General features: G+C 63.1%; 104 protein-coding genes, 2 tRNA genes and 1 riboswitch (2 of these 107 only partly in view). Of the genes, 32 read left to right on the forward strand and 74 right to left on the reverse strand.

The genetic code is table 11. The annotated features are described in order from the left end of the window. The 21 genes from AC1DLO_RS02675 to AC1DLO_RS02775 form a co-directional block, all read right to left on the reverse strand. On the reverse strand, positions 1-271 hold the start of the coding sequence (locus AC1DLO_RS02675; protein ID WP_476888705.1) for an electron transfer flavoprotein subunit beta/FixA family protein. 497 nt of this gene lie to the left of the window's left edge; only the first 271 of its 768 coding nucleotides appear in the window; the start codon lies at positions 269-271; its stop codon lies beyond the left edge, outside the window. Between the two features lie 183 nt (positions 272-454). Next, entirely contained in the window at positions 455-826 is a 372-nt protein-coding gene (locus AC1DLO_RS02680) for a VOC family protein (RefSeq protein ID WP_221451240.1), read from the reverse strand. 201 nt (positions 827-1027) lie between these two features. Further along, a complete protein-coding gene (locus AC1DLO_RS02685; RefSeq protein WP_476888706.1) occupies positions 1028-1723 on the reverse strand; it encodes a hypothetical protein in 696 nt (231 codons plus the stop codon). A gap of 82 nt (positions 1724-1805) precedes the next feature. Beyond that, positions 1806-3314: a hypothetical protein gene (locus AC1DLO_RS02690; protein ID WP_476888707.1), complete on the reverse strand. Its 1509-nt coding sequence runs from the start codon at positions 3312-3314 to the stop codon at positions 1806-1808. Beyond that, the gene (locus AC1DLO_RS02695; RefSeq protein WP_476888708.1) at positions 3314-3607 is read right to left on the reverse strand and encodes a hypothetical protein; all 294 of its coding nucleotides are present in this window, start codon (positions 3605-3607) and stop codon (positions 3314-3316) included. Before AC1DLO_RS02695 ends, AC1DLO_RS02690 begins: the two co-directional genes overlap by 1 nt. After that, positions 3604-4392, reverse strand: a complete 789-nt coding sequence (locus tag AC1DLO_RS02700) for an ABC transporter ATP-binding protein (protein WP_476914397.1) — start codon at positions 4390-4392, stop codon at positions 3604-3606. The genes AC1DLO_RS02695 and AC1DLO_RS02700 overlap by 4 nt, the downstream gene beginning before the upstream one ends. Before the next feature lie 33 nt (positions 4393-4425). Next, positions 4426-4671, reverse strand: coding sequence for a hypothetical protein (locus AC1DLO_RS02705; RefSeq protein ID WP_476888710.1), 246 nt, complete (start codon positions 4669-4671; stop codon positions 4426-4428). A gap of 365 nt (positions 4672-5036) precedes the next feature. Continuing rightward, positions 5037-5113, reverse strand: a tRNA-Met gene (locus tag AC1DLO_RS02710). A gap of 157 nt (positions 5114-5270) precedes the next feature. Continuing rightward, positions 5271-5344 (reverse strand) — tRNA-Met (locus AC1DLO_RS02715). An 876-nt stretch (positions 5345-6220) separates the two neighbouring features. After that, positions 6221-7714, reverse strand: coding sequence for an FAD-dependent tricarballylate dehydrogenase TcuA (gene tcuA / locus AC1DLO_RS02720; protein ID WP_476888711.1), 1494 nt, complete (start codon positions 7712-7714; stop codon positions 6221-6223). 90 nt (positions 7715-7804) lie between these two features. Further along, complete coding sequence (locus tag AC1DLO_RS02725) at positions 7805-8668, reverse strand: amino acid ABC transporter permease (protein ID WP_476888712.1); 864 nt, start codon at positions 8666-8668, stop codon at positions 7805-7807. Continuing rightward, positions 8665-9309 carry an amino acid ABC transporter permease gene (locus AC1DLO_RS02730; protein ID WP_476888713.1) on the reverse strand — a complete coding sequence of 215 codons (645 nt, stop codon included), beginning with the start codon at positions 9307-9309 and terminating at the stop codon, positions 8665-8667. The genes AC1DLO_RS02725 and AC1DLO_RS02730 overlap by 4 nt, the downstream gene beginning before the upstream one ends. Positions 9310-9318: 9 nt before the next feature. After that, on the reverse strand, positions 9319-10188 hold the full coding sequence (locus tag AC1DLO_RS02735; protein WP_476888714.1) for a glutamate ABC transporter substrate-binding protein: 870 nt from the start codon (positions 10186-10188) through the stop codon (positions 9319-9321). A gap of 41 nt (positions 10189-10229) precedes the next feature. Further along, positions 10230-11012, reverse strand: coding sequence for an amino acid ABC transporter ATP-binding protein (locus tag AC1DLO_RS02740; RefSeq protein WP_476888715.1), 783 nt, complete (start codon positions 11010-11012; stop codon positions 10230-10232). A gap of 175 nt (positions 11013-11187) precedes the next feature. Continuing rightward, positions 11188-11850, reverse strand: a complete 663-nt coding sequence (locus tag AC1DLO_RS02745) for a GntR family transcriptional regulator (protein WP_476888716.1) — start codon at positions 11848-11850, stop codon at positions 11188-11190. Between the two features lie 186 nt (positions 11851-12036). Next, positions 12037-12651 (reverse strand): recombinase family protein, encoded by a 615-nt coding sequence (locus AC1DLO_RS02750; protein ID WP_476888717.1) that lies wholly within the window; start codon positions 12649-12651, stop codon positions 12037-12039. Between the two features lie 99 nt (positions 12652-12750). After that, a complete protein-coding gene (locus tag AC1DLO_RS02755) occupies positions 12751-13899 on the reverse strand; it encodes a TniQ family protein (protein WP_476888718.1) in 1149 nt (382 codons plus the stop codon). Further along, positions 13896-14813 (reverse strand): TniB family NTP-binding protein, encoded by a 918-nt coding sequence (locus AC1DLO_RS02760; RefSeq protein ID WP_476888719.1) that lies wholly within the window; start codon positions 14811-14813, stop codon positions 13896-13898. Before AC1DLO_RS02760 ends, AC1DLO_RS02755 begins: the two co-directional genes overlap by 4 nt. After that, entirely contained in the window at positions 14807-16309 is a 1503-nt protein-coding gene (locus tag AC1DLO_RS02765; RefSeq protein WP_476888720.1) for a Mu transposase C-terminal domain-containing protein, read from the reverse strand. The genes AC1DLO_RS02760 and AC1DLO_RS02765 overlap by 7 nt, the downstream gene beginning before the upstream one ends. Before the next feature lie 495 nt (positions 16310-16804). Continuing rightward, a complete protein-coding gene (locus tag AC1DLO_RS02770) occupies positions 16805-19801 on the reverse strand; it encodes a UPF0182 family membrane protein (RefSeq protein ID WP_476888721.1) in 2997 nt (998 codons plus the stop codon). Positions 19802-19934: 133 nt separating this feature from the next. Continuing rightward, positions 19935-20963, reverse strand: coding sequence for a YlbL family protein (locus tag AC1DLO_RS02775; protein WP_476888771.1), 1029 nt, complete (start codon positions 20961-20963; stop codon positions 19935-19937). A gap of 399 nt (positions 20964-21362) precedes the next feature. On the opposite strand from AC1DLO_RS02775, the gene AC1DLO_RS02780 reads away from it, so the two are divergent. Next, positions 21363-22778, forward strand: coding sequence for a zinc-dependent metalloprotease (locus tag AC1DLO_RS02780; RefSeq protein ID WP_184736888.1), 1416 nt, complete (start codon positions 21363-21365; stop codon positions 22776-22778). Between the two features lie 21 nt (positions 22779-22799). Here the strand turns inward: AC1DLO_RS02780 and AC1DLO_RS02785 are convergent, their stop codons facing one another. From AC1DLO_RS02785 to nudC, 3 genes are read right to left on the reverse strand one after another with little or no spacing between them, the layout of a single operon-like run. Further along, the gene (locus tag AC1DLO_RS02785; protein ID WP_476888722.1) at positions 22800-23429 is read right to left on the reverse strand and encodes a M48 metallopeptidase family protein; all 630 of its coding nucleotides are present in this window, start codon (positions 23427-23429) and stop codon (positions 22800-22802) included. After that, positions 23429-25561, reverse strand: a complete 2133-nt coding sequence (locus AC1DLO_RS02790; RefSeq protein WP_476888723.1) for an ATP-dependent DNA helicase UvrD2 — start codon at positions 25559-25561, stop codon at positions 23429-23431. Before AC1DLO_RS02790 ends, AC1DLO_RS02785 begins: the two co-directional genes overlap by 1 nt. Then, a complete protein-coding gene (gene nudC / locus AC1DLO_RS02795; protein ID WP_476888724.1) occupies positions 25558-26559 on the reverse strand; it encodes an NAD(+) diphosphatase in 1002 nt (333 codons plus the stop codon). The genes AC1DLO_RS02790 and nudC overlap by 4 nt, the downstream gene beginning before the upstream one ends. Before the next feature lie 143 nt (positions 26560-26702). Between nudC and AC1DLO_RS02800 the strand changes: the two genes are divergently transcribed. Next, positions 26703-27998 (forward strand): macrolide 2'-phosphotransferase, encoded by a 1296-nt coding sequence (locus AC1DLO_RS02800; RefSeq protein ID WP_184736879.1) that lies wholly within the window; start codon positions 26703-26705, stop codon positions 27996-27998. 64 nt (positions 27999-28062) lie between these two features. Here AC1DLO_RS02800 and AC1DLO_RS02805 read toward each other — a convergent pair whose 3' ends face one another. The 3 genes from AC1DLO_RS02805 to AC1DLO_RS02815 all read right to left on the reverse strand — a co-directional run bounded on the left by AC1DLO_RS02805 (position 28063) and on the right by AC1DLO_RS02815 (position 35365). Further along, positions 28063-31614, reverse strand: coding sequence for an ATP-dependent helicase (locus AC1DLO_RS02805; protein WP_184736877.1), 3552 nt, complete (start codon positions 31612-31614; stop codon positions 28063-28065). Next, positions 31611-34859 carry an ATP-dependent helicase gene (locus tag AC1DLO_RS02810; protein WP_476888772.1) on the reverse strand — a complete coding sequence of 1083 codons (3249 nt, stop codon included), beginning with the start codon at positions 34857-34859 and terminating at the stop codon, positions 31611-31613. Before AC1DLO_RS02810 ends, AC1DLO_RS02805 begins: the two co-directional genes overlap by 4 nt. Before the next feature lie 89 nt (positions 34860-34948). Next, positions 34949-35365 (reverse strand): MGMT family protein, encoded by a 417-nt coding sequence (locus AC1DLO_RS02815; protein ID WP_184736874.1) that lies wholly within the window; start codon positions 35363-35365, stop codon positions 34949-34951. An 88-nt stretch (positions 35366-35453) separates the two neighbouring features. Here AC1DLO_RS02815 and AC1DLO_RS02820 point away from each other — a divergent pair, with 88 nt between their 5' ends. The 4 genes from AC1DLO_RS02820 to AC1DLO_RS02835 all read left to right on the forward strand — a co-directional run bounded on the left by AC1DLO_RS02820 (position 35454) and on the right by AC1DLO_RS02835 (position 38981). Then, positions 35454-36164, forward strand: a complete 711-nt coding sequence (locus AC1DLO_RS02820) for an exonuclease domain-containing protein (protein ID WP_476888725.1) — start codon at positions 35454-35456, stop codon at positions 36162-36164. Positions 36165-36507: 343 nt separating this feature from the next. Continuing rightward, positions 36508-37461 (forward strand): ABC transporter substrate-binding protein, encoded by a 954-nt coding sequence (locus AC1DLO_RS02825; protein WP_476888726.1) that lies wholly within the window; start codon positions 36508-36510, stop codon positions 37459-37461. Positions 37462-37473: 12 nt separating this feature from the next. Continuing rightward, a complete protein-coding gene (locus AC1DLO_RS02830; protein WP_221451237.1) occupies positions 37474-38247 on the forward strand; it encodes an amino acid ABC transporter permease in 774 nt (257 codons plus the stop codon). Then, a complete protein-coding gene (locus tag AC1DLO_RS02835; RefSeq protein WP_184736871.1) occupies positions 38244-38981 on the forward strand; it encodes an amino acid ABC transporter ATP-binding protein in 738 nt (245 codons plus the stop codon). The genes AC1DLO_RS02830 and AC1DLO_RS02835 overlap by 4 nt, the downstream gene beginning before the upstream one ends. Positions 38982-39087: 106 nt before the next feature. On the opposite strand, the gene AC1DLO_RS02840 is transcribed toward AC1DLO_RS02835, so the two are convergent. From AC1DLO_RS02840 to hemE, 10 genes are all read right to left on the reverse strand, one after another. Beyond that, on the reverse strand, positions 39088-40386 hold the full coding sequence (locus tag AC1DLO_RS02840; protein ID WP_476888727.1) for a glycoside hydrolase family 3 N-terminal domain-containing protein: 1299 nt from the start codon (positions 40384-40386) through the stop codon (positions 39088-39090). A gap of 66 nt (positions 40387-40452) precedes the next feature. Next, a complete protein-coding gene (gene hemL, locus AC1DLO_RS02845; RefSeq protein WP_184736869.1) occupies positions 40453-41772 on the reverse strand; it encodes a glutamate-1-semialdehyde 2,1-aminomutase in 1320 nt (439 codons plus the stop codon). Positions 41773-41833: 61 nt separating this feature from the next. Beyond that, positions 41834-42910 carry an LLM class flavin-dependent oxidoreductase gene (locus tag AC1DLO_RS02850; protein ID WP_476888728.1) on the reverse strand — a complete coding sequence of 359 codons (1077 nt, stop codon included), beginning with the start codon at positions 42908-42910 and terminating at the stop codon, positions 41834-41836. After that, entirely contained in the window at positions 42910-43890 is a 981-nt protein-coding gene (gene hemB, locus AC1DLO_RS02855; protein ID WP_476888729.1) for a porphobilinogen synthase, read from the reverse strand. Before hemB ends, AC1DLO_RS02850 begins: the two co-directional genes overlap by 1 nt. Next, positions 43887-44780: a uroporphyrinogen-III synthase gene (locus AC1DLO_RS02860; protein WP_476888730.1), complete on the reverse strand. Its 894-nt coding sequence runs from the start codon at positions 44778-44780 to the stop codon at positions 43887-43889. Before AC1DLO_RS02860 ends, hemB begins: the two co-directional genes overlap by 4 nt. 19 nt (positions 44781-44799) lie before the next feature. After that, on the reverse strand, positions 44800-45804 hold the full coding sequence (gene hemC / locus AC1DLO_RS02865) for a hydroxymethylbilane synthase (protein WP_476888731.1): 1005 nt from the start codon (positions 45802-45804) through the stop codon (positions 44800-44802). Further along, on the reverse strand, positions 45801-46976 hold the full coding sequence (locus tag AC1DLO_RS02870) for a ferrochelatase (RefSeq protein ID WP_476888773.1): 1176 nt from the start codon (positions 46974-46976) through the stop codon (positions 45801-45803). The genes hemC and AC1DLO_RS02870 overlap by 4 nt, the downstream gene beginning before the upstream one ends. A gap of 65 nt (positions 46977-47041) precedes the next feature. Continuing rightward, positions 47042-47743: a hydrogen peroxide-dependent heme synthase gene (hemQ, locus tag AC1DLO_RS02875; RefSeq protein WP_184736859.1), complete on the reverse strand. Its 702-nt coding sequence runs from the start codon at positions 47741-47743 to the stop codon at positions 47042-47044. 72 nt (positions 47744-47815) lie between these two features. Beyond that, complete coding sequence (gene hemG / locus AC1DLO_RS02880) at positions 47816-49297, reverse strand: protoporphyrinogen oxidase (protein WP_476888732.1); 1482 nt, start codon at positions 49295-49297, stop codon at positions 47816-47818. A 5-nt stretch (positions 49298-49302) separates the two neighbouring features. Further along, the gene (gene hemE / locus AC1DLO_RS02885) at positions 49303-50445 is read right to left on the reverse strand and encodes a uroporphyrinogen decarboxylase (protein WP_476888733.1); all 1143 of its coding nucleotides are present in this window, start codon (positions 50443-50445) and stop codon (positions 49303-49305) included. 148 nt (positions 50446-50593) lie between these two features. Here hemE and AC1DLO_RS02890 point away from each other — a divergent pair, with 148 nt between their 5' ends. Beyond that, a complete protein-coding gene (locus AC1DLO_RS02890) occupies positions 50594-51922 on the forward strand; it encodes a glutamyl-tRNA reductase (RefSeq protein ID WP_476888734.1) in 1329 nt (442 codons plus the stop codon). A 186-nt stretch (positions 51923-52108) separates the two neighbouring features. On the opposite strand, the gene AC1DLO_RS02895 is transcribed toward AC1DLO_RS02890, so the two are convergent. Together AC1DLO_RS02895 and moeB are read right to left on the reverse strand one after the other, a co-directional pair. Then, positions 52109-53101 (reverse strand): SDR family NAD(P)-dependent oxidoreductase, encoded by a 993-nt coding sequence (locus AC1DLO_RS02895; protein ID WP_221451236.1) that lies wholly within the window; start codon positions 53099-53101, stop codon positions 52109-52111. A 52-nt stretch (positions 53102-53153) separates the two neighbouring features. Beyond that, positions 53154-54353, reverse strand: a complete 1200-nt coding sequence (moeB, locus tag AC1DLO_RS02900) for a molybdopterin-synthase adenylyltransferase MoeB (RefSeq protein ID WP_476888735.1) — start codon at positions 54351-54353, stop codon at positions 53154-53156. Positions 54354-54438: 85 nt separating this feature from the next. Between moeB and AC1DLO_RS02905 the strand changes: the two genes are divergently transcribed. The 3 genes from AC1DLO_RS02905 to AC1DLO_RS02915 are packed head-to-tail and all read left to right on the forward strand — an operon-like array spanning position 54439 to position 55710. After that, positions 54439-55095: a TetR/AcrR family transcriptional regulator gene (locus AC1DLO_RS02905; protein WP_476888736.1), complete on the forward strand. Its 657-nt coding sequence runs from the start codon at positions 54439-54441 to the stop codon at positions 55093-55095. Between the two features lie 50 nt (positions 55096-55145). Beyond that, positions 55146-55370, forward strand: a complete 225-nt coding sequence (locus AC1DLO_RS02910) for a DUF3107 domain-containing protein (protein WP_184736849.1) — start codon at positions 55146-55148, stop codon at positions 55368-55370. Positions 55371-55407: 37 nt separating this feature from the next. Further along, entirely contained in the window at positions 55408-55710 is a 303-nt protein-coding gene (locus tag AC1DLO_RS02915; protein WP_476888737.1) for a hypothetical protein, read from the forward strand. A gap of 65 nt (positions 55711-55775) precedes the next feature. Here AC1DLO_RS02915 and AC1DLO_RS02920 read toward each other — a convergent pair whose 3' ends face one another. The 4 genes from AC1DLO_RS02920 to thiO all read right to left on the reverse strand — a co-directional run bounded on the left by AC1DLO_RS02920 (position 55776) and on the right by thiO (position 58872). Continuing rightward, positions 55776-56441, reverse strand: coding sequence for a 4a-hydroxytetrahydrobiopterin dehydratase (locus AC1DLO_RS02920; RefSeq protein WP_476888738.1), 666 nt, complete (start codon positions 56439-56441; stop codon positions 55776-55778). Positions 56442-56503: 62 nt separating this feature from the next. After that, positions 56504-57310: a thiazole synthase gene (locus tag AC1DLO_RS02925; protein WP_476888739.1), complete on the reverse strand. Its 807-nt coding sequence runs from the start codon at positions 57308-57310 to the stop codon at positions 56504-56506. Positions 57311-57313: 3 nt separating this feature from the next. Next, entirely contained in the window at positions 57314-57550 is a 237-nt protein-coding gene (thiS, locus tag AC1DLO_RS02930; protein WP_345449115.1) for a sulfur carrier protein ThiS, read from the reverse strand. Further along, positions 57547-58872 (reverse strand): glycine oxidase ThiO, encoded by a 1326-nt coding sequence (thiO, locus tag AC1DLO_RS02935; protein WP_476888740.1) that lies wholly within the window; start codon positions 58870-58872, stop codon positions 57547-57549. The genes thiS and thiO overlap by 4 nt, the downstream gene beginning before the upstream one ends. Continuing rightward, positions 58864-58983: riboswitch (TPP riboswitch) on the reverse strand. It overlaps the preceding gene by 9 nt. Before the next feature lie 26 nt (positions 58984-59009). Between thiO and thiE the strand changes: the two genes are divergently transcribed. The 4 genes from thiE to AC1DLO_RS02955 all read left to right on the forward strand — a co-directional run bounded on the left by thiE (position 59010) and on the right by AC1DLO_RS02955 (position 64112). Continuing rightward, positions 59010-59699, forward strand: a complete 690-nt coding sequence (gene thiE, locus AC1DLO_RS02940) for a thiamine phosphate synthase (RefSeq protein WP_184736836.1) — start codon at positions 59010-59012, stop codon at positions 59697-59699. A gap of 37 nt (positions 59700-59736) precedes the next feature. After that, the gene (locus tag AC1DLO_RS02945; protein ID WP_476888741.1) at positions 59737-61248 is read left to right on the forward strand and encodes an RNB domain-containing ribonuclease; all 1512 of its coding nucleotides are present in this window, start codon (positions 59737-59739) and stop codon (positions 61246-61248) included. A gap of 288 nt (positions 61249-61536) precedes the next feature. Beyond that, positions 61537-63240 (forward strand): DEAD/DEAH box helicase, encoded by a 1704-nt coding sequence (locus tag AC1DLO_RS02950; RefSeq protein ID WP_476888742.1) that lies wholly within the window; start codon positions 61537-61539, stop codon positions 63238-63240. A gap of 8 nt (positions 63241-63248) precedes the next feature. After that, positions 63249-64112, forward strand: a complete 864-nt coding sequence (locus tag AC1DLO_RS02955) for a DNA-methyltransferase (protein ID WP_184736830.1) — start codon at positions 63249-63251, stop codon at positions 64110-64112. A 16-nt stretch (positions 64113-64128) separates the two neighbouring features. Here AC1DLO_RS02955 and AC1DLO_RS02960 read toward each other — a convergent pair whose 3' ends face one another. Continuing rightward, positions 64129-64974, reverse strand: a complete 846-nt coding sequence (locus AC1DLO_RS02960) for a PHP domain-containing protein (RefSeq protein ID WP_476888743.1) — start codon at positions 64972-64974, stop codon at positions 64129-64131. Between the two features lie 80 nt (positions 64975-65054). Here AC1DLO_RS02960 and AC1DLO_RS02965 point away from each other — a divergent pair, with 80 nt between their 5' ends. Next, the gene (locus AC1DLO_RS02965) at positions 65055-66638 is read left to right on the forward strand and encodes an aminopeptidase P family protein (RefSeq protein ID WP_476888744.1); all 1584 of its coding nucleotides are present in this window, start codon (positions 65055-65057) and stop codon (positions 66636-66638) included. A gap of 73 nt (positions 66639-66711) precedes the next feature. On the opposite strand, the gene AC1DLO_RS02970 is transcribed toward AC1DLO_RS02965, so the two are convergent. Beyond that, positions 66712-67533: a YflT domain-containing protein gene (locus AC1DLO_RS02970; protein ID WP_476888745.1), complete on the reverse strand. Its 822-nt coding sequence runs from the start codon at positions 67531-67533 to the stop codon at positions 66712-66714. Positions 67534-67609: 76 nt separating this feature from the next. Here AC1DLO_RS02970 and AC1DLO_RS02975 point away from each other — a divergent pair, with 76 nt between their 5' ends. Genes AC1DLO_RS02975 through AC1DLO_RS02985 form a run of 3 tightly spaced genes read left to right on the forward strand, consistent with a single transcriptional unit; the run spans position 67610 to position 70723 of the window. Continuing rightward, positions 67610-68893, forward strand: a complete 1284-nt coding sequence (locus tag AC1DLO_RS02975) for a magnesium transporter MgtE N-terminal domain-containing protein (protein ID WP_184736822.1) — start codon at positions 67610-67612, stop codon at positions 68891-68893. Positions 68894-68942: 49 nt separating this feature from the next. Then, positions 68943-69584, forward strand: a complete 642-nt coding sequence (locus AC1DLO_RS02980) for a DUF1003 domain-containing protein (RefSeq protein WP_184737410.1) — start codon at positions 68943-68945, stop codon at positions 69582-69584. An 11-nt stretch (positions 69585-69595) separates the two neighbouring features. Further along, positions 69596-70723, forward strand: coding sequence for an Mrp/NBP35 family ATP-binding protein (locus AC1DLO_RS02985; RefSeq protein ID WP_476888746.1), 1128 nt, complete (start codon positions 69596-69598; stop codon positions 70721-70723). Between the two features lie 2 nt (positions 70724-70725). Here AC1DLO_RS02985 and AC1DLO_RS02990 read toward each other — a convergent pair whose 3' ends face one another. From AC1DLO_RS02990 to sigE, 3 genes are read right to left on the reverse strand one after another with little or no spacing between them, the layout of a single operon-like run. After that, complete coding sequence (locus tag AC1DLO_RS02990; RefSeq protein WP_476888747.1) at positions 70726-71109, reverse strand: twin-arginine translocase TatA/TatE family subunit; 384 nt, start codon at positions 71107-71109, stop codon at positions 70726-70728. Positions 71110-71140: 31 nt separating this feature from the next. After that, the gene (locus AC1DLO_RS02995) at positions 71141-72019 is read right to left on the reverse strand and encodes a hypothetical protein (protein ID WP_476888748.1); all 879 of its coding nucleotides are present in this window, start codon (positions 72017-72019) and stop codon (positions 71141-71143) included. Between the two features lie 33 nt (positions 72020-72052). Beyond that, complete coding sequence (sigE, locus tag AC1DLO_RS03000; protein ID WP_184736814.1) at positions 72053-72697, reverse strand: RNA polymerase sigma factor SigE; 645 nt, start codon at positions 72695-72697, stop codon at positions 72053-72055. 269 nt (positions 72698-72966) lie between these two features. On the opposite strand from sigE, the gene AC1DLO_RS03005 reads away from it, so the two are divergent. Beyond that, complete coding sequence (locus tag AC1DLO_RS03005) at positions 72967-73599, forward strand: O-methyltransferase (RefSeq protein WP_184736813.1); 633 nt, start codon at positions 72967-72969, stop codon at positions 73597-73599. A gap of 71 nt (positions 73600-73670) precedes the next feature. Here the strand turns inward: AC1DLO_RS03005 and AC1DLO_RS03010 are convergent, their stop codons facing one another. From AC1DLO_RS03010 to AC1DLO_RS03025, 4 genes are all read right to left on the reverse strand, one after another. Continuing rightward, positions 73671-73838 carry a DUF3117 domain-containing protein gene (locus AC1DLO_RS03010; RefSeq protein WP_009357720.1) on the reverse strand — a complete coding sequence of 56 codons (168 nt, stop codon included), beginning with the start codon at positions 73836-73838 and terminating at the stop codon, positions 73671-73673. A 231-nt stretch (positions 73839-74069) separates the two neighbouring features. Further along, positions 74070-75362 carry a hypothetical protein gene (locus tag AC1DLO_RS03015; RefSeq protein WP_476888749.1) on the reverse strand — a complete coding sequence of 431 codons (1293 nt, stop codon included), beginning with the start codon at positions 75360-75362 and terminating at the stop codon, positions 74070-74072. Then, the gene (locus tag AC1DLO_RS03020; RefSeq protein ID WP_476888750.1) at positions 75359-75694 is read right to left on the reverse strand and encodes a DivIVA domain-containing protein; all 336 of its coding nucleotides are present in this window, start codon (positions 75692-75694) and stop codon (positions 75359-75361) included. Before AC1DLO_RS03020 ends, AC1DLO_RS03015 begins: the two co-directional genes overlap by 4 nt. Before the next feature lie 36 nt (positions 75695-75730). Continuing rightward, positions 75731-76582 (reverse strand): LOG family protein, encoded by an 852-nt coding sequence (locus tag AC1DLO_RS03025; RefSeq protein WP_184736809.1) that lies wholly within the window; start codon positions 76580-76582, stop codon positions 75731-75733. A 185-nt stretch (positions 76583-76767) separates the two neighbouring features. Here AC1DLO_RS03025 and AC1DLO_RS03030 point away from each other — a divergent pair, with 185 nt between their 5' ends. The 4 genes from AC1DLO_RS03030 to AC1DLO_RS03045 all read left to right on the forward strand — a co-directional run bounded on the left by AC1DLO_RS03030 (position 76768) and on the right by AC1DLO_RS03045 (position 80046). Beyond that, the gene (locus tag AC1DLO_RS03030; protein ID WP_184736807.1) at positions 76768-77523 is read left to right on the forward strand and encodes an amino acid ABC transporter ATP-binding protein; all 756 of its coding nucleotides are present in this window, start codon (positions 76768-76770) and stop codon (positions 77521-77523) included. 50 nt (positions 77524-77573) lie between these two features. Next, the gene (locus AC1DLO_RS03035) at positions 77574-78473 is read left to right on the forward strand and encodes a glutamate ABC transporter substrate-binding protein (protein ID WP_184736805.1); all 900 of its coding nucleotides are present in this window, start codon (positions 77574-77576) and stop codon (positions 78471-78473) included. 74 nt (positions 78474-78547) lie between these two features. Next, complete coding sequence (locus AC1DLO_RS03040) at positions 78548-79195, forward strand: amino acid ABC transporter permease (RefSeq protein WP_184736803.1); 648 nt, start codon at positions 78548-78550, stop codon at positions 79193-79195. Next, positions 79192-80046, forward strand: coding sequence for an amino acid ABC transporter permease (locus tag AC1DLO_RS03045; RefSeq protein ID WP_184736801.1), 855 nt, complete (start codon positions 79192-79194; stop codon positions 80044-80046). The genes AC1DLO_RS03040 and AC1DLO_RS03045 overlap by 4 nt, the downstream gene beginning before the upstream one ends. Positions 80047-80086: 40 nt before the next feature. Here the strand turns inward: AC1DLO_RS03045 and dapE are convergent, their stop codons facing one another. After that, positions 80087-81130 (reverse strand): succinyl-diaminopimelate desuccinylase, encoded by a 1044-nt coding sequence (gene dapE, locus AC1DLO_RS03050; protein WP_476914391.1) that lies wholly within the window; start codon positions 81128-81130, stop codon positions 80087-80089. Between the two features lie 86 nt (positions 81131-81216). Between dapE and dapD the strand changes: the two genes are divergently transcribed. Together dapD and AC1DLO_RS03060 are read left to right on the forward strand one after the other, a co-directional pair. Next, a complete protein-coding gene (dapD, locus tag AC1DLO_RS03055; protein ID WP_184736797.1) occupies positions 81217-82242 on the forward strand; it encodes a 2,3,4,5-tetrahydropyridine-2,6-dicarboxylate N-succinyltransferase in 1026 nt (341 codons plus the stop codon). A gap of 11 nt (positions 82243-82253) precedes the next feature. Beyond that, on the forward strand, positions 82254-83093 hold the full coding sequence (locus AC1DLO_RS03060; protein ID WP_476890777.1) for a hypothetical protein: 840 nt from the start codon (positions 82254-82256) through the stop codon (positions 83091-83093). 67 nt (positions 83094-83160) lie between these two features. Here the strand turns inward: AC1DLO_RS03060 and AC1DLO_RS03065 are convergent, their stop codons facing one another. Further along, the gene (locus AC1DLO_RS03065) at positions 83161-83772 is read right to left on the reverse strand and encodes a hypothetical protein (protein ID WP_184736793.1); all 612 of its coding nucleotides are present in this window, start codon (positions 83770-83772) and stop codon (positions 83161-83163) included. Positions 83773-83836: 64 nt separating this feature from the next. Then, on the reverse strand, positions 83837-84463 hold the full coding sequence (locus tag AC1DLO_RS03070; RefSeq protein ID WP_184736791.1) for a TetR/AcrR family transcriptional regulator: 627 nt from the start codon (positions 84461-84463) through the stop codon (positions 83837-83839). A 114-nt stretch (positions 84464-84577) separates the two neighbouring features. Between AC1DLO_RS03070 and galE the strand changes: the two genes are divergently transcribed. Further along, positions 84578-85591, forward strand: a complete 1014-nt coding sequence (galE, locus tag AC1DLO_RS03075) for a UDP-glucose 4-epimerase GalE (RefSeq protein ID WP_476890778.1) — start codon at positions 84578-84580, stop codon at positions 85589-85591. 94 nt (positions 85592-85685) lie between these two features. Here galE and AC1DLO_RS03080 read toward each other — a convergent pair whose 3' ends face one another. The 3 genes from AC1DLO_RS03080 to fdxA all read right to left on the reverse strand — a co-directional run bounded on the left by AC1DLO_RS03080 (position 85686) and on the right by fdxA (position 88666). Continuing rightward, positions 85686-86945, reverse strand: a complete 1260-nt coding sequence (locus tag AC1DLO_RS03080) for a citrate synthase (RefSeq protein ID WP_476914392.1) — start codon at positions 86943-86945, stop codon at positions 85686-85688. A gap of 230 nt (positions 86946-87175) precedes the next feature. After that, complete coding sequence (gene dapC / locus AC1DLO_RS03085; protein ID WP_184737405.1) at positions 87176-88324, reverse strand: succinyldiaminopimelate transaminase; 1149 nt, start codon at positions 88322-88324, stop codon at positions 87176-87178. 15 nt (positions 88325-88339) lie between these two features. Then, positions 88340-88666 carry a ferredoxin gene (fdxA, locus tag AC1DLO_RS03090; protein ID WP_018776555.1) on the reverse strand — a complete coding sequence of 109 codons (327 nt, stop codon included), beginning with the start codon at positions 88664-88666 and terminating at the stop codon, positions 88340-88342. Positions 88667-88802: 136 nt separating this feature from the next. Between fdxA and AC1DLO_RS03095 the strand changes: the two genes are divergently transcribed. Beyond that, positions 88803-89045: a putative acetyltransferase gene (locus AC1DLO_RS03095; RefSeq protein ID WP_476890779.1), complete on the forward strand. Its 243-nt coding sequence runs from the start codon at positions 88803-88805 to the stop codon at positions 89043-89045. Between the two features lie 210 nt (positions 89046-89255). Here AC1DLO_RS03095 and AC1DLO_RS03100 read toward each other — a convergent pair whose 3' ends face one another. The 9 genes from AC1DLO_RS03100 to AC1DLO_RS03140 form a co-directional block, all read right to left on the reverse strand. Continuing rightward, complete coding sequence (locus AC1DLO_RS03100) at positions 89256-90065, reverse strand: type IV toxin-antitoxin system AbiEi family antitoxin domain-containing protein (protein ID WP_476890780.1); 810 nt, start codon at positions 90063-90065, stop codon at positions 89256-89258. A gap of 201 nt (positions 90066-90266) precedes the next feature. Next, positions 90267-90464 (reverse strand): hypothetical protein, encoded by a 198-nt coding sequence (locus tag AC1DLO_RS03105; protein WP_476890781.1) that lies wholly within the window; start codon positions 90462-90464, stop codon positions 90267-90269. A 42-nt stretch (positions 90465-90506) separates the two neighbouring features. Then, on the reverse strand, positions 90507-90887 hold the full coding sequence (locus AC1DLO_RS03110) for a hypothetical protein (RefSeq protein WP_476890782.1): 381 nt from the start codon (positions 90885-90887) through the stop codon (positions 90507-90509). A 26-nt stretch (positions 90888-90913) separates the two neighbouring features. Continuing rightward, positions 90914-92842, reverse strand: coding sequence for a translational GTPase TypA (gene typA / locus AC1DLO_RS03115; protein WP_476890783.1), 1929 nt, complete (start codon positions 92840-92842; stop codon positions 90914-90916). A gap of 324 nt (positions 92843-93166) precedes the next feature. After that, positions 93167-94879: a dipeptide ABC transporter ATP-binding protein gene (locus tag AC1DLO_RS03120; protein WP_476890784.1), complete on the reverse strand. Its 1713-nt coding sequence runs from the start codon at positions 94877-94879 to the stop codon at positions 93167-93169. An 11-nt stretch (positions 94880-94890) separates the two neighbouring features. Further along, positions 94891-95841 (reverse strand): ABC transporter permease, encoded by a 951-nt coding sequence (locus AC1DLO_RS03125; protein WP_476890785.1) that lies wholly within the window; start codon positions 95839-95841, stop codon positions 94891-94893. A gap of 7 nt (positions 95842-95848) precedes the next feature. Beyond that, entirely contained in the window at positions 95849-96778 is a 930-nt protein-coding gene (locus tag AC1DLO_RS03130; RefSeq protein ID WP_184740333.1) for an ABC transporter permease, read from the reverse strand. 134 nt (positions 96779-96912) lie between these two features. Next, the gene (locus AC1DLO_RS03135; protein ID WP_476890786.1) at positions 96913-98592 is read right to left on the reverse strand and encodes a peptide ABC transporter substrate-binding protein; all 1680 of its coding nucleotides are present in this window, start codon (positions 98590-98592) and stop codon (positions 96913-96915) included. A gap of 430 nt (positions 98593-99022) precedes the next feature. Next, the gene (locus tag AC1DLO_RS03140) at positions 99023-100870 is read right to left on the reverse strand and encodes an ABC transporter ATP-binding protein (protein ID WP_476890787.1); all 1848 of its coding nucleotides are present in this window, start codon (positions 100868-100870) and stop codon (positions 99023-99025) included. 79 nt (positions 100871-100949) lie between these two features. Here AC1DLO_RS03140 and AC1DLO_RS03145 point away from each other — a divergent pair, with 79 nt between their 5' ends. Then, positions 100950-101579 (forward strand): PH domain-containing protein, encoded by a 630-nt coding sequence (locus AC1DLO_RS03145; RefSeq protein WP_476890788.1) that lies wholly within the window; start codon positions 100950-100952, stop codon positions 101577-101579. 21 nt (positions 101580-101600) lie between these two features. On the opposite strand, the gene AC1DLO_RS03150 is transcribed toward AC1DLO_RS03145, so the two are convergent. The 4 genes from AC1DLO_RS03150 to AC1DLO_RS03165 all read right to left on the reverse strand — a co-directional run bounded on the left by AC1DLO_RS03150 (position 101601) and on the right by AC1DLO_RS03165 (position 108391). After that, the gene (locus AC1DLO_RS03150; RefSeq protein ID WP_476890789.1) at positions 101601-102698 is read right to left on the reverse strand and encodes an ABC transporter permease; all 1098 of its coding nucleotides are present in this window, start codon (positions 102696-102698) and stop codon (positions 101601-101603) included. Continuing rightward, the gene (locus AC1DLO_RS03155; protein ID WP_476890790.1) at positions 102695-104236 is read right to left on the reverse strand and encodes an ABC transporter permease; all 1542 of its coding nucleotides are present in this window, start codon (positions 104234-104236) and stop codon (positions 102695-102697) included. Before AC1DLO_RS03155 ends, AC1DLO_RS03150 begins: the two co-directional genes overlap by 4 nt. A gap of 180 nt (positions 104237-104416) precedes the next feature. Further along, positions 104417-106192, reverse strand: a complete 1776-nt coding sequence (locus AC1DLO_RS03160) for an ABC transporter family substrate-binding protein (RefSeq protein WP_476890791.1) — start codon at positions 106190-106192, stop codon at positions 104417-104419. A gap of 432 nt (positions 106193-106624) precedes the next feature. Further along, positions 106625-108391, reverse strand: coding sequence for a GNAT family N-acetyltransferase (locus AC1DLO_RS03165; RefSeq protein ID WP_476890792.1), 1767 nt, complete (start codon positions 108389-108391; stop codon positions 106625-106627). Between the two features lie 84 nt (positions 108392-108475). Between AC1DLO_RS03165 and AC1DLO_RS03170 the strand changes: the two genes are divergently transcribed. Beyond that, positions 108476-109255, forward strand: coding sequence for an alpha/beta fold hydrolase (locus AC1DLO_RS03170; RefSeq protein WP_476890793.1), 780 nt, complete (start codon positions 108476-108478; stop codon positions 109253-109255). Between the two features lie 45 nt (positions 109256-109300). On the opposite strand, the gene ychF is transcribed toward AC1DLO_RS03170, so the two are convergent. Further along, entirely contained in the window at positions 109301-110386 is a 1086-nt protein-coding gene (gene ychF, locus AC1DLO_RS03175; RefSeq protein WP_476890794.1) for a redox-regulated ATPase YchF, read from the reverse strand. Positions 110387-110509: 123 nt separating this feature from the next. Between ychF and AC1DLO_RS03180 the strand changes: the two genes are divergently transcribed. Next, a complete protein-coding gene (locus AC1DLO_RS03180) occupies positions 110510-111727 on the forward strand; it encodes a DNA recombination protein RmuC (RefSeq protein WP_476890795.1) in 1218 nt (405 codons plus the stop codon). 38 nt (positions 111728-111765) lie between these two features. Here the strand turns inward: AC1DLO_RS03180 and AC1DLO_RS03185 are convergent, their stop codons facing one another. Both AC1DLO_RS03185 and AC1DLO_RS03190 read right to left on the reverse strand, forming a co-directional pair. After that, the gene (locus AC1DLO_RS03185) at positions 111766-112851 is read right to left on the reverse strand and encodes a 4-hydroxy-3-methylbut-2-enyl diphosphate reductase (RefSeq protein ID WP_476890796.1); all 1086 of its coding nucleotides are present in this window, start codon (positions 112849-112851) and stop codon (positions 111766-111768) included. Continuing rightward, the gene (locus AC1DLO_RS03190; RefSeq protein ID WP_476890797.1) at positions 112848-113726 is read right to left on the reverse strand and encodes a hypothetical protein; all 879 of its coding nucleotides are present in this window, start codon (positions 113724-113726) and stop codon (positions 112848-112850) included. The genes AC1DLO_RS03185 and AC1DLO_RS03190 overlap by 4 nt, the downstream gene beginning before the upstream one ends. A 260-nt stretch (positions 113727-113986) precedes the next feature. Between AC1DLO_RS03190 and xseA the strand changes: the two genes are divergently transcribed. Then, the gene (xseA, locus tag AC1DLO_RS03195) at positions 113987-115288 is read left to right on the forward strand and encodes an exodeoxyribonuclease VII large subunit (RefSeq protein ID WP_184740630.1); all 1302 of its coding nucleotides are present in this window, start codon (positions 113987-113989) and stop codon (positions 115286-115288) included. Between the two features lie 3 nt (positions 115289-115291). After that, positions 115292-115343: the 5' end (the start) of an exodeoxyribonuclease VII small subunit gene (locus tag AC1DLO_RS03200; protein ID WP_476890798.1), read on the forward strand. It continues 191 nt past the right edge of the window; 52 of the gene's 243 nt are visible here — the first part of the coding sequence; the start codon lies at positions 115292-115294; its stop codon lies beyond the right edge, outside the window.

The following is a 115343-nucleotide window of genomic DNA, read 5'->3' on the forward strand; positions in this document are numbered from 1 at the left end:
GGGAATCATCCAGGATGTGCACACCTGAGTCCGCTCCCATGGAAAGGGCCTTGCGCAGGGCCTGGGCGGCCTCGTCAGGTCCCATGGTCATTGCCACGACTTCAGTGCCCTTGTTGGCGTCCTTGATCCGCAACGCTGATTCGAGGGCGCGCTCGTTGATTTCGTCAATCACGTTGTCGCCGGCTTCACGGTCGAGCTGGCCCGTAGCGAGCTCGAGCTTCCGCTCTTCCGCCGTATCCGGCACTTGTTTGACGAGCACGACGATCTTCATTCAACAGCTCCCTTGATGCAAATGGCTGACGCTTGGAATCGAGAATACTAGGAACTCCTAGTATTTACCATGGAGCGACGGGAAGAATGCTTGGAACTCCTATTGATTATTCCGCGAGCTAAGATTTCCGCGCCGGGCATGACGAAGCGGCCCCGGCGGGTATCCGGATTTCGTAGGATCGATCTAGCCCTCGCGAATGCCGAGGGTGTTCCCGTCGGGATCGCGGAACCAAGCGCCGCGTGCGGGGCCGAGCTGGGCGATGTGCCCTGTCGTGGCAAGGGGACCCTCTGCATAGTCGAGGAACTCGACGCCCTTGGCGGCCAGGTCTTGGACCACGGCCTCGATGTCGCCCACTTCGAAGTGTGCCAGGGTGTGCTCGGTAGCTGTCGGCGGACGCTTGAAGACAGAGATCTCGCTGATGGACCCGCAACGGTACCGGACGCCTACCGGAGTTTCCCAGAGGAAGGTCAGCCCTAGGATGCCGCCGTAGAATTCCTTCGCTCGCTCCAGATCCGTGACCGGAATTGTCGCCACGACCATTGTTGCATTGATCATCAGGGACCTCCTCAGGCATGCCATTTCCGTCAGGATGAACGGGCCATTCGGCCCAAGTTTCGTCCTCCGATAGCTGGACTGTCAACCTATATTGCGAGCATCTTGCGGCAGTACGTGGAGCAACGAAGCTCTGTGCACGCTCGGGAAAGGTGGGGCAGGATGGCTTAGTTCAGTTGGACGTTTCAGTCCGCTGTGAACACTTCAACGAGCGTCAGGGTGCGGGCGCGCCGATTGAGAGTTGGGTCCGTTTCGATCTTGCCTCAAGGCCATGCGGAGCATCCCGCCGTCGCCGTCATTGCGAAGCAGCAAAGCAAGATGCGATCCAGCCACCACCACTGAAGTCCAAAACAGGAGGGGCAGCCAAACCTGGAAAGGAAAGAGCAACCCGGGCAGGAGGAACGGAGCGACGGGACCAGCAAACGTGACGGCAAGGTCCTGATGCCTCGGCAGGCCGCACCTGACGAGCCGGAACCTCCCTGAACGGGCGGTGAACAGAGCCGGCCCCGACGGTGCGAAGAGCCTGAAGACCCCGAGGTGTCCTAGTTCGTGCAGGATCAGGGAGACCAAGATGAGGAAGGCCAACGAGCTGAGCAACGCAAAGATACGCAGGCCAACGGCCTCCATGACCCACCAAGTTGCAGCGCTGAAGGCAACGGGCCACCCCAGGGTTCTGAGCATCATCGCCAGAACCTGGGTCTGGGAACGCGCCATGCCGGGCAGCACAGCATCCGACTCAGTAGCGGGCAGTGAATCAGGATGCAGCAATTTGTTCAGGAGACCACGGTGTCCAACGTGTCGCGCTGACGCCAGCCCGGAGTCGAGGGACTCGCGCGCGAGTATCAAGGCTTCGGGGCTGCTCTCCCGGGTGAGGAACTGCGGCGGGGCGGGGATGGACATCCCCAGCGGAGTGTAGTTCCAGTTCCCATTCTGCAGAACAACACCGTCGATCGGATGAAGCTCGGTCCATCTGGCTGCGCCGTCAACCACTTTTGGAAACACGGACCACGACCAAACCAAGGACCCCGGCGAGGAGGGCAGCCAAGACCGAGCTGGATAGGACCTCGCCGAGGTAGCGGACATCGCCGAATAGCTTCCCGAGTTCCGTCCCCGTCCAGCGTGCTGCTGAAGATGAAGCACCGTAAAGCAGGAAAACCGTGAAGCCAGTGGCACCGCTGGCCAATGGCTGCTCGCGGCTGAAAGGCACAAGCACTCCGCCAATCATGGCCGAGACCCAGGCCAGAACGGCATCAGGGATCAGTCGGGGCCAATGATCCGCGGTCAGGAGACCCGCAGCGAACAACGACCCCGCGAAGACAGCGCCAATCGCCAACGAGATCGTTGCGCAGGCAATGAGTTTTGGGGCAACCCAGCCAGTTGCGCGTCCAGTGAGATGACGTTGGACCCAATGGGTCCTGTTTGTCAGCCCATAGGATTGCATGCCGACGACACCAGGGGCCACAGCCAAGCTTGGTGCTATTGCCGCTGCGAGGAATCCGAACTCAGGGTGGCCGGATAACGCAATCACACCGACAAGCCCGATCACCAGCAGGAGTACCAGCACCGTGAACTGATGGCTGCGCAATAGTTGCAACCCGTCGACGCACGCGGCAGCCAGCATCCTGTTCCGGGGAAGCGGGATGTTGGCGAACAGCCGGAGCGTCACGTCCTCCTGGTTGTCGATGTCCACTCGGGCCACGAGGAACATCAGACCCAGGGGAACCGCCAGCCACGCCGCGCCCGTCACGATGTCTAGCCACGGAGCGGGGGCGCCGGTCCATAAGGGTGCCAGTGCGCGGCCCCAGACACGGTGCATTGCAAAGTTGCGCGGACCTTCGACCGCATCGGCCATGCTTTCCGGCAGTGGCAGGACATCAGTCCAGACGAGCAACGTGCTGATGATGAAACAGGAGACCCCGGCGAAGGTCAAGGCGTAGTAGCGCGGTAGCCGAAGCCAACGCCTGTAACCGTAGCCAAGGGTTTGGAACAGGGCCAAGACCAGCAGCTGGGTGGAGGCAAGGAAGACCACAAGAAGAATCGACGCGACAGCAGCGGCCCACCAGTCAACACTGCTGCGCCAAAGCGCGGCGAGTGAAGGGATGCAGAGGCTGAAAGCCAAAATGTAAGACAAAGCCAGTACAGGGATCTGCAGCCCTGCGAAGACAGCCCGCCGAGAAACCGGGAGCATCTCCAGCACAGTCGCGAGGGAGTTCCGGGACGGGCCGAGTATCGAGAACAAAGCGGTGAGAAACGCGATCGTCAGGAATGAGCCGCCCAGCATGAAGGAAAGCGATCCCGGGGCGAGCGTGATCCGTTGTGTTCCTTCCGTTCCCCCGATCATCAAAGCCAGCATCGTACCGAAGGCCAAGGCAGTGGCAACCGCAGTCAAGGTGAAAGCCCTGATCGCAATTACGGAGAGCCGAAGCTGTCCCGCCGTCTCTCGCGTCCACGCTGTGAGCGCGGTCCGGGCGACCGTCGCTGCAGCACCCACTAGTTGTGTCCTGAGGGTCCCGGGGATGCGTTGCCGCTTCGCACTGCCATCACCACACTAACAAGCACCGACAACGCGATGACCGCGACGATTCCGGCGAAGTTGGGCTGGAATTCCAAGGCCAGTGCCCCGTTTTCGGTTCCAGCGGTCGCACTGAATAGACCTGGCAGGGTCGCCGGCGAGCCCGTCGAAATGGCGATCACGCTCGTGGCCACGCACAGAATGAACGCCAGGGCGATTCCCCCGGTCACTCCGCCTAGGGCTGCGCCAACAATTTTCGACGTCTTGTTCATTGAGGTCCCTCCTCGAGCCGGTCAACGCGGAGCGCCGCCTGTAGTTGTTCCCGGCGCTGCGCCTGGAACTCGTCAAGATTCGTTGCCTGAAGGAACACTGCTTCAAGCGATGCGAGCCCTCCGTAGGCTTCCCGAAGTCCGGAGGGGCTGCCCAATGCCGCCTGCTCCCCTTTGTGAAGGATCATCACCCTGTCACAGTCGAGCTCGGCCCGCAGCATGTCGTGTGTGGCGATCAATACGGAGCCACCGGCCCCGGCGAACATCCCCAGCAAGTCTCGAAGCACGGCTGCCGCTTCCGGGTCGAGCCCACGGAACGGTTCGTCGAGGATGAGGAGTTCCGGGGAATGCATGACGGCGGCGATCAACTGCAGCTTCCGCTTCATGCCATGCGAATATCCGCTGATGGATCGACCAAGAGCCTCCTTGAGGCCGAGCGCATCGGCCAACTGGGCGGCAACGTCCCGATCGTCACGCTTCCGGAGCCGATGATGAAGATCCAGGTATTCAGTGCCAGTCAAGGACAAAGGTAACGGCAAGTCATCGGGCGCGAACCCGATCCATTGCCGGGATTCCTTGTCCTCGATGGGGACGCCGTTGACTTCAACACTGCCCCTGCTCGCTTCCAGCAGACCCGTAAGGATGTGGAGTGTGGTGGATTTACCGGACCCGTTAGGGCCGAGGAGGCCGAAGACTTCTCCGGGTACCAGCTCGAACGAGATGTCCCGCACGGCTTGTACCGTTCCATAGTCCTTTCCGAGCTCCTCGACCCTGCAGGTGAAATGCACAGATTTCAATGGTTCATTCACTGTCGCGTTGATCTAGGCCCGGCAGTAAAGCTTCCAGGTTCCCCCGGATTCCCAGCTCGGCATGTCCATTGCCGGCCAGGCTCCGCGCTGCTGGCAATACCAGAACCAGGCGGCGACCAGCCCCATGAAGATGATGGCGGCAATCGGGATAATGATCAGGAACCAGACGGCGTCATTCTGGCGCCGTCCCATCGAATCCGCAGCCTGTGGCCGCATGAGCAACTGAGCCGTAAGCAATAGCGTTGAGAGTCTTTGCATCGATTTCCTCCTATTTTCTTGAACTGGCGGAGGGGAAGTCCAGCGATGAATCTTTGTTCCCCCGCCAAGAAAATAGCCCCGCGTTTTCGTCTCTAGGTGGTGGAAGGGGCCAATCCCCGTGCAGTTTTGCCCGAAACAGGTGAATTTTTCGGCAATCTAGGTGTGGTTCCACACCCGTCTAGGTGTAAGCCGTTGCGAATGGTTCAACTGGCAGTCGCCGCCAGGACCTCGGCCAAGACCTCTTGCCGGGCTCGGAGCGACCGTCGCCGCCAGCGCTCGCGCACAACGGAGCGGACGCTTTTCGGCCATAGCCGTCGAGGCAAAACAAAAGAGTCCGCCCTCGTGGGCGGACTCTTTTGTTTATTTGGTTGCGGGGACAGGATTTGAACCTGTGACCTCTGGGTTATGAGCCCAGCGAGCTACCGAACTGCTCCACCCCGCGTCGCAAAATCAACTCTACCCCACATTCAGGGGTGCCCCCGACCACTCAGGTGTGGGCTGCGGCACGTTGAGGAATACCCCGGCTTCCACCCCACGGAACCGGCGAAAAACAAAAAGATCCGGCACAGTGTTTCCACTGTGCCGGATCTTTTCTCCAGTTGCGGGGACAGGATTTGAACCTGTGACCTCTGGGTTATGAGCCCAGCGAGCTACCGAACTGCTCCACCCCGCGTCGCAAGAACTACTTTACCTGCCGGTGAATGTCAGGCCAAATCCAAACGACGTGACCTCGGTCTCCCTGACCCGCATGTCAGTTTCAGAAGTCGACTGCACAGAATGTCAGAAGTCCTCTGCACTCGGACCCAGCTGAATATCGGGCGGTCGGGCTCCACCCGGTCCGGTGCAGATGTTGGCGGCCGGAGCCTCTGGCATCAGCGCGGTCCTCGGGTGAGGCTGTTCCGTCGTGGCTGCGCAGCGGTAGCTTCGGTAGATTCCTAGCCCGACACTCCGGAGAATGAGAACGCGTTCGTTGCCGCCCGCCACATGTAACCAATGCGCGCTGCCGTCAGCTGCCAGCATGTCGATGCTCCCGGTAGCGATGGCTTCCCCTGTTGATGGATTTGCACGTCGTCGGCCCGTGACAGCTTGGACCAGTTGGTAACGGGGACGGGTTTCCGGTTTTCTGCATGAGCTCCGGACGATCGGGTCGTCATGGTTTGTCCTTGGGTTGGGGCGCCTGCGGTGCCGGACTCGTGTGAGCGTGGAAAAAGGAGGCAGGGCGGCGTTTCCGCCACCCTGCCTCCTCCGTATAGGCTCTCTTCCCACGCCCGACTATCGGGCTGCCTGTTGCGATGGAGTGCGGGAAGAGCGCCCATCTGTGCCGGACATCGGGCCGGCAGTCGGTGGTGATGGTCCGCTCGGGAGACCAGTTTTGGTCCCGAACGTCAGAGCAAATTTCCCGGGGCCCCTTTCGCCGTCAAGAGCCGGCTGTCCCTCAGTCCCGGTCGCTGCGACCAGCGTCGGAAGCCGGCTGGCAGCTTGTCGGAGCGCGTGATGCCTGCGGTGGCCCCGCCAGGGTTTGTGAGTTGAAGTGCAGTGGATCCGTACCCTACGCCAGGACGCCCGCCCGCCGCCCAAAGACGCACCCGGCAGCAAGTCCGGTGCCCCCGGGGTAATTGACGCTGAATAGTCCGCCGAGCATTTCACCTGCCACGAACAGGCCTTCGATGTGCTTGCCGTCCTTGTCCAGGACGCGGCCGTGCGTGTCGGACTTGATGCCACCGAAGGTGAACGTGATTCCGCAGGTTACGCCATAGGCGTAGAAGGGCCCCGTTTCGATCGGGGCGGCCCAGTTGCTCTTGACCGGTTCTGTTGCCGCTGCCCGGCCATCCTTAATGTTGGGGTCGAACGGGATGGAGCGGTCGATCGAGTTGTTGAAGTCCGTCACGGTTTTGGACAGGCTTTCCGGGTCGATGCCGATTTTAACGGCCAGGTCCTCAAGGGTGTCGGCGACCTCAACGGAGATGCCGGGCATCTCGTATTCTTCGCTGCGCAGCATAGGCCGAAGGCGGGCGTCGAAGATCTGGTACGCAACGGACCCGGGCTGCTTGAGGATTTCCTTGCCGTACTTGGCGTAGGTGTAATTCCGGAAGTCCGCGCCCTCGTCCAAGAAACGCTTGCCGTCGGTGTTGACGATGATTCCAAACGGGTAGCTTTGCCGGGTGAGGCGGTTGGTGAGCTCGCGGTTGCTTTCGTTGGTGGCTGTAAAGGCATCCCACTGGACGCTGTGGCAGGTGCCCCAGTCTCCGCCCTTGGCGGCGCCGATCTCCAACGCTGCGGCGATCATGTCACCGGTGTTGTAGGGCGTGCCGCGTACCTTGGCGTTTTCCCAGCCTTCGCCCAAGTACTCCCGCCGCCGCTTCGGGTCGGCCTCGAAGCCTCCGGCGGTGAGGATCACGGACTCTGCCGGCAGGCGCAGCTCCCCATCGGCGGTGTTGACGACGACGCCGGCTACACGGCCGTTCTCAACGATGAGGCTTTGGGCCGCATGGCCGTACCTGACTTCGATGCCCAGCTCTGCAGCGACCCGGGTGTGGTCTTCGATCAGGCCTTCGCCACCGCCCACGTTTCCCACGTGCAGGCCGCCCCAGAAGAGGTAGGACCCGTCGGCACGCTCGAAGGCCTGGCGCTCGTACATCAGGCGGTACTTCAGGCCCAGGCTGTTGAGCCACCGAAGGGTGGTCTGGCTCTCGGCAATGAGGACTTCCGTCAATGCCGGGTCGTTCCGGCCTTCGGTGACCTTTTCCAGGTCTGAGGCGTATTCTTCAGCACTGTAGGGCGGAACGACGGTCCGGCTGTGCCGTTCGTCCGGTTCCACGAGCCCTTGGAGGTCATCCAGGCCGTTGTGGACGATGCGAGTGGCGCCGGCGGTGTAGAAGCTGTTGCCACCGGCCATGTCTTTGCTGCCCTTTTCGAGCAGGATGACTTTTCGTCCGCGGACGGCAGCGGCGTGGGCCGCTGTGAAGCCGGCGTTGCCGCCACCGACGACGATCACGTCGGCCTTTGTGAGGTTTGCAGCTGCGGGTTCGTTCTGATCAGCCATTATTCTCTGTCTCCTTTATATTGAATTCATAAGTATTCGACTGTATACACAGTAGGACAAGGGTGATTTGGGGGTAGGGGCGCCCGGGGGTCAGCAGTGTGCCGGTAGGGGGTCTGGTTCCGCCGCTGTTACGGGGATCGGTTCCTGGGCGGCGAGGCGGTTTTGGCGGCGCTCCAAGGCCACGGCGAGGGCGCCCAGGGCGATGTTGACGATCAGGAATCCCAGGGCGGCAACAAACTGGGCCTGCAGCAGGGACCGGGTGTAGTACTGGCCGATGACGGTAGTGGACCTCAGCAGATCCATGTATCCGCCGAGCACAAAGGCCAGTGCTGTTCCCTTGAAGAGGATGATGAGCTGGCTCACCAGGGCAGGACTCATGGACCGTAGTGCCTGCGGGAGCAGGACCCGGCGGAGCGTGCCGAGATGGGAGAAACCCAGCGCGAGGGAAGCTTCGGCCTGGCCAGGCGGCAGCGCGAGGATGCCGGAGCGCAGCAGGTCACCGATGACGGCCCCGCTGTAGAGGGTCAGGGCGATGACCAGGAACCAGAAGTCCCCGAGTTTGAGGCCGTAGTTGGGCAGCACCAGGGACGTGAAGTAGAGCAGCAGGAGCAGGGGGATGCTGCTGAAGACGTCGGTGTAGACCCGGCAGCTCCGGCGTATCAGGGTGTGGGTGGAGACGAGTCCGAAGGCCAGGAGGCATCCGGTGATCAGGGACAGCACCATGCCGACTGCTGCGGCTGCAATGTTGTTCCACAGGCCCTGGCCGAGAAGGGCCCAGAGCCCGGGTTCGGCGAACGGAGCCCACGCCGCGGCGCTGAGCTCTCCTTTGTCGTAGAGGACCCGGAAGACCAGATAGGCGCCGGCGGCCACGATGAGGGCGGTGATGATTTCCAGGAGCAGGTGCCGGCGTTTGGCGCGCGGGCCGGCCGGGTCAAAAAGCGATACGGTACTCATCGGCTGAACGCCACCTTCTGATCGACTGCGGATACGAGCCGGCCAATGACCAGCCCGATAGCGAGGTAGCAGAGGGCGGCCCCGCCGAAGACAAGGAATGGTTGTGCCTCGTCCACCGCGATCTTGTCCGACAGGAACGTCAGTTCGGCCACCCCCACCAGGGCAGCGACCGAGGTGTTCTTGACCATGGTGATGAAGACGTTCCCCAGCGGTCTGGTCACCGTGGCGAAGGCCTGCGGCAGGACGATGAGTTTCAGGGACGCTATCGGGCCGAAGCCCAGGGCGCGCCCCGCTTCAAGCTCGCCGCGGTCCACGGTGTTGAGGCCCGCGCGCAGGGTTTCGGCCACGAACGGTGCGGTGTAGAGCACCAGGACGATGGCGGCTGAGGCGTAGAGCGAGTACTGGATGCCCAGGACCGGGAGTCCGAAGACAAACAGCACCATCTGTACGGGGAGAGGCACGTTACGGAAGATCAGCACATAGGCCGAGGAAACAGCCCGGGCGGTCCTGATGGGACTGGTCCGCAGTGCGGCCAGCAATGTCCCCAGGACCACCGAACCGGTAGCGCCCAGGAGAACGAGCCCCAGGGTCACCAGCACACCCTGACCGAAATCGCCGAGATGATTGACAAGGAAAGACATCAGCGACCCCTACAGAATTACTTTGGGCGGGGTGACGTCGCCGGGCTTGACCTGGCCGATCGTGGAATCGTAGGCCTTCTTCCAGTCCCCGTCCGCGATGGCCCTGGTCAGAAGCTGATCAAGGTAGTCATGGAATGCGGCATCGTCCTTCGCGGAACCGATGGCAAATTCCTCGGCATCGGCCAGATGTCCGTCCGCGATGCGGTAGGCGTCCGGATTCTGGGACTGGACACCGAGCAGGATGGCCTCGGTGGTGGTCACCGCATCGACTCTCTTGTCCTTCAGGGCCTGTGCGCATTCACTGTAGGTGCTGAACAGGACTACGTTGGCGGTGGGCACGGCCGCACCGATCAGCTGGGCAGCGCGGGCGCCGGTTGTGGAACAGACGGTCTTGCCTTGGAGATCCTCGGGTTTGTTCACTGAGTTGTCGTCCTTGCGTACCAGCAGGGCAACGTTGCTCTCAAGGTATGGACCCGCGAAACTGACCACTTTCTTCCGTTCATCCGTCACGGCGTAGGAGGCGATGACGGCGTCGACCTTGTTCTGCTGCAGGAACGCCTCCCGGTTCTTGGTGACCGCCTCCACGAACTCGACATTGTCTGCACTGCCGGTGAGGTCCTTGGCCAGGATTCTGGCCATCTCAATGTCCAGGCCCTCCATCTTGCCGGTGACAGGGTTTTTCACGCCAAAGAGCGGCTGGTCGAATTTGACCCCGACGATGACTTTGCCGCGTTTCTGGATCTTGTCCATGGTGCTGTTGGCCGGGAAGCTTTGGGCCGGTTTGCTTTCGGCGGCCGGGGCGGTGCCGGCGCAGGCCGTGGTGCCCAGGATCAGGGCGCCGGCGATGGCCAGGGCCGGCAGGAAGTGCTGGCGTTTCATAATGACTCCTTAAAGGTGAGTGCGTCGTTGCACGGGAACTGTTAGTGGATCGAAGAGAGGAAGGCCTTGGCCCGGTCGCTGGACGGGGAGGTGAAAAACGTTTCAGGGTCGGCAATTTCCACGATGGCCCCGGAGGCCATGAAGACGATCCGGTCCGCGAAGGCACGCGCGAAAGACATTTCGTGGGTCACGACCATCATGGTTGTGCCGCTTTGCGCGAGGTTCCGCATGGTTGCCAGAACCTCGCGGGTGGATTCCGGATCGAGCGCGGACGTCGGTTCATCAAAGAGCAGGACCTTGGGATCCATGGCCAGTGCGCGGGCGATGGCCGCGCGCTGTTTCTGTCCTCCGGAGAGCTGGGACGGCCTGCTGTGGGCCTTGTCGGCGATGCCGACCATGGCCAGCAGCTCGTGGGCCCGTGTCTCGGCCGACTGCCTGTCCAGGCCCAGAATTTTCCGTGGAGCGAGGGTGATGTTATCCAGGATGGTCTTGTGCGAGAAGAGGTTGAAGGACTGGAAGACCATGCCCACCTCGGTACGGAACTTGTACAGGTCCCTGCCCTCTACAGGCTGTTCGTGGCCGTCGATGAGGATGTGGCCCTCGTCGATGGCTTCGAGGCGGTTGATGCATCGGCACAGCGTCGATTTGCCTGACCCTGACGGGCCCAGGATAACGACCACCTCGCCACGGCGGACTGACAAATCAATGCCGGTCAGGGCCCGCATGCTGCCGAAGCGCTTGCCGACCCCGCGGAACTCAACGACGGTGTCCGTCTCCGTGATCGTTGCCAATACGACTGTATACAGTGAAGTACAGTGTGGCATGGTGACCGCCATCACGGCAAGTGGTGATGATGTTCGATGGGTGAGCACGCCACCGCGGCAGATAACGGCAGCGGGGCCGCGCAACCGCGGCAGCACCGGGCTAATGCCCGGGAGAAGGCCGAAAAGCTGGTACTTCGGGGGCCCGGAGATCCAGCTGGAGAGCCCGGCAGTGATCTTAGTAGGAGGCCGATTTCCGCAGCAGGTCGAGCCTGATCCGACGGGCTGTCTCCATGTGCTCGCGTGCGGTGTTCCTCGCAGCAGTTTCGTCGCCGGCGGTGATGGCCGCGACCAGCTTCGAATGCTCGGCCAGGGCCTCGTCCCAACGCTCGCCCACCGACAGAGTCGAGTGCGGGGTACGGATCAGGTGAGTGGACAGCCGCTGCAGGAGATCCTGGAGGACCGGATTGTGCGCAGCCGCCCAGACGGCAGCGTGGAACTCCAGGTTCGTCGACGCCCGGGTGTGGTCATCCGGTTCCGAAAGTGCGCGGTCACGTTCCACCAGGCCTTCGAGCTGCATGATGTCAGTGATGTCGTGGGACAGGGCAGCCTGCCCGGCCGCCTCCTGTTCCAAAAGAATCCGCACGTCATAGACCTGGATGACTTCCTGGGGCGTTGCCTGATGGACCTGCAGTCCGCGGGCGCCGCGGTCCAGAAGACGGTCGTGCTGGAGGCGGCGAAGAGCCTCGCGCACCGGCGTGCGGGAGACACCGAAGCGTTCCCCTAAGGTAACTTCCCGCAAGGGAGTAGCCGGAGGAATTGCGCCGCCCAGGATTTCAGAGCGCAGCTGGGCGTAGATCGAATCCCCGTCGTGCCGCATCGTTTCAGAACCAGGTGACACAACTTTCCTTCCACAGTGGCGACTCGGAAGGGAGGCTTACGCCGCCACTCGATCCCGCCAGTTCGCACACCCGAAGCCATCGCCCGGACACCAATAGTATTCCAGTGGATACGCGAGTGTCCACGATGTGATGTCCTATCCATCCAGATGGTGCATATAAGTCGGAGTTACTGGGGCCGCCGCGGCCTAGTTCTTAGTCAGCAACTTTTCGCCGTCCGGGCGGAGCTCGCCCGTCGGCGATACATGTCGGTAAAGGGTCTGGCGGGTGATGCCGAGTTCGGTGCAGAGGTCGCCGACTTTGGTTCCGGGCTTGCCCATGGAGGCCATGGCGAGCCGGAGTTTCGCGGGCGTCATCTTGTAGGGGCGTCCGCCGTTCCGTCCGCGGGCGCGGGCGGAGGCGAGGCCGGCGAGGGTGCGTTCGGAGATGAGTTCGCGTTCGAACTCGGCCAGAGCGGCGAAGATCCCGAAGACCAGCTTCCCGGAGGCCGTGGTGGTGTCGATGGCGGCGCCCTGGCCCGTGAGGACTTTGAGCCCGATGCCGCGCTCGGTCAGGTCGTGGACGATGTTGACCAGGTGCCGCAGGTCCCGGCCAAGCCGGCCGAGCTTCCATACGATCAGGGTGTCGCCGTGGCGCAGTGCCTTGAGGCACGCTGCCAACTGGGGCCGGTCATCCTTCTTCCCGGAAGCCCTGTCCTCGTAGAGAGAGTCCTTGCCGACGCCGGCGGCGACGAGTGCGTCGCGCTGCAGATCGGTGGTCTGTGAGCCGTCCGCCTTTGAGACGCGCATGTAGCCAACGAGCACCGGCTTCTCCTCTGTTATTTATACGTTCGTTTAAGTGACAGCAGGATTTGAAACCTCTATGGATCCAGTATTGTCACTAAACCAGTTATTTATTCTAAGTTATGCAAAGGACTTCAGCCTTCTTAATGTGACAGGATGTGTTATTCCGAGTCCGTGGAATGGAGTAGGGGCGTGTTGGATGGCGGCCGCCGGCAGAGCAGCATGTCGAACAGCCGGTGTCGGCGGCTGTGTTGCCTCTGGTCCCTGCAGCGGCTTCGTCGAACAGGAGCAAGCCCGTGGCCGGTGGTACGCGATGCTGTTACCGTTCGGAGTATTCCGGTCAGGCGGCGCAGGCAGGAAGAGTGCTGCGTCCAGCCCGTGACCCGTGAGCATTTTGCTTTCCAGAAGGTAGATGGTGGTCGCGGTTGCTTCGAGGGTGTGGAGTTGCACGCCGAGTGGATAGTCCTCGTGCGGGCGCCAACTCAGCGGCCCTGCCCGGAATGGATACCCCGCCTCTTTCCAGATGCGCATAATCATCGGCCGTGCGGTCCGGCACTCCGTCAGGGTTGCTCCCAGTTCGTCGATGATTGTCCGGATCAGGCGAAACCAGGTTCCGGCGTGAACCTGTCGTCGGGGCAGGTCGACCGATCCTGTCGTCATGGCGTGCCAGGTTCTGCTGTCCATGGCCAGGACCGTATCTTCGGCACGTCTCGGTGTTGGTGGTTTGCGCTCCCAGTCCGAGAAATAGGTGGCTGCCTTCTGGCGCGGTTCGAGCAGGCACCCATGGAAAGGGCAGCTCAGCGTCAGTGAAAGGAACCACAACAGCTGGTACGGGTACGGCGGTTTTGACGTCGCAATACATTGCGGGCATGCCCGCAACGCCGGCCGCGAGGGAAGCCATGCCCGCCACGCGGGGATCTCCCGCGGCCGCAGCCTTCCTGCCGGCAGCAGCACGGAAAACTTTCGGGTATAGCTGGTAAATGCTTCGGGGCCCGGTTCCATCTGGTCAATGAGCCAGGGTGTCCAGCCGCTAAGGCTCATCCTCTGAATCCGGTACAGGTCAACGCCGGTTCGTCGTGCCAGCTCGCGAGCGAATCCAGCGGGCGGGAATGTGTCCAGTTCTTCCGGCCCGCCCTGTGCATGGCCCAAGTCCGACATGAGAACCTCAAGGCTGGCATCGTAGCGATCGGCGATTCGCCGCAACCATGACGAGAGTGCCTCGCCGGGCAGCGGTGCAGGATGGACCGGCCAGCGGCGCGAAGCAATCACAGCAGTTCCTTTTCGAACAGCCTTCGCCGTTCGCTGGGGCCGATGTAGTCGGCCATGGTCAGCGTCCGGTGGTTGATCCTCTCTTCCCCGCTCTCAACTGCGGCGACCGCGGCGGCAGTCAAAAGGCGGGCTAGTTCTCCGATGGTGCCCTCGCTGCGGGCAAGCAGGTAACGCGCCATATCCTCGGTGTCGATCAAGGATCGTGAGTGCAGGGGGAACGAGGCGGCGAAGCTGGCCAACAGCGACCTGCATTCATCGCCTACTTCCCAGAGCGGCAGGATGAACGGTTCGAATCTGTTCTCGAGCTGGTCATCAGATCTCACGGCAAGGTATGCCTCCCTCGTGCCGACTCCGACGAGGGGAATGCGGAGATCGTTGCCAAGGAACCGGAGCAGATTCAGAAACTCGCGCCGTTTCTCACCACGTCCGGCCAGAACGTTGTGGAACTCGTCGATCACCAGCATCTGGACTCCCACCGCACGCAGGAGGGAAAGCGCCAATCGTTCAGCCTCAGGGAGACGCAGATGTGGACGGAACGGTGCACCGATCGCGGACAGTATGGCCGTATAAAACCGAAGCTCCGATGGTTCCGAGGGCATCTGCATGCACACGACCGGAATGTTTTCGCCGTCTGGTCCTGTCACTGACGGATGTGTCCTGCGGAACCGTTCGACGATCATGGACTTTCCGTTGTTCGTCGGTCCGACCAGCAAGAGATTGGGCATACGCTGTTTCCTCGGCCAGCGAAAGAGCACCTCCAGGCGCTCGACTGCGTCCATGGCCTTTGGGTAGCCGATCCACCGGTCGGCACGAATGCGGTGTAGTCGCTCTTCAGCTGGCAGCTTTGCCAGTTCCCGCGCTACAGGGTGCAGATGCGTCAGATCCTGCGGCCGGCTGTCTTCCACGGTCACCATTCCTCAATTTGTTCAAAGGGTTGAACGGAAACCTCTCCCGGGTCCACGTCCGTTGGCGCATCTGGCGGTGGAACTTTTGAAGTTCGGGTGCCCAGGCGGCTCGGGTCCTTGGCGTGCTTGCGGCGTTCCGTTTCCCTCCGGACGCGCTTGGTCGTTTTCACGGCAGTCTCGCTGACCTGGCGCATTTGCTCGATCATCCGGAACAACACGGCCTCGTCCACTTGGGCGGTGCCACGTGCGCGTAATCGGGTCAGGGCTTGCCTGTGTTCCCACAGACTGATGGAGGGGTTGGAGATCGACCTGTACGGAATTTCCACGTAGTGATGCCCCTCCGGTTCCAAGACCCACACCCTGCTGATGTCCCGTGGATCCCGTCTGATGATGAACCGACCCAATCTGTCTCGCCGGCCGATCCAGGGTTTCAAAGCGTTCGCGAAGTAGTGGACATGGTCGATGACGAAACCGGTGCGGGACAGCGTGCGGCGGATGACCGGGAGGAAATCCACAAGGAACGATGTCTGGTTAGCGGTGACCGCAGGCATGCCAGTAGCAGCCACCCCGGCGGCCCACTTACCGCCCGGCGTCTGCCCCAAGGCGCCATGTACGCTGCCGTGGTAGCTAGCAACCGCAAGCACCAGCCACTTCTCCAGCTCAGGCAAAGTCAGTGCGGCCATCTTCTCCGAGTCATACCGGCCACGCTCTGCCGGGTTGGAGAAAGTTGTTCCGGGAAGCTCGTGGATCTGGCGCATCGTTGTGCCGATCACGCGTTCAACAATGCCGCCATAATGTGGTTGCCCTTGCGGTCGGTAGGCCAGACGGATGCCGTGCTGCTCGCAGCCGCGCCGCAACGCCTCGCTCTTGAACTCCGCCGCGTTATCCAGGTACAACGATTTCGGCTTGCCGCTCATCGGCCAATCCACCTCCACACCGAGGCGTTCGAGCCAGGGCCGTTTGTCGCCGGAGGCGTGGGCAAGGCACAATCCCACGGACACGGCCGACGGCGGTTCCAACGTGACGACCATGCCAATGAGCGTCCGGCTGTACACATCGATCGCAACAGTCAGATACGGGCGGCCGATCGATCGACGTTCGCGCTCATCCACGATGACCACGTCAATGACCGTGTGATCGATCTGCACCTGCTCCAGGATTGAACCGATCACGGGCACGTCGCCGCCGGCGGACTGCAACGGCCTCACCGCGTCCGCGCCTTCCCTGCGGCGGCCGACCTCAACCGTGTTCAGCATCGCGATGCGCCGGGACACCGTGTTCGTGGTCGGAGCCTTCAATCCCCGCGCCGCACAAGTACGGGCGATCTCGCGGTGGAGCGCCGCCACGCTCCACCTCTGGCGTGTGAGGAACCGCTTGCGGATCAAGTCCCGAATGATTTCCTCAACAGGCTCAGGCAGACGGTTCCCACCCTTGCCGCCAGTGGAACGGCGAACCGCAAGATCAGTGACGAGACCTGAACCCTGACGGTACCTGTCCAGAAGCACGTACACCTGTCTGCGGGAAACACCGAGCTCCAGAGCTGCCCTGTCGGCGGCGACAGTCCCTGTTGAGCCCCGCGACGCCAACGCCCCGATCACTGAAGTCCGAGCTTCGGGCCTGTTCCCATGCGGCATCCGACATCGTCAGTTCTCCCCGCGCCACAATGCGAACCGGATCGGCGTCCATGCCTGCCTCCTTTGGGAACAGGAGTACCGAACAGAAGCGACCTTAGTGCAGAGGAGTACCGACCGGCCAGTGTTCACAAGTCGTCTACACAACCCCCGAAACCACGGGATGACTTGCGCAGTCAGCTTCTGAAAGTGACACCGCAGTCCGCCCCAAAACGGCCAGGCCACCCGGCCAGACCACCTCGGCGACGCCACCAGAACAAGCGGCCAGGCCCCCAGAACAAAAGGGAAAACCGGGCCAGCCCTGGTCTGGGCTGGCCCGGTCTTGTAACACTCCCCCAGCTAGGCAGACATCAGCGAGCTGGAGATCGCCTACTTGCTCGGCGAGGGTGACGACGTCGACGACGGCGACGGTGACGGCGTCGCGCTGGCCGACGGCGCCGGGGTAACACCGAGCCGGGATTCGGCGTCGAGCGCCTTCTTCAGTGCGGCGGACAGAATGTTCTGCTGTGCGCCGTAGCCTGCGAAGTCACCCTTGGCCAGCGCAGCCTGGCCGTCCTGGATTGCCTTGTTGGCTTCATCCAGTGCAGCCTTCAGCTGGGCCTGGGCATCCGCGGTGGCCGGTGGAGTGCTAGCCCCCGGAGTCGTGGGCGTCTGGCCGTTGTTGGCCGAGTCCCCCGCTGAGGCCCCGGAGTCGCCGCCGAACAGGATCTTCAACGCGGCGTCGAGCGTCGGAGCAAAGCCGACCTTGTCGCCGAAGGCCACCAGCACCCTCTGAAGCGTCGGATATGAGGTCTCACCCGTCGATTTCAGATACACCGGCTGGACATAGAGCAGGCCCCCGCCCACTGGCAATGTCAAAAGGTTGCCGTTGAGCACGTCCGAGGCGCCTTGTCTCAGCAGGTTGAGTTCCCGCGACACTTCAGGATCGGAGTTGAACTTGTTCTGGGCCTGGCCTGGTCCTGGAACCTGGGTGTCCGTGGGCAACTGCAGCAAGCGCAACTGCCCGTAGGTGTCAGCCTTCACCCCCTTCTGGCTACCGGCGTCGGAATCCGCCGCCAAGAAGCCATACAGGATGTTCCGGGCGTTCCCGTTGACTACCTGCGGGATGAATGACGACGTCAGCTGGAAGGCCGGCTTGGTCTGATCGGGCATCTGCAGGGACATGTAGAACGGAGGCTGCCGGACGGGATCCGTGACCGTGGGATCGTTCGGAACGCTCCACGCATCGTTGTTCTGGTAGAAGCTGTCCGCGTTGGTGACGTGGTAACGCCCAAGCAGTTCACGCTGGACTTTGAACAAGTCTTCCGGGTAGCGGACGTGGCTCATCAGTTGTCCCGACATTTCCGAGTACGGCTTGATGGTGCTCGGGAAGATCTTCTCCCATGCTTTCAGGATGGGGTCCTGGTCATCCCAGGCGTACAAGGTCACCGATCCGTCGTAGGCGTCAACAGTGGCCTTGACCGAGTTCCTGATGTAGTTGACGGTGCTGTTCGGCAGGGCGGCAGTGCGTCCAGAGGTCGTCTGCGAGTCAGCCGTAGCGTTCTGCAACTGCTGCTGCTGGGAGTACGGGAAATACTGGCTGGTGGTGTAACCGTCCACGATCCATTTCACACGGCCATCGACCACTGCGGGATAGGCGCTGCCGTCCACGGTCAGGTAGGGAGCAACCTTTTCCACGCGTTCACGCGGAGTGCGGTCATAGAGGATCTGGGACTTCTCGTTGACGCCGTCAGACAGCAACAGATCCGAGGACTGGAACTTGATGGAGTACAGAAGGCGGTTGAACCAATTGCCTACATTCGGGCCACCGTTGCCCGTGAACGTGTACTGCGTTTCAGTCGAAGTGTCCTTGCCAGCCGGACGGTCCTGTTCACGGTGCTGGGCGCCGTCCGGGGCGCCGACCACCGAGTAGTCCGGCGAATCTTCGCCGAAGTAGATACGGGGCTGGTAGCTCGTATCGCTGCCGAGGGTACCCATTGACGGAATACCGGACAGGAGGAAGTCCGGCTTGCCGTCGACCGTGAACGTATTGCCCTTGGCGGCCACTACGCCGTAACCGTGCGTGTAGACGATGTGCCGGTTGACCCAGGTTTGCTGGCTGGCGTTCAGCCCGTCCTGGTTCAATTCGCGGACAGCAATCACGGTGTCCTGGGTCTTGCCGTTCACCGTGTACCTGTCAACGTTCAAGGCCTTGGGGAATTGGTAATACGGACGGTACTGCTCCAACTGGGAAAACGCGGAAGAGACAAGGTTCGGGTCGAGCAAACGGATATTGGCAGCCGTCTGTGCATCCTTGGCAAGAGCGCCGGTCTTGGCGTCCGTTGTGGCGTTGTAAGGGGAAACCTTGATCTGGTCCAAACCGTACGCAGCCCGGGTCATCGCAATGTTGCGATCGATGTACTTGTTTTCCAGCGTTTGCTCCGAGGGGCGGACTTGGAACTGCTGGATGACCCACGGGTAGACGCCGCCAGCCAGGATTGACGTGATAATCAGCATCGCAGTTCCGATGACTGGAAGGCGCCAACGGCCGATCACGGCGGCCACGACGAAGAGGACGGCCACCAGGCCAGCGGCCACTGCGAGGATGGTCTTCGTGGGGATGACGGCGTTGACGTCGGTGTAAAGGGCGCCCGCCCAGTGTCCGCCATTGTTTTGAACGGTGCTGTAGACGTCCAGCCAGAAGTTGGCCCCAAGAAGCAGCAGGAAAACGGCGCCGGTCACGGCCAGGTGGATCTGCGCGGCGCGGCTCGTGAAGATCCCGCGCTCCATGAGCCTGATGCTGCCGTAAAGGTAATGCGTCAGGATTCCGGCGATTCCGGCAACCACCACAACGCTCATCAGGAAGCCCGTGACAAATCCAAGGAACGGCAGAGTCATGAGGTAGAAGCTGATGTCCAGGCCGAACTGCGGGTCAGTCTGGCCGAACGGTACCTGGTTGAAGAACAGGAGGACTTTCTGCCATTGGCTCGCAGCAGCACTTCCGGCAAACAGTCCGAAGAGCACGGGGACGCCGATCATGACCACACGGCGCACCGGTTCAAGCTGGGCCTGGTACCGGTTCATGTTGTCCCTGGCCTCGGAGTCCGGGGCATAGACGGGCCGCGCGTGGTAAGCGACGCGGATCGCATAGAAGACTCCAACGAACATCAAGGCGAAGCCGGCCAGGAAGACAACTATCCGGGAAAGATTCTCCCGGAAATACACTTCGAAGAAGCCCAGCTGCTGATACCAGAGGACGTCGGTCCATACATTGGCAAAGAAGATGAATCCCACCACGACGACGGCCACGACGATCAGGGTAGGTGTCAGGGCACCCCGTCTCAGCGGCGGTCTTCCGGGCGGGTTGGTGCTGGCTGGACGGGACAAACTCGGTACCTCATAGCTGGTCGTCAGTTAATTGTAATCAGTGCGTGTGTTCGTCGGCCCCGGTGCCTGGTACTGATGGCGGAGGCCGTCATATGTGCCACGAGTGGCGGTGGAGCTAAGTTCCATCGTCAGTCTAGTTGTTGGAGCAAGCCGGAAGCCGGGACATGTCCTGTCCAGAGGCGAGTCGTTCCACGGCCGACTTTGCTTCCGCAAGGGTCCCCACTTTGACCACTTGCAGGCCATCCGGAATATGCCCCACGACTTCGTCGCAATTGGCTGCCGGCGCGAGGAAAAGCGTGGCGCCTCCGTTACGGGCTCCCCGCATTTTCTGGGCGATTCCGCCAATAGGTCCCACGGTCCCGTCGGGCGAAATCGTTCCGGTTCCGGCCACATGCTTGCCACCCGTGAGGTCTCCGGGAGTGATGCTGTCGATGATTCCCAGGGCAAACATCATGCCCGCGCTCGGTCCTCCCACCTGGTCCAAGGAGATCTTGACGTCGAACGGGAAGGTGAACTTGTACTGCAACATCACTCCGAGGATGTAGCGGCCGTTTGAACTTTTACCCGGCGCGATGTTCACGGTCACCGGTGTGCCCTTGCGATCGACGACGACGACGGCAGGCGCGCCCGCGCCGTCGGCCAGTGCGGTTTGGATGACGTTGAGGGACGTGACGGCCTTGCCGTTGATCGAGGTAAAAACGTCTCCGGTTTGGAGTTTGCCTTCGGAGGCCGAGCCGTCGGACAAACCTGCGACTTCAAGTTTCTGCTGGTACGGAATGTTCTCTTCCTGGAGCGCCGAAGCAACCGCATTCTCTTGCGAGGTGGTCATGGCAAGCGCGCTTTCCTGTTCGGACTGCTGCTTGGTGACGCCTTTCGGGTAGAGCAGTTCTTCGGGGTACACGGCTTTGGAACCATCCAGCCAGGCCTGGAACGCCTCGAAAATACTCACCGGTCCATTGGGGCCACCGTTGATGTACACGGTGGTCAGGTCCAGGTTTCCCTTGGCGGGGAAGGTCTGATGGCCAGTGATGCTAATGACCGGTTTGTTGTGGTCTGTGCCCAGGGTGTTGAACGTCGGCCCCGGCGATTCCACCACGTAAGGAACGGGGAGGGCAGCGGCGGCCACTCCCAACACAATGGTCAGGGCGCCGGAGACCAGCATGGCGAAGTACCGACCGTCGCGCCGCCGGGACGGCTCCGGCGCATGGGGCTGATCCTGCTCCGGCTCCCGCGATTCCGCTTCTTGCGCCTGCGAAGGGTCGTGCGACGTCGGGGCTTCGTGCGAGCGGGAGGGGCCGAGGGGCTGTCCGGGTTCCCCGGACGCTCCGGGACTCGGCAAACTAGTCAATGAAAGACCTCTCCGCGCAGGAACCTGTGCCTAACGCTACCGTTTCGGCCCCTCAGGGTGGAGGCCCATAAACATACCAACGATCCACCCTACTTGTTGTGCCAGCCAGGCGTGCTTTGCCTAGAGCGAACGACGCGTTCCAGAGGCAGACAGCCCCCGGGCATCGCGGTACCTTGAAAGTGATCACCAGTCACATCGACGATCGGCGGCACCATGACCTCCAACCCCAATACCCCCTCCAATGGAGACGATTCACCCCAGGATCCCCTGGCAGAAATGCTGAAGAACCTGATGGGCGGGCAAGGCATGGGCAACATCGACCCCGCCGAATTGGCGAAGGCCGCGGGGCTGCCGAACGACCCCAATATGCTGCAACAAATGTTTGCCCAAGTGCAGGCCATGATGAGCTCCACGTCCGAGGGCCCTGTCAATTGGCAGCTCGCCCACGAAAACGCCCGCCGCGTCGCCGCTGCCAGCACGGATCCGTCGGTGAACGCCCTGCAGACCCGCGAAGTCGACGAGGCGCTACGGCTAGCGGAACTCTGGTTGGATCAGGTCACCGACCTTCAAGCAACGGGCCTGATCGGCCGTGCCTGGTCCCGCGCCGAATGGGTAGAAGCCACCCTGGCCACTTGGAAACGGCTCACCGAGCCGGTTGCCAACAGCATCGCCAACGCGCTCTCGGACGCATTGACCCAGCAGATGCCGGAAGAAATGAAGGCCATGATGGGCGGCACCTCCTCCATGTTGCAGAACATGGGCGGAGCCATCTTCGGCATGCAACTGGGCCAGGCGATCGGCGCCCTGTCCGCCGAGGTAGTCAGTTCAACCGATATCGGTGTTCCGCTCGCCGATCTCGAAATGGCCCTGCTACCGGCCAATGTGGCCAAATTCGGCGAAGGCCTGAGCATCCCGGAGAACGATGTCCGGCTGTTCCTCGCCGTCCGCGAAGCCGCGCATGCCCGCCTGTTCGTGCAGGTTCCTTGGCTGAGGGGCCACCTCCTCGGCGCCATCGAGGCCTATGCGCGCGGCATCCACATCGACATGTCGCGCGTCGAGGACCTCGCCCGCGATCTCGATCCCGGCAACCCCGAGGGCATCCAAGAAGCCCTGTCCCAAGGCGTGTTCACGCCCGAACGGACCCCCGAACAATCGGCGGCCCTGGAGAAACTCGAAACGGCCCTGGCGCTTGTTGAGGGCTGGGTGGATGAACTCACCGCAGCGGCTACCGAGAAAGTGCTGCCCTCCGCCGTCGCACTCCGGGAAACGGTGCGTCGACGCCGCGCCACCGGAGGACCCGCGGAACACGCGTTCTCCTCACTGGTAGGACTGGAACTGCGCCCACGGCGCCTGCGCGAAGCCGCCACCCTGTGGGCCGCGCTGAAGGACGAACGTGGAATCGCAGGCCGTGACGCCATCTGGCATCACCCCGATTTGCTCCCCACAGCCCACGATCTGGACGATCCCACGGGCTTCACCGAACGGCGCCGCCTGGCCGAAGCCAGCGATACTGAGGTGGACGACGCCCTGCAGAAGCTCCTTGAGGGTGGTTACGACGCTCCGAAGGATGAGGAGAACACTGAAAGCAACCCGGAGGCTCCGAAGCCGGAAGATGGAGACGCTCCCTAGCAAACCATTCCTGGCAGAGGCCTAGATGGCGTCGGCGTCCCAGCCCTCGGCTGGAGCGTCGGCGCCTTCTGCGTCCGGTCCAAGCCCCCGCGACGTCGCAAAGGAGACCCCCTCCAGGAAGGCCTTGGCCCGCTGCGTCTCAGGGTATGCCTCCAGCAAGCGCCAAAACGCGGCGTTGTGTCCAGCCACCAGCAGGTGCGCGAGTTCGTGGAGCAAAACATAGTCGATCACCCACTGCGGCATGGCCCTGAGCTTGTCCGAAAGGCGGATGGTCCCGTCCGCCGGTGTTGCTGAACCCCACCGTGACTTCTGGTTGTTGACCCAGCGGACCGACGTCGGTTTGGCACGTCCGCCCAGATATTTCGACGACAGTCCGGCGGCATGACTGGCAAGCGCAGCATCGCTCGCGGGACGTCTCTTGCCGGCGCCCTGCGCCCCTCTCTCCCCCTGACGCTTGAGCTTGTCCAGCATCCGCCGGACCCATTCGCCCTCTTGTGCCTTCGTGAAGTGGGCGGGGATCGCAACTACCGCGTTCCCGTCTTCCCAGAACGCCGCAACAGTACGACGGCGGCGGGCCGAGCGACGAACGACGACGGGCACGCCGTCGTCGGTGGTCGACGCCAAAGCGGGCTGGCCCGCGCGCTGCGCCACTAGGCGGACCCGTTCTCGACCAGGACTGCCAGCACGGCTTCGCCATACTTTTCCAGCTTGGAAGGCCCGACTCCCGCGAGCTTCGCCAACTCCTCAAGCGAAGAAGGCCGCGCCTCGGCGATGGCAGTCAACGTCGCGTCGGTGAAGACCACATAAGCGGGAACCTCATTGCTCAAGGCCTCGTCCTTCCGCCATTGCCGCAAAGCCTCAAACGTCTGCTCCTCGTACGTGGGCGGGCACTGGCTGCACCGACCTACTTTACGTTCAGCGCCGGTGGCGAGCATGGTGCCGCACACCCTGCACGACGCCGGTGCTGCCGCCTTGCGCCGCGGTGTCGCGCGGCTGCGGGCGCTGGCCCCGAGCACCGAATCGGGGCGCAGTCCGTCAAGGAAGCGCGACGGCTTACGGTTTGCGCGGCCACCAGGCGTACGGGCGGTGGACCAGGACAGAGTCAGGTGTTCGCGTGCTCTGGTGATCCCGACGTACAGCAAGCGGCGTTCCTCGTCCACGCTCTCGGGAGTGTCGGCGAAGGAAATAGGCATAAGTCCCTCGCTCAAGCCCACCAGGAACACGGCGTCCCATTCCAGGCCCTTCGCGGCGTGCAGCGAAGCGAGGGTAACGCCCTGGACCGTTGGGGCGTGCTGGGCCACTGAACGTTCCTGGAGTTCGTTGACGAATTCCATCAAAGTGAATTCCGGCCCGCGGCTAATGGCGAGTTCGTCCGCGAGTGCCACCAGGGCCGCCAATGACTCCCAGCGTTCGCGCAGGGCTCCACCGCTGTGCGGAGCAGCGTCCGTGTAGCCGAGCGAAGCCACGATGTCCCGGACCAGTTGGCCGAGAGGTTCTTTGGCGGAGTCCTCGGCCACTGCTCGCGTGGCAGCGCGCAACTGGAGGATGGCATCCCGGACTTCCTTGCGGGCGAAGAAGCGCTCACCGCCCCGCAGTTGGTAGCCGATGCCCGCCGAAGCGAGGGCTTGTTCGTAGGCTTCCGACTGTCCGTTGGTGCGGAAGAGCACAGCGATCTCGCTCGCCTTGGTGCCGGCGTCGATCAGTTCCCGAATCCGGCCGGCGACCACCGCGGCCTCTGCCTCGTCATCGGGGCATTCCATGAACCGTGGTTCCGGTCCAGTTGGACGCTGCGCCACCAGCTGCAGGGGCTTTGCCCAGGCAGCATCCGCCACCGTCCCACCGCTTCGCCGGGATCCGAGGAGATCATTGGCCAGCTTCACCACTTGGGGCGTGGAGCGGTAGTCACGAACCAGCTTCACGACTGTCGCCGAGGGGTACTGCCCCTTGAATCCAAGGAGATGCTTTGGGGAAGCGCCCGTGAAAGAGTAGATGGTCTGGCTGGCGTCGCCCACCACGCAGAGTTCGTCGCGGCCGCCAAGCCACAGCTCCAAGAGCCGCTGTTGCAACGGAGAAACGTCCTGATATTCGTCCACCACAAAGTGCCGGTACTGCTCACGGACGGTGGCTGCCACTTTCGGGTCTTCCTGAAGGATGCCTACCGTGATCAACAAGACGTCCTCGAAATCGATCACGTTGCGGTCCGTCTTCACGTCCTCGTATGACTGGAAGACCCGCGCGACCGCGGTCAAGTCGAAGCCTCCCGGAGTGCCGCGGCCGTGGGCGTTCTCAAGATAGTTGGCCGGCGTCAGCATGGAAACCTTGGCCCACTCGATCTCGGCCGCAAGGTCACGGATGGAAGCGCGATCGGTACTCAGGCGGAGCCGCCGCGCCGCTTCGGCGATCATGTTCGCCTTATGATCCAGCAAGTTTGGCAGGACGCCGCCGATCGCCTGCGGCCAGAAGAACTGTAGTTGCCTGAGCGCAGCGGCGTGAAAGGTGCGTGCTTGGACGCTTCCGACGCCGAGATCCCTCAGCCGGCTGCGCATCTCGGCTGCGGCCCGGGAGGTGAAGGTGACGGCCAGGAGTCGCTGTGGGCTGTAGACCCCGGAGTGGACACCATAAGCGATGCGGTGCGTGATGGCCCGGGTTTTTCCCGTACCCGCTCCGGCGAGGACGCACATGGGTCCATTGAGGTTGCTGGCGACTTCCCGCTGCTCGGCATCGAGGCCGCCGAGAATCCGGTCCTCGAGTGAAACGGTGTCGCCGAAGATGCCGTCTGTCACTGCTGGAGGTCCTCGATGACGCCGCCGTACCAGTGCTCGATCAGGGAACGCGCAATCGAGAGCCGGGTGGAGATCGTAATCTCGCCACTGAGCACGGCTGCCTGGAGCTCCGCGCGGCTGAACCAGCGCGCACGGGTGACCTCGACGCCGTCGGGCCGGGCTTCGACGTCGTCCGTCGTCGCGGTGAACCCGAGCATAAGCGAGGCCGGGAACGGCCACGACTGCGAGCCGAGGTACTGGCAAGCGGTGACCCGCACACCTACCTCTTCCGCGATCTCCCTCACCACGGCCTGCTCAAGTGATTCCCCGGGTTCAACAAATCCTGCCAAAGTGGAGTAGTTCTTCGCGTCTACCGGCCCGCCTCCTCCCAGCAGCAGCCGGCCGTCAGAACCGACCACCGTGACGATGATGGCAGGGTCTGTCCTGGGGTAGTGTTCCGAATTATCCCGCGGGCATCGACGCACCCAGCCCCCGGCCTCGATGACGGTAGGTGCTCCGCATTGCGGGCAGTGTGTATGGGTGGCATGCCAATTGGAAATGGCACTCGCTTCAACGAACAAGGCGGTATCCGTGGCATCGAGGCGGGAAGCGATCTCCCGGAATCCCGTCCAGGTGCCTTCGGCCGGAAGACCCGCAGTTCCGGGGGCAGATGGCTCGCCCGGCACGAAGAGGACGATGGGTGTTTGCGCCGGGACAGACGAAGGCTGGCCGGACGAAGGGGCAAGGGTCCGGCCGAGATAAATCGCAGTGAGCGGTCCGCCGGCTGCTTGAAGGGTTTCAAGGAGAGGCGCAGCATCACCCAGCCACAGCTTCTCACCCACCACGAGCGCCTGGCGCTGCGACAGCACCATGGCCTTGGCAGCGCCCGAAGAGATCACTTCGTCCAGCATGCCGGGCTTCATGCGTTCGGCCGATCCCCGGTCAACCATGGCAGGGCGCACCGGAAGAACGGTATCGATAAGGTGGTTTGCCGGCGCCTGGAACTCGGTGAAACTCATGTACCTACCGTACTGACTCGCACCGACAAATAACATTTGGATCCACCTGCGATCCACGCTCCTGCATGCTGTTTTCTCGCGGATCTCAAGACTCGCCGTACTGCATCGCTCCCAGAGGCGCTTGTCAATCTACCGTGGAACACGTGAGAAGAACACCGTTCGAACTGGCCGCTGTAGCAACTGCGGCGGTGCCCGGCCTGACGCCGACGGCTGCCGCCTCCGCCCCGGATGATGCTGCCGATTTCGATTCGGCGCTTCTGCTGGACTCGGAGGGCAAGCGTTGGCGCGTCCGTTCACCACGGCATCCGGAAGCCAGCGCCCGGCTCGAGACCGAATTCATGATTCTCCGTGCCTTCGCGCCGGCGATCAGGGCCGAGCTGCCCTTTCTGATGCCCACTGTGGCCGGAACCGTGCGCCAAGGTGCGCTGAGCACATTTGTTTACGCCCATTTGGCGGGGGCCACGCGCAGCATCGAAGAGCTGTCCGCCTGCAATGATGCGTTGGCCAAGGAGATCGGCGCGGCACTGGCAGCGGTCCACGATCTCCCCCAGTCGCTCGTCAACAACGCGGATCTTCCCAGCTATACCGCCAACGAATTCCGCCAGCGCAAGCTGAATGAGCTGGACCAAGCCGCCACCACGGGCAAGATTCCGCCCTCCCTGCTGCGTCGCTGGGAGCACGCGCTCGAGGACGTGGCGCTGTGGCGCTTCAATCCGTGCGTGGTCCACGGCGACCTCCACGAAGACAATCTACTGATCGACGGCGACAGCGTCGCTGCCCTGACAGGGTGGACCGATCTGCGCATCGGCGATCCCGCCGATGACTTCGCCTGGCTCGTGGCGTCAAACGAACAGAAGTTTGTAGAGTCCGTGCTCCGGCACTACACGGAAGCCCGACGGGACACGCCGGACGAACACCTGCTGCGTCGCTCCGCACTTCTCGCCGAATTCGCCCTGGCCCAGTACCTCGTCAAGGCCATGGCTGCGGGCCACAATGACATGACTGCCGAAGCCGAGGGCATGCTCACATCCCTTGCCGACGACATCGAGGAACAAAACGCACTGGCCGCAGAAGAAGCCGAGGCCGCAGCTGCGGAGCTCGCCGCTTCCGATGACGGCCTGGCAAAGCCTGCGGTGAGTGTGACAGCCATTCCGGAAGCCGTCCCGACGACCACAGTCCCGACGACCGCAGTCCCGACGAACGCACAGGAAACAAGCGCCATCACCCCGCCAGTCACCGTTGAGCCCTTGGTCGAAGCCGCTGTGGACCGCCCCGCCTCGGATAAGGCCGCTTCGGACGGACCCGCCTTAGAGCCTGCCGCAGTTTCAGCGGGCGGGAGCGACCCGACGCCGGAGGCGCCCTCCGAATCAGACGACACCTCGACGACGGCCCTCGAGGTAGTGGAGCCCGCTCCTTTGCAGGACGCCAAGGACCGCTAGCTGGTTTCCATCGCTAGTTGGTTTCAGCGGGCGACCAGGGCGGTCTTAGCGAGTTCGCGCGGCCTTAGTTACCCAGCGCGGAAGCGATGATGTTCTCCAGTTCGTCTGCCGTGCCCAGATCATGTGGCCTCACCACGGCGTCATCGGCTACGTAGTAGAACGCTGCGCTGACTTGCTCCAACGGGATGCCCTTGAGGCGCGCCCACGCCAGCCGGTACACGGCAAGCTGCAAGGCCCGGGTCTTCAGCTGGCGGCCAGCCGGCCGCTTGCCCGTCTTCCAGTCCACTAGGTCCCAGATGCCGTCCGCCCCCTGAAAAACAGCGTCGATCCGGCCCCGCACCACGACGTCCCCAATCCGCGTCTCTACAGGAACCTCGACGAAGGCCGGGGCACGGTGTGCCCATTCGGAGGTGACAAACGTTGCCACCATGTCGTCTAGTCCATACGCCTCGTCAATGTGGGAGTCAGAGCCGGGCGCCTCGTCGAGGTCCAGCATCCCGGTGGTTCCGAAGTAGTCCTCCACCCACGAATGGAACGCGGTGCCCTTACGGGCCGAAATCCCGGGTTGCCGCGGCACGGGCCGCCGTAGCTGGGCAAGGACGGCAGCAGGATCGTTTCCAAGATCGACGAACATTGATGCCGAAATATGCCCCGGCAGGTGAACGTCCTGAACCGGCTTCCGTCGCAGCTGCCGTTCCAACAACAGCTCCGCTTCGGCGGCCCAGCCAGCAGCCGCGCCTCGTAGCTGTTGGGCGGAGGGGTGGCGCGGAGCACCAGGCAACGAGGAATTGATGACCAACGGCGCATCCGATGGGAGCCCCTCGATGGCTTCCCTGACCCGGGCTGCCGCGGCCTCCATGGCAGCCCGTCGGCCCGGTACCAACCGGAGCCGATCTCCTGTACGAGGATCGCTGGGACCTTCGAGGGGATCATAGGGGAAGAGAGCAACTTCTGTGCCGACCGTCAGGGGGCTCTCAATGGGCAGCGCGTCTTCACTGAGCGACTGCGGGTGAATGGCAGCGGCCGATGCTCCGCCGGCGTCGTCGCCTGATTGGTCAGCCAGACATGCCAACTCGGCAAGGAAGGGCGACGTCTCGGCAATCCCCGCGCGGGAGCCGTTCCACGCGGCGCTCGATGCCCACAGGACGAACTTTGCACGAGTGTAGGCAACGTAGGCGAGTCGCCGTTCTTCAGCCTCGCCGTGGTGCTGAACCTCTGATTTGAAGTCCTTCTCGGCATCCAGCCAGCCTTTCTGGTCCGGTTGGTCCAGGTCCCACTGAGGGAGGTCTGCCCGGTCACCGCGGAGAGGCCATGGCAGTGCCGCAGTTCCGCTGCTCCATCGCGAGTCCCGGCTGCTCGGGAAGGCCCCGGCATTGAGACCGGGGACGAAGACAACGTCCCATTCCAAACCTTTGGAAGCGTGAACCGTCAGAAGTTGCACGGCCTCGTGGTTCACCTCGGCATCGGCCATGTCCAGTCCGCCTTCTTCTGATGCGGCCGCTTCAAGCCACCCCAGGAAGGCCAGTAGATCCACGCGTTGTGAGGTCTGCAGGAAGCTCGCAGCAGCATCGTGGAACGCGTCCAGGTTCCGACGAGCCTGGTGGATACTCGTGCCGGGCTTCGCCGCGACTTCAATGTCAAGCAACATGGCGCGTTCCACCTCGCCGAGGAGGGTGGAGAGATCATCCCCGATGAATCCACGGAGGTTCCGAAGTTCCGCAGAAAGGCGGCCAAGACGTTCCAAAGCCAATGCGCTGAGGGAGCGGCCGTGGCCTGAGGTCCATCCCGGGCGGGGCAAGAAGTCCAGCGCCTCAACAAGGCTCGCCGCATCCGTGATGTCGCTTTCCACCACGGTCTCCGCGAGGCTTTCGTCCGTCCCGAAGGCATCGTGGTCCGCTCCGTCCCCGTCGTACACACCGCCTTGGGAGCGCCGTCTGGCCAGGAACTGAGACCAGTCGCGGAACGCCATGAGGTCGGCAGTACCAATCCTCCACCGGGCGCCTGCCAGCAGACGCATCAAGGCGTCCGAGCGGCCGGGATCGGCCAAGACGCGGAGGGCCGCCACGAGGTCCACTACTTCAGGAGTATCGAGCAGACCGCCGAGGCCGACTATTTCGTACGGAATCCCCTGGACCTCGAATTCGCGCCTCAAGCATTCCATCTGTGCCCGACGGCGGCAGAGTACTGCCATGGTTGGCGAAACCGGTGCGCCGTCAGCTGCCGTTTCGAAGACTGTGCGCCGGTACCGGTGGACGTCCAAGGCAATCGCTGTGGCCTCATCTTCGTCCGTGGCAAAGCGCCCGAGAACGACATTGCCGTCCACGGCCGCTGGGCTCGGCTGCAGCGGTGGTACTGCAACGGAGCTGTCCGTGGCACTAGCGCCCGGCGCTCCGTCATTCACGGCAGCCTTATTGAGCGGCCCCGAAATGACATTGGCGGCGGCCAGGATATTGCGTCCATTCCGCCAAGCAGTTGTCAGGTACGAGGTAGGGGCGATTGCAAGGGACGCTCTTCCGAAACTGTCTTCCACCCGGACCGGGAATTCCTGGACGAAGTGGAATAGCTGGCCTGCCGAAGCACCCCTGAACCCATAGATGGATTGGTTGGGATCCCCCACCGCTGTGACGGCGTGCCCTCCCCCGAACAGTCGGGAGAACAGGACCAGCTGCGCGTGCGAGGTGTCCTGGAATTCATCCAACAACACCACCTTGTAGCGGGCCCGCTCGGTGGAGGCCGCCAAGGGAACGTCCTGGGCAATCTTGGCTGCGAGCGCAACAAGGTCGCCAAAGTCCAGAACCCCCCGGTTCCTCTTCGCCCCTTGGTAACGCCCCACCATGTCCGCAACGCTGGCTCGGGTGCGCAACATCGCGCCGAGATCGCCAGCGGCTTGGGTGGGGTTTTTTTTCGCCCCGTCAACATAGGGCAATTGTGCGAACTCTGACACCCGCTCCATCAACCAGCGCTGGACTTCGGCCGGTTCGCGCAAATGCTCGGCGCACTCGCCGGCCAACTGCATCACAGCATTGACCAGCGTGGACTTGGCGGCCGTGAAGTGCCCGTAATCGCCGTCGTACGCTTCAACCACTTCAGTGGCAAGCTGCCAGGCCTGGGCGCCTCCCAGCAGCACCACATCGCGTTCGATACCCAGACGGAGGCCGTAGTCGGCCACAATTCCGCTGGCGTAAGAGTGGTAGGTGGACACTTTGGGTTCAAGTTCATCGGAGCCGGCAACTCCCTCGGGGAAGCCGTACTGCCCGTCGTCCGAGGACGCGATGCGCTGCAGTGTGGCCAATTTGGCGCGGATACGACTGGCCAGCTCCCCTGCCGCTTTGCGGGTGAAGGTGACGCCAAGGACCTCTTCAGGGCGAACCCATCCGTTCGCGACGAGCCACACCACGCGATCCGCCATGGTTGCGGTTTTCCCGGATCCGGCGCCGGCGATGACCAGCCGGGGGGTCAACGGTGACGCAATGATGGCGGATTGCTCGTCCGTGGGACGGTTCCGTTCGCCGAGGATATCGGCCAATTCGCCGGGCGAGAATCGAGGTTCCGGCAATACCGCGGCATCTTCGGCGGCCTCTCCGGCCTCGATTCCGGCAAGTGTCTGGACGGTCATTCTGTGACCTGCTTTCCCCTGGCGCACAATGGGCAAATATCGGGCAGTCGGCAGCCGTGGCCTCCATGGCTGCCCTTTGAGGGATCGTGACGCGCTTCGAAGCTTGCTCCGGCCATGAGCACGGCTGCTTCGCTGACAAGGTCCTGCGCCCAGTTATCTCCCGGGTCCAGGGGCTCCTGCACTTGGACCGCCGGCGTCTTTGTCTTGGTCCCCAACTGCGCCAGCACGGCACCGCCTGGAACAAGCCCCGGAACCGGCAGACCCTGGAATGCCCCGTGCAGTACGGCCTCCTGGTACGCACCCAGCTGGGGGTGCCTGGCGAGTTCGGCTTTGCCCGGCTGGCGTTTGCCCGTCTTGAGGTCGACAATCACCAGCCTGCCCTCGGCGTCAATCTCCAAACGGTCCACTTGCCCCCGAAGCACACCGTTCCGGACAGCCTCGGAATCCTGAGCAGCGGGGTTCAGCCGCACCTCAGGCAGCGGAACCTCGAAGTCCTGCTCGACCCCTGCCAGGCTCCGGCCCTCGCTCCGCATGACAAGGACGTATTGTGCAAGTTTCCGGACCATCTGCTCCGCACGTTGGAAGTCCAGCCTGCCCTCCCAGTTGTCCTTCATGCCCAGGGTCGGCCAACGGCGCACGAGCTCCGCGACATACTCGGCACCGGAAGCATCCGGCAGCTCCTGGGCGATCGCATGGACCAAGGTGCCCAGGCTCCGGGCAAAGTCAGTGGCGGCTTCGCCGCCCGCCGCCTGAACGAACCAATCCAACGGCGATTTGTGTACGGTTTCCACCTTCGAGGGAGAAACGAACACCGTGCCCCCTTCCGGAATCACCGGCTCCTCGCTGCTGAGTGGCGCCAATCCCCACCAGGAATCCGGGTGCGCGCCGGGCACCGGGGGCTCTGCGGTGGCAAGGTGAGCAAGGACCCGGGCAGCCTCCGCAGCCTCCCCCGCGACGCCGGGACGGGCAAGTCCGGCGTCGTCCGGCTGGACACGCTGCCTCAGCTCGGCCACCAAAGCGCGCAGGGTCATGGGCCGGTCCACTGGTGTGTACTCACGCCTGTACTGTCCCGGTTCGAGGGGCGCCACGTAATCGAGAAAGGCCGATTGCTGCTCGTCCTCGGAAGAAACCGCCGTGCAGATGAGGACTTCCCGCGCACGGGAGACGGCCGTTGAGAAGCTACGTAATTCGTCGTAGCGGATGTCCCGCAGTCTGCTGAGCGGACCCCGTTGCAGGGCGTGTTCAACTCCATGCTCCACGGCATCGGCAAATAGAGTACTGCCGAGGAGTTCACCCCGGAGCCTCGTGTTGGGCCATACGCCCTCCTGCAGGCCAGCGACGATGACCACGGCCCACTCCCGCCCGGCGGCGCTGGCCGGCGTCATGAGCTCCACTGCTTCCTCCAACTGGGCCCTGGCGGCCAGAGTGTCCATGGGGAGTTCCTGGCTGAGCAGATACTCCAGGAACTGTTCGGGACCGGAGCCGGGGAGCTGGTCGACATAGCGCTCGGCGGTGTGGAACAGGGCCATCATGGCGTCAAGGTCCCGGTCCGCGCGGGCGCCTGCCGCGCCGCCGTCGAGCGCCGTTTCCGTCCAGCGCGAAGCCAGCCCGGTGGCTTGCCACAATGCCCACAACACCGTCTCCGCGTTGGCCCCGGGTTCGTCGGCAGCCAGACGTCCTGCCGCGATCATGCGGGCCAAACGCCGTGCCGAGCTACCTTCGATACCCAAAGAACCCAGTGCCCCGGGCTCTAGCAACGCCTCAACCAGCAACGCATCGCTGGACCGTCCACCGCCGCCCAACAGTTCTTCCCGGCGCAGGGATTGCCGCAGGCGGCGCAACTCGATCGCGGTAGCCCCGCCGATCCTCGACGTCAGAAGAGAGACCGCAGACTCAGGCGTCAGCTTGGCCGGATCCAACACCACGCCGTACACCTCGAGCAGGGGACGAACAGCCACTTCGTCGCGGACAGCGGAATCCGCGACGGGGACGCGGACGGGGATTCCCTGACCGCTCAAATAGCGTTGCAATTGCGCCAATTGCCCACCGTTGCGCACGATCACCGCGATGTCACCGAACTCGTGGTTCTCACATAGCTGAGCTTCAAGGATGCGTTGTGCCACGTAGCGCAATTCGTGGACTGTGGAGGGAAGGACATGTGCTTCCACCCGGCCCACAGGCTGCGGCCCCACCGATGCAGGCAAGGGATCCAGGCGGCGGGCCAACTGGCCTCCCGCGCGCTGCGAAATGCGCGCAGCCACGCCGGTCCATGCTTTCGCGACCTCGGGGAAGTGCCGGTGGGTATGCCAGAGCGGAAGCTCGTGAACACTATTCGCAAGACCTCCGAGCAGTCGGGGCAGTTCGGCGACAAGATCGGGACGCGCCCCGCGGAAACCCTGGACTACGGTGTCCGGTGAGGACGTCACCAGAACGTCTTTCCCCTCTGCGATGTCTGCGAGCAGCTCAAACACCGCGGGATTTGCCTCCTGGATATCGTCCGCCAGGATGAATTGCAGCCGCTCGCGCTCTGCGGCCAGGAATCCGGGTGAATCCTGGAAAATCTGGCGCGCCGCGGTAATGATTCCTGCAGGATCAAATGCCTCCGGCATGCGCAGATCCAGGACGTCGCGGTACTCGGCGTACAGGTCTGCGGCGGCGACCCAGTCCGGCCGGCCGCATTCGTAAGCGAGCACCGTGAGGTCCTCCGCGGTGCGGCCGGATTCAATGATGCGGTCAAAAAGCTGGCGGATCTCCTGACGGAATCCCCGCGTCGGCAAGGCCGCTGACAAGTCCCGTGGCCACGGAAGTTCAAAGCCCGGTTTGGCATGCCCTTCCAGCAATTCCTTGATGATCAGGTCCTGTTCCGGCCCCGAAAGCAACTTGGGAGGACGCTGCAGCGCCAACACTCCCTCCGCTTTGGCGCGCCGGATCAGATCGAAAGCGTAAGACGCCCAGGTGCGTGCCGGCGTCGTACTCAAACTGCGGTCCAGCCGCCCCGTAAAGGTGTCCCGCAACGCCGACGCCGCGTGACGACCGGGCGCCAGGATCAGGATCCGCTCGGGATCCACGCCATCGCGCTCAACCCGCCGGACGGCAGCTTCCACCAGGACAGTCGACTTCCCGGTGCCCGGCGCCCCGGGCACCAACACCGGCCCGGATCCGAGCGGAAGGTCGACGACGGCGGCCTGGTCAGCGGACAAAGGCGGCGCCGCGTAATGGACTTCACGCGGCGGGAGCAGGCGCAATCTGGCCGAGGACTGCCGCGACTGGGACTGCCGCGGTGTTTGCCGTGTTGTCGCTTGCTGTTTTGACGCCTGCGGGGCCGGTGTTGGACTCACACAGTCATTTCATCATCGGGCACCGACAATTTATGGAGCTCACGCTCGAGTTGCTCAGAGATCACATCGATAGAGTCGAAATCCTGATCCGTCGGAGCCCACCGGGCAACGCCCAGATTGACCCTCCAGCGGCCTTCGCCAGTCCGCAGATAGTCTGCGTAAGCGCCGTGCAGGGGCGTTCCCTCGTCCAAGTAGTGGCGCAGCGCTTCCGCTTCGAGGCCCGGCGGAGCCTCACCGCTGGCGCGAAGAACGCGCCACCAGGCCACGGCGCTCCCGTGATGACTCATGACGGATCCGATCTGCCGGGGACCACCGGAGCCCAGAAGCTCGGCAACGTCCCCATAGGACACGGCTACCCCGGGCGGCATGAGATCCACGACGGCCAGCACCGCCGTCACAAACTCCATCCGCATGCCACCAGCGTATCGTCATAGTCCGCCGTATCGCGGCAGAGGGAGTGTCGGTCCGGTTCTTGTCGGAGGGCGCCGGTAGCGTTGAAGCATGAGCTCCTGGAACACCCTCCCCCGCGCCGCGTTTGACCTCGAAACCACGGGACGGAACTCCCGTTCCGCGAGGATCGTCACCGCTTCCGTCACGGTCGTGGATGACAAAGGCGGCATCATCAAAGAGCTTGAATGGTTGGCGGACCCCGGTGTAGAGATCCCCTTGGAAGCCAGCGAGATCCACGGCATCACCACGGAAAAGGCGAAGGCCGAAGGCCGGCCGGCCGCAGAGGTCACGCGTGAGGTTGCGGCCGCACTCCAGGACCTGTTCGACGACGGCGTGCCGGTCATTGCGTTCAACGCCAGCTACGACTTCACGGTCTTGGCCGCCGAATCGGCCCGCTACGGAGTTCCACAACTGACCCGCTTCCCCGTGCTTGACCCCTACGTTATGAACAAGCAGGTTGACCGGTACCGCAAGGGCAAACGGACCCTGACCGCGTTGTGCGAGGAGTACGGCGTGAACCTGGACAACGCCCATACCTCCGCCGCAGATGCCCTTGCCACCCTGCGCGTCCTTGACGCGATGGCCGGAAAGTTCCCCAAGCTGCAGATGCCCGCTTCCAAGCTGCACCACCTCCAGGTTGATTGGGCCGCCGCCCAAGCAGCCGATTTCCAGACCTACCTGCGCCGAACCAAACCAACGGCTGTCATTGAAGGCAACTGGCCGGTGCTTCCCCCGGAAGACGCCAGCCGCGGAGACTTCTAGGGGCTTCAGGGTCCACGGACTGGACGCTTCTCCAGCGTCCGCATGATGGGATGCACGTCACATTGCCCGTCGCTGCCTGAATGCCAGCTGGACGTCAGTCACGGATTCCCCTTTGATACCCAGAGACACGGCACTTCAGGGGCAATTCCCAATCATTGGTGAATTTAATTCGGAGTTTCTCAGAATCAAGCGCCATATCGCCGTCAATTCATCCTCGAATACGCGGATGACATAATTAAGTTTGGCGGGTCGAGTTCTGATATTGCGGCCCAAACCTGCTTTGGCTGCGTTCCCCGCCCGTCTCGATACGAACGCGTGTTCCCCGATGAAAGTGATTTGCTTGATGAAAATCAAAGCCCTGAAGTGGTTCTCTGCTGTCCCTGTGGCTGCAGTCCTCGCCGTCTCGCTCGCCGCCTGCGGTGGCGGAGCGGGCAGCACCGGCAGCGCCTCGCCAACCGATGCCCTCCAAGGCAGCGACCAGAAGACGCTGGACAAATACACCACCAAGGACGTCACTCCGCTGGACAAGATCGACAAGTCCAAGCTGGGCCTCCTCACCGACGGCACCCTGCGCGTCGGCACTCTCTCGGACGCCCCGCCGAACATCTTCATTGACCCCTCGGGCAAGTTCACCGGCTACGACAACGAGCTCCTGCGCGCCATTGGCGCCAAGCTTGGCCTCAAGGTCGAGTTCGCCTCCACTGACTTCTCCGCGCTGCTCTCCCAGGTCAAGAACAAGCAGTTCGACGTCGGGTCCTCATCGATCTCCACCACGGACAAGCGCCGCGAAACGGTCGGCTTCACCAATGGCTACGACTTCGGCTACATGGCAGTCGTCACCAAGACCAACTCGCAGGTCAAGGGCTTCGCGGACCTCAAGTCCGGCGTCCGTATCGGCGTTGTCCAGGGAACGGTCCAGGACGACTACGTCACCAACACGCTCAAGCTTGAGCCTGTCCGCTTCCCGGACTACAACACGGTTTACGCCAACGTGAAGAGCGGCCAGGTTGACGCCTGGGTCGCCCCGTCGCAGCAGGCCACCGGCCAGGTCAAGGACGGCGACAACACGAAGATCGCCGAAAAGGTCGTCAACACCCAGAACTTCACTGCCTGGGCCGTGAACAAGGACAACCAGCCCCTGATCGACGCCCTCAACTCCGGCCTTGATGCCGTGATCGCGGACGGTACGTGGACCAAGCTGACGGCCGAGTGGTACAAGGACCGCCCGACCACGGCGGAGCAGACCCCGCAGGGCTGGAAGCCGGGCAGCAAGGCCGTCCAGATCCCCGCCAAGTAACCCAGGCGTTCCATGGATCTCCAGGAAATCCTCAAACAACTCGGCGAGACCTTCCTTGATTGGAAGGCGATAGGCGAAGTCCTTCCCAAGATGTTCGCCGTCGGGCTGCCGAACACGCTCGTTTTGGCCGTCACGTCCGGTGTCATCGGTACGGTGCTCGGCATGCTGCTCGCCCTCATGGGGATCTCCCGGAACCCGGTGGCTCGGTGGATCGCCCGCGTGTACACCGATATCCTGCGTGGCCTCCCTCCGGTCCTCACCATTCTGGTGATCGGCCTTGGTTTCGGACCGATCATCCGTCAGTTGTCCGGTTCCACGAGCCCGTATCCGATGGCTATCGCGGCGCTGTCCCTGATGTCAGGCGCCTACATCGGTGAGATCTTCCGCTCCGGCATCCAGAGCGTGGACAAGGGGCAACTCGAGGCCACGCGCGCCCTGGGGTTCGGCTACGGCCCTGCCATGCGGCTCGTGGTGGTCCCCCAGGGTGTTCGGCGGGTTCTGCCTGCGCTGGTGAACCAGTTCATCGCCCTCATCAAGGAATCGTCTTTGGTCTTCCTCCTGGGCCTCGTAGCCACGGAGCGCGAGATCTTCCAAATCGGCAAAGACGCGGCGTCCACCAGTGGAAACTTGTCGCCATACGTGGCGGCGGCGATCTTCTACCTCGCGCTGACCATTCCGTTGACGCACTTCGTGAACTGGATTGACCGCCGCCTACGCTCCGGACGCCCAGAGAAGAAAGAACCGGACGAGGCTGCCGCCGTCGTCGGAAAGGGAGCCCAGGCATGAGCGAGTTCGTTTCCGGAACGCTGACGGCAAAGAACATCCACTTGTCGTTCGGGTCCAACCGTGTCCTGCGCGGGATCGACCTGCACGTCGAGAAGGGCACCACGGCTTCCGTGATCGGCCCTTCCGGCTCGGGCAAGTCCACGCTTCTGCGGGTCATGAACCGGCTGATCGAACCCGAGCAGGGCGACATCTTGCTCGATGGCCGTTCGGTGCTCAAGGACAATCCAGATGAATTGCGCCGGCGGATCGGCATGGTCTTCCAGCAGTTCAACCTGTTCCCCCACAAGACCGTGGCGGAAAATATCACGCTGGCTCTGCGGAAGCTGCGCCGTATGTCCAAGGAGCGGGCCCGTGAGGAGGCTCTGGCACAGCTGGACCTCGTCGGACTCAAGCACAAAGCCGATGCCCGGCCCGCCAACCTCTCCGGTGGACAGCAACAGCGTGTAGCCATTGCCCGCGCACTGGCCATGAAGCCCGAGGTCATGTTCTTCGACGAGGCAACCTCGGCCTTGGACCCTGAGCTGGTCAAGGGCGTGCTCGCGCTCATGACCGATCTGGCCAAGGGTGGCATGACCATGGTGGTGGTAACCCACGAGATGGGCTTCTCGAGGAACGTGTCGGACACCGTGACGTTCATGGATGCGGGCGTCGTCGTGGAGACAGGATCGCCCGAACAGCTCTTCACCGAGCCGCGGACCGATCGCCTGAAGGGCTTCCTTTCGGACGTGCTCTAGGCTGAGCAACGAGAATCCCCGGCTCCCGGACCAAACACCCACCTATGCGGTGGTGAATCGCCCGGAAGCCGGGGATTTTTCGCGTCCAGCCTACCCCGCGTCCGGCCTACCCCGCCTTGACCGTGAGAACAGTCAGAGCCGCGGCATCCACCGCTTTGCGGAATTCAAGATCGGCCTTCGCCCGCTGCAACACCTGGTTGTACATGACCGGAACGGATGCAGTATCCGCGCACAAAACCATGGTGCCGCCCGCACCGATGAAATTCGTGGCCCTGTCCCCCACGCTCCACGGCGACAGTTGGACGGCATTGCACAGGTCGTCGGACACGATGATTCCGGTGAACCCTGCATCGGCCCGCAACATGGTGCGCATGATAACGGGTGAGAAGGGTGCTACATGGTTGGGATCAATCTTGTCGTAATACGCGTTCGAAATCATGACCCATCGGAGTCCGCCGTCGATCGCAGCCTTGAACGGCATCAGGTAAGGATCCGTCCGGGTTGTTTCGGAGTCGCGGACATTGGCGCTAACGTCGGTATTCAAGCTGACGCGTCCCATGCCGGGGAAGTGCTTGACCACCGGTGCCACCCCCGCGTCCCGCAGCCCGGCCGCCATTGCGTTCCCATGCTCGGACACCGCGGCCGCAGAGAAGCCGTACTCGCGCTGGAACGCACCAATAGGCTTGTTCGAGGAAGCAAAATCAGGGTTGGGAACCGTGTCCAGTACGGGCGCCAGGTCAACATTCACCCCGGCCTGCAGGAGCTCCGATCCCCACTCCCGGGCGTCGGCGCGCAGCTGTTCCGGGCTCGAATTGCCCTGCTCCAAGGCCGCTGGAATGGGCAGGAAACCGGGCCCCCTGAGGACTTGGACGGAGCCGCCTTCCTGGTCGGTCGCGACGAACAGCGGCAAGCCGCGGGTTGAGGCAGGCGAGACGGCAGTCTTCAGTTTTGCCACGATCGACGCCGTCGCCACGACGCCTGCTTGGCTGCGCCCAGCGAGGTAGATGTTGCCCACGTGGTTGTTCAGGAGATCAGTAACCGTTCTGGCATCGCTTCCGTCGGCCTTGGCTGCCACCATGAACAGCTGCCCTACCCTCTGTTCCAAGGTCAAGGCCGCGAGCCGTTGTTCCGGCGTCGGGTGAGGAGGGGGCGGCGGCTCAGTGTGCGAAACAGAAGCAGACGGCGACCCCTCAGCCGGTGGGTTGGAAAACTCGGGTGGCGGAGCCGCCTGCGGAGCACCCCGCTCTTGGGCCGGGACGCCGCCCGCCAACAAGCCGCGGTCGGCACTGTCAGAGCGCGCAACGCCTACAAACACCCCTGTCACCAGGGCCAAGAGAATGAGCAGAGAAATTCTGGACGGCTTGAGCAGATGAATCATCGCCTTGTCGATTCGATCGTTGCCCACAGCCTGCTCCCGGCCCGGCGGTGCGTGCAAGGAGCAGGCTGCAAAACGTCGGAAAAGCGCTGTTTGTCAGGCAGTCGCCTCCGCGGCAGCCTTGGCTGCGGCCGGAAGTGCGTCGAAGATCCGGTTCATGGCGGCGTCGTCGTGGGCAGCGGACAGGAACCACGCTTCGAAGACCGACGGCGGCAGGTAGACACCGGAGTCGAGCATGGAGTGGAAGAACGGCGCATAACGGAAGACGTCCTGGGCCTGCGCGTCTGCGTAGTTGTGCACGCCGTTGGCCGACGTACCGAAGGCCACCGAGAAGAGGTTCCCTGCGCGCTGGATCGAGTGGTCCACGCCGGCGGTGTCCAGTGCCGATGAAAGTGCCGCGGAGAGTTCGAGCGAACGGGCATCCACGAAGCTGTAGACCTCGGGCGTTGCGAGCGTCAGGGTGGCGACACCGGCGGCCATCGCTACAGGGTTCCCGGACAAGGTGCCCGCCTGGTAGACCGGGCCAAGGGGCGCAAGGTAGTCCATGACGTCGGCACGCCCGCCGAGCGCCGCCGTCGGCATACCACCACCGATAACCTTGCCGAAGGTCAGCAGGTCCGGCATCCAGCCTTCCTGACGGCCGGTGAGGCCCCAGTAGCCCGCGTAGCCGGTGCGGAAGCCGGTGAGGACCTCGTCGAGGATCAACAGCGCGCCGTGCTCGCGGGTGATCCGGGACAGCCCTGCGTTGAAGCCCTCGTTCGGCGTGACGACACCCATGTTGGCGGGAGCAGCTTCCGTGATGACAGCCGCGATGTTGTTGCCGTGCGCAGCGAAGGCGGCTTCCACCGCGCCGAGGTCGTTGTACGGCAGGACGAGGGTTTCAGCAGCGGCAGCTTCAGTGACACCGGCTGAACCGGGCAACGCCATGGTCGCGAGGCCCGAGCCGGCCGCGGCGAGCAGTCCATCGAGGTGGCCGTGGTAGCAGCCGGCGAACTTCACGATCAGGTTGCGGCCAGTGAATCCGCGGGCCAAGCGTACGGCGGTCATGGTGGCCTCAGTACCCGTGGACACCATGCGGATGCGTTCCACAGCGGAGACGCGTTCCTTGACGATCGCGGCCAGGTTTGCTTCATCCGGCGTCGACGCGCCAAAGGACAAACCGCGGTCGACGGCGGCGTGGACGGCGTCGAGGACGGCCGGGTGCGCGTGGCCCAGGAGTGCCGGACCCCAGGAGCAGACGAGGTCGACGTACTCGCGACCATCCGCATCGGTCAGGTACGGTCCCTTCGCGGAAACCATGAACTTCGGAGTGCCGCCAACTGAGCCGAAGGCGCGCACCGGGGAGTTGACGCCGCCGGGCATCAGCGAGCGAGCGCGGTCGAACAGCTGGTCGGAGACAGGGGTGTGTGAAGTCATGGTGTCCATTCTTTCAGGGATTCGGGACGGTTCAGGCACCGGCGGGGCGGTTCAGGCGCGCTCAGGCGTCGGCAAGCAGTTCGGCCACCAGTGGGGCCACCACGGTGCCGAAAAGTTCGATGCAACGCATCATGGATTCGTGGGGCAGGGTTCCGTTGCTGTATTTGAGGTCGAAACGGTCCACGCCAAGATTCTGCTTCAACAGCAGGATTTTCCGCGCGACGGTTTCCGGGGAACCGACGTAAAGCGCGCCTTCGGGACCGCACATGGCGTCGAATTCACCTCTGCTGGCCGGGCCCCAGCCGCGTTCGGCTCCGATGCGGTTGCGCTGGGCCAACCAGTGCGGGAACAGTTCCTCGCGGGCCTGCTCGTCCGTGGGAGCGACATGGCCGGGTGAGTGCGTGGCGATCTGCTGCATGGGGTGCCCGTATTTCGCCATTGCCTCGCGGTAGAGCTCCACGAGCGGGGCAAAGCGGCGCGGTTCCCCGCCGATGATGGCGAAAATGATCGGATAGCCGTATTGGGCGCAGCGCAGCACCGACTCAGGGGTACCGCCAACACCGATCCACGTTGGCAGCAAGTGGTGTTCCAGCGGTGGAAAGACGCTCATTCCGTTCACGTTCGGCCGGGTGCGGCCCTCCCAATGCACCGGCTTCTGCGCCCGGACCTTGTCGAAGAGTTCGAGCTTTTCCTCGAACAAGACTTCGTAGTCCGCCAAATCCAAGCCAAACAGGGGGAACGATTCCACAAAGGAACCCCTACCCAGCATCACTTCCGCCCGACCGTTGGAGAGCGCGTCGACGGTGGAGAACCGTTGGAAGACCCGGATGGGGTCGTCGGAGCTGAGCACCGTCACGGCCGAGCCGAGCCTGATCTGTGATGTCCTCGCAGCTGCGGCCGCAAGGAACACTTCGGGTGCCGAGACAGCGAAGTCGCGGCGGTGGTGCTCCCCCACCCCAAAGGCATGGAGCCCGACGGCGTCCGCCAGTTCCGCTTCCGCCAGCAGCTCCCGCAATACTTGGGCATGGGGTTTCGGGTTGCCGTCGGCGTCCACCCCGGCGTCACCGAAAGTATTCAGTCCGAGGAGGATTTCCGCAGCTCCGCCCGGGGCCGTGGGTGTGGAAGCGGTATCGGTCATCAGGACTCCTTGAGCCAGCCGGCAAGCTCGGAGGCCCAGTAGGTCAGCACCATGTCGGCGCCGGCCCGCTTGATGCCGAGCACGGATTCTGTGATGGCGCCGCGGCGATCGATCCAGCCGTTCGCGGCGGCCGCTTCGATCATGGCGTATTCACCGGAGATTTGGTAGGCCGCCACGGGAACCGGGCTCATCGCGGCGACGTCGGCCAGAATGTCGAGGTAGCTCATGGCCGGCTTGACCATCACCATGTCAGCGCCCTCTTCGAGGTCGAGTTCCACCTCGAGGATGGCTTCCCGGCGATTGGCCGCATCCATCTGATAGGTGCGGCGGTCGCCTTTGAGCTGTGAATCCACGGCCTCGCGGAACGGACCATAAAACGCGGAGGCGTACTTCGCCGCGTAGGCAAGGACCGCAGTGTTTTGGTGTCCGGCTGCTTCCAGGGCCTGCCGAATGACGGCGACCTGGCCATCCATCATGCCGGACGGCCCCAGGACGTGGGCTCCGGCGTCGGCTTGCGCCACGGCCATCTGTCCGTAGATTTCCAGGGTGGCATCGTTGTCCACATAACCGTTGGCGTCAAGGACCCCGCAATGGCCGTGGTCCGTGAATTCGTCGAGGCACACGTCGCCCATGACCACCAGGTCATCGCCCACTTCTGCGCGGACGTCGCGGATGGCCTTGTTCAGCACGCCGTCCGGGTCTAGGGAGGCTGTGCCGCGGGCATCGCGGACCGCGGGGACACCGAAAAGCATGATGCCGCTGACACCGAGTTCCACGGCTTTTGCAGCGGCGCGCTTCAGCGAATCTGTGGTGTGCTGGACAACACCGGGCATGGAGGTGATCGGAGCCGGCTCGCTGAGTCCTTCGCGAATAAAGGCCGGCAAGATGAGGTCCGCGGGTGCCAGCCGGTGTTCGGCGGTCATCCGGCGCATGGCGGGGGTGGTGCGGAGCCGGCGGGGCCGGTGGTTTGGAAAGCTCAACTTTCGTTCCCTTCGGTTGCGAATACGGTGCGTAGGGCGGCCACAATGCCGGCGGGTGTGGGTTCCTTGGCGGTTGCCGCCACCGGGAGGCCGAGCGCGGCAGCCTCTGCCGCCGTCGAGCGCCCTATCGCGATGAGGCGGCAGTCCTTCAGTGGGGCCAGCGAAGCGTGGATGCGGCGCGCCGCACTGGGCGAGGCGGCGACGACGGCGTGGAGCCGGCCGTTGGAGAGCTCGGCTTTAGCAGCTGCGGGGGTGAGTTCGGGCGCCGCCGATGCGCCCCCGGACTGCCAGCCGTTCGCCGCCACCAACGCAGCTGTGAGTCGGAGCTCGGGGGCCGCCGGGTAGTCCACAGTGTGGTAAGCCGTCACTGCTTGGACCACGGCTCCCTTGGCTTCGATCCCCGCCGCCAACACGGCATCGGCGATGTCCGCTTGGGGCAGCAGCACACTGGCAGGGCCTGTGGGCCAAAGAGAGACGAGTCCCGCCGCGGACTGGACGTCTTCCGGCGCAAGGTCCACGGGAACACCCTCCGATTCAAGGACCCTTCGGCTCGATGGCCCAATCGTCGCAACCCTGACGGAGTCCGGAATCAGTTCCCTCAGCTCCAAGCGACGCTCGGCTGCTTTTTCTTTCAGGGCGCGCACCGTGGTGATGCTGCTGACCACCAACCAGCCGTACGCTCCCGCGCGGAGGGCGTCCAAGGCGACCTCGAGGGAATGCTGGTCGCGGGCACGCTCAAAATCGATCAAGGGCAACAGAAGCGGCTCCGCGCCGGCTTCGCGCAGGGCGCTGACGAGCGGGGCGGCACGGTCCGGGCTGCGCGTCACAAGAACCCGGGCACCTTCAAGGACCCGGGCCTCCCCCGACTTCACCGCGCTGTGCCGTCCCATGGTCTCCTGTTGGCTCCGGTTATCGGGAAGCGGCAAGATCTGCGATGTCCGCGGCGCCCGCGGCAAGCAGAAGCTCGGCGACTTCGATGCCCAGCAATGTGGCGCCCACCTCAGTGAGCCCGTCGGTGGCCTTTTTCTCGCGTACGGACTTGCTCCCATCCACGGCACAGACGACCGCTTCCAGATACAGCATGCTGCCCTTGCGGTACGCGTAGGCACCTACGGGTGCGGCGCAACCGGCTTCAAGGCGGGCCAACACGGCGCGCTCCGCGGTGACGGCCAGCCGAGTGTCCTCATCGTTCAATGCGGCAAGGGCCTGGGCAAGAGCCTCCTGGGAACCGTCACCGGAGGAGCCGGATTTGCCAGGAGCATCCGCCGTGCGGCACTCGATCGCGAGCGAGCCCTGCCCCGGCGCGGGAAGCATGACGTCGGTTTCGAAGAACTCGGTCACGACGTCGAGCCTGCCGATCCGTTCCAGTCCCGCCGCGGCGAGGACGACGGCGTCGAGGTCGCCGCTCTTTCCGGGAACCAGCGCGGTTTCCGTGTTTCCAGCGAGCCCCGGAACGCGGCCCAGCCGCGTGTCCACGTTGCCGCGGATGTCCACGACGTCGAGATCCGGGCGGGCGGCGCGCAACTGCGCGACGCGGCGCGGTGATCCGGTGCCGACCTTCGCCCCCGCCGGAAGATCCGCGAGCTTGAGCCCGTCACGGGCGCACAAGACGTCCCGGACGTCGACGCGCTTGGGCGTGGCGGCAATGGTGAGTCCCGGTGCCGCACCTGTCGGGAGATCCTTCAGGGAGTGCACAGCGACATCGCACGCGTTCTCCAAGAGCGCATCCCGAAGGGCTGCGACGAACACACCAGTGCCGCCCATCTGGGACAGGGAACCCGTCCGGACATCGCCTTCAGTCTTGATGCGCACCAATTCCACGGGAAAGCCCCCGACGGCGGCCAGCTGGTCAGCGGCCTGCTGGCTCTGGGTGAGCGCGAGTTTGCTCGCGCGGGTACCGATCCGGACGGTCATTTCGCGCCTTCTCCTACAGGGTAGGCATCATGGCCGGTGCCGACGGTGGTGTCTGCACCCGCAATCGTGGGCTTCTCGCCGCGGAAGTTGGCGCAGCAGCCCGGACGGCAAATGTCGTACCACGGCCCCAGACCGGTCATGGCAGGGCGATCGGCGATGTTGTTGGCCACCGTTCGCTCGCAAATCAAGTCCACCAAGCCGGAAACGAACTTGCGGTGCGTTCCCGGGGTGGGAACGCGCGTGGCGGCCAGGCCCAGGTTCTTGCACGTCTCCAAGGCCTCAGTGTCGAGGTCCCAGGCCACCTCCATGTGGTCGGACACGAAGCCGAGGGGAACGATCACGACGCCTTTGATCCCCTGCCCGGCCAGTTCCTCGATGGCATCGTTGATGTCCGGTTCAAGCCAGGGAACGTGCGGAGCGCCGGAGCGGGACTGGTACACCAAGGACCATGGCGCGGTGAGTCCGGACTCGGCTTCAACCCGCCGAACCACCTCGGCGCCGGCGGCCAGATGTTGGGCCACATAAGCCGAGTCCTGCTCGAACTCGCGGGGCTCGGCGTCCGAACGGCCGGCGGCCTCGGCATCACGGGTTGGAATGGAGTGCGTGGCAAACAGGATGTGGACGGGAGCGTCCTGAAGGCCGGATGCGGCCAGTTTCGCCTGTACCACTGCGAGTCCTTCCGCGGTTCCCTCCACAAAGGGCTCCACGAAGCCGGGGTGGTCGAAGTACTGACGGACTTTGTCTACCTCGAGTTTGCCGTCAAGGCCGGTCTCTGTCAGCGCAATGCCGATGTCCTCGCGGTACTGGCGGCAGCTGGAGTAACAGGAGTAGGCGCTGGTGGTGACCATCAGCAGCTTGCGGTGGCCGGCGTCGTAGGCGTCCTGGAGCGTCTGCGGGATGTAGGGGTCCCAGTTGCGGTTGCCCCACAGCACAGGCAGGCTGATGTCCCGGGCCGCAAGCTCTGCTTCGATGGCAGCTTTCAGGTTTCTGTTTTGCTGGTTGATGGGGCTGATGCCACCAAAAGCGCGGTAGTGATGGGATACCTCTTCAAGGCGCTCATCGGGGATACCGCGGCCACGGGTCACATTGCGCAGGAAGGGAATGACGTCGTCCTGGCCTTCGGGCCCGCCGAACGAGGCGAGGAGGACGGCGTCGTATTCTTTGGGAGCCATGCGCCCGGCCTCGGTGACGTCATTGACCTCGGTGAGGCTGGCGGGCCCGGTGGCGTGGCGGCCGCTCACGCGAGGACCTCGGCAATCTCCGCGGCGGTGATGCGGCGGCCGGTGTAGAACGGGATTTCTTCGCGTACGTGGTTGCGGGCATCGGTGGCCCGCAAGTGGCGCATCAGGTCAACGAGGTCAACAAGTTCAGGCGCTTCCAGGCCGAGGATCCATTCCCAGTCGCCGAGGGCGAAAGAGGACACGGTGTTCGAGATGACCTGCGGGAAGTCGCGGCCCAGCATGCCGTGATCGCGAAGCATCTTGCCGCGCTCTTCGGCCGGAAGGATGTACCACTCGTAGGAGCGGACGAACGGGTAGACGCACAGCCACGTGCTGGGCTCGACGCCGCGCGCGTAGGCCGGGACGTGGTTCTTGGCGAATTCGGCTTCGCGGTGGACACCCATGGCGGACCAGACGATCTCAGTGCCGGCGAAAAGCGTGCTACGGCGGATGTCACGGACCGCTTGCTGCAGGGCCTCGGGCTTGGCTCCGTGGAGCCACACCATGATGTCGGCATCGGAGCGCATGGCAGAGACGTCGTAGCTTCCGCGGAGGACCACGCCGTCCTCGGCGAGCTTGGCAGCCAGCTGCTCGAAATCCTGGACAGCATCGGCGCTGCGCAGGACATCGTCCGACCGCTTGAACACGGTCCACAGCGTAAAGAACTGCTCTTCGGATTCGGCAGTTTTAGTGACAGATTCGGCAGAAGTGTGGCTCATGGTACAAGTCTGCCCCGTCGATGCCGCTAAGTCGAAATGCAGCACTTCTACAAGACGTAGAAGTGCTGCATTTCACAAAATTGCGTCTATCTGCGCTCGGGTATCGGCAACCACGGCAGCCAGGCCGTTTCCCGCGAGCCAGCCTCCAACAACGGACAGGCCCTCGGCTTCGGCGCAGATGCGGCGCACCTCGCCAACGCGCTGTTTGTGACCGACGGCAGCGAACGGCAGAGCGCCCGCCCAGCGGACAACGTCCCAATCGAGGACGTCTTCGCGGACAATCGGCACGGTCAGCAAGGTCGAGGCATCACGGAGCGCAGCCTCAAACAGAGCATCGTCACTGAGTGCGGCTGCCGATTCAGGGGCGTCCGCCCCCGCTCCCCGCCCGTAGGACAGCCGCAGCACGTGTGTGCCGGGGCCGGCTTCCTCCGCAAGCCAGTCCCATTTCGCCGTGGCATGCGTGAGCGCCTTCGCCTCGATCCCGGTTGTCTGCGGAGCAACAAGGATGCCTGTGCCGCGCGGGCGCCGGTCCAGTTCAGGCACGTCCACTACCAAGGTCACCAGGCTCACCAACGGGCCCGCGGCGGGACGCAGCCCGGATAGCTCCGGAAGTGCCTCCTCCAGTAGCCCGACGGCGGCCGGACCGTCGAGCGCCACCACGAGCCGCCCGGCGTCGTACGTTGTGTCCTCGGCGGAAACCTGCCAGCCGCTTTCAGTGTGGATGATGGAATCCACCCGGGCACCGGAAATCAGGGTGACACCTTGAGAGCGCAGCTCCGCGACGAGGGCGGTGATCAGGGTGTTCATCCCGCCTTTCAAGCCGCCGACGGCGGATCCGGCCTTCGCCACCCCGGTTCCGTTTTGACTTGAAGCGGCCAATCCCGAAACAGCTTTGCGCTGACTGGCCACTGCAGCGCCAAGCGAACCGTGCTGGCGCAACGCTGCGCGGAGGCCGGGGGCCACCATGTCGACGTCGAGCACTCCAGGATCGGCAGAGTGCACTCCGCCCACCACAGGTGCCACAAGCCGTTCGAGCACCCGTTTGCCCATTCGTGACCGGACCAACGCGGAGACACTCGTGACATCAGCCGATGTTCCGACCGATGCAGGCAAGTAGCGGTCAAGGGACGCGCGCAGGGAACCGGCAAGGCCCAAGGATCGGCGAACTTCCGGGTCCCAGGGATTCGAGGGAATCCCCAGCACACCGGTCTTCGGAAGCTCCTGCGGGCCGCCGGGCAACTGCACCCAGGCACCCCCCGGATGCGGCGCGACGATGTTTTCACCGAGCCCAAGCTCACGGGCCAGGTCGGCGACGGCGGTGGACCTGGTGGCGAAGGATTCGGCCCCGCTGTCCAGCTTAAGGCCGCCGACGGTGTGGCTTCCCACGCAACCGCCCCACGCGTCACCCGCTTCAAGCACCGTGACGGTGATGCCGGCCTTGGCCAGTCCACGTGCCGCTAGCAGGCCGGACATGCCGCCGCCCACGACGACGGCCAGGCCAGCTGCTGAATCTCCCGGAAGTGCGTGTTCGGGCTGTGTTTGTGCCCCGCGCATACCGGCTACCCTGCCGGGATCGAGTGGATGAGTTCCACTACCCGGGTCAGCACGGCGGGGTCCGTCTCCGGGGGCACACCGTGGCCGAGGTTCAGGACGTGGCCCGGGGCCGCGGAGCCCGCGGCGATCACCTCACGGACATGCGCTTCCAGGACTTCCCACGGCGCGGAGAGGAGCGCGGGGTCAATGTTGCCTTGCAAGGGCACGGTGCCGCCCAGACGTCGGTTTGCCTCGTCCAAGGGGAGTCGGTAGTCCACGCCCACAACGTCCACTCCGACGTCGCGCATGGCGACAAGCAACTCGGACGTTCCGGTGCCGAAGTGGACCAGCGGCGCGCCGAGGCGGCGAACGTGGTCAAGGGCACGGGCCGAGGCGGGGGCAACATATTTGGTGTAGTCGGCCAAGCCGAGGGAGCCGGCCCAGGAATCGAACAGCTGCCCGGCAGACGCGCCGGCTTCCAACTGGGCGCGCAGGAACATTCCGGAAGCATCCGCGGCCCAGTTGGCCAGAGAGGTCCAGGTTTCCGGATCGGCGTGCATCATGGTGCGAGGGCCGAGGTGGTCGCGCGACGGCTTGCCTTCCACCATGTACGCAGCGAGAGTGAACGGCGCACCGGCGAAGCCGATCAGCGGTGTGGTGCCAAGCTCGGCCACGGTCAGGCGCACGGCCTCGCGGATCGGCTCGAGTGCTTCCCACGTGAGCTGCGGCAGCGCAGCGACGTCAGCTGCGGTGCGGACGGGCTTGTCCAAGACAGGCCCGACTCCGGGCACGATGTCCACGCCGACTCCCGCCAGCTTGAGCGGAATGACGATGTCGGAAAAGAAGATGGCGGCGTCCACGTCGTGGCGGCGGACGGGCTGCAAGGTGATTTCCGAGGCGAGCTCAGGACGCAGGCACGAGTCCAGCATCGCAACGCCTTCACGGACCTTGAGGTATTCCGGCAAGGATCGGCCGGCCTGGCGCATGAACCACACCGGGCGACGGGACGGCTTGCCGCCACGGTAAGCCTGGATCAACGGAGAGTCTGCGGTGCGGCCATCCATGAGCGGGTGGCTTGCGTCAAGGCTTGAGGCGACGGTGCCGGGAGCGCCAGTGGCCGACACAGAGTTGGCCGACACAGAATGAGGCAGTGCAGAACTGGAAGTCATGCCTTCGATTGTGCCGAAGATCCGGCGCAAAAGATAACGACAGCCTGTCCCCCGCAATGCGACGTGGCGGGCGTCACTCCAGTCAGTGCGGAGAACCACTGAGGCGCGTTGTTCTACATGGCGCCGAAAAAGCTATGATTGCTTTGCTGTGGTTCTTTTCTCATTGGTGGCTACACACGCCGACATCGACCTCGAAACCGTCGCTCAGTTGAGCAACGGTTCATCCGAGGTTGCCTCGTCCGCTTTGGCCGATTCCCAACTTGTCTCCGGCGCCGTGGTCCTCGCCACCTGCAACCGCTACGAAATCTATGGCGAAACGCCGCATGTCGAGAACCTCGAAGCCGCCCGCTCCGCGCTCGTCACGCAGATCAGCGGCTTGAGCGGACTCAATGAGCAACTCGTCTCACGCGCCTTCAGCACCCGCACCGGCCCGGAGGTCAGCAGGCACCTCTTTGCCGTGAGCGCCGGACTGGACTCCGCCGTCGTCGGCGAACGCGAAATCGCCGGCCAGGTACGCCGCGCCCTCATCACCGCCCAGCATGAAGGAACCGCAAGTTCCGGTCTTGTCCGCTTGTTCCAGGCCGCTTCAAAAACCGCCAAGGACGTCGGCGCGCAAACAGCGCTCGGCTCGCGGGGCTTGTCCATCGTTTCCGTTGCCCTGGACCTCGCGACGGATCTCTCAGAGAGCGCCGACTGGAGCACCAAGAAGGTAGTAGTCTTCGGAACCGGTGCTTACGCCGGAGCTACTATGTCCTTGCTTCGCGAGCGTGGCTGCACCGATGTGTCGGTCTATTCGTCGTCCGGACGGGCCGAGACTTTCGTGGCGACCCGCGGTGGAACCGCGCTCGACGCCGAAACCCTTCCCGCCGCCGTCGCCGCAGCGGACGTCATGATCGGCTGCAGCGGATCGGACACCCGCGTGGAGGCCGCGGAGCTTGCCAAGGTCCGCGCCTTGTCCACTCAAACGCTCATCGCGATCGACCTCGCGCTCACCCACGACTTCGACCCCGCGGTCGGCGAGCTCGACGGCGTCGAGCTCCTGACGCTCGAATCCGTGCGGCTGGCAGCACCCCAGGAACAGGCCGAGTCGCTGGCACAAGCGAGCACGATTGTTTCCGGCGCGGCAGCGGCCTTCGAACAAGAGCGGGAAGCCCGCTCTGTTGACTCCGCCATTGTGGCGCTCCGCCGCCACACCATGAGCGTCCTCGACGCCGAGATGGAAAAAGTCCGGGCACGGCACGGCTGCACCGCTGCGGCCGAAGAAGTCGAGTTCGCACTCCGCCGCATGGTGAAGCAGTTGCTCCATATCCCCACTGTCCGCGCGCGAGAGCTTGCCGCCAACGGCCAGCAGGACGAGTACGTGTCCGCACTCGAGGCCTTGTATGGCATCCAGGTGGAGCAGCCTGTTGCCGCGGCTTCAGCAGCTGAATGCCCTGTGGACCACCAGCAGTCGCCTCAGCAGGCTGAAAGCGCCTAGCCCAACCACGACGCCGTCCGCCGCCGGCCCCGGGTGGCGTTGTCCACGCTCGAACTCACTCAGAGCATGCGCTCCCCTGATCGCTAAGACTGGACATAACAGGATTATGTCCATCGGCAATCACCGCGAATGGGCATGTCCCTGACAGTGGTTCGAGAATCGTGGTGGTTCGCGAACCGCAGGGTCCTAGGCGAAAGCGTTGACGCCCGTCATTTCCGCGGACACAGCCCACAGCCTTGCCGCGGAATCCGGATCCACTGCGTGCGCGTCGACGCCCTGGTATCGGGCTAGAGGCGAGTCCGGGTCCGTGGGGTTGGCAATATCGCAATCTTCGCAATACACCCCGCCCATGCCCTCCAGGGCCGGTGACGTCGCTGCCCAAGTGGACGTGGCAGCTCCCTGCTCCGGGGTCTTGAAACCCTCCCTGACGTTGCCTTCGGCATCCATCCACCCGGCAGCAACCATCTCTTCCCGTGGCAGGTGGCGCTGCAACTCAGTCATGATGCCGCCGGGATGGACCGCGAAGGCCCGCACCCCGGAGGACCGGCCCAAGCGGTCCAGCTCCACGGCGAACAGCGCGTTGGCCGTCTTTGCCTGGCCGTAGGCCTTCCACTTGTCGTAGCCGCCCTCGAAGTTGATGTCCTCGAAACGGATGGGCGAAAGTTTGTGCCCGGTGGAGGACAAAGACACTACACGGGCCGAACCGGCAGCTGCCAGCGCCGGCCACAACGTGTTGAGAAGCGTGAAGTGGCCCAGGTGATTGGTGGCGAATTGGGATTCCCAGCCTGGCCCTACCCGCTGCTCGGGGCTAGCCATAATGGCCGCGTTGTTGATCAGGATGTCCAGCGTTGGGTTCGATGCCAGGAACCGTGACGCGAAATCCTTCACCGCTGCCTGATCGGCCAGATCCAAAGCCTCCACGGTCACCTGCTCCGGTGCCAGGCCGGCTGCGGCGAGGACTTCCTTGGCGTGTTCGGGACGCCGGGCGGGAACCGTGACCCGGGCTCCCGCAGAGGACAAGGCCCGCACCGTTTCCAAGCCCAGCCCGGAGTAGCCTCCCGTGACAATGGCCGTCTTACCGTGGAGGTCCACCCCCGCGAGCACGTCCGACGCTGTGGACCCGTGGCCGAACCCCGATCCGATGGGGCGCTGCGGTGTCGTCATGGATTCCTCGCTCATGTCAGGACCTTTCGGGTTCATCGGTACTAAGGCTTCACCAGCGCTATCGGGGTCAGTAGACCGGTTTGCCGGGCTCGACGTCGCGCACCCAAGCCATGATCCCGCCGTCGAGATGGCTGACGCGCGTGTAACCGGCACGCTGTGCCGCCGCGAGCACCGCCGCCGAACGGGTGCCGCCCTTGCAATGGAACACGATCTCCTTGTCCTGCGGGAGCTCCGTCCACGCCTCCCCGGCCAGGATGCGTCCCTGCGGGATGAGCACCGAACCGTCGATGCTGACAATCTCGTGTTCACCAATCTCGCGGACGTCCACCAGTTCGAAGTCGCGTTCCCCTGCCGTGCGGGCCGCGAGCATCCCGGAAAGTTCGGTGGCCGTGACTGTCGGGATGGAGTCAGTTACGGGCGTCGGGGTGATGCCGCAAAAGGCCTCGTAGTCGGTCAGTTCGGTGATCGGCTGGGCCTCCGGGTCCTTTGACACCTTGATCTCGCGCCAGCTGCCGCCGAGTGCGTCAAAGAGCGCCACGCGCCCCAGCATGGAGCGCCCGACGCCGGTGATCAGCTTGACTGCCTCCGTCACCATGAGCGAGCCGACGGCGGCGCACAGCATGCCGAACACGCCGCCTTCGCCACAGGACGGGACAGAGCCGGCCGGAGGTGCCTCGGGGTACAGATCGCGGTAGCTGGGACCGTGCTTCTCCCAGAACACGCTGACTTGTCCGTCGAAGCGGAAAATGGAACCCCAGACGTAGGGCTTGCCGAGAATGGCGGCAGCGTCGTTCACCAAGTACCGGGTGGCGAAGTTGTCTGCGCCGTCAAGGATGAGGTCGTAGCGGGCGAAGAGTTCCAAAGCGTTCGACGAGTCCAGGCGTACGTCGTGCAACTGGACGTCGACGAGCGGGTTGAGTTCCTTGATGGCGTCCCGCGCCGATTCAATCTTCGGCCGGCCCACATCACCCACCCCGTGGATGATCTGGCGCTGCAGGTTGCTGAGGTCTACGACGTCGTCGTCCACAATGCCAAGCGTCCCCACCCCGGCTGCGGCCAGGTAAAGCAGGGCGGGTGAGCCCAATCCGCCGGCACCGATCACGAGGACTTTCGCGTTCTTGAGCCGACGCTGACCGGCCGATCCGATTTCGGGAATAATGAGGTGGCGCGAGTAGCGTTCTACCTCCTCGGGGGTCAGCTCTCCAGCCGGTTCCACGAGGGGCGGCAGGGAGGACGGCAACGTTTGGGCAGCAAAAGTAGTGGCCATACTCCAAAGTATGCCTGCCGCTGCCGCCCGGTCATATTACTGCGCAGTATTGTGGTCATAACTGCAAAGGAAAGGCGGCAGACAAGTGGCTGAGAGTTCACGTATCAAACAGGAGGCACAGGTCAGGCAGGATCGGGCCGGCTCGCCACGCTCGGCGAGGCTGCCACGCGATGAACGCCGGGCCCAGCTCCTGAACGCCGCCCTGGAAGTGTTTGTTGCCAACGGCTTCCACGGCGCAGCGATGGACGAAATCGCCGAGACAGCCCACGTCAGCAAGCCGGTACTGTATCAACACTTCCCATCGAAGCGGGAGCTGTACATGGCACTCCTGGACAGCCATCTGGCCATGCTCACGGACCAGATGCTCACGGCACTGAATTCGACCTCGGACAACAAGGAACGCGTCCAGGCCGTCATGCGTGCTTACTATCGCTTCATCGCAAGCGATGACCAGGCGCATCGCCTCGTTTTCGAATCCGACCTCATCAATGACCCGGATGTCAGTTCGCGCCTGGAGACTTTCAACCGCACGTTCGCCGACGCCGTCGCCAAGGTCATTGCCGAAGACACCAAGCTGCCCCCGCTGGAGGCCCAGTTGCTGGGCCGGGGCCTGGCCGGAATGGCGCAGGTCAGCGCCCGCTATTGGCTCGAAACCGATGGCGATCTGGACCTCGATGTGGCCAGCGATTTGATCTACCGTTTAGCTTGGCGCGGAATCAGTCGCTTCCCCAAAGAGTCCTAGGCTACAAATAGAGGACTGAGTAAATTCTTGATTGGCTGGGAGGCCCTGCTGTGGAAGTAAAGATCGGCATTCAGAACGTTGGCCGTGAGATCGTGCTGGAGTCCGCTCTGGATGCCGAGGCTGTCGCCAAGATCGTGGGCGAAGCCATTGCCAAGGGAACAGACTTGCGTCTCACCGATGAGAAGGGCCGCCAGGTCATCGTCCCTGGCAACGTCCTCGGCTATGTTGAGATCGGAGCCGAGGAAGTACGCAGGGTCGGTTTCGGCGCCCTCTAAGCTTTTACGTCAGAACACCAGCGAGCCAGGAGTCCGTATGCTCTCACTTGTCATCGTGGCGCTAGCCACTGTCGCTTCAGGCTTCATCGTCTGGGGAAATGACAAACATCGTGGCGCGTACGGAATCGCCCTCCCGGCCGGTGTTTCCGTCGCCGTCGCCATGCTGAGTTGGATGGTCTTCATCCAACTCGGCTTTGGCTACCAGCCCGGCGTGACGTGGATTCCGTGGGTCCTCCCGGTCATTCTGGGCACTGTGGCGTCCGCGGTTGTCGCGTTTTTCCTGGGCCGCCATCGCACCCGGCACGACACCGCCCAGCTGACGGCAGCGCTGCGGCTCTAACGGACGCTACGTCTAGCGGGCGCTACGTCTAGCGGGCGCTGGGTCTAGCAGCGCTGAAGCTCCAATTACAGATCCGGTTGGTGGCCTGCTTCGGTGCAGAGGCACAGCCTGTTTCCCTGTGAATCCGTGACCACCACCCAGTTGGGTGCGTGGTCATGGTTCATTAAAGCCCCGGTCGCGGCGGTCTTCTCCAGGGCAGGTCCCGATTCTGCCTCGCTTCGGTGGACGTCCACGTGAATCCGGTTCGGGTTCGGCGTTTCGGTGACTTGGAACCACACATTCGGCCCGCGGCCGTAGGGATCCTCGAGGTCTCCAAAGCGGCCTTTGCGGTAGCCAAGGGCAACCCGCCAGACTTCCGAAATCCCTTCGCGATCAGCAGTGTCTATCCCGACCTCAACGGTCCGGTAGAGTCCTGGTTCCGCCACGGCACCAAGCTCCGCGGCGGCTTGGCTGGCGTCGGTGGCCGCCCGGATGTCACGCTGCGTTACCTCGCTCCCTGCGTCGTGGGAGGTGTACCGGGCAAACACGCGGTTGTACCGCCAGTCCAGGTCCGGGTGGTGGTTCTGTTGCTCGGCAATACGCCCGACGGTGGCTACCAACTCGAGTGCGGCAGCCGACGTCGGGCATTTGTAGACGGTGACGATGCTGCCGAGGCGGTATCGCCAGTCCGGCAGCTCCGCCAAGGCGTCATCGATCGCGGTCCTGGTGAGAATGTCATCCTTGCCGGCCATGGGGGCTCCTTCGCTGACGTGGAATCTTTCGCAGGATTCCCCGAGCGGCCAGCGGAAGCCCGCTAAAGGAACTCGGCCCGTCCTTCCATGGCCGAGGACGCCAGAGCGTGCTCCCGGCGCGGGATGCGGCCCGCCTGCTTCGCCAGCCTACCGGCGATGACTGCGTGTTTGAAGGCCTCGCCCATCTGCACCGGGTTCTGGGCCCGGGTCACCGCGGTGGCCAGTAGCACGGCGTCGCAACCGAGCTCCATGGCCAACGCGGCGTCGGATGCGGTGCCGATGCCGGCGTCGAGCACTACCGGCACCGAAGCGCGGGACACAATCAGCTCGATGTTGTGTGGATTCAAGATGCCCAGGCCGGTGCCGATAGGCGCGCCCAGGGGCATCACCGCCGTAGCCCCGAGGTTTTCCAGTCGAAGGGCCAGCACGGGATCGTCGTTGGTGTAGGCGAAGACCTTGAAGCCGCGGTCCACCAGTTTCTCCGTAGCATCCACCAGCTCCACGGCGTCCGGCAGGAGCGTCTGCTCGTCGGCGATGACCTCGAGCTTCACCCAATCCGTTTCCAAGGCCTCCCGGGCAAGCTCGGCCGTCATGACGGCGTCCTTGGCCGTAAAACAACCGGCGGTGTTGGGAAGGACACGGATGCCGTGGTCCACGAGCAATTGGAACAGGGAGCCTGTTTCCGTGGGCGAGTACCTCCGCATGGCAACGGTGGTGAGTTCGGTGCCCGATGCCAGCAGGGCCGCTCCCAGACCGTCGAGGCTCGGCGCCCCGCCGGTCCCCATGATGAGGCGCGAGCCGAACTCGACACCGTCGATCACGAAGGCGTCGGTTTGGGTGCTCGTTGCTTGAGTGCTTGCTGTGGTCATGGTTCAGCCTCCCTGTACTGCGGTGACGATTTCGAGTTCGTCGCCCTCTGCGAGCGCGGTGGCAGCCCACTGGCTGCGCGGCACCACTTCGGAATTGCGTGCGACGGCGACGCCGATCTTGCGTCCGTCGGCCGCCTGGCCGCTGGAGTCCACAACCCGTCCCGTGACGTGACTGACGAGGGTGGTGACAGACGCGTCGTCGCTCAGTGTGTGGTCTGCGCCGTTCAACTTGATGTTCATGTGTGGTCCTTCGGAAGGGGATGTGAGGTGGCGGCCGATAGCCCGTCTGTGGAGGCCCTTACTGCTGAAAGGGGGCGGGAGAAGCGGTCCGGGCGGAATTTGTTCCACCGGGGATCGACGGCGCCATCCATGAGTCCGACGCAGATTTTCGCCGCTGCCGGGGTGAGGAGCACACCGTGGCGGAAGAAGCCGCTCGCTACGATGAGGCCGGGCACGGGGGTGTCCCCGCCATCCTCAGTGCCGACCCGGCCCAGCAGCGGTGCATTGTCCGGAGTGCCCGGACGGGCACGGGCACTCGCTTCCAGGAGTTCCAGTTCGGCAACAGCCGGGACAAGTACCTGGGCGTCGCGGAGCAATTGGTACACGCCGCCGGCTGACACCGGGTTGGCCGATCCCCCGGACGCCGACAAGCCGTCTTCACGTTGCGTCGCGCCGATCACCACGGTCCCGTCGTCGCGGGGGACGATATATACGGGCACTCCGCGCACCATTCCTCGTACGGTGGCGGTAACCAGGGGTTGCAGGTGGTCCGAGACGCGGAGCCGCAGTATGTCGCCATACACCGGACGCAACGGGAGCGACAGGCCATCCGGCAGTCCGTTCAACCGGGCGGCGTGCAGCCCGTTGGCAACCACTGTTTCCGTGGCGAGCACTTTGATGCCTGAGTCCAGCAAAGCCCCGACGACGCGCCCGTCCTCCCACAGGAGGCCAGCCGCAGTGTCCTGGACCGCAAAACCGCCTTCGACTCCCGGAATCCAACTGGAATCGCCGGGCTGGTGGCCTGCCAGCGCGCCCAGAATCGCGGCTGAAAGCCGGCGCGGATCCACTTGGTGGTCGCCTGGGATGTGGAAGGCGCAGGAAATTTGCGGGCTCAACAGAGGCTCGCGCTCCCGTGCCTCGCGTACCGGCACGGATTCCACCACCAGGCCGTTGGCCAACTGGACGTCCCGGAGGTCGGCGAGCGCCCGGCGGTCCGCAGCGTCCGCGCCGACGGCGAGGGTCGGCGTCGTGCGGTATCCCGTGCTGCTTCGGGTACTTGAGCCGGTCACATTGCGTTCGAAGTCCGGCCACATTGCCGACGATTCGAGCATGAGTTCCAGGAGGTCCTCTTCCTGGTAATGCAGTTCGCTGACGGGCGCCAACATGCCCGCTGCCGCGAAGGTAGCGCCGCTGGCCGGTGCGGGATCGATCAGAACAACCGAGCGGCCGGATCTCCGGGCTTCCCACGCAATGCCGAGGCCAATGACACCGCCACCGATCACCGCCACATCCGCGTGCAGAGGCTCGTGCAGGGGTTCGTGTTGAGTGTTTACTTCGTCCATGGGGTCCTTCCCTACGCCGGTACTAGCCGGATCAGGTCAAGCGGTCGGCGCTGAAGCCCTCTCAGCCGCGCGGCGATTGTGACTGCCGCCGCAGCTCCCGCGGTACCAGCCCAGTTTAGAGGAACTACTCTGTTTCCATGACCCAGCATGATGTCCACACCACTGCCCGCCTGTACCTATGCACCGACGCCCGCAAGCAGCAGGGCGACTTTGAGCAGTTTGTCGATGCCGCGTTCGAGGGCGGCGTGGACATCATCCAGCTGCGGGACAAGACCATTGAGGCGGCCGAGGAACTGGAGCTGCTGGAGGTCCTGCATTCCGTGGCGCACCGTCACGGCCGTCTCTGGGCCGTCAACGACCGAGCGGACGTGGCATCCCTCTCGGGCGCTCCGGTGTTCCATATCGGCCAGAAGGACATTCCGCTGCGCTCGGCGCGGAAGCTGCTCCACGACCCCACCATCATCGGTCTCTCCACGCACACCCCAGAACAAATTGACGCTGCCATCGCCGCTTCGCCTGGCCGCAGCGGACTGGACTACTTCTGTGTCGGACCGGTATGGGCAACCCCCACCAAGCCGGGGCGCTCCGCCGTCGGACTCGACTTGGTGAAGTACGCCGCCAACGCCGTAAAGAAGGCAGACGAAGAGACGGTGGGCGGCGTTGTGCTCCCTTGGTTTGCGATCGGCGGCATCGATCTGAGCAACGTTGAGGAAGTGGTGCGAGCCGGTGCCAGCCGCATCGTCGTGGTGCGGGCCATCACTGACGCAGAGGATCCGACGGCGGCTGCCCAGGCACTCCTGGCTGCCCTGGACGCTGCGGCGGCCTAGCAAGACTCCACGGGATTTTGGCGTTACCCTGACTTTCGTGTCACATCAGCGGATAGCCCCGAATGTCAGTGAAACGCCGAACACGCTCGCAGAGGCGCTCGCGGCGCTTCGAACTGAGCTTGAGCTGCCCGCTGGCTATCCCCTCGACGCGCTGCGCGACGCCGAAGCTGCGGTTTCCGGCCATGCGCTGCCGACGCAGGACCGCACGGACATTCCGTTCATCACGATCGATCCGGCATCTTCCACGGACCTCGACCAAGCCCTTTTCATTGAGCGATCCGGCGATGGTTACCGGGTTCTCTACGCGATCTCCGACGTGCCCTCTTTTGTGACTCCGGGAGGGGCGCTCGACGCCGAGACCCGCCACCGCGGGCAAACGTACTATGCCCCCGATGGGCGTATACCGCTGCACCCCGAGATCATCAGCGAGCGCGCGGCAAGCCTGCTGGCTGGCCAGACCTGCGGCGCGTTCGTATGGGACTTCGAGCTCGACGCCGACGCGGAGTTCCGCACGGTCTCCGTGCGTCGGGCCAGGGTGCGCAGCCGCGCCAAGCTCAACTACAAGGGAGTCCAGGCCGAGATTGATTCGGGAACAGCCGGTCAGGTCCTGCAACTCCTCAAGGAGGTTGGGCTCAAGCGAGTGGAACTCGAACGCCGCCGCGGCGGAGCCAGCCTGAACATGCCGGAACAGGAAATCGTCCAGTTGCCCGACGGCGAGGGGTACAGGATCGTTGCGGCTCCCCCGCTGCCGGTAGAGGACTGGAACGCCCAGATTTCGCTGATGACCGGGATGGCCGCCGCCCAGCTGATGCTCGACGGAAAGGTGGGAATCCTGCGCACCATGCCCGCCCCCGATGAGCGCTCGTTGCTCCATTTCAAGCGCCAGACCGGGGCGCTTGGCAAACCCTGGACCGGCGGGATCAGCTACGGCGAATATCTGCGGACCCTCGATGGCAGTGATCCGCGGCAACTGGCCATTCTCCATTCGGCGGGAATGCTCTTCCGTGGCGCCGGCTACACGCCTTTTGACGGCGAGGTGCCGGACAGCGTCATGCAGTCGGCCATTGGCGCCCCCTATGCACACGCGACCGCGCCGCTGCGGCGGCTCATCGATCGCTTTGTGCTGGTCATCTGCGAAGCGCTGAGCAACGGGACCGAGATCCCCGCATGGGCACGGAACGCCCTCCCGAGCCTGCCGCAAATCATGGCCTGGTCAGACCAGCTTGCCAACCGGATGGAGCGGCTGGCTTTGGACACGGTGGAGGCTGCGCTTCTGGTAAACCATATCGGCCAGGAATTCGACGCCGTCGTCATCTCCGGATCGAAACCCGCCAAGAACAACGGCAACGGCAACAACGGGAATGGAAATGGCAATGGGAACGGCAACGGGAACGGAGTTCCACGCGGCCCTTTCGGCATCGTCCAGATCGCCGAGCCCGCAGTCACCGCTCGCTGCGACGGTGAAATGGAGTCCGGCACGAAGGTCCGCGTGAAGTTGCTCGACGCGGACATCGCGACCCGCCAAATCACCTTCGAACTCCTCGCCTAGCCCTGATCGTCCGCAGGCTTGGGACCACGATCCGGGGTTTACGGCCCCCAGACGCTAGACTGTGTGAGTAGTAATGGATGCCCGGTCGTTGATTCAGTTAATTTTTTGACATCAACAAGCCCGCCCCTACGCGATCTTGAGATACACCAGCTGGTCACCAGTGCCAGTATTTAGATAGCCCGCGATCGGCTTCCACTGGATTTGCTTGCGCCCATTCGTGCTCCGGAACGGCCCTGCCACCACCGTTGAGCACGCAGCGCAGCCCAAATGAATAAGGAAAACTCCACTGTGAGTGAATTGCACACCCATGAAGTTCTGACAGACGGAACCGAAACGATCGAACCCGAGGAAACCATTTCCTCGGACGAAACGCCGCACGAGATCGCAGAAAAGTCCTTCGCCGACTACAACGTCCGCGCCGACATCGTTGAATCGCTCGCCGACGCCGGAATCACCCACCCCTTCCCCATCCAGGCCATGACCCTCCCGGTAGCCCTCGGCGGACACGACATCATCGGCCAGGCCAAGACCGGTACCGGAAAGACCCTCGGCTTCGGCATCCCGGCGCTGCAGCGCGTCGTCGGACCAAGCGACGCCGGCCATGACAAGCTCGCAGTTCCCGGCGCACCGCAGGCCCTGGTGATTGTTCCTACCCGCGAACTCGCCGTTCAGGTGGCCAACGACCTCCAGACGGCGTCCCGGAAGCGCAACGCGCGCATCGCCACGATCTACGGCGGCCGTGCTTACGAACCGCAAATCGAAGCCTTGCAGAAGGGAGTCGAGGTGGTTGTCGGTACTCCCGGCCGCCTGATCGACCTCTACAAGCAGAAGCACCTGAGCCTCAAGAACGTTCGCATGGTGATTCTCGACGAAGCAGACGAGATGCTGGACCTCGGCTTCCTTCCGGACGTCGAGACCCTGATTGCCGGCACTCCAGCCGTCCGCCAGACCCTGCTCTTCTCGGCCACCATGCCTGGCCCGGTCATTGCCATGGCCCGTCGCTACATGACGCAGCCCACGCACATCCGTGCCGCGGACCCGAACGACGAAGGCTTGACGAAGCGCGACATCCGCCAGTTGATCTACCGTGCCCACAGCATGGACAAGACCGAGGTCGTCGCTCGCATCCTGCAGTCCCGCGGCCGCGGCCGGACCATCATCTTCACCAAGACCAAGCGCACCGCCGCCAAGGTTGCCGAGGAACTCGTGGATCGCGGCTTCGCTGCCGCGGCCATCCACGGCGACCTCGGCCAAGGTGCCCGTGAACAGGCGCTGCGCGCCTTCCGCAACAACAAGGTCGATGTCCTCGTGGCCACCGATGTCGCGGCCCGTGGCATCGACGTTGACGACGTCACGCACGTCATCAACTACCAGTGCGTCGAAGACGAGAAGATCTACCTGCACCGCGTTGGACGCACCGGCCGCGCCGGCAACAAGGGCACCGCCGTCACGTTTGTCGATTGGGACGACGTCCCCCGCTGGGCCCTCATCAACAAGGCCCTGGGCTTGAATTCCCCCGAGCCTGTTGAGACATACTCTTCGTCCCCGCACCTGTTCTCCGACCTGGACATTCCGGAAGGCACTAAAGGCCGTCTCCCCCGCAACCAGCGCACCCTTGCGGGCGTCGACGCCGAGGTCCTCGAAGACCTGGGCGAGACCGGCAAGAAGAACTCCCGTTCCGGTGGCGATTCCGGGCGTGGGCGCTCCAGCCGAGACGGCGGACGCGACAGTGGCCGCCGCGGCGCGAAGTCCGGCGACGCTCCCTCTCGCGAGGGCGGCGGCGAGGGTGGACGCAACCGCACCCGCCGCCGTCGTACGTCCGAGGGCGAGGCAGCCCCTGCCGAAGGTACCGCTCAGTCTGCCGAACCCCAGTCCGGTCAGCCCGGCGAGGGCGCGGACAAGCCTGCACGCGCTCGCCGTTCCCGCACCCGCCGCCGCAACGGCGAAGTGGTGTCCGCTTCCGGTGCTTCCGCCGAGAGCACCGAGGCTTAACGGCCTCAATGACTGACACTGTTTGGGCGCCGGACGGCAGCAACTTGGTGGTACACGCGGACAACGCGGATTTCCTCCCGACGCTGCCGGACGGCGCCTTCACACTGATCTATGTGGACCCGCCCTTCAACACGGGCCGTGTCCAGAGCCGCCAGGAAACGCGCATGGTCCGCAACGCCGAAGGCGACGGCGACCGCGTCGGCTTCAAGGGCCGCTCCTATGACACCATCAAGGGCGCCTTGCACAGCTACGACGACGCCTTCAGCGACTACTGGTCCTTCCTGGAACCACGGCTCCTGGAAGCCTGGCGGCTGCTGGCCGACGACGGCACCTTGTACCTGCATCTGGACTACCGCGAGGTGCATTACGCCAAGGTCATGTTGGACTCGATCTTCGGCCGGGAGTGCTTCCTGAACGAGATCATCTGGGCCTACGACTACGGCGCCCGCGCTAAGAACCGCTGGCCCACCAAGCACGACAACATCCTCGTGTACGTCAAGAATCCCGCCAAGTACCACTTCGACAATGCCGAAGTGGACCGCGAGCCGTACATGGCGCCTGGCCTCGTGACGCCAGCCAAGCGGGAGCTGGGGAAGCTTCCCACCGACGTCTGGTGGCACACCATCGTTTCGCCCACCGGCAAGGAAAAGACCGGCTATCCAACGCAAAAGCCGGAAGGCCTCGTCCGGCGGATCGTCACGGCATCCAGCCGGCCAGGAGACTGGTGCCTGGACTTTTTTGCCGGTTCCGGCACGCTCGGATCCGTCGCGTCGAAACTGGATCGAAGGTTCGTGTGCGTGGACCAAAACGCACCGGCTATCGACGTGATGCGGAAGCGCCTGGACGGCAAGGCGACGTTTTACCCGAACTAGCTCCGCGGGACCTCCGTCAGCGGACCACCGAACTCCCCGTGCCGAGTTCCTCGATGAGGGCCAGGACCTCCGGGGACGTCAGGTTCTCCCCGAACAGATTGGGCTTGCCGGTTCCGTGGTAGTCGGAGGAACCCGTCATGAACAGCCCATGCTCGGCAGCCAGGCGCCGCAGGAACACGCGGCCTTCCTCGGGGTTGTCCCGGTGCTCCACTTCCAGCCCTTGCAGTCCGGCGTCGATCATTTCCCGGTAAGTCCGTTCGCCGACCACACGGCCGCGGGCCGAGGCGACCGGATGGGCGAAGACGGGCACGCCGCCCGCCGCACGGACGAGCTCGACGGCGAGCGCCGGGTCGGGTGCGTAGTGCTGCACGAAGTAGCGCGAGTGTGAGGTGAGGATCGCGGTGAAAGCCTCGGAGCGATCCGCTACTGCGCCGGCTGCCACAAGGGCATCGGCGATATGCGGACGGCCAACGGTCGCGCCAGGAGCCACATGGTGGATGACGTCGTCCCAGCTCAAGGGATAGTCCTCGGCCAAGAGCGTGACCATCCGCTTGGCGCGGGTGAGCCTCGCGTCCTTCGCCTTGGTGATTTCTTCAAGCAGGCCGGGATGATCTGGATCGTGGAGATAGCTCAGCAGATGGACACTGATCCCCTCCCGGGTGCGGCAGGATATCTCCATCCCCGGCACGAAGGCCACACCGAATTCCAGGGCGGCAGCGGACGCCTGATCCCAGCCATCGGTGGAGTCGTGGTCTGTCAGGGCCACCACATCCAGGCCCGCAGCAGACGCCGAGGCGATCACTCCCGCGGGAGCCTCGGTCCCGTCGGAAACATTGGAGTGCGCGTGCAGGTCGATCTTCACTTTCCAAGCCTATTTGATCAGGGGCGGCTTGGACCGTTGCGGCGTTGGCCTAGTGTCGGCCTGGATGGGACGATGGGACGGTGAACGATGCAGATAACACCCAAAACGGTGAAACCACAGCCTCCCAGCCCCTGGAGGAGCGCGTCAACAACCGCTCCCAGCGGCCCACATCCGATGCCTTCAAGGCGTTCATGGCCAGCAATTGGGCGCCTGCCCCGCAGGTGACCCCTGCGCGCGACGCCGTCGCAGACCACGCCGCCACGCGTCGTCGGGCCATCTCCGATAAGTTTGCCGGTGTGCGCCTCGTCGTACCGGCGGGCCCCCTCAAGGTCCGCTCGAACGACTGCGACTACCGCTTCCGCCCCCACTCCGGCTTTGCGCACCTCACCGGATTGGGCCTGGACCACGAGCCCGATGCCGTGCTGGTCCTGGAACCTGTCGAGGAAGGAACCGGCGACGACGGCGGCAACCACCTCGCGACGCTCTACTTCCGTCCCCTGGCCGGCCGGGACACGGAACAGTTCTACGCCGACTCCCGCTCCGGTGAGTTCTGGATCGGCGCCCGTCCCACGCTCGCCGAATTCGAGGCACGCCTCGGACTCAAGACCGCTCATATCGACGAACTCGAGATGGCCATCACCAAGAACGTGGGAGCCGCGGAAATCGGCGGCATCTCCATCCGCCTGGTCCGCAAGGTGGACGAGAACATCGATGCCCTCGTAGACACCGCCCGCTACAACACGGCCAAAGATCCGGAGAACCTGGACCTCAGCGAACTCGATGCCCTGGATGAACTGCTCAGCGAGGCTCTCTCCGAGCTTCGACTTCTCAAGGACCCTTGGGAAGTCGAGCAAATGAAGATCGCTGTCGCGGCTACGGTCGAGGGTTTCGCCGACGTGGTCCGCGCCCTCCCCCGCGCCATGACCCATCACCGCGGCGAACGCGTCGTCGAAGGCGCTTTCTTCGCGCGTGCCCGTGAGGAAGGGAACGAGCTCGGCTACGACACCATAGCGGCCGCCGGAAACAACGCCACGGTGCTGCACTGGACCCGGAACACGGGCAAGGTCAACGCCGGGGAACTCGTGCTGCTCGACGCTGGCGTGGAGGCAGATTCGCTCTACACAGCGGACGTAACCCGCACCATCCCGGCCAACGGAAAGTTCTCGGACGTGCAGCGCAAGGTCTACGAAGCCGTCCTTGACGCCGCAGACGCCGGATTTGCCGCAGCCCAGCCGGGCGTGAAGTTCCGCGACATCCACACCGCAGCCACCACGGTCCTCGCAGAGCGTCTCGCCGAGTGGGGTTTGTTGCCAGTTTCGGTGGAGGAAGCCATCAGTCCCGAAGGCCAGCAGCACCGCCGCTGGATGCCGCACGGCACCAGCCACCACCTGGGCCTGGACGTCCACGACTGTGCCCAGGCCAAACGCGATCTCTACCTGGACGGAGTGCTCACCGAGGGCATGGTGTTCACCATAGAACCCGGGCTCTACTTCAAGAACGAGGACCTCGCCATTCCGGAGGAATACCGCGGAATCGGCGTCCGGATCGAGGATGACATCCTGATGACCGCCGACGGTCCCGTCAACCTCAGCGCGGCCCTCCCCCGCAAGGCGGACGACGTCGAGGCCTGGATGGCAGGCATCTACCAGGACGAAGAAGCCTAGTCACTGAGGCAAACGCAAGAGGAGGGCTACCGGAGAGATCCGGTAGCCCTCCTCTTTGCGCTGGGTGGCCTGACTACTGTTTGGCCGCGTCCTCACCGTCAGCATCCTGTTTCTGGCCGTTTCCGGCGTCGTTCACCCGCACACCGTACTGTGGCCGGCCGTCCGGAAGGTCCGGGTAGCGCACGCCGGTGGTGGGCGGTGCCGCCTGGACTGGAACCTCCGCGGCCGGCTCGGCTGGCGCACCGGTTGCTCCCTGTCCGGCCTCGGGTCCACGCTGGCCGTAAGGGTCCTGCCAGGAAACTGGCCGTTCCGGTGCCGGACCCTGCGGTCCGGGCTGGACCGGCGGGTTCCGGTAGTCTTGCGGCGTGTACGCCTGAGGCGGCCGGCCGAACGCCGCCTCAGACGGATTCATCGGCAATTGATGAAGGAGTCGGCGGGCTTCCTGCGATGCTTCCAGCGCGACAATGACGTCATAGTTCGTCGCCACTACCTGGCTGGTGGACGTGAAATCCCGCTTCCCGCGCTGGGCGGCATACGTGACGATCCCGAAGAGCATGAAGAACGCCGCACCCATGAGGACCGACGTCACAATCGAGAACGGGCCCCCGGCCGGGGTGAAGAACGACAGCATGACCCCAACGAACAGGCCGAACCACATGCCGCTCAGGGCGCCTGACAGTGCGACGCGCGGGTAGCTCAGCCGTCCCGTTACCCGTTCGACCATTTTGAGGTCGTTTCCCACAATGGAGACATGCTGGACCGGGAACTGCTGGTCAGCCAGATAATCCACCGCTTTCTGGGCATCGAGATAGGAGGTGTAGGAGCCCACCGTGTCACCTTTGGGGACACTGCGGGATTCCTCCGTGGCCTTAGGGGCACCGAAAATGTTCGCCATACCCCCATTCTGTCCCATACACATGTGAAGCGGCTGAAATTCAGCTAAAAGAGAGCAGACTCGGTAGCCTGTAACTGTGAGCACAAATCCTTCACGCGTCTTTGTTGCGCGCCTGCTCGGCCTCGATGTCTTCGACCCCCTGGGGGATCGTTTGGGCCGGCTGCGCGATGTCGTGGTGCTCTCGCGCGGCTTGCGCGGGGCCCCGCACGCAGTGGGCATCGTCGTCGAAGTTCCGGGCAAGAAGCGCGTTTTCGTTCCCATGACCCGGCTGACGTCCATGGACCAGGGCCAGATCATTTGCACCGGGCTGGTCAACCTCCGCCGCTTCCAGCAACGCGGTGCAGAGCAACTGGTGGTCGGCGAGCTCTTTGACCGCAAAGTGACGCTCAAGGACGGCAGTGGCGAGGCCATCATCGAAGATATCGCCATGGACCAGCAGCGCAACGGCGACTGGTTGGTCTCCAAGCTCTTCATTCGCCGTGGGACGTCTACCTCCAGGCTTCGGGGGCTGCGTCGGGGCCATACTCTTCTCGTGGACTGGGCGGACACCCTGCAGGGCTCCGAGAACGATCCCCAGGGTGCCAGCCACTTCGTTGCCACCCACGAAGACCTCAAACCGGCCGACTTTGCCGACGCACTCCAAGAGATGTCGGACAAGCGCCGGATTGAAGTGGCCAGCGAGCTCCAGGACGAACGCCTGGCCGACGTTCTCCAGGAATTGCCGGAAGAAGACCAAGTGACGCTCCTGTCCGCATTGGACAACGAACGCGCAGCCGACGTGCTGGAAGAAATGGACCCGGACGACGCCGCAGACCTGCTGGCGGACCTGCCCTCCGCGAAGGCCGAGGAATTGCTGCTCTTGATGGAGCCGGACGAAGCGGACGACGTCCGCCGGCTCCTGCAGTACGACGAGGACACCGCCGGCGGCCTGATGACCCCGGTCCCCGTCATTCTGCCCCCGGAAGCCACCGTCGCTGAAGCGCTTGCCCATGTGCGGAGCGAAGAACTATCCCCTGCTCTGGCCTCTGCCATCTTTATCTGCCGCCCGCCGTTGGAGACCCCCACGGGACGATTCCTCGGCGTCGTGCACATCCAACAGTTGCTCCGCAGCGCCCCGCCGGAACAGTTGGGCAGCATCGTGGACAAGAACTTGGAACCGGTTTCCGATCACGCCAGCGTCAGCGAGGTCAGCCACACCATGGCCTCCTACAACCTTAATTCCCTCCCGGTCGTCAACAGCGCCGGTCGCTTGGTGGGGGCGGTGACTGTTGATGACCTTCTGGACCATTTGCTCCCGGACGACTGGCGAACCCACGATGATGGAGCTCCGATCAGGAAACTAGGAGGCCGAATTGGCTGAGAAGCCCACTAGCGGAGGCCTGGACACCCCGCTTGAGCTGCGTTCCCGTATGCTGCCGAATTTTGGCAATGATCCCGATGCTTTCGGCCGATTTGCCGAGCGCTTTGCCCGCTACATGGGCACGGCGAATTTCCTGTTCTACATGACGATCTTCGTGGTCGTCTGGATAGCGTTCAACGTTGTCGGCTTATTCGGCTTCCAATGGGATCCCTACCCGTTCATCCTCCTCAATCTCTTCTTCTCCACGCAGGCGTCCTACGCAGCACCGCTGATCCTGTTGGCACAGAACCGCCAAGACGACAGGGACCGGGTAACGATCGAGCAGGACAGGGCACGCGATGAGCGCAACCTGGCCGACACGGAATACCTGACCCGTGAGGTCGCCGCTCTTCGCATCGTCCTGCGCGAGGTCGCCACGAGGGACTACGTGCGCGCCGAACTCCGCTCGCTGCTGTCCGATCTGCTTGAAGCCCAGGAAGAGCTCGGTACGAACAATTCAAATGGCTCCAACGGCGGCGAGAAAGCCAAGGACAAAGTCAAGGACAAGCGCGACAAACAGCGCAATCCCCGCACACAGCAGATCCCCAAAATCCACCCTGCGCATTCCAGCGCCACGCAACCTGAATCCGGACTCTCGACCGTCGGAACCTCGCCGAGGCCGCATTCAGGTTCCGACCAGCCTGAAAGCTGAACATCCACCCCATGAGCACACCATCCGTCGAGGCCCTTAACGCTGCCTTGGCAACCGTCATCGATCCCGAACTCCGCCGTCCCATCACCGAGTTGGGAATGCTGGATTCGGTAGTAACCAGTGCGGACGGAACGGTCCGGGTTGCTGTGTTGCTGACCATCGCCGGGTGTCCCCTGCGTGACACCATCACGGCCGACGCCACCGCCGCCCTCACTCGGGTTCCGGGAGTAACCGGCGTCGATGTCGAGCTCAAGGTCATGACGCAGGAACAACGCGATGCCCTCAAGGAACGGCTGCGTGGCGCCGGCGGGCAACGCGGAATTCCCTTCAACGAACCGGGCTCGCTGACGAAGGTATTTGCGGTGGCCAGCGGCAAAGGCGGCGTGGGAAAGTCCTCGGTGACCGTCAACCTTGCGTGCGCCCTTGCAGCCCAGGGGCTTCGCGTAGGGATCGTCGACGCCGATGTCCACGGCTTCTCCGTCCCGGCCCTCATGGGCATCACGCAGCAGCCCACACGCGTGGACGACATGATCCTCCCGCCGGTTGCCTACGGCGTGAAGGTGATCTCCATTGGCATGTTTGTTTCAGGTAACAAAGCAGTGGCCTGGCGTGGTCCCATGTTGCACCGGGCCTTGGAGCAATTCCTCACTGACGTCTATTTCGGCGACCTCGATGCCCTGTTCCTGGATCTGCCCCCCGGCACTGGAGACATCGCCATCTCAGTGGCGCAGTTGCTTCCCAACGCCGAGATCCTCGTGGTGACCACCCCACAGGCCGCCGCAGCCGATGTTGCCGAGAGGGCAGGGACCATCGCAACGCAGACCGGCCAAAAGCTTGCAGGGGTCGTGGAGAACATGTCCTTCTTGGAAATGCCCGACGGCGGCCGGATGGAATTGTTCGGAAGCGGCGGCGGGCTGGTCCTGGCTGAGCGGCTGAGTGCCGCCGTCGGAACCGACGTACCGCTGCTGGGACAGATCCCCTTGGACATCCGCTTGCGCGAAGGCGGCGACGTTGGGCGCCCAGTGGTGTTGACGGCTCCGGAGACGGCCGCAGCACAGGCTCTTCAAAGCATCGCGGGCAAACTCAACGCCAAGCCCCGCGGCCTGGCGGGAATGTCCCTTGGGATCCAACCAAAATAGCTTTAGGTAGCCTCCGAGTCGAAGGGTGCCTTCTCCCCGACGGAAAGCCGTTCTACAACCCTCTCAGGAGCCTTCGGCGCGGCGTCTTCGGCGACTGCAGCGACAGGTGCACCGGCGCTGACGGGCTTGGGGTCGTCGTCGAGCAGTGCTTCCTTGATGATCCGGCGCGGATCGTACTGACGCGGGTCATATTTCTTCCAGTCGACTTCATCGATGTCGATGCCGACTTCTTCTTTGATCTGCTCACGGGCACCGGAGGCCATACGCCGCAGTTCCTTGACCAGATTCGCCAACTTCCGGGTGTATTCGGGCAAACGGCTGGGACCGATCACGATTACGCCGATGATCAGCAGGATCAGAAACTCCGGGCCATTGATTCCAAACACGTATCGAAGATTACCTTGTCCGTTAGCCCGCTCAGAAACCTGCCAGGCCGGCCAGGGCACGGAGTCCCCGCTGCAGCCGTTCATTCCATGTGCCTGCAGTGCTGGCGGCGGGCACGGCAGCCAGTGAATCGCCCGCCTTCACGAGTTCAGGAATGGCTCCGGCAGCTTGATCGGCAGGCACATCGGAGGAATAGCGCAGCACGGCCACGGGCGAGGCGTAGACTGCCTGCCACGGAGCTCCCCGGGTGATGGAAAGCTGGGTCCCGGACGTGCCGCTCCCCTCGAGGTGCTCCTCCACCAGGGTCGCGTGATGGTCACCGTTGCTAAGGTGCAGCTCCACTGCCGGGTGCCCGTCCTGCATCATGGCCCGGGCGGAAACCACGTGGTAACCCATGCTTGCCATCTCAGGGCACGCCCAGCCGTCTTTCCGAAGTTCCGACAGCTGCTGCTCACTCAGGCCGACAGTTCCCGCCACGGTGACCGGCAGGCTCAGCTGCGAACCAGTCACGGGGAGTTGCTGTTCCGCGCTTCCTGCCACGCTCGAACCGACCAAGGTCCGGACTTCCTGTTCTCCTCGGTTCGACGCCGGTGGCGCGACTTCGCCGCCAAGAGCGTAGGCTGCCACCGCAAGGATTCCGGCGCTGACAGCGAGGCCGCTGGCAGTGACGCTGACCAGCCTGATGCCGCGCCGCACGCTTCGCTGGGGCACCGGCCGGTCTGGGGACTCGGATTGTGCCAAGCGTTGGGTGTGTTCGATCAACCGATTGGTGAAATCCTGGCTGGCTTCGGGGACGGCGGCACGTCGCAGCCGTTCCAGGTACTGCCGTTCCCGGAGCACTGCGGCTTGGCATTCAGAGCATTCCTGCAAGTGGCCGGGGGCGCGGCTGTGCCGGATGTTTCCCCGATTCAAGCCACGCCTTCCGTTCAGTAAACCCATCGGCGACTAAAGGAGGCCGGCGATGCGCGGAATCTTAAGCCGTGGCTTGCGTGCTTGAACCGGACGCGGATCACGGTGGGCAAGCTTTTCGCGGAGCATGGTCCGGCCTCGGTGGATGCGGGACCTGACGGTCCCCAGCTTCACGCCCAGGGCTTCGGCGACTTCGTCGTAGGACAGGCCTTCAAGATCGCAAAGGACGACGGCGGCACGAAAGTCCGGCGGGAGTTCTTCCAAGGCGCGCTGGACGTCGAGGTCCAGGTTGTTCAGCTCGAAGCTCTGCTCAGGTCCGGGTTCACGCCCGGGCAGCCGGGATTCGGCGTCCTCGGCCAAGGCATCGAAGCGGATGCGGCTCTTCCGGCGGGCCTGATCGAGGAAGAGGTTGGTGGTGATGCGGTGCAACCAGCCGTCGAGGGTGCCTGGCTTGAAGTTTTCGAGCGAACGGAAAACTCGGACGAAGACTTCCTGGGTGAGGTCCTCGGCGTCGAACTTGTTTCCCGTTAGCCGATAGGCAAGGCGGAAGACCTTGGCAGAGTGGTTTTCCACCACTTCTTCCCAACTGGGCCTGACCCATTCTTCCGCGGGCGGAGCCGTGTCGGTGGAACTCAGGACTGCTGCCGTTGTCTGGACTGGCGCAGCACTTGATGCCCGCATCGTCCACTCCCCTCAAACTGTTTGTCATCCTGCCGGTCACTCAGGAGTTCGGTGCCGACCGTCACTTGGATGGTCGGATATACATCATCCCAGTGTTATCTGAAAGTTTGCTGATCGCAGGCGCGCTTTTCCCGCAGAGCGAACACTATCCGAAGGACACCCGCAAGCCACCGGGAAGACACAGAATTTCGGGCCGCGGGCGTCCGGGCTGGGCGGCCCGTAGACAGTAGTCTGGAAGCAATACCCCTCTGCCTGGAAAGCGAACCCCCATGAGTGCCGACAAGTCAACCAGCTGGTCCTATGCAGAAGATCTGCCTGCCGAGGACGACGTGTTGCTTCGCGCCCGTGAACGCTCCTTCGAGCTGGGCGTCAGCCCTGTCAGCCCCGGGGTCGGCGCCGTGCTGACGGTCCTGGCTGCGGCATCGAAGGCCCAGACCGTTGTGGAGGTCGGTTCCGGGGCAGGAGTCTCCGGGGTGTGCCTTCTGCGCGGCCTCAGCCCGCAGGCTGTCCTGACCACCATTGATGTCGACGTCGAACACCTCAAAGCCGCCCGGGAGGCCTTCTTGGAATCCGGCAGCCCCGCGAACCGCACCCGGACCATCTCCGGCCGTGCAGCCGACGTCTTGCCACGCCTTACAGATTCCGCGTACGACCTCGTGTTCATCGATGCTGACAAACCGAACTTCCCCGGCTACGTTGAGCAAGCCATCAGGTTGCTGAAGTCGGGCGGAACGCTGGTCATCAATGACGCTCTGGACAAGGACAAGGTTTCCAACCCGGCCGCCAGGGACAGCACTACCGTGGTGCTACGCCAGATCGGCAAGGCCATCCGCGACGACGAACGGCTCTCTTCCGCGATGCTTCCCACAGGTGACGGCTTGCTGGTTGCGGTCAAGAAGTAGCCTGCACGAGGAATCAACCTTAAACATGAAAGCAGGGCGCCGGCACTTCCGCCGGGCCCTGCCCAGTGAATCTATTCGGTAACGCCTACGAGGCATTCCTTGAGGTTCGCCGCTTCTGCTGCGTTGAGCTCGACCACTAGCCGTCCTCCGCCTTCGAGCGGCACACGCATGATCAGGCTGCGGCCCTCTTTGGTTACTTCCATAGGGCCGTCGCCAGTACGTGGTTTCATAGCCGCCATTAGGAAAATCCCCTCCAGTTGTCCCAAATCCCGCCAACCCGGCCGGGCTGGCTCCGCGTGGAATGTACGGCGTCGACAGTCATGGCAGTTCAGTCGTCGTCGCCGAGCACCCGAGGGTGCTTTTTGTCCTTGCTTGTGTCCATTATCTCGTAATTACCCGCCCGTAGCTAATTGATGGATTTTTCCCGTCGGGCCGTGATCACGCTTGAACAGGCCAAACGTCGCGCGGAGTCACGGTGGATAGTCGCCGCCGCCCGGCAGCGGCGCCCACGCCCAGAGCCAGACAATCCAGACGATCTGGAGCAGGACGAACATGACCACCACCGTGCCCCGGTAAGCCCTCGAGCGGGACAACCACGCCGCGCTGAGCGCCAGTGGGAACAAGGGCAGGAGCATCCGGAACGTACTCGTCTGAGGGTGCAGGAAGACCAGAAGATAACCCATGTAACACGTGCACCATAGCCTCAGCTCGGTGCCCAGGGCCCGGACCGGCTTGCTCAGCATCAGCGCGGCAAAGGCAGCGACGAACACAAACGGCGCCAAGATACCGAGAACTGGCCCGAAGAGCATTTGACCGGTATCGAACCACGGTTTGAACGGGACGAGGTCGTCCCCGCGCCACACGGTTTCGGTTTTGGTGTAGGCCAGCGGATCCCCCGTGGCAGCCCAGGCTATGGCCGGCCAAGCTAGAGCCCCTGCCGCACTGACCACCACAAGCGCCGCAAGCGATGCGAGTTCCCGGAACGTGGGAACCGTCGGGGCTGGGGGAACAGGCCCGACGGCGGGAACGGACAGTTCCGTGGGCACAGCGGCTTGCCTTGGGGGGCGTCCAAACCTTTGCCAGAGGTGCTGCAGCAAGAGCAGGCCCGCCATGGCCGCGAAGGGCAGGCCGGTGGGCCGCGACAGGCACATGAGCAGTACCACGGGCATCGCTGCGAGGTACTTTCGGCGCACCACAAGCAGAAGCGATCCCGCCAGCAGCAGGAGATTGAGGGATTCCGCGTAAGGTACCTGCAGGACGGGCGAGACGGGAAATGTCGAGAAGAAGACCACTCCCCAGAGCGCTGTGCGGCGCCCGGCGTAGTCCCGGAATAGTTTGTAAACGACCATGGCCGCCACAAGCCCGGATACCATGGCAATGGCCGTCAAGGCCGGAAGGGTCGCCAATCCCGTGATGGCACCGAGGGCCCTGCCGAGGTAGGGAAACAGGGCGTAGAACGCCCACGAATTTTCAGCGACATTCCCGCTCGCGTTAAGGGGCAGAACGGACGGATAGCCGTTGTTCGCCGCTTCGGCGTACCAGCGCCCATCCCAGATAGTGATGAAGTTCCAGTAGTCGGGCACGGGCGGGAACCACGGATTGACGCCTTGCTGCAATGCCGCAGCCATGAAAATACAAGCGCTCACGAGCCTCGCGGCGATGTAGACGAGGGTGACTTGAACCCACCACGGCCAGCTCGCAGCATGGGCTGCGACGCGGCCCAGTCTTCCCAGCGGCGGCCGCGCTTCGAGCGACTGCGTCACGCCTTCGGTTCTTCCGGATTCCCGGCTGTTTCCAAGGCTCTTTTCAGCCGTTCGATTTCCTTCTCCTGGATAGTCAGCTGATCCCTCAGCTCATCGAGCACCTCATCCACCTGGTCCATCCGGTAGCCCCGCAATCCGAGCGCAAAACGCACGCGGTCGACGTCGGACGCCTTGGCTCCGGCCGGTAACAGAACCGGCGGCAGGTTCGGGACGGGTTCATCCAACCCTGCGCCGGAGTCGCGGCTGGATTTCGCCATTCCGGCGCCGAGGAACAACACCGCACCGACCAGGGCGATCGCGATAAAGGCCAGAAAGAAGCTCACAATAACCATCGTGCCAGACTCACCTGAGAGCTGACTGCTGGCAGGCTACTCCGGGCGCTGGTCGCCGTTGGTCGAGGGCGGCCGCGGGACGCCGTGCAGGACACGGTGGACGGCGTCCGCGGGATCGTCCACGAGTTGGATGAGGTCCAGGTCCTTCGCGGAAACCATGCCTTCGGCCACCAACGTCCCTTTGATCCATTCGATCATGGGGCTCCAGAAGTCGACTCCCAGCAGCACGATGGGGAACGATGTCACTTTGCGTGTCTGCACCAAAACCATCGCTTCAAACAGTTCGTCCAACGTTCCCAAACCGCCCGGCAAGACGATGAACCCTTGTGCGTACTTGACGAACATGGTCTTGCGGGCGAAGAAGTACCTGAAGTTGATACCCAGGTCCACCCAGCGGTTCAGGCCTTGTTCAAAGGGCAGTTCGATGCCCAGCCCGACGGAAACCCCGTTGCCTTCCACGGCACCCCTGTTGGCAGCTTCCATGGATCCCGGGCCTCCGCCAGTGATGACGGCGACGCCTGCTTCGGCAAGGTGACGGCCAACCTGCACGCCCATATCGTAATAGCCAGTGCCCGGCTTGGTACGGGCGGAGCCAAAGACGCTTACGGCGGGACCAAGCTCGGCGAGCGCACCGAAGCCTTCAACGAATTCACTCTGGATGCGCAGTACGCGCCACGGGTCCGTGTGAATGAAGTGGTCGGCTCCCCGCGTGTCCAGGAGTCGTTGGTCCGACATCGGCATAGCGGCCTGTTTGCGCCGAAGCTCCAGGGGGCCTTTGTGCTTGGCTGGCGCATCTGCGGCAACGGCGGCGGCTGGCGCCGCTGATCCGTTGCTCGTCGCCTTGCCATTGGCATCTGGACTCGGAACCTGGGGCTGGCTGGTACTCATTGACATAGGCTAGCGCGGATGCGGGCCGCTGCTGCCCCGGTGTGGCCCTGTTGTTTTTGGTGTTGCTGAAGCGCTGGCATCATTTGCTGTCCGCCACCTGCGAGTCAGGTATCTGTTGAATCACGATCTGCGGAAGTTAATGTGAGCTGGCTCATCTTGCGTCATTTCTTCGCTAGATTCGTCGTATGACTATTCAAGCCTCCAGCGATGCGCTCGTCTCCCTGAACGGCGTCAACAAGCACTATGGTCAATTGCACGTCCTCAAAGACATCAACCTCCAGGTCAAAAAGGGTGAGGTTGTCGTTGTGATCGGGCCGTCGGGCTCAGGCAAGTCAACGCTGTGCCGAGCCATCAACCGGCTGGAGACCATCGACACCGGCGAGATCTCGATCGACGGCAAGAAACTTCCGGAAGAAGGCAAGGAACTCGCGGTCCTTCGTGCCGACGTCGGGATGGTCTTCCAGTCCTTCAACCTGTTCGCCCACAAGACGATTCTCGAAAACGTCACGCTGGGCCCCATCAAGGTCAAGAAACTGGCCAAGGCGACCGCTGACAAGGACGCCATGGCGTTGTTGGAACGGGTCGGCGTCGGGCAGCAAGCACCCAAGATGCCGGCGCAACTGTCCGGTGGGCAGCAGCAGCGCGTGGCAATCGCCCGGGCGCTGGCCATGAAGCCCAAGGTGATGCTGTTCGACGAGCCGACGTCCGCCCTTGACCCGGAAATGATCAACGAGGTCCTGGACGTCATGGTCCAGCTGGCCAAGGAAGGCATGACCATGATCGTGGTCACCCACGAGATGGGCTTCGCCCGCAAGGCTGCCGACCGCGTGGTCTTCATGGCCGACGGCCAGATCGTGGAAGACGCCACGCCAGAGGAATTCTTCACCAATCCCCAGAGCACCCGTGCCAAGGATTTCCTCTCCAAACTCTTGACCCACTAGAACACTCCGCACCCGGGGCCGCAGGTGCGGCCGCCAATGAAAGGAATCTCATGAAGGCATTCATCACCCGGAGGAAATCTCTCCTAGTCGCTGCAAGCGCGGCGCTCGCTCTTTCGCTGAGCGCATGTGGTGGCGGCGGAGGCAGCACCACAGCACCGAGCAGCGAGTCTGCGCCTTTCACCGTGGCTCAGAACGTGTCCATTTCGGGCAGCCCCACGTTCGACACGATCAAAGCGAACGGAAAAGTGAGAATCGGCGTCAAGCAGGACCAGCCCGGCCTGGGCTTCAAGGACGCCGCAACCGGTGAGTACAGCGGCTTTGACATTCAGATTGCCCAATGGATCGCGGCATCGCTCGGTTTCTCCAAGGACAAGATCGAATACAAGCCGATTCCTTCGGCCAACCGCGAATCCGCCATTACCAACGGCGACATCGACTACTACGTCGGGACATACTCGATCACCGACAAGCGCAAGCAGCTGATTGACTTCGCAGGACCCTACTTCGTGACCGGCCAGGGCCTGCTCGTCAAGAAGAGCAACACGTCAATCAACAGCGAGAAGGACCTTTCCGGAAAGAACGTCTGTTCGGCAACGGGTTCAACCCCTATCCAAAACATCAAGGCAAACTTCCCCGGCACCAAGACCACCGAGTTCGACACCTACTCACAGTGTGTCGAGGCCCTCAAGAGTGGCCAGGTTGACGCCGTCACTACCGACCAGGCCATCCTGATCGGCTATGCGTCCCAGGACACCGACAACCTCAAGGTGGTCGGCCAGCCCTTCACCGTTGAGAAGTACGGTGTGGGCTTGAAGAAGGGCGACACCGTGCTTCGCAAGTTCGTAAACAAGATGTTCACGGATGGCGGATCCACCTGGCAGAAGATCTACGACTCCACGTTGGGGCAGTCCGGCACAAAGGTCACACAGCCCGCAGTGGACAACTACTAAGCCCATGTTGAGGGGGCGGCTGATGGCCGCCCCCTCTAATGTCCCCTCAAATATCGGCTGAAAGCGACCATTCTGTGAATACGCTGCTGAATAACTCGGACCTGTTCATCACAGGGTTCCGGAATACCCTCATACTTTTCTTCATCTCCGGGTTCTTTGCCCTGATCCTAGGCACCGTGGTGGCAGCACTGCGGGTTTCCCCCATCCCGGCGATGCGGGCTGCCGCCACACTGTACATCAACGTGGTGCGCAACACGCCTCTGACTTTGGTGTTGTTTTTCTTCGCTCTTGGCTACCCGAAGCTCGGCCTCGTGGAAATTGACTTTATGACCGCGGCAACCATCGGCTTGAGCCTGTACACCGCTACTTACGTGGCGGAGGCCGTACGCTCCGGCATTAATACCGTGCCCGTGGGCCAGGCCGAAGCCGCCCGCGCGATCGGCCTGCCGTTCACGCAAACCCTGACGCTGGTGATCCTCCCCCAAGCTTTCCGCGCCGTGATTCCGCCGATGTTCAGCGTTTTCATTGCATTACTCAAGAACACCACTGTCGCTGCGGGTTTCTCGGTCTTCGAGGCAGGAGCCATTCGGTCAAACCTGTCCGAGCGCGGCGAGCCCGCCATGGCCGGACTCCTCTGGGTCGCACTGGTCTTTGTCCTACTCGTCTTCATCCTTTCCTTTGTGCAGCGAAAGCTTGAAAAGAAATGGAAGGTGGCCCGATGAGCTCGGTCCTCTTTGACGCCCCGGGGCCAAAAGCCCGCACACGCTACCGTGTTTTCGGTGTTGTGACTGCTTTGGTCATCATCGCTATCGTAGGTTTCGTTGTTCTCCGCTTCGCCCAAAGCGGCCAGTTCGATGCGAAGAAGTGGCAGTTGTTCACCTTCCCGCTGGTTCAGCAGACCATCATCCAGTCGGTAGGTGCCACACTTTCAGCTTTTGCCACGGCAGCCGTTCTCAGCCTGGTACTGGGGGTCTTCCTGGCTTTCGGCCGGCTCTCCGACCGTAAGTGGATCAGCCTGCCCTGCTACGGGTTCACCGAGCTTTTCCGTGCCATTCCGTTGCTGATCCTCATGATGATCTTCTACTACGGGCTGCCTCCACTGGGCGTCCAGGGGATCACACCCTTCACCGCGGTCGTTGCCGGACTGGTGCTGTACAACGGATCAGTGCTGGCGGAGGTCTTCCGTGCCGGCATCGAATCGCTCCCCCGCGGACAGAGCGAGGCCGGATATGCCATCGGCTTGCCCAAGAGCGCGGTCATGACAAACATCCTGCTCCCGCAGGCGGTCCGTTCAATGCTCCCAGTGATCATTTCCCAGCTCGTGGTCATCCTCAAGGACACCGCGTTGGGCTTCATCGTGACCTACAACGAGATCCTCTTCCAGGCCAAGTACTTCGGAAGCCAGGCCCAGTACGGTTCACCCATCATTCCCTCCGCGATCATCGCGGGCGTACTGTACGTCGGCATGTGCCTGATCCTGGCTGGAATCGCCAAGTGGCTTGAAGGCCGGATGCGCCGCAACATCAAAGTGGTGAAGGTCACGAAGTCGGAAATTGTGGCGGTCGAGGGCTAATAGCCTCAAGAGCGCCGTAAACGTGGGTGTGGCCCGTGGGCTAGGTTCCAGAACCAAGCCCACCGGCCACACCCACCTTGCCCAGCTCACTGAAGCGCGCGACGTCGGTCCAACCGTATTTGGGCTTGGGTTCAGCACCGACGGCGGCAACGAAGGAAGCGGCGGCCGGGTGGTTGAGACCGGGCCGCGCTCCAGCGGCGGCATCGGTGCGGACGACGTGGAAGCCCTCCAACAGTTCACGGACATGGGCTTCTGCCTGGTCCGGGGTCTTGTCCGGCGCGAAGCGGTAGTTGATTTCCACCACGCAGCGGTCCGGGATCACATTGCCCGCGGTACCGCCGTTGATCTTCACGGCGTTGAGGCTCTCCCGGTAGTCCAGGCCATCCACGTTGACGGTGCGCGGTTCGTACGCTGCCAAACGGCTCAGGATGGGCGCGGCAGCGTGGATGGCGTTGCTGCCCATCCATGCCCGGGCAGAGTGGGCCGCCTCCCCCACTGTGGTGGCTTCGAAGCGGCTGGTGCCGTTGCAACCACCTTCCACTGTGCCGTCGGTGGGTTCGAGCAGGATCGCGAAGTCACCCTCCAATAGATGGCCGTGGTTCCGGACCAATCGGCCGAGGCCGCTCTTGACCGCTTCCACTTCCTCGTGGTCGTAGAAGACGAACGTGACGTCCTTACCGGGCTCGGCACCGCCGTCGAACATGGTTGCCGCGAGCGCAAGCTGCACTGCAACCCCGCCCTTCATGTCGGTGGCTCCGCGTCCATACAGGATTCCGGTACCCGGGACGCTGGACTCCCACGTAGACGGCACGGTGCCGAGCGAGCCTTCCACGGAGGGCAACGGCACGGTATCGAGGTGTCCAGCCAAGATCACCCGCTCCGGGCGTCCCAGTTCGGTCCGGGCGATGATGGCGTCGCCGTCGCGGACCAGCTGCAGGCCAGGGATCGTGCGGAGGGCAGATTCGACGGCGTCTGCGAGCGCTGCTTCGTTGCCGGACACGCTGTTGATGTCCATGAGCGCGGCGGTCAGCAACGCGACGTCTTGCCGGATGTCAAGAAGAATCGGAGTAGTTTCAACGGTCACTTGTCCACTGTATCCCGAGCGAATTGCGACCCCTGAGGTCCACACGCGGTTTCAAGGGAGCCAGCGCCTCTCGATAGACTTGCGCCATGACTGAAACCGCTGCCTCTGCCGCCCTCGATAGCGCATCTGCAAACCATCGTTCCGCCTATGGCTTTGGCCTGGCCACCATCGCCACCTCCGACGCCGGAGAAGCGACAGTGCTGGACGTATGGTTTCCGGCACCTGCCCTGGGTGTAGCGGCCGAATCCCTGCGTGCCGTGGAGCACGCCGACGAATCGCTGACCGCACTTGCGGTCGAAAGCCACGACGCCGATCGCGGGACCGAACAGAAGGTGGTCTTCGCCCAGATCAACCTCGACGAGGCCCCCGCGGACACCGTTGACGCCTACTTGCGCCTGCATTTGCTTTCGCACCGATTGGTCAAGCCCAACAGCATCAATCTGGACGGCATCTTCGGCAAGCTCCCCAACGTTGTGTGGACGAACTTCGGCCCCGCCGCCGTGGACGGCTTTGAACTGACCCGTGCCCGCCTGCGCAAGCGCGGCGCCGTCACGGTCTACGGAGTGGACAAGTTCCCCCGCATGGTGGACTACGTGATCCCCACGGGCGTCAGGATCGCCGACGCCGACCGCGTGCGTTTGGGTGCGTACCTCGCCGAGGGCACCACGGTGATGCACGAGGGTTTCGTGAACTTCAACGCCGGCACGCTCGGAACGTCCATGGTGGAAGGCCGCATCTCGGCAGGCGTTGTTGCCGGTGACGGCACCGATGTTGGTGGTGGCGCGTCCATCATGGGAACCCTCTCCGGTGGCGGCAAGGAGAAGATCGCCCTGGGTGAGCGCGTGCTCCTGGGCGCCAACTCCGGTGTTGGCATCAGCATCGGCGATGACTCCGTGGTTGAAGCAGGCCTCTACGTCACGGCTGGAACCCGCGTGCGCATCCCCGGCCCGAAGGACGCCAACGGCGAGGACACCAGCAGCATCATCAAGGCTGTTGAGCTCTCCGGCGTGCCGAACCTGCTGTTCCGCCGCAACTCCACTACCGGTGAAGTCGAGGTGCTCCCCCGCAAGGGCCAGACTGTGGAACTCAACGAAGCCCTCCACGCAAACTAGCTGGTACCTGGATGCGCCGTCTCCGACGCACCATCATCTTGTTGCTGGCTCTTGCCTTGGTGGCTGGCGCCTTCTACGCCGTGGTGACTGTACTGCAGCGTTCCGAAACCTTGGTTACGGAACGCTGCATCGCCGTCGTCGGCTCAGATTCATACGAGTTGGCCACTGACCAAGCGGCGAATGCCGCCCTCATCGCTGGCATTTCCGTGCAGCGGGGACTCCCCCCGCGCGCGGCCACGATCGGATTAGCCACGGCCATGCAAGAATCCAAGCTGCGCAACATCGGCCATGGTGACGAGGTTGGCCCGGATTCGAAGGGCCTCTTCCAGCAACGTCCGTCCCAGGGTTGGGGCACCGAGGCCCAGGTCATGGATCCCGTGTATGCCACAAACGCCTTCTACGACCACTTGGTGAAGATTCCCGGCTACGAAACCATGCCCATCACCGAGGCAGCGCAGGCCGTCCAACATTCCGCATTCCCCCAGGCCTACGCGCAGCACGAGGCAATGGGACGAGCCTACGCGTCAGCATTGACCGGACATTCCGAAAGGGCGCTGGACTGCACGCTCCGTCCAGCGGACACGGCCGGTGACCCCAACACTGTCGCGGATGCCATGACGACGGCGTTCGGGTCGCTTCCAGCCGTGGCGCAGGGCCGCACGGTCCAGCTGAGTGTCACCGGGCCGAAGGCATGGGCCGTGGCTCAGTGGGCGGTGGCCAATGCCAAAGCCCTTTCTGTAACGCAGGTGGATGTCGCGGGAGCGACCTGGAACAGGCAGGACCGCAAAGGTTGGCAGGATTCCGCAGCCGCGGGACCCGTGACCATCACTGTTTCCGCTCCGAAAACGTAGGCGTCGTCGTCGACGAGTTAGTGCGGCCCAGCGCCCGTTGTCAGAAGGGCGGCGTCAGAAGGCGGCGTCAGACCAGAAGCTCCACGACAGGCTGAACGTAGCTTCGGAAAACGTCGGGCTCGGACAAGAGCTGGTGGCTCATGATCATCTTGTCCGGTTCCAAGTACCAGGCCCTTGGCTCGCTGAGCGGTAGCTCGATGATCGTCAGCTCGAAGTCCCTGGAGCTCCGCCCGACTTCCAGCAGGCGATCCTCCACCATGTCGCCGAGAAGTAGCATGGCTCCGCTGGCTACGCGTTCCGCTTCGAGCTTTTCGTAATCCTCAACGCGTTCGCGCGCCCACGTCAGGGCAGCACCAAAATGGGCCTGCAGCACCCGACGGAGGGCAGGTGAGTTCCCGAACGCATTGAAACCAGGAGGCGAGAGCTCTGGCGCGGCTTCCGGATACGCCCTCAGCAACTGCTCCCACCAGGCTTCCCACTCCGTCTTGAGGGCATTCACGCCACCTACCTCGGCGGTGAGGTGCGTGTGGTCGGCGTGCCTGACCTTCGGTGTGGCGTGGGACAGGGCTGGGGTTCCGGCTCCGTCCAGTCCAGCAACGTCTCTCAGATACAAGGCAATGAGCATCGGTCCTGAGGTGTCCATGGTGATCCGCCACCCCTGACCGCCTGTGTCATGCATCCGAATTGCCTCCCTTGGCAGGTGCCCGCTCAGGGTTCCAGTCTATTCCCGTTGAGCCTTGACGTTAACGTTTGGACGGGACCACAACAAGAGTCTCCAGATGCGTTGTCAGGACGTCGCGGCACACCTCGGCCGTCATCCACTCGGGCTGCAGGAGCGCGTGCATGCAAAGTCCGTCCAACGTGGCAAGGAGCCGTTCGGCTTCGGTCACCAAGCGCGCATGGCCGGTCCCGTCGTCGGGCATCAAGCGCATCACCAAACGACCGACGACGGCGGCCACGGCACGGTGGCTGCGTGCGGCTTCTACTTCGAGTACCGGCTTGATCCGGGCCGCATGGCGGAATGCCATCCAGACGCACGCATCCACGGCCAGTTCCTCGTCCAGTGGCAGGAATTGGCCCAACAGGGTTAACACGGCTGCATCATGTTCGGGCGAGCCCTGGCGCAAGGATTCGACGACGGCGAACGCGTCCTCAAGCCGTCCGGCGATCCTCTCGATGACCACGGCGAAGGAATGGACCAGCAGTTCATCACTGCTGGCAAAGTAATGGCGGACCGAACCAACGGCTAGGCCCGCCTCATCGGCGACCTCCCGCAAGGAAGCACGCTCCAGGCCGTCTGAGGCGATGATCCTGAAGACAGCTTCAACTACTTCCTGGCGCCGGGCTTCGGCATCAACAATCTTGGGCACAGATCTTTTTAGCACGAATGTGCTTGAACCTTCCCCTTCGGCGCACTGGAATGCTGGACTGTGGCCTACGCAACACTCAGCGGGCATGCACCAAGTTCGGCTAGCGTTGCTTGCATGAGAATTCTTGTCACGGGTGGCACCGGCTACATCGGATCGCACACTGTCTTGTCCCTGTTGGAAACCGGACACGAGGTAGTCGTGGTGGACAACCTCGTGAACTCGAGCGAAGAATCCCTGCGCCGTGTTGGTGAACTGGCGGGCAAGACGGCAGCGTTCCATCAGGTGGATCTCGTAGATGAGGCCGCGCTCGAGTCTGTCTTCGATCAGCACAGCATTGACGCAGTGATCCACTTCGCCGGCCTCAAAGCCGTTGGCGAGTCCGTACAGGAGCCCCTGAACTATTACTACAACAACATCGTGGGCACCCTGAACCTGCTCCGCGCCATGGACAAGCATGGAGTCCGCTCCATCGTCTTCAGCTCCTCGGCAACCGTGTATGGCGAGCACAACCCCATCCCCTACGTTGAGAAGATGGAGATCGGCGCCAACAACCCCTACGGCCGCACCAAAGAGCAGATCGAGGACATCCTCACGGACCTAGGCGCCGCGGACGAACGCTGGCACATCGCATTGCTTCGCTACTTCAACCCGGTGGGCGCACACCCTTCAGGCAGGATCGGCGAGGACCCGCAGGGCATCCCGAACAACTTGGTTCCGTACATCGCCCAGGTCGCCGTCGGACGCCGCGAAAAGCTCATGGTCTTCGGCGGGGACTACGACACGCCGGACGGCACGTGCCTGCGGGACTACATCCACGTCGTCGACCTCGCGGAAGGCCATGTCGCCGCCCTCGACTACGTTGCAGCCCGCCCGGGTGTGCACCGCTGGAACCTTGGCTCGGGGAAGGGCACGTCCGTGCTCGAGATGCTCCACGCCTTCGAGCAGGCCGTCGGACACGCCCTGCCCTACGAGATCACCGGACGCCGCGCCGGAGACCTGCCTGCCTTCTGGGCCGACGCCTCCTCCGCCTTGGCGGACCTCAGTTGGTCCACTACGAAGACCGTGGACCAGATGTGCGAAGACCACTGGCGCTGGCAGAAGAACAACCCCTTCGGCTACAACTCTTAAAAGCAGCGCGGGGTCACTTACGGCCCATGATGTCCCTCGGGACGGGCCGTATGTGACCCCGCGCTGGGTTTGCCGAACGTACGACGGCGGCCACTCACCTTGCGCAAGGTGAGTGGCCCGGACGGCCGATCTTCGTCTGGGGATCGTTGATCATTTCGCGCCACTGGGCGATCCAGCCGGGAAGGCGGCCAATCGCGAACAGCACGGTGAACATCTTCTCGGGGAAGCCCATGGCCTTGTAGATCAGGCCAGTGTAGAAGTCCACGTTCGGGTAGAGCTTGCGCTGGATGAAGTAATCGTCGGCCAGGGCCTTCTCTTCGAGGCGCATCGCGATGTCCAGGAGTTCGTCGTTACCGCCGAGCTTGCCGAGGATCTCGTGTGCAGTCGCCTTGATGATCTTCGCGCGGGGATCGTAGTTCTTGTAGACCCGGTGGCCGAAGCCCATGAGGCGGACGCCGTCCTCCTTGTTCTTGACCTTCTCCATGTAGTCCTCGGGCTTGACGCCGTCGGCCTGGATTTGGCGCAGCATCTTCAGCACGGCCTCGTTGGCGCCGCCGTGGGCGGGGCCGAAGAGGGCGTTGATGCCCGCGGAAACGGAAGCAAACAGGTTTGCGTTCGAGGAGCCCACCAGGCGGACGGTCGACGTCGAGCAGTTCTGCTCGTGGTCAGCGTGCAGGATGAGCAGGAGGTCCAGCGCCTTGACGACGACGGGGTCCAGTTCGTACTGCTCTGCCGGCAGGCCGAAGCTCAAGCGCAGGAAGTTCTCCACGAGGTTCATGGAGTTGTCCGGGTACAGCATGGGCTGGCCGATGGACTTCTTGTGGGCGTAGGCCGCGATGACGGGAAGCTTCGCCATGAGGCGGATAGTGGAAACTTCCACATGCTCCGGGTTGAACGGGTCCAAGGAGTCCTGGTAGAACGTGGACAGCGCCGAGACAGCCGAGGAAAGCACCGGCATAGGGTGTGCGTCACGCGGGAAACCGCCGAAGAAGCCCTTGAGCTCTTCGTGAAGCAACGTGTGGTGGCGGATGCGCTGGTCAAAGGCATCCAGTTCAGTGGGCGTGGGCAAGTTGCCGTAGATCAGCAGGTAGGAAACTTCCAGGAAGCTGGAGTGCTGGGCAAGCTGCTCGATCGGGTAACCGCGGTAGCGCAGGATCCCGGCGTCGCCGTCGATGTAGGTGATTGCCGACGTCGTGGCGGCAGTGTTCATGAAGCCGGGGTCATAGGCGACGGCGCCCGTCTGCTTCAGCAGCTTGGAAACGTCGTATCCTTCGTTCCCTTCTACAACCTGGATCCGCGGGAGCTCGAGCTCGCCGCCGGCATGGCGCAGGGTAGCGCTGGTGGTCTCAGTCATGGAGTCCCCTTCATGAGGCTCTTGGCCTCGGTCGAAAGCTTGATCCAACCAACATCTGGTGACTCCGGGCGGGAGTCTGCAGGTACAGACACCGTCGGCCGGATTGCCTTCGTGGAGAAAGCCACCATTGATAGTCAGTTAAAAGCTACCGCCAGTAAGCGGGACAAACTAATCCACAAGCTCCGGTTACTGGCGGAATGACGCGCCCTGTGCCGCAAGTCACACGATTGTTATCGTGCAGTGTTCAACCGTTCCACGGCAGCGTCGATGCGTTCGTCGGTGCCGGTGAGCGCCACGCGGATGAAGCCGTTCCCGGCATCGCCATAGAACACCCCGGGTCCGACGACGATGCCCAGCTCAGCGAAACGCTGCACCGTGTCCCAGGTCGCCTCCCCGGAAGTGCACCACAAATACAGGCCCGCTTTGGACTCGTGGATCTCCAGTCCGAAGTTCTGCAGTGCTGGCACCAGGCGTTCGCGTCGGCCCCGGTACAGGTCCTTCTGGGCCAGCACGTGGCCGGCGTCGCCGAGCGCGACGCGCATGGCTTCCTGAACCGGGTAAGGCACAATCATGCCTGCATGCTTGCGGCTGTTGACCAGGTTCGCCACGATCGAGGAGTCTCCGGCGACGAAAGCCGCACGGTAGCCTGCAAGATTCGACTGCTTGCTGAGGGAGTAGACACACAACAGGCCATCCGTGGACCCGCCAGTGACACGCGGATCAAGGACGCTTGGTACGGCTTCGCCACCGCGCTGGGCATCCCATTCGCCCCAACCGAGTTCGGCATAGCATTCGTCCGACGCCACAACTGCGCCGATCTCGCGGGCTTGGGCCACGATCTGCCTGAGGGATTCGACGTCGCGAACGCTGCCAGTGGGGTTGCCCGGGGAATTGATCCAGATGAGCCGGACCCTGGCACGGGTGGCTGAGTCCAGTTCGTCCAGGCTGTCTGCGGCGACAGCAGTGGCCCCGGCGAGCATGGCACCAATGTCGTAGGTCGGGTAGGCCACCGTGGGACGGACGACGACGTCGCCTGCGCTCAGTCCCAGCAGGAACGGCAGCCAGGCCACCAGTTCCTTGGAGCCGACCGTGGGCATAACGTCCCGGGGATCGATCCCAGGGACTCCACGTCGGCTGGCGAACCAGCCGGACACAGCCTCACGAAGAGCTTCCGTGCCGTGGACGGTCGGGTAGCCATGGGCATCGGCCGCCCCGGCGAGGGCCTCGCGAACCAGTTCCGGAGTGGGATCCACCGGAGTGCCGATGGAGAGATTGACTACGCCGCCCTGGTGCTCTGCGGCCTTCGCCACGTAAGGCGCCATCGCTTCCCAAGGGTAGTCGGGCAGGTTGAGGCCAAAGGCGGGGGCCGCAGAAATCAAAGGAAGCAACCGTTCTTAGTGGTCTTGGTTCTGAGGAGGCAGCGCGGCAATGAACGGGTGGTCCTTGCCAGTGTTGCCGATCTTGGCAGCTCCACCAGGTGACCCGAGATCGTCGAAGAATTCGACGTTGGCCTTGTAGTAGTCAGCCCATTCTTCCGGGGTATCGTCCTCGTAGTAGATCGCTTCCACCGGGCACACGGGTTCGCAAGCTCCGCAGTCCACGCACTCATCCGGGTGGATATAGAGGGAACGTTCGCCTTCGTAGATGCAGTCAACAGGGCATTCTTCAATACATGCCTTGTCCTTGACGTCCACACACGGCTGCGCGATTACGTAGGTCACGTCCCTTGCCTCTCCACAGTTGTCCCGGACCATTTCCGGGTAGTACCACCGGCCCTGTGGCCGGTACATCGAATTCTGAGCCTATTATCCACCAGCCGGAACTCACCAACCTAGCCGGGCGTCTTACTATGAACTGGTGAATTTGCCCCGACCCCAGGATTTCCTGCTCAATACCGTATCCGGAACGCGGGTAGTTGTCCGTTACCGGTTGGACAACGGCTTCACCGATGCCCTCGGCTACTTGCTCTCCGTCACCGACGGTGCGTGCACCATCCGCACCCGCCAGTCCGACGTCGAGATCCCGCTGGCCCTTGTAGTGGCGGCAAAGGAGGTCCCCCCTCCGCCGCCACACCGCATCCCCCGGACCGCCCCGCAGTAGTTCCACTCCCCCGCCTGCACCCGTTACCCCGAGGGACATGCCCCCTGCCTGCTCGCACCACTGGACATAGTGCCAACATGCTCATTCCTAGCGCTCCGCAACGAGCGTGTCCCTCGGTGAACCTGGCCTGAACGAGGGACATGTCCATGCCTGATGACGGCCGCGAGGCATGTCCAACCTCTGACGCAAACAAAGGTGGCACCCGCGGAGTCACGCTGCGCGATCAAGAGCGCTCAGAGTGTCCCGAACCATCGACACAAATTCCCGGGGCCGGCTCTTCAGCATTGAATAGCTCACAACCAAGGTCGGGACACCCAACCTTGTAGTGACGTTCCAGCGACGACGGTCTTCCTCGAAGCTCGGCTTGTCCATATGGAAGCCTGCACCGTCGGTTTCAATGCCCAGTCTTCCGTCCACCATCAGGTCCAGATGCCCCATGCCTGGAATATTCACCTGCGATTCAACGTGGAAGCCTGCTTGTTGCAGCAGGTACCTGGCGACGCATTCGATAATCGACTGTGACTGGGGAACGATTCGTGAGACGAGTCTCCGCTCCCGTGCATCATTCCGCCCGTTGAGCCTCTTCCTGAGGGCTGTGAGTTGAAGTCTGCCAAGAACCACCGCAGATTCGGCAATGACAAGACCGTCCAGATCTGGCAGGCATCGCAGGGCCTGGACCACCGAATCCATCAAGGTAGGCGGAGCCGCAGATCGATGGCAGACAAAACCTTCATACTTACGGCTATGCGGGACTGCGATGTGAGGGAATTGTGGGTGATCCAGAACCCACAAGCCGGACAGTTCGGCCGCGGAAATGCACGCCGGCTCGGACGGAAGGGACCGGATGGCGAGCAAAGTAGGATTGGCGCCTGGCACCGCGTACACCCCACGTGCCACGCGGACAATCCGACCGCTCGCCAGCGCGGATTTCAGTTGGAAATGCGAGACCCCGGCCGCAGCCAAATGCTTAGCCCGGGCCACGCCGTCATACGCTGAAAAGACTTCGTTGATGTTCACCATGCGCCCCATCGTCCCGACGGAAGACTAAGGCGCGGAAGCTCCAACGTTGGCTATGTGGAGAACTTCCTGTCCAACCTTGGAATCAAACGTTGGACATGTGCCTTCATCCCCGTTGAGCATGCGCCACGTTTGCACCAGGGAATGCGCATATTGCCATTATGTCCATCGCTGCGAGCCAAGGCTGGGCATGTCCCAAGGGGGTCAGGGGCCCTGAACCTCAGCCGGAAGCCGACGCATTCCCAGCCGTGGCGAAAACAACACCGGCGCGACAAAAACCATGCTCCCGGCCAAGCCGATCCAGAGTGTCGGGGCCAGTCCAGGGCCTTCCGCAAGCAGGCCTGAGGACAGCGCCGCGAAGGGCATGACGCCCCACACCACGAAACGGATGGAGGCATTCATTCGACCCAGGAGGCGAGGTGGGCAGACGCAAGCGCGGACTAGTCAACCGCGTGGGGGACGCCCGTAACGCCTGCACCACAGCAGCATCACAAAAGTCACGCCCGCACTGCCATAAACCCACACATTTCCCGGAACATCTGCGACGATCAACTGCTTGCCTGTTCCGGCAGCCGACAACAGGCCAACCGCCGCATAACAGCCGATGCCGGCCACCGCCGTCGGGAGCAAGGACCGCGACCACGCGCCCAGCCAGAGCTGCAACGAAGCGAGCAGGAGCAGTGCCGCTGCGACACCCCAGTAGACGTCGACGCCGGCAATGAGGAGCGTTTGCCGGTGCAGTGCGGTGCCAGCCAGGGCAGCAAAAAGAGCCACCGGAACAGCTACGGCAATGCCGCGTGCTGCTCCGGTGGCTCTCTTATTCAATGCGTCAATCCGCAATCAGCGCAGGATCAGACCTTGGCGCGGGCGCGGGTAGCCTTGGCGCGCTCGTTGGCGTCCAGGATCACCTTGCGGATGCGAATGGATTCCGGGGTGACCTCGACGCACTCGTCTTCGCGGGCGAATTCGAGGGACTCTTCGAGGGTCAGGTCGCGCGGGGGCGTCAGGTTCTCGAAGGTGTCCGAGGAAGCGGCACGCATGTTGGTGAGCTTCTTTTCCTTCGTGATGTTGACGTCCATGTCGTCGGCGCGGGAGTTCTCGCCCACGATCATGCCTTCGTAGACCTCGGACGTGGGCTTCACGAAGAAGGAGCCGCGTTCCTGCAGGTTGATCATGGCGAAGGGCGTCACCACGCCGGCGCGGTCGGCGACCATCGAACCGTTCGTGCGGTATTCGATGGGGCCGGCCCACGGCTCGTAGCCCTCGGAGATCGAGGAGGCGATGCCGGCGCCGCGGGTGTCCGTGAGGAACTTGGTGCGGAAGCCGATGAGGCCACGTGCCGGAACGATGAATTCCATGCGGCACCAACCCGTACCGTGGTTGGCCATGTTGGTCATGCGGCCCTTGCGGGCAGCCATGAGCTGCGTGACCGCACCGAGGTACTCTTCAGGCACGTCGATGGTCATGTGTTCCATCGGCTCGTGGATCTTGCCGTCGACGGTCCGGGTGACAACCTGCGGCTTGCCGACCGTCAGTTCGAAGCCTTCGCGCCGCATCTGCTCCACGAGGATGGCCAGCGCAAGCTCGCCACGGCCTTGGACTTCCCAAGCGTCAGGACGCTCGGTGGGCAGAACCTTGATGGAGACGTTACCGATCAGTTCCTTGTCCAGGCGGTCTTTCACCTGGCGGGCCGTGACCTTGGCGCCCTTGACCTTGCCGGCCAGCGGAGAGGTGTTGATACCGATGGTCATGGAGATCGCGGGGTCATCCACCGTGATGAGCGGCAGCGGCTGCGGGTTCTCCGCGTCAGTCAGGGTCTCACCGATGGTGATTTCCTCGATACCGGCAACGGCCACGATCTCACCGGGGCCGGCGGACTCTGCCGGAACGCGTTCCAAGGCCTTGGTGGCCAGGAGCTCGGTGATCTTGACGTTCTTCAGTTCGCCGTTGGCGCGGGCCCAGGCCACGGTCTGGCCCTTGCGGAGGGTGCCGTTGTAGATGCGCAGGAGTGCGAGGCGGCCGAGGAACGGGGAAGCGTCCAGGTTGGTGACATGCGCCTGCAGGACACCGTTCGGGTTGTAGGTCGGGGCGGGGATGTGCTCGATGATCGTCTTGAACAGGGGTTCGAGATCTTCGTTCTCCGGTGCCGAGCCATCAGCAGGCTGCTCCAGGGAGGCGCGGCCAACCTTGGCTGCAGCATAGACCACGGGAACTTCAAGGATCTTGTCCAGGTCCAGGTCCGGAACTTCGTCCGCGAGGTCCGAAGCCAGGCCCAGGAGAAGGTCCATGGATTCGTGGACAACTTCTTCGATGCGGGCGTCGGGGCGGTCGGTCTTGTTGACCAGCAGGATGACGGGAAGGTGCGCGGCGAGGGCCTTGCGGAGCACGAAGCGGGTCTGCGGCAGCGGACCCTCGGAAGCGTCAACCAGGAGGACAACGCCGTCAACCATGGACAGGCCGCGCTCCACCTCGCCACCGAAGTCGGCGTGGCCGGGGGTGTCGATCACGTTGATGGTGATGGTCTCGCCATGGGAGGACGGGCCGTTGTAGGCAACCGTTGTGTTCTTGGCGAGGATCGTGATGCCCTTTTCGCGCTCCAAGTCACCGGAGTCCATGACGCGGTCTTCCAGATGGTTGTGCTCAGCGAAGGAGTTGGTCTGCTTGAGCATGGCGTCGACCAGGGTGGTCTTGCCGTGGTCAACGTGGGCCACAATCGCGACGTTGCGCAGATCACTGCGCGATGCAGTGGCCGCGGCGGTGTTGGTGGTGGTTTCAGACATGCGTAATGGCTCGATTCAGTGGTGAAGTCAGCTGTTGTATCGCGACATTTCCAACTGGAACGCACGACGGATTAGACCCTTTGACACAGGGCACCTTCCTAGAGTCTAAACGCTGTGGTATTTATTGGCCTAAAAATCACCCCCGATGCCGCCGAATTGTGCCCTTCATCACAGTCCGTGAGTAGCCTGCAGGCCCGCCGGAGACCCCAGGGAGCGCCCATGAACCCTCGGAAACAGCCAAAGAGCCGGTGCCCCTTCCCTCAGGGAAACGGCACCGGCCCTCTTGATCGCCTTGAACGCGGTGATGACGGCTGCTAAGCCGGTTCAGGCCACCGCGGGCGGAAGCATCAGGCTCGCTCCAGGAATCGCGTTGAGCAGTGCCTTGGTGTAGTCCTGCTGCGGCGAATCGAAGACGTTGTCGGTGCTGCCCGTTTCCACGAGCTTGCCCTTCTGCATCACGCAGACATGGTCCGCGATCTGCCGTACGACGGCGAGGTCGTGCGTGATGAACAGGTACGTCAGGCCAAGATTGGACTGCAGCTCGGCCAACAGGTTCAAAACCTGGGCCTGCACCAAAACGTCCAGGGCGGAGACCGCTTCGTCGCAGATGATCACTTCAGGATCGAGCGCCAGGGCCCGGGCGATCGCGACGCGCTGCCGCTGGCCGCCGGAGAGCTCGTTCGGGTATCGCTGCATGGTGGACTGCGGCAGCGCCACTTGGTCCAGGAGCTCCCGGACCTTCTTCTCGCGGCTGACCTTGTCACCGATCTTGTGGGTCCGGAGCGGTTCCTCGATGGTCCTGAAAATGTTGTACATCGGGTCGAGGGAACCGTACGGGTCCTGGAAGATCGGCTGGACGCGGCGCCGGAACTTGAAGATCTCACGGCTGTTCAGCGTGGAGGTGTCCACCCCGTCGAACACGATCCGGCCCGATGTCGGCGGAAGGAGGTTAAGAACCATCTGGGCCACAGTGGACTTGCCGGAGCCCGACTCCCCTACGATCGCCGTCGTCGTCCCGCGCTTGACGTTGAACGAGACGTTGTCCACCGCGGTGAAGTCGGTGGACCTGCCCACTCCTGAGCGCAACTTGAAGACCTTGCTGAGGCTCTCGACCTTCAGGACGTCCTCCGGGAGTGCCTTTTCCACCACAACTTCAGTGGGTGCCAGGAGTTCTTCCGTTTGGATGCCTTCAGCCTTGGCGGCCTGGATCCTACGGGAAGCCAGCGACGGTGCCGACGCCACCAGCCGCTGGGTGTAGGGGTGCTGCGGGTTGCGGAGCAGTTCCAGCGAAGGACCGGCTTCCACCACGTTGCCGCGGTACATGACCACCACTTTGTCCGCGCGTTCAGCCGCGAGGCCAAGATCGTGGGTGATGAGCAGGACTGCGGTACCGAGTTCCGCCGTCATGGTCTCGAGGTGGTCGAGGATCTGCCGCTGAACCGTGACGTCGAGGGCCGACGTCGGCTCATCGGCGATAAGCAGCCGCGGTTGGCAGGACAGGCCGATGGCAATCAGGGCTCGCTGCCGCATGCCGCCGGAGAATTCGTGCGGGTACTGCTTGGCACGCCGTGCCGAGTCCGGCAAGCCGGCTTCTGCGAGGACACGGGCGACGTCGGCGGGGGCGTTGGGCTTGCCGTTGGCTCGCAAGGTCTCGCGGACCTGGTAGCCGATCTTCCACACCGGGTTGAGGTTGGACATCGGATCCTGCGGGACCATGCCGATCGTGTTGCCGCGCAGCTCGATCATGCGCCGTTCCGGCGCGTGGGAGATGTCTTCTCCGTCGAGCAGGATCTGCCCGCCGGAAACCCGACCGTTCTCCGGTAGGAGACCGATGGCGGCGAGCGCCGTCGTCGACTTTCCAGAGCCGGACTCGCCCACGATGGCGACTGTCTCGCCGGGCATGATGGTCAGGTGAGCGTTTTTGACGGCCTGGAATTCGCCGCCCGCCGTCTGGAAGGAGATGGCGAGGTCCCTGATTTCAAGGAGCGGGCGCTCCTCGGTTCCGGCCTCGTTGATGGTGACTTTGGACGTTGTCATGATTGCCTCCTTCATCGCTTGCGGCTCTTGGGGTCAAGGGCGTCACGCAGCGCGTCGCCAAGCATGATGAAGCTCAGGACCGTGATGGACAGCGCGGTTGCCGGGTAAAGCAGCACTTCGGGGTTGGTGCGCAGCGTATCCTTGGCCGCCGAAATGTCGTTGCCCCACGACATGATGCTGCCGGGCAGGCCGATGCCGAGGAAGGACAACGTTGCTTCGGTGACGATGAAGACACCCAGTTCCATGGTGGCGAGGACGATGATCGGCGCGAGCGCGTTCGGAACCACGTGCCGGACGAGTGTGCCGATCTTGGAGACGCCCAGCGAGCGTGCAGCGGTGACGAAATCCGCGTTGCGGACCTCGATCACGGCGCCGCGGGTGATGCGGGCCATTTGCGGCCAACCGAGCATCACAATGACCATGACCACGGTGAAAACGCTCTTGTTCTCGCGGAAGAAGGGCAGCTGGGTAACTACCAGTGCCCCGAGGACCAAAGGCAGGGCGAAGAAGATGTCGCCAAGGCGGGCAATGACAGTGTCAACCCATCCGCCAAAGAACCCGGCCAATGCGCCGAGCGTGACGCCGATGATCAGGACGAAAATGACCGAGACAACGCCGACGGTCAGGGATGCCTGGGTGCCGTGGATGATGCGGGAGTAGATGTCGCAGCCCTGGAAGGTGAATCCCAGGGGATGGCCGGCCGAGGGTCCAGCCAGAGAGTCTCCTAGCTGGCAGTTGTCGTTCGGGGCTGTCTGCGTGAACAGGCCGGGGAAGAAGGCGACAACCAGGAGCAAGAAGATCATGAGCGCGGAGATGATGAAGAGCGGACGACGGCGGAGCTTCCGCCAGGCGTCTGCCCACAGGCTCAGGGGTGCTGCGTCGACCTTGAGGCTATCGGTTGCCAGCAGCGGTGTCTCGTCGACGGGGGCAACGTAGTGCTCGATCTGACGGTTACTTTTCATAGCGGATCTACTTTTCATAGCGAATCCTGGGGTCAAGCCAGGCGTACAGGAGGTCGACCAACAGGTTGGCGGCAACGAAGACCAGCACCAGCACGCTCACGATGGCAACGACTGTGGGGCCCTCGCTGCGGATGACTGCTTGGTAGAGCTTTTGTCCGACGCCGGGCACGTTGAAGATGCCTTCGGTGACGATCGCCCCGCCCATCAAGCCACCGAGGTTCGCACCCAGGTAGGTGACCACGGGGATCATGGAGTTTCGCAGGATGTGGGCCAGGACCACGCGGGGGCGCGAGAGGCCTTTCGCGGTTGCCGTGCGGACGTAGTCGGCGTTCATGTTTTCGATGACCGAGGCGCGCGTCAGGCGCAGCACGTAGGCGAACGACACGAGGCCAAGAACCGTGGCCGGGAGGATCAGCGTTCCCCAGTCCGCGTTGGATCCAACAGTGGGCTTGGCCCAACCGAGCTGCACGCCGACGAGCAGCTGAAGCACGAAGCCCAGCACGAAGGTGGGGACGGCGATGACCACGAGGGAGGCAACCAGCACGGTGGAGTCAAAGAGCTTTCCCTTGCGCAGGCCGGCGATCAGGCCGAAAGCCACACCGAAGACGGCCTGGATGGCCAAGGCCTCAACGGCGAGCATGGCGGTCACGGGAAAGATGCGGCCAAGGGTGGCGGCGATGGGCTGACCAGTGAAGTCAACGCCAAGATTGAAGGTGAACAGGTTCTTGAGGAAGAGTCCGTATTGGACCCAGAACGGCTGGTCGAGGTTGTATTGCTGGCGCAGTGCGGCAATGACGGACTCGCTGGGCGGCCTGTCGCCGAACAAGGCGCGGATGGGGTCGCCCGGGAGGGCAAAGACCATGAAGTACACAAGCAGGGTGGTTCCCAGGAAGACCGGGATGACCTGCAGCAAACGCCGGAGGATGTACTGGATCACAGCAAGGTTTCCTGAGCGCTCTTGAAACTAAGGGGATTCATATGGGACAGCTTTCGTGCCGGATCAAGCACACAGGGGCCCGGTTTTGTGACCGGACCCCCATGCACTATCGAGCTTGGAACGAGTCCAGAGGACTACTTTGCGGTGATGTTGTAGTAGAGCAGGACGCCGTTCCAGCCGGAGTCAACGTTGGTCACGTTCTGGCTCCAGACGGCCTGGCGGGCCTGGTACCACAGGGGCAGGTTCGGCAAGTCCTTGAAGAGGATTTCCTGTGCCTGGGTGAACTTCTTGTTTGCGTCGTCCGTGGACTTGGAGGCCAGGCCTTCCTTCAGCAACTTGTCGAAGTCCGGGTTGCTGTAGCCCTCGTAGTTGGCACTTGCCCCGGTCTGCAGCACAGGGCCGAGGAAGTTGAACAGCGACGGGTAGTCTGCCTGCCAGCCTGCGCGGGTGAAGCCCGGAAGGGTCTTGGCCTTGCGGAGGTTCAGGATTTCAGCAAACTTGGCGAACGGCTGGCCTTCGGCCTTGATACCGAGGTTGTTCTTCAGGTTGTTGGCAACGGCGTCGATCCATTCTTTGTTGCCACCATCTGTGTTGTAGGCGAGCTGCAGAACTTTGCCGGCCGGCCACGGGCTCATGGCATCTGCCTTGGCCCACAGGTCCTTCGCCTTCGCGGCGTCGAACTTCAAGACCTCAGAACCGGCGACGTTGGCGTTGTAGCCGTCAACGGAGGGAGACGTGAAGTCCTTCGCCGGAATGCGGGTGCCGCTGTAGACAACCTTGGTGATTTCGTCGCGGTTGATGGCCATGGAAATAGCCTGGCGGCGGAGCTTGCCAGCATCTCCCTGGAACTCAGGCAGGTAGTTCGGGATGTTGAGCGTCGCGTTGCCGGCGTAGGCCTTGTTCAGGTTGTGATCCGGGAAGTCCGTGGTGTAGGTCTTCAGCGCGTTGGTCGGCAGGACGTCCGTGACATCAAGGTTATTGGCCTGGATGTCCGTGTAGGCCGGAGCCGGATCGGTGTAGAACTTGAAGGTCACGCCACCGTTCTTGGCCGTGCGGGGACCCTGGTAGTCGGCGTTCTTGACGAGGGCGATCTGGCTGTCGTGCTGCCAAGCACCCTTGGCGGCCATCTTGTACGGGCCGTTGCCGATGGGGTTCTCGCCGAAGGCCTTCGGATCCTTGAGGGCATCGGCCGGAAGCGGCATGAAGGCGGAGTAGCCGAGGCGCAACGGCCAGTCGGCTTCCGGCTGGGCCAGCTTCACCGTGATGGTCGAGTCGTCCTTCAGAACCAAGCCGGACATGGTCTGCGCGGTCGGGGCAGGGACAGCTTTGGCCTTGCCGTCGGCACCGGTTTCCTTCTTGGTAGCGCTGACGGCGTCGTAGCCATCGATCGATTCGAAGAAGCTGCTGCTGGCCTGCGCGTTGGTGCTCAGTGCAGCGAAGTTCCAGGCGTCAACGAAACTCTTGGCGGTGACTTCCTCGCCGTTGGTGAACTTGGTGCCCTTCTTCACCTTGATGGTGTAGTTCTGGCCGTCAGTCGTATCAATGGATTCCGCGAGGGCGTTCACGGACTTCCCGCTGGCGTCGTAGCTGCGCAGGCCTTCAAACAGGAGTTCGACGACGCGGCCACCGTACACCTCGTTGGTGTTGGACGGCAGCAGGGGGTGCTGGGGTTCATTGCTGTATGCGGTGATGATTTTGTTCGGATCACCGGCAGTCTGGCCACTGCTTCCGGAGGCGGCGCTGCCGCATCCGGTGAGGGCGAGCGCGGCGACTGCCAGCAAGCCAAGAGCTTTGGAAGTGCGCGAAAAACGCATTCCGCCTCCTATGGATTCAGGGGGATGAGTCGGGGCAACTCATGAATGCCCCGGGGCCAGACACAGATTTATCCTGTGACGCGGCCTACATGGATGTGTAATCCTAACCACACGTTGTCCGAAATGTGGAATCCCATTGGCAGATTCATGGCAAGTATGCATGTGACAGTTTTAGTAATGAAGCAGTCATTTCAAGTAAATGAAGCAGTCATTTCACGTAATGGGTTACTTCTTGGTACACTCGACATGCCTGACCCCTACTTTTCGCCGGAACTCCAGGGTTTTCGAGCATGCCAAAGCGCCTTTTGCGGAAGCTCAAAGAGGACACTCGAGGCACAAAAAAGAGTCCCCGTGACCATTGGCCACAGGGACTCTTGCGCGATTGGCGGCAGTCCGTTTGTACCGCGAGCTCTGCCTCGCGCGCAGTTGGCTACTCGATGCCGGCGGCCATGAGCTGGGCTCGCAGTTCCCGGCGCTCGCGCTGCTTCTCGGGGTCCGGAAGGGGCACCGCAGCAAGTAACCTCTGCGTGTAGGGTTCCTGCGGATTGCGAAGGATCTGTTCCCGGGTACCCTGCTCCACGATCCGGCCACGCTGCATCACGCAGATCCGGTCAGCCAGCACATCAACCACGGCGAGGTCGTGGGTCACGAACAGGCATGCGAATCCCAGCTCCTTTTGCAGGTTCTGGAAGAGCTCTAAAACCTTCGCCTGCACCGAAACGTCCAGGGCCGACGTCGGTTCATCCGCCACCATGAGCTTCGGTTGGAGGGACAGCGCCCGCGCAATACCGACACGCTGCTTCTGCCCGCCAGACAATTCATGCGGGTAACGGTTGCGGTAACCGCGAGGCAGTTCAACCTGGTCCAGAAGGCTTTCGATCCGCTTCTGCAGCTCGACGCCCTTGGCGACCCCGGCAAGGAACATCGGTTCGCCGATGCTCTCACCGATAGGCAGCCGCGGATTCAGCGACGACGACGGATCCTGGAAGACCATGCCGATATCGCGGCGCACCTCGTGGAGCTGTTTTCCATTCCGTTTCGCGGCGGAAATATCCTGACCCACCACGTGCATGCTACCGGCGGCCACAGGCAAGAGCCCGACGGCGGCGCGTCCAATGGTCGTCTTGCCGGATCCTGACTCTCCAACGAGGCCCACTACTTGGCCGGGGTAGATCACCAGGTTTGCTCCCTCGACGGCGCGGAACGCAGGAACCCGGCCCTGTTTGGGGTACTCGATGGCGACGTCGATCAACTCAAGCACTGGGTTGCCCTTAGGCTTGGCAGCCTCTTCCGCCGCCGCCTTCAAAGCGGCCTGGTTTTCGCGTTCCCGGCGGAGCAGCTCGTCAGGCTCAACGGATTCCAGCTCGGTGTTGGTGGCCGCAGCCAGCGCCGCCGTGACATCGACGTCGGGACTGTCAGCCCCCTGTCCAAGGTGGGGAACCGCCGCCAGCAGCGCCTGCGTGTACTCATGCTGCGGGTTGCTGAAGATCTGCTGCGCCGTGCCCGTCTCCACAATGACGCCCTTGCGCATCACCGCTATCCGGTCAGCGAGGTCGGCCACCACACCCATGTCGTGCGTGATGAGGACAATAGCGCTATCCAGCTTGTTGCGAAGATGGCGCATCAGGTCCAGGATTTCAGCTTGGACCGTCACGTCCAGGGCCGTGGTAGGTTCATCCGCGATCAGGAGTTTCGGGTCGCAGGACAACGACTGGGCGATCATGGCTCGCTGGCGCTGGCCGCCGGAAAGCTGGTGCGGATACGACTTGAAGGCTTTCTCCGGGTCAGGAAGCTCCACGAGGTCCAGCATGCGCAACGCGCGCTCCTTGGCCTCATCCGGGGAGACCACATTATGAAGCCTGATCGTCTCAACGATCTGGGCACCCACCGTATAGACGGGGTTGAGCGCCGTCATCGGTTCTTGGAAGATCACTGCGACATCCTTGCCGCGGACCTCCCTGATGGCGCTGGATTTGGCGCCAAGCAACTCCTTGCCGGACAGCTTCACGCTCCCTGTGACCCGGCTGTTGCTGGGCAGCAATCCCAGCAAAGCCATGGAACTGGCACTTTTGCCGGAACCGGATTCACCGACGATCGCGAGGACTTCACCGGCCCTGACCTCATAATTCAGTCCGATGGCGGCCGGGACCCATTTCTTCTCCACACCGAAGTCGACGCTGAGGTCGCGCACTTCCAGGACCACACTCCCTGGCGCACTCTTGTCCGAAGCAGTCTCAAGCGGTGTTGCCTCAGGTTCGGGGCTGGTGTTGTCAGTCATGTTGGGTATTTCCTTCCACCCGGGCCACCCTCCAAGGGGTGATTAGTGAAGTAGCCCGGAATCCTGAATTATTAGGGGCATGAGCCAAGAGCCGCATGCTGGAAATGTCGAAATCTTCAAGGCCCGCACCAGCAGGTTGTTCGCCTGGACTTGCTGGGCAATTGCGGCCTTCGGGGTAGTCGTGACGCTTGTGGCGGCCGGTCCGGGAGCCCTTCCGGGCACCGCTCCCCTGCTCCTTGTTGCCTTCATCGGCTGGTTGCTCTTCTGGCGGCCGGCGGTAGTGGTCCTGGACTCCGGCGTCAGGCTGGAGAACCCCTACAGGACCATTGAGGTCCCGTGGGATGCCCTGGTGCAAGTGGACACCCGCTACGCCCTCACGCTCATGACGCCGCACAAGAAATACCCCGCGTGGGCCGCGCCGGCTCCCGGGATCTGGGGCGGGCGCAATGCCCGCCCCGAGCACCTGAAAGGGCTCCCGGACACCACCTACGGTCCTGGCACCTCGGTTCGTCCCGGAGATCTCAAGAACACCGACTCGGGTGCCGCAGCCGTCTTGGTCCGCACGCGCTGGCAGGCGCTCGTGGAGTCGGGGCAGGTTGAACCCGGCCGGGCGGAGGACGCCGTGGTGGCGGTTACGGTTGAATGGTTCCGCGTGGCGGCCACGGTGGCGCTGGCCGCAGCCAGCTACTGGGCGGTCTTCCGGTATTAGGGTTCCCCGGGCGGGTCCCACTCAGCTGCCCTTCGGAGTATGGGCGACCGGCGTCGTCGTCGTGCTGGAGTGCTTTGCGGTCTCAACCGCGGACTTGGCCCGGAACTTCTTCTGCCGCGGGTCGAAAGCGTCCCGCAGCCCATCGCCGATGAAGTTGATACTGAGGCAGATGAGGATGATGAACAAGCCCGGGAACCAGAACAGCCACGGTCGGGTAGCAAAGGCCTCCTGGTTCTGCGCAACCAGCAGGCCGAGCGACGTGTCCGGAGCCTTCACTCCAAGGCCCAGGTAGCTGAGGGCGGTCTCGAGCAGGATGGCGGCAGACATAGTCAGCGTCACGTTGACGATCAGCACACCGACGGCGTTCGGGAGGATGTGTTTGAAGATGATCCTGGCGTTGGAGGCCCCGGAGATCCGGGCAGCGTCAACGAATTCCCGCTCGCGGAGGGTCAGGAACTCACCGCGGACAAGACGGGCCAGGCCCACCCAGCTGACAAAGCCGAGGAAGATGCCGAGAATGACGACGCCGTTGTTGGCGGCAAACCCGGTCAACCAACTGCCCTCGTCCCTGCGGTTGGCTATCTGGCCAACCACTGCCGCGAGGAGCAGCAAGGGAATGATGATGATGACGTCGGTCAGGCGCATGAGGATGGCTTCGACCCAGCCTCGGAAATAGCCCGCAAGTCCCCCGACGATAGCGCCGATCGCGCCTGCGATGCCACCGATCAGGAGCATGACTGTGATTGACTGCTGCGCACCACGCATCGTCATGGCAAACAGGTCGCGTCCAATCCGGTCTTGGCCGAACGGATGCTCGCCCCACGCAAACGGCCACAGCGATGAGGTAGGAGCACCATCATTGACGAGCGGCGAGACGTCCACGTGGTTGTACTTCCACCACCCGGGAATCCCGAACGCTCCCACCGAGGTGAAGGCAAGCAGGAAAATCACTGCGAAAACCGCGAGCCCTATCAGAGCGCCCGTGTGGCCGAAAAACCTCTTGCGGACAATCTGGCCCTGGCTCAGGCCGCTGGTAACTTCGCTGCCTGTTTGGGTGGCTGCAGCTTCGGCGAGCGCCTGTTGCGCGAGGAGTTCTTCCTCTTGGGTTGGCTGGCTCATGCTTTGATCCTTACGCGTGGGTCGAGCGCGGAGTACGCGAGGTCCGCTATCAGGTTGAAGACCATAGCGGTGATAGCCACACAAAGGAACACGCCCATCACCGGGTTCGGATCCGTGTGCAGCAGTCCGTCAATGAACAAGAAGCCCATGCCCCGAACGGAAAAAACCGTTTCGGTGATCACGGCACCACCGATCAGTGCACCGATGTCAAAGGCGACAATCGTTGCAATCGGAATCAGGGCGTTGCGGAAGGCATGGCCCATGATCACGGACCGTTCGCTGAGGCCCTTGGCGCGCGCCGTCCGGATGTAGTCCATGTTCATGATTTCGAGCATCGACGAGCGTGTGAACCGCGTGTAGCTGGCCAACGAGACAAGGATCAGGGCTATGGTCGGCAAGACGAGGTGGGTCAAAGTGTCCGTCGACATGATCCAGAAATCGCCTTGGATGTTCGGTGTTCCTGCCCCGATGGTGGCGATCGGGCGCCCGCGCACCCGGCTGTTGTTGAAATAGGACGGCCAGGCCTGCATGAACCGGTCCACCACCACGAGGGCCCCGACCAGGAAGGCCGTGAGTCCGGCTGCGCGCATGGACTGGCCACGGTCGTAGCCGCCCATAAAATACCCCACCGCGACACCGACCAGAATGGTGGCGATTGCGAGGAGGAAGATCATGAGCCCTGTCGCGTCATTGAGCAGCGGCTGCACGGCGAAATAGGCGATCACACCAATGCCCACCACAATCAGGCTCGATTGCAGTGCCTTGCGGTTCTTAAGTCCGGAAACCAAGATGGTGATTCCGACGGCGATCCCCGCCCCCATGATCGCGATGATGACAGGCCCCAAGCCCGGATTGCGGAACCATTGGGTCAGCGAGAAGTAGAAGAGGACAAGCGAAACGGCCGCAAAGACCGAGCCTCCGACGATCAGTCGGCGTTTCACCGCACCGCCCACGACGACGGCCCCAATGAGGCCCAGAACAGCTCCGATTCCAAGAGCAACGGTCGGCGGTATTTCCGGATTTCGCAGGAAATCATTGAAGCCAATGGCGCCGAACTCCTTGAGAAGGACGGCTACCCAGAAAATCGGCAATGAGAAAAACAGGAATGCCATGAAGGTCACGCCGTAGTCCAATGCGCTGTACTGGCGGAGTGCGGTGACGATGCCAAGCGAAATGCCGATGAGAATCGCGAGAACCGTTGCGCCGGTGACGAGTGTCAGGGTTTGAACCAGCGCGAAGCCGAGGGCCTCTGTGATTGGCTGTCCGGCGATGTTCTTGCCGAGATTGCAGGCGTTGCCGAAGGGAACGAGACACTGGGCGGCGCCGCCCAACCACTTGAAATAGCGAAGCGGCGCTGGTGTATCGAGATCAAGCAGATTGATTCGTGCATCCATCAATGCTTGCCGGTTGGGTGCGCTGCTGGTGCGGAGCTCTTCCAAAGGGTCGCCGGACAACGCTGTCAGGAGATACACCAGGAATGATGCTCCAAGAAGAATGAATGCGGCGGTTATGAGCCGCCTGACAATATAGGTCACCATGGTGAAGAACCTCGAAATCCAGGCCCGGGGTGGCCGGCGCCTATCGCAGAATCGTGCCCGTTCCCTGTACGAGGTCGTTGGGAAGCAGACAATATGCCTGTTCGCCAAGCCGAAGACGCCGGGACCATGATACGTCGGTCCCGGCGCCTCGGCTGGCGATATTGCTCGCTGAGTTTGGCCTTACTTCTGAGCCCACTCCCAGAAGTTCCACCAAACACCAGTCTGGTTCGGCATGAGCTTCACGCCCGTGATGCGGTCGCTGTAAGCGTCCACGTTCACTGACTGGAAGAGCGGCACACCGTATGCGGAGTCCCAGATCTTCTTGTCGATCTGCTTCTCAAGGTCATCCTGCTTGCTGCGGTCAGTGGTGACCACGAGCTCTTCCATCAACTTGTCCGCGTCAGCGTTGCTGAACTGGTTGAAGTTGTTGCCGCCGCCGGTCTTGAAGATCTGCGGAACGCCGGAGACACCAACGCCCGGGTTGATCCAGCCGAAGATGGTGGCATCGTAGCCGCCCTTGCCCAGCGCCTTGCCCCAGTCGGACTTGCCCAGGCCGCCGTCGACGATCTTGAAGCCGGCCTTGGTAGCCGATTCCCGGATCAGCGAGAAGGCGTCAACACGGTTGGGGTTGTCCTTGTTGTACATGATGCGGATTTCCGGAGTGGCACCGTTGAGGAGCTTCTTGGCCCCGTCAATGTCAACGTCCTGGTAGGCCGAGGAACCGTTGTTCTTGGCGGAATCCGCGTAAGCAGCCTGCTGCGGAACGAAGATCTGCGAGTCAAGCGGCTTGGCGTTCGGGTCAAGCTTGCCAATGATCTTGTTGACGATGTCCTTGCGGGGCACGGTCTTCATGAAGGCCTGGCGCACGTTCTGGTCGGCCAGCGGTCCCGAGAAGTTGAGGTCCAAGTGGTCGAAGGCCAGCTGGTTGCCCTGGTCAACGGTAACGCCCTGGCTGGAGAGTGCCTTCAGCTGGTCGAGAGTGTCAGCGGAAGCCTGCGGGGCAATGATGTCCGCCTCGCCGTTCTTGAGTGCCTGGACCTGAGCCGGTGCCGAACCGATGTAGCGGACCGTGATTTCGTCAAGGCTCGGTGTCGGCCCCCAGTTGTAGTCCTTGTTCCGAACCATGGTGAGGGACTGGTCCTGGTTCATACTCTTGACGATGTAGGGACCGTTTGAGAGGAACAGGGTCGGGTCTGCGGGAAGCGTCTTCGTGTCGAAGCCGGTGTTCCACATGTCCGACATTGCCTTCAGCTTCGTGTCCGTGGGCTTGGGTGCCTTGGCATCTCCGCGCGGCTTGCTCTTGAAGAAGTCAATCAGGGCCTGGGTGTCCTTCAGTCCGGCCTTCTGGGCCAGGACGTGGGCGGGAACGTCAATGCCCGGGCCACCCAGCACGATCTCCCAGTCGGAGAAGGGCTTGGAGTACTTGAGCGTCAGGGTCTTGTTGTTGTTACTGATCTCCGGGAAATCCGTCAGGCTGAGGCCTGTGTTGTCTCCAGCATAAGAGAAGTACGACGTGCCGGTCTTGGCCTTTGCGTCCGCGTCGTCGTAGTAGCCGGAGAACGCCGCCCACTGGAGAAGGAGGTCTGCTGCCGAAACGGGCGTGCCGTCGGACCACTTAACACCATCGTTGATGGTGTACTTCACAGTCAGCGGATTGTCCGAGACCTTTTCCATCTTGCCGAATTTGTCGTTGTGGACGACGTTCAGCTTGTTGTCGATGTAGTAAAAGCCCGAGTGCGTGGCGTAGCTGACCTTGGAGTTGATGTCAGTGTTGCCATCGGCGGTGTTGGGATTGAACGTGTTGAAAGCGTTGACCTCGACTACGGTGGCCGTGCCACCTTGCTTGGCCGTTCCGGTGGACGGGGTGTTGCCGCCGGAATTGCCGGCGCAGGCGCTCAGTGCGATTGCGGCGATTGCCGCGATACCCACTGCTTTGGAAGTACGTCCGAAACGCATTCCGCCTCCTATTTTTTTGAGTGGAAAAAGCCGGCGCTGTTGACTCCGGCAGACTGCCACAACCCCCTCAGCAGGCTTGTGGCTCGTCTCACATGAGCAGTAGCCTAGCGCCCGGAACGGATGTTTGGCACCAAAGTTTCCCGCCAGTAAAGTTTGTTATCGAGATGCAATCATTGAAGGACGTCCAAGTGGTTCCGTGACCCGGCCGACATGACAGAAGCCCCGATTCACGGCGAACCGGGGCTTATGTCAGTTAATTCTCCATCACTGAAGATGGCAGCGCACGACACGTTGAAGCGGAACTCCACCACATTCCAGCCCTAATGCGCATGACAGCGTCGGCCGCTTACCGACACCGCCTCAGGCCGATAAGGCGGGTTACGCGCTTCCGCCACGAAATCCGATCCAATCCAGCACGTGAAGTGCGGGTGCCTATATGCGCCGTTTCAGCCCGACGTGGGCAGTCCGATATCCAAGTCGCGTGTAGAAGGCTCGAGCCCGTTCCCGTGCTCCGTCCGTGGTCACCTGTGCCAGTTGGGCCCCACGCGCACGCCCAAAATCGTGTGCCCACTCAAGCATCGCGGTGCCCAAACCATGCGAACGTTCCGCTGCCGCAACCCGCAGACCTTCGATCTGCAGTCGGGAAGAACCACCCCGGGAAAGCCCCGGAATGACGGTCAACTGCATCGTGGCAACGACGCGATCGGCACCATTGCGGACCACCCCGAGATAGTTGGAACGGTCGCGAACAACCACGTTGTAGGCAGCCTCGTATCGTTCGAGCTCAACGCACTCCCGATCGGGACCGAACTGATCATCAGACAGCAGCGCGGCGATCGCCTCAACATCATCGCGGCTCGCCCGTTCCAGCCTAAAGGTCCGTCCCGCAACCCTCAGCAGTCCTCGAACCGAGGATCGCGCATCTGCCTGCAAACGAGCGACCAGCAGATCGAGCCATCCGCCGACGTTGGCTCGAGCCTCAACGGTGTCGGGATAACGGCATCTCAAATGCAGACCGGACTCGTCCAGGATGAACCAAAGCATGACGCCGTCGGTGTCGATTGTCGCGCTCACATAATGGGCGTCGAGTCCGGCGGAGTCGATTCGAACCGGCAGTCTGCGCAGGTCCAGCCAGGAGATCGCGAACATGCCGGCTGCCACGGGCATGCCGCCCCATGGAGCCAGTACGTCCGCGAGCGGCCAGGAGCCAAGGTGCACTGCCTCTTTTACCGCGGCCGCCGCAGCGAGCGGCTCGGCGACCGCCGACTCAAGTACCGAATTGGTAATGAACCAGCCGACTGAGTCATGCCAGTTGTCGTCGAAGCGGCTGTGCACGGGAAAAACGGCTCGCAGCGGGGTGCCCGCCAACTCGCGGGTCACCGCAGTCATGGCAACAACAGCGAGTGCGAGCGTCGAGACACCCTCGCTGCGGGCCTGCGCGGCAAATGCGGCACCGTCGTCGAGATCGAACACGTCACGCACTTCGACACGCTCGCGCTGCGGATCGGGCGCACCCAGGGGCAGCGGGAATTGCGGCATAACGCCGCCACTGTCCCGGATGATGTCTTCCCATCGGTGACGCACATGGTCCGGCGCCGCCTGCCGATCCAGCAGTGCCTGCGTGTGTTCAACAAATGCCGGCGCTCGCCCGGGCAACGCTTCACGGCCTGCTTTCCCGGCCTCGAGCGCCGACAGCAGGTCGCGGGCGATCACCAGCATCGACCACATATCGACGTGAGCATGGTCGGCCGCAATCACGACGGCGAGTCCAGCAGCAGTCTCCAATACGCACAGCCGGTGTGAGGGCTGTTGGTATGGCGAACATGCGGCATCGAGAATGTCCCGCACCGCGTCATTGACGGCCTGACCCGGAGCTATCTGATGCTCCACCCAGGTTCCCGGACTAATGTCAATTTCGTGAAGCTCCGGATCCCCATCCGGACCGGGCACGAATGCCGTTCGCAGTGTGCCATGACGGGCGACGACAGCCAGCCAGGCATCGGCAATTGACTCACGACGAGTTGGTGTAGGCAGCCGAAAAGACAATGCCATCCACGAGCCCGGGCGGTCACCTGCCCCCACATGGAGCCGCTGGTCAAAGGACACCGGAAGACGCCGGTCGGACGCAGAGACACTGACGTCGTAGCCCCAAAGTCGTCCGAACGGTAGGCGCAGGTGCGTGACGTTGGTCAGCCGCATGGCAGTATCCTATCGCCCCAGATAACCTGAATGCTCAACGCGGCCGCTCAGGGTGACGCCGTCAGTCACGAAACGAGGAGCCTGATGCCCACTTTCGAGGTTCCCGGAGCCGAGCTTGCGGTTGCTTTGAGCGACGAAGGTGGACACCCAGTTGTCCAACTGCATGGCCTTACCTCAAGCCGCGCGCGCGATCGGGTGCTCAACCTCGACCTCGGTCGAGGGCTTAATGGAACTCGACTGCTGCGGTACGACGCGCGCGGCCATGGCCGGTCGACGGGGCGGAAGGTCCCCGAGGACTATCAATGGCAAAGCCTTGCCGACGACCTCCTCCGACTGCTCGATCACTGGTTCCCAGGCGAACGTGTCCACGGAGTTGGCCCCTCGATGGGTACCGGCACACTTTTGCACGCCGCTTCCCGCGAGCCAGACCGCTTTACCGGGCTCACGCTTATGGTGCCACCCACCGCGTGGGAAACCCGGGCTGCACAGAGTGCAAACTACCGAGTTGCCGCGGCCCTCATCGAGTCTGCTGGTGTCGAGGCATTCCTCGCCACCACGCGTGGAGCAACACCGCCGCCAGCCACAATTGGTGCACCGGAGACGGTGCCCGACGTCGCCGACGCCCTCTTGCCGTCGTTGTTTCGAGGCGCGGCACTCAGCGATCTGCCTGCTCCGGAGGCCGTAGCGCGAATCGACGTACCGACGACAATCTTGGCGTGGGTCGATGATCCCGGACACCCGTTGTCAACCGCTGAATCCCTTGCCGGACTACTCCCGCAAGCAACGCTGACGGTCGCCCGCACCCCAGGAGATGTCGAAGCCTGGCCCAATATTCTGAGCCGAGATGTCGCCCGTCGGGGCTAAGCGACAATTCGCTCGACTACTTGCTCACATTGAAGCAGAACGCGACTACACGTTGAAGCGGAACTCCACCACGTCGCCGTCGGCCATGACGTATTCCTTGCCTTCAATACGGACCTTGCCGCGGGACTTGGCCTCGGCCATGGATCCGGCGTCGATGAGGTCATCGAAGGAGACAACTTCGGCCTTGATGAATCCGCGCTGGAAATCCGTGTGGATGACTCCTGCAGCCTGGGGCGCGGTGTCGCCTCGGTGGATGGTCCAGGCACGAGCTTCCTTGGGACCGGCAGTGAGGTAGGTCTGCAGTCCGAGCGTGTGGAAACCGACGCGTGCCAGCTGGTCGAGGCCGGATTCGTCCTGGCCGTTCATCTCGAGCATTTCGCGGGCTTCTTCTTCGTCGAGTTCAACGAGATCCGATTCGAGCTTGGCGTCGAGGAAAATGCTGTCTGCCGGCGCCACCATGGCACGGAGTTCTTCCTGCTTTTCCGGGCTGCCGAGGATTCCTTCGTCGGCGTTGAACACGTAAATGAAGGGCTTGGCCGTGAGGAGGCTGAGCTCCTTGAGGTGCTCCATCTCCAGCTTGTCGCTCGTGACCGAGGAGAAAATCGTGTCGCCACGTTCCAACACGGCCTGGGCGGCCAAAATTGCTGCCAGTTCAGCGGCTTCGCGCTTCTTGATCTTGACTTCTTTTTCGATCCGGGGGATGGCCTTTTCGATCGTCTGGAGATCGGCCAGGATCAATTCGGTGTTGATCGTCTCAATGTCGGAGCGGGGGTCAACCTTGCCGTCGACGTGGACGACGTCCGGGTCATCGAAGACGCGGATGACTTGGGCGATGGCTTCTGCCTCGCGGATGTTTGCAAGGAACTTGTTGCCCAGGCCTTCGCCTTCGGAGGCGCCTTTGACGATTCCCGCGATGTCAACGAAAGAGACGACGGCGGGCAGGAGCCGCTGCGATCCGAAGACCTCGGCCAACTTCTGCAGGCGCGGGTCCGGCAGGTTGACGACGCCGACATTTGGCTCGATGGTGGCGAACGGGTAGTTCGCGGCCAGCACCTGGTTGCGGGTCAATGCGTTGAAAAGGGTTGATTTGCCGACGTTGGGCAGTCCGACGATGCCAATAGTAAGAGCCACGAGCATTGATTCTACCCGCTGAGGACCCTTGTCCGCTTTGCGGGAAGAACCTCGGACCCCGATGGCCGGACGCCGTGACCCGGCTTCGCTATATTGTCCTACCCCTATGCCAAGGTTGGAGACATGGATGGTCTTGCAGTAATACTCGCTTTGTTCATGCTTCTTCTCGGTGCCGCCGCAGGGGTGGTGGCTGGCTTCCTCCTGTTTCAGCGCCGGAACGTCGCCCTGGAAGAAGATTTCGACGCCGTCTCGGAGCGGCTTGCCGCGGTGAACGCCCAGTTTGCAGCCGCCGACGCCGAGCGGCGCCTTCTGTCGTCGCAGAACCGCGAACTGAACGAGTCCAGGAACCAGGACAGCAGTGTGTTGCGTGCCCTTGCCCCCGTTGCCGAGAAGCTGACGGCCGTCCAGCAACAGGTCTCGCTTCTGGAACGGGACCGTTTGGAACAGTACGGCCAGCTTGCCCAGCAGCTCCAGGAAGCCCGTTTGTCGGATGAGCAGCTGCTGCGTTCCACCCACGCCCTGGCCTCCGCGCTGCGGTCCAACAGTGCGAGGGGGCAGTGGGGGGAAGTCCAGCTGCGCCGGGTGGTGGAAGCCGCGGGCATGTTGCGGCACGTCGATTTTCACGAGCAGGTGCACTCCGCTTCCGTGGACAACGCCGTCCGGCCTGACCTCGTTGTCCAGTTGCCCGGCGGAAAGCAACTGGTAGTCGACGCCAAAGTGCCGCTCGGGTCTTACCTTGCAGCCCAAGAACAGGGCAACATCAGGCACGTGGCAGAGAGCGGCATGCAATCGCCCGGCAATAGCACAGACGCATTGCTGCTGGCTCATGCAAAGGCCCTCAAGTCGCATGTGGATGCCTTGGGCTCCAAGAAGTACTGGGACATCCCCGGCAACTCGCCGGAGCTCGTGATCTGTTTCCTCCCGGCAGAATCGATCCTCGCTGCGGCCCTGGAAGCTGACCCGGCACTTTTGGACCATGCCCTCTCCCGGAACGTGGTCCTGGCATCCCCCGGTACCTTGCTGGCTGTTCTCAAGTCCGTTGCCTTCACGTGGCGGCAGGACGTTTTGACGGACAACGCCCGCGAACTCTTCGAGCTCGCCCGGCAGCTGTACGAACGCATGGGCACCCTGGGTGACAACGTGGGCAAGCTAGGTTCGTCTTTGAAGACCTCGGTAGATCGCTACAACGCACTTGTCGGAACGCTGGAGGCTCGCGTACTGCCCACGGCCAGGAAACTCAATGCCATGGACACCGACGGCTTGGTGTCACCGCCCGCTGTGGAAGCAGTGCCACGCACTTTGGCTGCGCCCGAACTGATCGAAGGAGAATCCGCAGCCTGAGACCGGGCTGAAACCAGCCTGGGACCGCCGGGCACCGCCTACGACGTTGGGCGGTTCCCGCGCCCGCCCAGGGCGCGTGTGACGTCTCCGGCCTCTTTGAGGGTGGCACGCAGTTCCTTCGGCAGGGAGAACAGCAAGTCTTCCTCCGCTGTCACCACCTCTTCAACTGCACCATAGCCATAATCGGCAAGCAAGCGGAGAACGTCCTGGACCAGGACTTCGGGTACGGAAGCGCCCGAAGTCACGCCAACGGTGGCAACGCCCTCGAACCAGCGTTCGTCAACCTCGTTCGCGAAATCGACCCGGTAGGAGGCCTTGGCCCCGTATTCAAGTGCCACTTCGACGAGCCGCACGGAGTTGGAGGAATTCGCGGACCCCACCACGATCACCAGGTCCGCCTGCGGTGCAATCTTCTTGATGGCCACTTGGCGGTTGGTGGTGGCGTAGCAAATGTCGTCGCTGGGCGGATCCTGCAGCGTGGGGAACCGTTCCTTGAGCATCCGGACCGTCTCCATGGTCTCGTCCACGCTCAGGGTGGTCTGTGAAAGCCAGATGGTCTTCTCCGGATTGCGCACGGTGACCTTGTCCACTTCGTGCGGACCGTTGATGATCTGGATGTGGTCCGGAGCTTCACCGGCCGTGCCTTCCACTTCCTCGTGGCCGTCATGGCCGATGAGGAGAATGTCGTAGTCTTCCTTGGCGAAACGGACGGCTTCGCGGTGCACTTTCGTGACAAGGGGGCACGTGGCATCGATGGTACGCAGGCCGCGGTCCTCGGCCGACTGAACAACGGCCGGGGACACTCCGTGGGCGGAGAAGATCACCAGTGCTCCTTCGGGCACCTCATCTGTCTCATCGACGAAGATGGCACCCTTCTCCTCCAGGGAGGTGACGACATGAACGTTGTGCACGATCTGCTTACGCACGTAGACGGGCGGGCCATAGTGTTCCAGCGCTTTCTCCACCGCGATGACTGCGCGATCGACTCCTGCACAGTATCCGCGAGGAGCCGCGAGCAGGACCCGCTTGGGGGCCGACACCGGGGCGGCGGCCAGCACCTCTTCCGGCGTCCGGCGCCTACGCGGGACAGTGGGCATCGGAATGGAAACTGCTGAGCTGGTCATTCCTCCATGCTACCGGCAGCGTTCACCCGTACGCTCGGCTTGGCTTTGGGTGAGAAAATCGCACCGAGCAGGCCGAGGAGCGCAAACACTCCCGCGGCAATCCAGGCGATGGTGATCCAGCCGTTGAAATTGTCGACCGACGCCGCCACCAACTCCCGCGCGAAAAGACCGCCTGTGGCGGTTCCGCCCAAGCCCGCATCGCCTGCGCCCTTCAGCACCGTCGTAGCCAATTGCCACAGTGCCGCGACTGCGGCCAGGCCCAGTCCGGTGAACAAGAGAAGCACGCCCCTGCGTTTCGCGGCAAGCAGCCCCAGGACAAACAGTAGGACGGCGCCGAGGCCTGGAATCCACCACATCGGCGCGTACGCGCCGATGGCGTCTACCTGCTGGCGCTGGGCGGGGCCGCCGATGTTGATCAGGGTGGAGTCCGGCGTCGCAATGGGGAGGCCGGTTGCCGCGTGGAGCCGGTCTGCGGCGAGCTTGGCCAGGGGCCCGACGTCGAGCACCAAGGACGTCCCCGCGGTCGGGTTCCCGGGACCGGTGTTGCCTGCGAAATTCAGTTGGTGGCTGCGGCGTACGGTTTCATTCCACGCTTGCGGGTATTCGGGCCACGTGGTCATCGCGGTGGTCGCATCTTTGAGGAAAGTGGCGCCAAGTTGCTCCACCTGCGCCGGTAGATTGATTTTGGATTCCAGGCTTGCGACGGCGGTGGCCGCCAGGCGCGACTGAAACGCTTGGTCCTTCCCTAGCGAAGCCGTGAGCCCCACGAAACCGTCTTCACGAACGATGTTGGCGTCTGTCCACGCCATAGGGACGGCGATTCCTGTGAGCAGAAGGGCAAAGATCACTGCGATTGCAGAGACGAACGTGCGCAATGGATTCCTCAGGTTTGGAGTACAGCAGTTCCAGCCGGGGCGACGACCAGAAAATGTCAGTCATGCATGCTACAAGGTATGGATAGAGTTGGAAGCCTGCCGCCAACTTTGAGGCAGCAAACTTTTCAGTAGCACTCATAGCTGCGGAGCTACCGGCAGCCCTTAGCAACGTACCAGCGAGGACGGAACCATGCACAAGCCACCAGCAGGAGGCTACCCGCGTGTCCTATGATGCCGTGTCCGGCGCCACGCCACAGCCGTTGCCAACCGCGGAGTCTCCCAAAGGAGAGTCAACACTGCCCGCCACCGCGTCGGAGACCACCCCGGACAATCCGTGGCCATTGCAACTGCTGTCCCGCAAGCTCAAGACGCACATAGAACGGGCTCCGGCGGCGTGGATTGAAGGCCAAGTCATCGAACTCAACCGTCGTGGTGGCAGCGCTTTCGTGACGTTGCGGGACACAGACGCTGAAATTTCTTTGCCTGCATCGCTGTGGTCCAATGTCCTGGACCGCCAGAAGGTGCCGTTGGAGCGTGGCTCACGCGTCGTCGCATTGGTGAAGCCCGAATTCTGGCTTAAGACCGGCCGGCTCAACATGTCGATCAAAGACATCCGTCCGGTGGGCCTTGGCGATCTCCTCGCAAGAATCGAGCGCCTACGCCAGGCCCTCGCCGCAGAGGGGTTGTTCTCAGACTCTCGGAAGAAGCGGCTGCCTTTACTCCCCCACCGGATCGGGCTCATCACGGGCCGCGATTCGGACGCCAAGAAAGACGTCCTGCGCAACGCGGCCCTTCGCTGGCCCGCCGTCGAATTCGCCATTCGCGAGGTCGCTGTCCAAGGCGTTACCGCAGTCACCCAGATCCTCGCCGCCCTCAGGGAGCTCGACGGCGATCCCCATGTGGATGTGATCGTGATCGCCCGTGGCGGCGGTGCTTTGGAGGATCTACTCCCCTTCAGCAACGAGGAACTGGTACGGGCGGTATCTGCTGCGGCTACTCCCGTGGTCAGCGCAATTGGCCATGAGGCCGATCACCCTATCTTGGATGACGTCGCCGATCTGCGGGCGTCCACGCCTACCGACGCCGCGAAGAGGATCGTGCCGGACGTCGCTGAAGAATTGGCGAGGGTCCGGCAGGCCCGAGAGCAACTGCACCGTAGCGTGGGCCGCCTGGTGGACCGCGAAACCGATCGACTCCACGCTTTACGGTCACGCCCTGTTTTGGCTTCCCCCGAGGGAATGGTCACGGCGCGGGAAGAGGACGTCGAGCGACTCCGGAAACACGCGCACACGGCGGTGAGCGCCGCCGTCGTCCGCGCACTTGACCAGGTGCACCACCTCCGCGCCCAGATAAGGGCCTTGTCCCCGCAAAAAACGCTGGACCGCGGTTACGCGGTGGTCCAAGTGACCGGAGCGGACGGCGTCGGCCACGATGTCGTCCGGAACCCGGACCAAGCCCCGGACGGCACCGAGCTGACCCTGCGGTTGGCGGAAGGCCGTCTCTCAGCCGTGTCTTCCGGAACTTCCGGACACCCAAGCAAAAAACAGCAGAATGAGGACTAAGAGATGACAGCGGAGAACACCTCCCCCGAAGCCAAGGGTTCAGCTGAGAACCTGG

The organism is Arthrobacter sp. 01T419 (assembly GCF_056398865.1).

Excerpts from the sequence above, each read along its gene's own strand:
- AC1DLO_RS02680 (WP_221451240.1), bottom strand. The coding sequence starts at position 826 with ATGATCAATGCAACAATGGTCGTGGCGACAATTCCGGTCACGGATCTG.
- AC1DLO_RS02685 (WP_476888706.1), bottom strand. The coding sequence starts at position 1,723 with ATGTCCATCCCCGCCCCGCCGCAGTTCCTCACCCGGGAGAGCAGCCCC.
- AC1DLO_RS02695 (WP_476888708.1), bottom strand. The coding sequence starts at position 3,607 with ATGAACAAGACGTCGAAAATTGTTGGCGCAGCCCTAGGCGGAGTGACC.
- AC1DLO_RS02705 (WP_476888710.1), bottom strand. The coding sequence starts at position 4,671 with ATGCAAAGACTCTCAACGCTATTGCTTACGGCTCAGTTGCTCATGCGG.
- tcuA (WP_476888711.1), bottom strand. The coding sequence starts at position 7,714 with ATGGCTGATCAGAACGAACCCGCAGCTGCAAACCTCACAAAGGCCGAC.
- AC1DLO_RS02725 (WP_476888712.1), bottom strand. The coding sequence starts at position 8,668 with ATGAGTACCGTATCGCTTTTTGACCCGGCCGGCCCGCGCGCCAAACGC.
- AC1DLO_RS02730 (WP_476888713.1), bottom strand. The coding sequence starts at position 9,309 with ATGTCTTTCCTTGTCAATCATCTCGGCGATTTCGGTCAGGGTGTGCTG.
- AC1DLO_RS02735 (WP_476888714.1), bottom strand. The coding sequence starts at position 10,188 with ATGAAACGCCAGCACTTCCTGCCGGCCCTGGCCATCGCCGGCGCCCTG.
- AC1DLO_RS02740 (WP_476888715.1), bottom strand. The coding sequence starts at position 11,012 with ATGCCACACTGTACTTCACTGTATACAGTCGTATTGGCAACGATCACG.
- AC1DLO_RS02760 (WP_476888719.1), bottom strand. The coding sequence starts at position 14,813 with ATGGTGACCGTGGAAGACAGCCGGCCGCAGGATCTGACGCATCTGCAC.
- AC1DLO_RS02775 (WP_476888771.1), bottom strand. The coding sequence starts at position 20,963 with ATGCTGGTCTCCGGCGCCCTGACCATTGTGTTGGGAGTGGCCGCCGCT.
- AC1DLO_RS02780 (WP_184736888.1), top strand. The coding sequence starts at position 21,363 with ATGACCTCCAACCCCAATACCCCCTCCAATGGAGACGATTCACCCCAG.
- nudC (WP_476888724.1), bottom strand. The coding sequence starts at position 26,559 with ATGAGTTTCACCGAGTTCCAGGCGCCGGCAAACCACCTTATCGATACC.
- AC1DLO_RS02805 (WP_184736877.1), bottom strand. The coding sequence starts at position 31,614 with ATGACCGTCCAGACACTTGCCGGAATCGAGGCCGGAGAGGCCGCCGAA.
- AC1DLO_RS02815 (WP_184736874.1), bottom strand. The coding sequence starts at position 35,365 with ATGCGGATGGAGTTTGTGACGGCGGTGCTGGCCGTCGTGGATCTCATG.
- AC1DLO_RS02820 (WP_476888725.1), top strand. The coding sequence starts at position 35,454 with ATGAGCTCCTGGAACACCCTCCCCCGCGCCGCGTTTGACCTCGAAACC.
- AC1DLO_RS02825 (WP_476888726.1), top strand. The coding sequence starts at position 36,508 with ATGAAAATCAAAGCCCTGAAGTGGTTCTCTGCTGTCCCTGTGGCTGCA.
- AC1DLO_RS02830 (WP_221451237.1), top strand. The coding sequence starts at position 37,474 with ATGGATCTCCAGGAAATCCTCAAACAACTCGGCGAGACCTTCCTTGAT.
- AC1DLO_RS02835 (WP_184736871.1), top strand. The coding sequence starts at position 38,244 with ATGAGCGAGTTCGTTTCCGGAACGCTGACGGCAAAGAACATCCACTTG.
- hemL (WP_184736869.1), bottom strand. The coding sequence starts at position 41,772 with ATGACTTCACACACCCCTGTCTCCGACCAGCTGTTCGACCGCGCTCGC.
- AC1DLO_RS02850 (WP_476888728.1), bottom strand. The coding sequence starts at position 42,910 with ATGACCGATACCGCTTCCACACCCACGGCCCCGGGCGGAGCTGCGGAA.
- AC1DLO_RS02860 (WP_476888730.1), bottom strand. The coding sequence starts at position 44,780 with ATGGGACGGCACAGCGCGGTGAAGTCGGGGGAGGCCCGGGTCCTTGAA.
- hemC (WP_476888731.1), bottom strand. The coding sequence starts at position 45,804 with ATGACCGTCCGGATCGGTACCCGCGCGAGCAAACTCGCGCTCACCCAG.
- AC1DLO_RS02870 (WP_476888773.1), bottom strand. The coding sequence starts at position 46,976 with ATGGCTCCCAAAGAATACGACGCCGTCCTCCTCGCCTCGTTCGGCGGG.
- hemQ (WP_184736859.1), bottom strand. The coding sequence starts at position 47,743 with ATGAGCCACACTTCTGCCGAATCTGTCACTAAAACTGCCGAATCCGAA.
- hemG (WP_476888732.1), bottom strand. The coding sequence starts at position 49,297 with ATGCGCGGGGCACAAACACAGCCCGAACACGCACTTCCGGGAGATTCA.
- hemE (WP_476888733.1), bottom strand. The coding sequence starts at position 50,445 with ATGACTTCCAGTTCTGCACTGCCTCATTCTGTGTCGGCCAACTCTGTG.
- AC1DLO_RS02895 (WP_221451236.1), bottom strand. The coding sequence starts at position 53,101 with ATGAGCGAGGAATCCATGACGACACCGCAGCGCCCCATCGGATCGGGG.
- moeB (WP_476888735.1), bottom strand. The coding sequence starts at position 54,353 with ATGGCCACTACTTTTGCTGCCCAAACGTTGCCGTCCTCCCTGCCGCCC.
- AC1DLO_RS02915 (WP_476888737.1), top strand. The coding sequence starts at position 55,408 with ATGCTCTCACTTGTCATCGTGGCGCTAGCCACTGTCGCTTCAGGCTTC.
- AC1DLO_RS02920 (WP_476888738.1), bottom strand. The coding sequence starts at position 56,441 with ATGGCCGGCAAGGATGACATTCTCACCAGGACCGCGATCGATGACGCC.
- AC1DLO_RS02925 (WP_476888739.1), bottom strand. The coding sequence starts at position 57,310 with ATGACCACAGCAAGCACTCAAGCAACGAGCACCCAAACCGACGCCTTC.
- thiS (WP_345449115.1), bottom strand. The coding sequence starts at position 57,550 with ATGAACATCAAGTTGAACGGCGCAGACCACACACTGAGCGACGACGCG.
- thiO (WP_476888740.1), bottom strand. The coding sequence starts at position 58,872 with ATGGACGAAGTAAACACTCAACACGAACCCCTGCACGAGCCTCTGCAC.
- thiE (WP_184736836.1), top strand. The coding sequence starts at position 59,010 with ATGACCCAGCATGATGTCCACACCACTGCCCGCCTGTACCTATGCACC.
- AC1DLO_RS02955 (WP_184736830.1), top strand. The coding sequence starts at position 63,249 with ATGACTGACACTGTTTGGGCGCCGGACGGCAGCAACTTGGTGGTACAC.
- AC1DLO_RS02970 (WP_476888745.1), bottom strand. The coding sequence starts at position 67,533 with ATGGCGAACATTTTCGGTGCCCCTAAGGCCACGGAGGAATCCCGCAGT.
- AC1DLO_RS02980 (WP_184737410.1), top strand. The coding sequence starts at position 68,943 with ATGCTGCCGAATTTTGGCAATGATCCCGATGCTTTCGGCCGATTTGCC.
- AC1DLO_RS02985 (WP_476888746.1), top strand. The coding sequence starts at position 69,596 with ATGAGCACACCATCCGTCGAGGCCCTTAACGCTGCCTTGGCAACCGTC.
- sigE (WP_184736814.1), bottom strand. The coding sequence starts at position 72,697 with ATGCGGGCATCAAGTGCTGCGCCAGTCCAGACAACGGCAGCAGTCCTG.
- AC1DLO_RS03005 (WP_184736813.1), top strand. The coding sequence starts at position 72,967 with ATGAGTGCCGACAAGTCAACCAGCTGGTCCTATGCAGAAGATCTGCCT.
- AC1DLO_RS03010 (WP_009357720.1), bottom strand. The coding sequence starts at position 73,838 with ATGGCGGCTATGAAACCACGTACTGGCGACGGCCCTATGGAAGTAACC.
- AC1DLO_RS03020 (WP_476888750.1), bottom strand. The coding sequence starts at position 75,694 with ATGGTTATTGTGAGCTTCTTTCTGGCCTTTATCGCGATCGCCCTGGTC.
- AC1DLO_RS03025 (WP_184736809.1), bottom strand. The coding sequence starts at position 76,582 with ATGAGTACCAGCCAGCCCCAGGTTCCGAGTCCAGATGCCAATGGCAAG.
- AC1DLO_RS03030 (WP_184736807.1), top strand. The coding sequence starts at position 76,768 with ATGACTATTCAAGCCTCCAGCGATGCGCTCGTCTCCCTGAACGGCGTC.
- AC1DLO_RS03035 (WP_184736805.1), top strand. The coding sequence starts at position 77,574 with ATGAAGGCATTCATCACCCGGAGGAAATCTCTCCTAGTCGCTGCAAGC.
- AC1DLO_RS03045 (WP_184736801.1), top strand. The coding sequence starts at position 79,192 with ATGAGCTCGGTCCTCTTTGACGCCCCGGGGCCAAAAGCCCGCACACGC.
- dapD (WP_184736797.1), top strand. The coding sequence starts at position 81,217 with ATGACTGAAACCGCTGCCTCTGCCGCCCTCGATAGCGCATCTGCAAAC.
- AC1DLO_RS03060 (WP_476890777.1), top strand. The coding sequence starts at position 82,254 with ATGCGCCGTCTCCGACGCACCATCATCTTGTTGCTGGCTCTTGCCTTG.
- AC1DLO_RS03065 (WP_184736793.1), bottom strand. The coding sequence starts at position 83,772 with ATGCATGACACAGGCGGTCAGGGGTGGCGGATCACCATGGACACCTCA.
- galE (WP_476890778.1), top strand. The coding sequence starts at position 84,578 with ATGAGAATTCTTGTCACGGGTGGCACCGGCTACATCGGATCGCACACT.
- AC1DLO_RS03080 (WP_476914392.1), bottom strand. The coding sequence starts at position 86,945 with ATGACTGAGACCACCAGCGCTACCCTGCGCCATGCCGGCGGCGAGCTC.
- AC1DLO_RS03100 (WP_476890780.1), bottom strand. The coding sequence starts at position 90,065 with ATGGTGAACATCAACGAAGTCTTTTCAGCGTATGACGGCGTGGCCCGG.
- AC1DLO_RS03105 (WP_476890781.1), bottom strand. The coding sequence starts at position 90,464 with ATGAATGCCTCCATCCGTTTCGTGGTGTGGGGCGTCATGCCCTTCGCG.
- typA (WP_476890783.1), bottom strand. The coding sequence starts at position 92,842 with ATGTCTGAAACCACCACCAACACCGCCGCGGCCACTGCATCGCGCAGT.
- AC1DLO_RS03120 (WP_476890784.1), bottom strand. The coding sequence starts at position 94,879 with ATGACAACGTCCAAAGTCACCATCAACGAGGCCGGAACCGAGGAGCGC.
- AC1DLO_RS03125 (WP_476890785.1), bottom strand. The coding sequence starts at position 95,841 with ATGAAAAGTAACCGTCAGATCGAGCACTACGTTGCCCCCGTCGACGAG.
- AC1DLO_RS03135 (WP_476890786.1), bottom strand. The coding sequence starts at position 98,592 with ATGCGTTTTTCGCGCACTTCCAAAGCTCTTGGCTTGCTGGCAGTCGCC.
- AC1DLO_RS03140 (WP_476890787.1), bottom strand. The coding sequence starts at position 100,870 with ATGACTGACAACACCAGCCCCGAACCTGAGGCAACACCGCTTGAGACT.
- AC1DLO_RS03145 (WP_476890788.1), top strand. The coding sequence starts at position 100,950 with ATGAGCCAAGAGCCGCATGCTGGAAATGTCGAAATCTTCAAGGCCCGC.
- AC1DLO_RS03150 (WP_476890789.1), bottom strand. The coding sequence starts at position 102,698 with ATGAGCCAGCCAACCCAAGAGGAAGAACTCCTCGCGCAACAGGCGCTC.
- AC1DLO_RS03155 (WP_476890790.1), bottom strand. The coding sequence starts at position 104,236 with ATGGTGACCTATATTGTCAGGCGGCTCATAACCGCCGCATTCATTCTT.
- AC1DLO_RS03160 (WP_476890791.1), bottom strand. The coding sequence starts at position 106,192 with ATGCGTTTCGGACGTACTTCCAAAGCAGTGGGTATCGCGGCAATCGCC.
- AC1DLO_RS03165 (WP_476890792.1), bottom strand. The coding sequence starts at position 108,391 with ATGCGGCTGACCAACGTCACGCACCTGCGCCTACCGTTCGGACGACTT.
- AC1DLO_RS03170 (WP_476890793.1), top strand. The coding sequence starts at position 108,476 with ATGCCCACTTTCGAGGTTCCCGGAGCCGAGCTTGCGGTTGCTTTGAGC.
- AC1DLO_RS03180 (WP_476890795.1), top strand. The coding sequence starts at position 110,510 with ATGGATGGTCTTGCAGTAATACTCGCTTTGTTCATGCTTCTTCTCGGT.
- AC1DLO_RS03185 (WP_476890796.1), bottom strand. The coding sequence starts at position 112,851 with ATGACCAGCTCAGCAGTTTCCATTCCGATGCCCACTGTCCCGCGTAGG.